The 113,053-nt window shown below is 40.7% G+C and carries 121 protein-coding genes and 4 pseudogenes; 79 read left to right on the top strand and 46 right to left on the bottom strand.

The window, feature by feature from the left end; all coding sequences use genetic code 11:
• The first annotated feature begins 374 nt into the window (after positions 1–374).
• The 3 genes from FZC78_RS07215 to FZC78_RS07205 are packed head-to-tail and all read left to right on the top strand — an operon-like array spanning position 375 to position 1,748.
• Entirely contained in the window at positions 375–497 is a 123-nt protein-coding gene (locus FZC78_RS07215) for an FbpB family small basic protein (RefSeq protein WP_148938977.1), read from the top strand.
• A gap of 18 nt (positions 498–515) precedes the next feature.
• Positions 516–923: a sporulation protein gene (locus FZC78_RS07210; RefSeq protein WP_252183210.1), complete on the top strand. Its 408-nt coding sequence runs from the start codon at positions 516–518 to the stop codon at positions 921–923.
• 27 nt (positions 924–950) lie between these two features.
• Complete coding sequence (locus FZC78_RS07205) at positions 951–1,748, top strand: TerC family protein (protein ID WP_148938975.1); 798 nt, start codon at positions 951–953, stop codon at positions 1,746–1,748.
• A 235-nt stretch (positions 1,749–1,983) separates the two neighbouring features.
• Here the strand turns inward: FZC78_RS07205 and FZC78_RS07200 are convergent, their stop codons facing one another.
• Complete coding sequence (locus FZC78_RS07200) at positions 1,984–3,000, bottom strand: NADP-dependent oxidoreductase (RefSeq protein ID WP_435874066.1); 1,017 nt, start codon at positions 2,998–3,000, stop codon at positions 1,984–1,986.
• 598 nt (positions 3,001–3,598) lie between these two features.
• Here FZC78_RS07200 and FZC78_RS07195 point away from each other — a divergent pair.
• The 3 genes from FZC78_RS07195 (at position 3,599) to FZC78_RS07185 (ending at position 4,593) form a co-directional block, all read left to right on the top strand.
• Positions 3,599–3,898 carry a GNAT family N-acetyltransferase gene (locus FZC78_RS07195; protein WP_252183537.1) on the top strand — a complete coding sequence of 100 codons (300 nt, stop codon included), beginning with the start codon at positions 3,599–3,601 and terminating at the stop codon, positions 3,896–3,898.
• An 18-nt stretch (positions 3,899–3,916) separates the two neighbouring features.
• Positions 3,917–4,333, top strand: a complete 417-nt coding sequence (locus tag FZC78_RS07190) for a GNAT family N-acetyltransferase (RefSeq protein WP_148938973.1) — start codon at positions 3,917–3,919, stop codon at positions 4,331–4,333.
• Between the two features lie 74 nt (positions 4,334–4,407).
• Complete coding sequence (locus FZC78_RS07185) at positions 4,408–4,593, top strand: hypothetical protein (RefSeq protein ID WP_148938972.1); 186 nt, start codon at positions 4,408–4,410, stop codon at positions 4,591–4,593.
• Positions 4,594–4,616: 23 nt separating this feature from the next.
• On the opposite strand, the gene FZC78_RS07180 is transcribed toward FZC78_RS07185, so the two are convergent.
• Both FZC78_RS07180 and FZC78_RS07175 read right to left on the bottom strand, forming a co-directional pair.
• Positions 4,617–5,081 carry a DinB family protein gene (locus FZC78_RS07180; RefSeq protein WP_148938971.1) on the bottom strand — a complete coding sequence of 155 codons (465 nt, stop codon included), beginning with the start codon at positions 5,079–5,081 and terminating at the stop codon, positions 4,617–4,619.
• Between the two features lie 126 nt (positions 5,082–5,207).
• Entirely contained in the window at positions 5,208–5,789 is a 582-nt protein-coding gene (locus FZC78_RS07175) for an HD domain-containing protein (protein ID WP_148938970.1), read from the bottom strand.
• A 128-nt stretch (positions 5,790–5,917) separates the two neighbouring features.
• Between FZC78_RS07175 and FZC78_RS07170 the strand changes: the two genes are divergently transcribed.
• From FZC78_RS07170 to FZC78_RS07145, 6 genes are all read left to right on the top strand, one after another.
• Positions 5,918–6,124: a YbxH family protein gene (locus tag FZC78_RS07170; RefSeq protein WP_148938969.1), complete on the top strand. Its 207-nt coding sequence runs from the start codon at positions 5,918–5,920 to the stop codon at positions 6,122–6,124.
• A 19-nt stretch (positions 6,125–6,143) separates the two neighbouring features.
• The gene (locus FZC78_RS07165) at positions 6,144–6,863 is read left to right on the top strand and encodes a hypothetical protein (RefSeq protein WP_148938968.1); all 720 of its coding nucleotides are present in this window, start codon (positions 6,144–6,146) and stop codon (positions 6,861–6,863) included.
• Between the two features lie 487 nt (positions 6,864–7,350).
• On the top strand, positions 7,351–8,685 hold the full coding sequence (locus FZC78_RS07160; protein ID WP_148938967.1) for a Na+/H+ antiporter NhaC family protein: 1,335 nt from the start codon (positions 7,351–7,353) through the stop codon (positions 8,683–8,685).
• Positions 8,686–8,806: 121 nt separating this feature from the next.
• Positions 8,807–9,658, top strand: coding sequence for an STAS domain-containing protein (locus FZC78_RS07155; RefSeq protein ID WP_148938966.1), 852 nt, complete (start codon positions 8,807–8,809; stop codon positions 9,656–9,658).
• A gap of 504 nt (positions 9,659–10,162) precedes the next feature.
• Positions 10,163–11,281: an NAD(P)/FAD-dependent oxidoreductase gene (locus FZC78_RS07150; RefSeq protein WP_148938965.1), complete on the top strand. Its 1,119-nt coding sequence runs from the start codon at positions 10,163–10,165 to the stop codon at positions 11,279–11,281.
• A gap of 308 nt (positions 11,282–11,589) precedes the next feature.
• Positions 11,590–12,117, top strand: a complete 528-nt coding sequence (locus FZC78_RS07145; RefSeq protein ID WP_148938964.1) for a hypothetical protein — start codon at positions 11,590–11,592, stop codon at positions 12,115–12,117.
• A 512-nt stretch (positions 12,118–12,629) separates the two neighbouring features.
• Here the strand turns inward: FZC78_RS07145 and FZC78_RS07140 are convergent.
• Positions 12,630–13,022: a hypothetical protein gene (locus FZC78_RS07140; RefSeq protein WP_148938963.1), complete on the bottom strand. Its 393-nt coding sequence runs from the start codon at positions 13,020–13,022 to the stop codon at positions 12,630–12,632.
• A gap of 137 nt (positions 13,023–13,159) precedes the next feature.
• Here FZC78_RS07140 and FZC78_RS07135 point away from each other — a divergent pair, with 137 nt between their 5' ends.
• The 3 genes from FZC78_RS07135 (at position 13,160) to FZC78_RS07125 (ending at position 15,559) form a co-directional block, all read left to right on the top strand.
• Entirely contained in the window at positions 13,160–14,035 is an 876-nt protein-coding gene (locus tag FZC78_RS07135; RefSeq protein ID WP_148938962.1) for an SDR family oxidoreductase, read from the top strand.
• Positions 14,036–14,160: 125 nt separating this feature from the next.
• A complete protein-coding gene (locus FZC78_RS07130) occupies positions 14,161–14,364 on the top strand; it encodes a hypothetical protein (protein WP_148938961.1) in 204 nt (67 codons plus the stop codon).
• 7 nt (positions 14,365–14,371) lie between these two features.
• On the top strand, positions 14,372–15,559 hold the full coding sequence (locus FZC78_RS07125) for an alanyl-tRNA editing protein (protein WP_148938960.1): 1,188 nt from the start codon (positions 14,372–14,374) through the stop codon (positions 15,557–15,559).
• Between the two features lie 259 nt (positions 15,560–15,818).
• Here FZC78_RS07125 and FZC78_RS07120 read toward each other — a convergent pair whose 3' ends face one another.
• The gene (locus tag FZC78_RS07120) at positions 15,819–16,688 is read right to left on the bottom strand and encodes a glycine betaine ABC transporter substrate-binding protein (RefSeq protein WP_148938959.1); all 870 of its coding nucleotides are present in this window, start codon (positions 16,686–16,688) and stop codon (positions 15,819–15,821) included.
• 556 nt (positions 16,689–17,244) lie between these two features.
• Between FZC78_RS07120 and FZC78_RS07115 the strand changes: the two genes are divergently transcribed.
• The 5 genes from FZC78_RS07115 (at position 17,245) to FZC78_RS07090 (ending at position 23,584) form a co-directional block, all read left to right on the top strand.
• Positions 17,245–17,643 (top strand): GntR family transcriptional regulator, encoded by a 399-nt coding sequence (locus FZC78_RS07115; RefSeq protein ID WP_148938958.1) that lies wholly within the window; start codon positions 17,245–17,247, stop codon positions 17,641–17,643.
• Positions 17,627–18,529: an ABC transporter ATP-binding protein gene (locus FZC78_RS07110; protein WP_148939501.1), complete on the top strand. Its 903-nt coding sequence runs from the start codon at positions 17,627–17,629 to the stop codon at positions 18,527–18,529. The genes FZC78_RS07115 and FZC78_RS07110 overlap by 17 nt, the downstream gene beginning before the upstream one ends.
• The gene (locus tag FZC78_RS07105) at positions 18,501–20,459 is read left to right on the top strand and encodes a DUF6449 domain-containing protein (RefSeq protein WP_148938957.1); all 1,959 of its coding nucleotides are present in this window, start codon (positions 18,501–18,503) and stop codon (positions 20,457–20,459) included. Before FZC78_RS07110 ends, FZC78_RS07105 begins: the two co-directional genes overlap by 29 nt.
• Before the next feature lie 26 nt (positions 20,460–20,485).
• Positions 20,486–21,004 (top strand): RNA polymerase sigma factor, encoded by a 519-nt coding sequence (locus tag FZC78_RS07100; protein ID WP_187444838.1) that lies wholly within the window; start codon positions 20,486–20,488, stop codon positions 21,002–21,004.
• A gap of 1,029 nt (positions 21,005–22,033) precedes the next feature.
• Positions 22,034–23,584, top strand: a complete 1,551-nt coding sequence (locus FZC78_RS07090; protein WP_148938955.1) for a hypothetical protein — start codon at positions 22,034–22,036, stop codon at positions 23,582–23,584.
• A gap of 202 nt (positions 23,585–23,786) precedes the next feature.
• On the opposite strand, the gene FZC78_RS07085 is transcribed toward FZC78_RS07090, so the two are convergent.
• Positions 23,787–24,716: a CorA family divalent cation transporter gene (locus FZC78_RS07085; RefSeq protein ID WP_148938954.1), complete on the bottom strand. Its 930-nt coding sequence runs from the start codon at positions 24,714–24,716 to the stop codon at positions 23,787–23,789.
• Positions 24,717–24,841: 125 nt separating this feature from the next.
• A complete protein-coding gene (locus FZC78_RS07080) occupies positions 24,842–25,693 on the bottom strand; it encodes a DegV family protein (RefSeq protein ID WP_148938953.1) in 852 nt (283 codons plus the stop codon).
• Positions 25,694–25,887: 194 nt separating this feature from the next.
• Between FZC78_RS07080 and FZC78_RS07075 the strand changes: the two genes are divergently transcribed.
• Positions 25,888–26,214 (top strand): four-helix bundle copper-binding protein, encoded by a 327-nt coding sequence (locus tag FZC78_RS07075; protein WP_148938952.1) that lies wholly within the window; start codon positions 25,888–25,890, stop codon positions 26,212–26,214.
• Positions 26,215–26,305: 91 nt separating this feature from the next.
• Here FZC78_RS07075 and FZC78_RS07070 read toward each other — a convergent pair whose 3' ends face one another.
• Positions 26,306–26,536: a hypothetical protein gene (locus FZC78_RS07070; RefSeq protein WP_148938951.1), complete on the bottom strand. Its 231-nt coding sequence runs from the start codon at positions 26,534–26,536 to the stop codon at positions 26,306–26,308.
• A 150-nt stretch (positions 26,537–26,686) separates the two neighbouring features.
• On the opposite strand from FZC78_RS07070, the gene FZC78_RS23550 reads away from it, so the two are divergent.
• Positions 26,687–26,836 carry a hypothetical protein gene (locus FZC78_RS23550; RefSeq protein WP_187444837.1) on the top strand — a complete coding sequence of 50 codons (150 nt, stop codon included), beginning with the start codon at positions 26,687–26,689 and terminating at the stop codon, positions 26,834–26,836.
• A 240-nt stretch (positions 26,837–27,076) separates the two neighbouring features.
• Here the strand turns inward: FZC78_RS23550 and FZC78_RS24195 are convergent, their stop codons facing one another.
• Genes FZC78_RS24195 through FZC78_RS23540 form a run of 3 tightly spaced genes read right to left on the bottom strand, consistent with a single transcriptional unit; the run spans position 27,077 to position 28,080 of the window.
• Positions 27,077–27,394 (bottom strand): hypothetical protein, encoded by a 318-nt coding sequence (locus FZC78_RS24195; protein WP_252183536.1) that lies wholly within the window; start codon positions 27,392–27,394, stop codon positions 27,077–27,079.
• Complete coding sequence (locus FZC78_RS23545) at positions 27,391–27,597, bottom strand: hypothetical protein (protein WP_187444836.1); 207 nt, start codon at positions 27,595–27,597, stop codon at positions 27,391–27,393. Before FZC78_RS23545 ends, FZC78_RS24195 begins: the two co-directional genes overlap by 4 nt.
• 60 nt (positions 27,598–27,657) lie before the next feature.
• Positions 27,658–28,080: a hypothetical protein gene (locus FZC78_RS23540; protein WP_187444876.1), complete on the bottom strand. Its 423-nt coding sequence runs from the start codon at positions 28,078–28,080 to the stop codon at positions 27,658–27,660.
• Positions 28,081–28,209: 129 nt separating this feature from the next.
• On the opposite strand from FZC78_RS23540, the gene FZC78_RS07045 reads away from it, so the two are divergent.
• The 3 genes from FZC78_RS07045 (at position 28,210) to FZC78_RS07035 (ending at position 30,334) form a co-directional block, all read left to right on the top strand.
• Positions 28,210–29,241, top strand: coding sequence for an STAS domain-containing protein (locus tag FZC78_RS07045; RefSeq protein ID WP_148938950.1), 1,032 nt, complete (start codon positions 28,210–28,212; stop codon positions 29,239–29,241).
• A gap of 402 nt (positions 29,242–29,643) precedes the next feature.
• Positions 29,644–29,997 (top strand): hypothetical protein, encoded by a 354-nt coding sequence (locus tag FZC78_RS07040; protein ID WP_148938949.1) that lies wholly within the window; start codon positions 29,644–29,646, stop codon positions 29,995–29,997.
• A 61-nt stretch (positions 29,998–30,058) separates the two neighbouring features.
• Positions 30,059–30,334, top strand: a complete 276-nt coding sequence (locus FZC78_RS07035) for an HU family DNA-binding protein (protein WP_148938948.1) — start codon at positions 30,059–30,061, stop codon at positions 30,332–30,334.
• A 300-nt stretch (positions 30,335–30,634) separates the two neighbouring features.
• Here FZC78_RS07035 and FZC78_RS07030 read toward each other — a convergent pair whose 3' ends face one another.
• The 5 genes from FZC78_RS07030 to FZC78_RS07010 form a co-directional block, all read right to left on the bottom strand.
• Positions 30,635–31,261, bottom strand: coding sequence for a LysE family transporter (locus FZC78_RS07030; RefSeq protein ID WP_148938947.1), 627 nt, complete (start codon positions 31,259–31,261; stop codon positions 30,635–30,637).
• 186 nt (positions 31,262–31,447) lie between these two features.
• Positions 31,448–31,693 (bottom strand): hypothetical protein, encoded by a 246-nt coding sequence (locus FZC78_RS07025; RefSeq protein ID WP_148938946.1) that lies wholly within the window; start codon positions 31,691–31,693, stop codon positions 31,448–31,450.
• A 250-nt stretch (positions 31,694–31,943) separates the two neighbouring features.
• Positions 31,944–32,456, bottom strand: coding sequence for a DUF3231 family protein (locus FZC78_RS07020; RefSeq protein ID WP_148938945.1), 513 nt, complete (start codon positions 32,454–32,456; stop codon positions 31,944–31,946).
• Between the two features lie 367 nt (positions 32,457–32,823).
• Complete coding sequence (locus FZC78_RS07015; RefSeq protein ID WP_148938944.1) at positions 32,824–33,138, bottom strand: DMT family transporter; 315 nt, start codon at positions 33,136–33,138, stop codon at positions 32,824–32,826.
• A gap of 2 nt (positions 33,139–33,140) precedes the next feature.
• Positions 33,141–33,494: a DMT family transporter gene (locus FZC78_RS07010; RefSeq protein WP_148938943.1), complete on the bottom strand. Its 354-nt coding sequence runs from the start codon at positions 33,492–33,494 to the stop codon at positions 33,141–33,143.
• Positions 33,495–33,662: 168 nt separating this feature from the next.
• Here FZC78_RS07010 and FZC78_RS07005 point away from each other — a divergent pair, with 168 nt between their 5' ends.
• Complete coding sequence (locus FZC78_RS07005; RefSeq protein ID WP_148938942.1) at positions 33,663–34,709, top strand: ATP synthase beta subunit C-terminal domain-containing protein; 1,047 nt, start codon at positions 33,663–33,665, stop codon at positions 34,707–34,709.
• 93 nt (positions 34,710–34,802) lie between these two features.
• Here the strand turns inward: FZC78_RS07005 and FZC78_RS07000 are convergent, their stop codons facing one another.
• Both FZC78_RS07000 and FZC78_RS06995 read right to left on the bottom strand, forming a co-directional pair.
• On the bottom strand, positions 34,803–35,315 hold the full coding sequence (locus FZC78_RS07000; RefSeq protein ID WP_148938941.1) for a DUF421 domain-containing protein: 513 nt from the start codon (positions 35,313–35,315) through the stop codon (positions 34,803–34,805).
• Between the two features lie 92 nt (positions 35,316–35,407).
• Entirely contained in the window at positions 35,408–35,974 is a 567-nt protein-coding gene (locus FZC78_RS06995; RefSeq protein WP_148938940.1) for a DUF2179 domain-containing protein, read from the bottom strand.
• 289 nt (positions 35,975–36,263) lie between these two features.
• Here FZC78_RS06995 and FZC78_RS23535 point away from each other — a divergent pair, with 289 nt between their 5' ends.
• A complete protein-coding gene (locus tag FZC78_RS23535) occupies positions 36,264–36,611 on the top strand; it encodes a hypothetical protein (protein WP_187444835.1) in 348 nt (115 codons plus the stop codon).
• Between the two features lie 79 nt (positions 36,612–36,690).
• On the opposite strand, the gene FZC78_RS06985 is transcribed toward FZC78_RS23535, so the two are convergent.
• From FZC78_RS06985 to FZC78_RS06970, 5 genes are all read right to left on the bottom strand, one after another.
• Positions 36,691–36,975 carry a hypothetical protein gene (locus FZC78_RS06985; protein WP_148938939.1) on the bottom strand — a complete coding sequence of 95 codons (285 nt, stop codon included), beginning with the start codon at positions 36,973–36,975 and terminating at the stop codon, positions 36,691–36,693.
• A gap of 229 nt (positions 36,976–37,204) precedes the next feature.
• Positions 37,205–37,369, bottom strand: coding sequence for a YfhE family protein (locus tag FZC78_RS06980; protein WP_148938938.1), 165 nt, complete (start codon positions 37,367–37,369; stop codon positions 37,205–37,207).
• Between the two features lie 142 nt (positions 37,370–37,511).
• A complete protein-coding gene (locus FZC78_RS23530) occupies positions 37,512–37,661 on the bottom strand; it encodes a hypothetical protein (RefSeq protein ID WP_187444834.1) in 150 nt (49 codons plus the stop codon).
• A 46-nt stretch (positions 37,662–37,707) separates the two neighbouring features.
• Entirely contained in the window at positions 37,708–37,902 is a 195-nt protein-coding gene (locus FZC78_RS06975; RefSeq protein WP_148938937.1) for a YozQ family protein, read from the bottom strand.
• A 14-nt stretch (positions 37,903–37,916) separates the two neighbouring features.
• Positions 37,917–38,669, bottom strand: coding sequence for a TraR/DksA C4-type zinc finger protein (locus FZC78_RS06970; protein ID WP_148938936.1), 753 nt, complete (start codon positions 38,667–38,669; stop codon positions 37,917–37,919).
• Positions 38,670–39,100: 431 nt separating this feature from the next.
• On the opposite strand from FZC78_RS06970, the gene FZC78_RS06960 reads away from it, so the two are divergent.
• Together FZC78_RS06960 and FZC78_RS06955 are read left to right on the top strand one after the other, a co-directional pair.
• On the top strand, positions 39,101–39,436 hold the full coding sequence (locus FZC78_RS06960; RefSeq protein ID WP_148938935.1) for a hypothetical protein: 336 nt from the start codon (positions 39,101–39,103) through the stop codon (positions 39,434–39,436).
• A gap of 12 nt (positions 39,437–39,448) precedes the next feature.
• Positions 39,449–40,006, top strand: coding sequence for a GNAT family N-acetyltransferase (locus tag FZC78_RS06955; RefSeq protein WP_148938934.1), 558 nt, complete (start codon positions 39,449–39,451; stop codon positions 40,004–40,006).
• A 53-nt stretch (positions 40,007–40,059) separates the two neighbouring features.
• Here the strand turns inward: FZC78_RS06955 and FZC78_RS06950 are convergent, their stop codons facing one another.
• Positions 40,060–40,731: a DUF421 domain-containing protein gene (locus FZC78_RS06950; protein ID WP_148938933.1), complete on the bottom strand. Its 672-nt coding sequence runs from the start codon at positions 40,729–40,731 to the stop codon at positions 40,060–40,062.
• A gap of 130 nt (positions 40,732–40,861) precedes the next feature.
• The gene (locus tag FZC78_RS06945; protein WP_435874035.1) at positions 40,862–41,260 is read right to left on the bottom strand and encodes a secondary thiamine-phosphate synthase enzyme YjbQ; all 399 of its coding nucleotides are present in this window, start codon (positions 41,258–41,260) and stop codon (positions 40,862–40,864) included.
• A gap of 322 nt (positions 41,261–41,582) precedes the next feature.
• Between FZC78_RS06945 and FZC78_RS06940 the strand changes: the two genes are divergently transcribed.
• The 3 genes and pseudogenes from FZC78_RS06940 (at position 41,583) to FZC78_RS06930 (ending at position 43,634) form a co-directional block, all read left to right on the top strand.
• Positions 41,583–42,206 (top strand): NUDIX hydrolase, encoded by a 624-nt coding sequence (locus tag FZC78_RS06940; protein ID WP_148939499.1) that lies wholly within the window; start codon positions 41,583–41,585, stop codon positions 42,204–42,206.
• Positions 42,207–42,494: 288 nt separating this feature from the next.
• Positions 42,495–42,797: a hypothetical protein gene (locus FZC78_RS06935; protein WP_148938932.1), complete on the top strand. Its 303-nt coding sequence runs from the start codon at positions 42,495–42,497 to the stop codon at positions 42,795–42,797.
• Between the two features lie 151 nt (positions 42,798–42,948).
• Positions 42,949–43,634 (top strand): annotated as a pseudogene (locus FZC78_RS06930) (Type 1 glutamine amidotransferase-like domain-containing protein).
• Between the two features lie 124 nt (positions 43,635–43,758).
• On the opposite strand, the gene FZC78_RS23525 reads toward FZC78_RS06930, so the two are convergent.
• The 3 genes from FZC78_RS23525 to FZC78_RS06925 all read right to left on the bottom strand — a co-directional run bounded on the left by FZC78_RS23525 (position 43,759) and on the right by FZC78_RS06925 (position 45,318).
• Positions 43,759–43,929 carry a hypothetical protein gene (locus FZC78_RS23525; protein WP_187444833.1) on the bottom strand — a complete coding sequence of 57 codons (171 nt, stop codon included), beginning with the start codon at positions 43,927–43,929 and terminating at the stop codon, positions 43,759–43,761.
• A complete protein-coding gene (locus FZC78_RS24525; protein ID WP_286365477.1) occupies positions 43,930–44,052 on the bottom strand; it encodes a hypothetical protein in 123 nt (40 codons plus the stop codon).
• Positions 44,053–44,118: 66 nt separating this feature from the next.
• Complete coding sequence (locus FZC78_RS06925; protein ID WP_148938931.1) at positions 44,119–45,318, bottom strand: NAD(P)/FAD-dependent oxidoreductase; 1,200 nt, start codon at positions 45,316–45,318, stop codon at positions 44,119–44,121.
• 88 nt (positions 45,319–45,406) lie between these two features.
• Here FZC78_RS06925 and FZC78_RS06920 point away from each other — a divergent pair, with 88 nt between their 5' ends.
• From FZC78_RS06920 to FZC78_RS06910, 3 genes are all read left to right on the top strand, one after another.
• A complete protein-coding gene (locus FZC78_RS06920; RefSeq protein ID WP_148938930.1) occupies positions 45,407–46,000 on the top strand; it encodes a DNA-3-methyladenine glycosylase in 594 nt (197 codons plus the stop codon).
• A 238-nt stretch (positions 46,001–46,238) separates the two neighbouring features.
• Positions 46,239–46,358 (top strand): 3-methyladenine DNA glycosylase, encoded by a 120-nt coding sequence (locus FZC78_RS06915; protein ID WP_113928572.1) that lies wholly within the window; start codon positions 46,239–46,241, stop codon positions 46,356–46,358.
• Between the two features lie 306 nt (positions 46,359–46,664).
• Positions 46,665–47,315, top strand: a complete 651-nt coding sequence (locus tag FZC78_RS06910) for a CPBP family intramembrane glutamic endopeptidase (RefSeq protein ID WP_148938929.1) — start codon at positions 46,665–46,667, stop codon at positions 47,313–47,315.
• Between the two features lie 309 nt (positions 47,316–47,624).
• Here the strand turns inward: FZC78_RS06910 and FZC78_RS06905 are convergent, their stop codons facing one another.
• Both FZC78_RS06905 and FZC78_RS06900 read right to left on the bottom strand, forming a co-directional pair.
• The gene (locus tag FZC78_RS06905) at positions 47,625–47,819 is read right to left on the bottom strand and encodes a spore germination protein (protein ID WP_148938928.1); all 195 of its coding nucleotides are present in this window, start codon (positions 47,817–47,819) and stop codon (positions 47,625–47,627) included.
• 25 nt (positions 47,820–47,844) lie between these two features.
• Complete coding sequence (locus FZC78_RS06900; protein WP_148938927.1) at positions 47,845–48,084, bottom strand: hypothetical protein; 240 nt, start codon at positions 48,082–48,084, stop codon at positions 47,845–47,847.
• A 190-nt stretch (positions 48,085–48,274) separates the two neighbouring features.
• Between FZC78_RS06900 and FZC78_RS06895 the strand changes: the two genes are divergently transcribed.
• On the top strand, positions 48,275–48,979 hold the full coding sequence (locus tag FZC78_RS06895; protein WP_148938926.1) for a class I SAM-dependent methyltransferase: 705 nt from the start codon (positions 48,275–48,277) through the stop codon (positions 48,977–48,979).
• 94 nt (positions 48,980–49,073) lie between these two features.
• Here FZC78_RS06895 and FZC78_RS06890 read toward each other — a convergent pair whose 3' ends face one another.
• Entirely contained in the window at positions 49,074–49,886 is an 813-nt protein-coding gene (locus FZC78_RS06890) for a DUF2935 domain-containing protein (RefSeq protein ID WP_148938925.1), read from the bottom strand.
• A gap of 255 nt (positions 49,887–50,141) precedes the next feature.
• On the opposite strand from FZC78_RS06890, the gene FZC78_RS06885 reads away from it, so the two are divergent.
• The 3 genes from FZC78_RS06885 (at position 50,142) to FZC78_RS06875 (ending at position 52,792) form a co-directional block, all read left to right on the top strand.
• A complete protein-coding gene (locus tag FZC78_RS06885) occupies positions 50,142–51,131 on the top strand; it encodes a Gfo/Idh/MocA family protein (RefSeq protein WP_148938924.1) in 990 nt (329 codons plus the stop codon).
• Positions 51,128–51,406: a hypothetical protein gene (locus FZC78_RS06880; protein WP_148938923.1), complete on the top strand. Its 279-nt coding sequence runs from the start codon at positions 51,128–51,130 to the stop codon at positions 51,404–51,406. The genes FZC78_RS06885 and FZC78_RS06880 overlap by 4 nt, the downstream gene beginning before the upstream one ends.
• A gap of 906 nt (positions 51,407–52,312) precedes the next feature.
• The gene (locus FZC78_RS06875) at positions 52,313–52,792 is read left to right on the top strand and encodes a site-2 protease family protein (protein ID WP_148938922.1); all 480 of its coding nucleotides are present in this window, start codon (positions 52,313–52,315) and stop codon (positions 52,790–52,792) included.
• A 509-nt stretch (positions 52,793–53,301) separates the two neighbouring features.
• Here FZC78_RS06875 and FZC78_RS06870 read toward each other — a convergent pair.
• Both FZC78_RS06870 and FZC78_RS06865 read right to left on the bottom strand, forming a co-directional pair.
• Positions 53,302–53,520, bottom strand: coding sequence for a hypothetical protein (locus tag FZC78_RS06870; protein ID WP_148938921.1), 219 nt, complete (start codon positions 53,518–53,520; stop codon positions 53,302–53,304).
• 517 nt (positions 53,521–54,037) lie between these two features.
• On the bottom strand, positions 54,038–54,337 hold the full coding sequence (locus FZC78_RS06865) for a DUF3817 domain-containing protein (RefSeq protein WP_148938920.1): 300 nt from the start codon (positions 54,335–54,337) through the stop codon (positions 54,038–54,040).
• Positions 54,338–55,235: 898 nt separating this feature from the next.
• Between FZC78_RS06865 and FZC78_RS23520 the strand changes: the two genes are divergently transcribed.
• Positions 55,236–55,592, top strand: coding sequence for an STAS domain-containing protein (locus FZC78_RS23520; RefSeq protein ID WP_187444832.1), 357 nt, complete (start codon positions 55,236–55,238; stop codon positions 55,590–55,592).
• Between the two features lie 229 nt (positions 55,593–55,821).
• On the opposite strand, the gene FZC78_RS06855 is transcribed toward FZC78_RS23520, so the two are convergent.
• The 3 genes from FZC78_RS06855 to FZC78_RS06845 form a co-directional block, all read right to left on the bottom strand.
• On the bottom strand, positions 55,822–56,481 hold the full coding sequence (locus tag FZC78_RS06855) for a DUF429 domain-containing protein (protein ID WP_148938918.1): 660 nt from the start codon (positions 56,479–56,481) through the stop codon (positions 55,822–55,824).
• Between the two features lie 264 nt (positions 56,482–56,745).
• Positions 56,746–57,558, bottom strand: coding sequence for an alpha/beta fold hydrolase (locus FZC78_RS06850; protein WP_148938917.1), 813 nt, complete (start codon positions 57,556–57,558; stop codon positions 56,746–56,748).
• A gap of 220 nt (positions 57,559–57,778) precedes the next feature.
• Positions 57,779–57,979 (bottom strand): hypothetical protein, encoded by a 201-nt coding sequence (locus tag FZC78_RS06845; RefSeq protein WP_148938916.1) that lies wholly within the window; start codon positions 57,977–57,979, stop codon positions 57,779–57,781.
• Positions 57,980–58,326: 347 nt separating this feature from the next.
• Between FZC78_RS06845 and FZC78_RS06840 the strand changes: the two genes are divergently transcribed.
• From FZC78_RS06840 to FZC78_RS06820, 4 genes are all read left to right on the top strand, one after another.
• Positions 58,327–58,719: a thiol-disulfide oxidoreductase DCC family protein gene (locus FZC78_RS06840; RefSeq protein ID WP_148938915.1), complete on the top strand. Its 393-nt coding sequence runs from the start codon at positions 58,327–58,329 to the stop codon at positions 58,717–58,719.
• Positions 58,720–58,794: 75 nt separating this feature from the next.
• On the top strand, positions 58,795–59,217 hold the full coding sequence (locus FZC78_RS06835) for a DUF4064 domain-containing protein (protein WP_252183535.1): 423 nt from the start codon (positions 58,795–58,797) through the stop codon (positions 59,215–59,217).
• A gap of 912 nt (positions 59,218–60,129) precedes the next feature.
• Positions 60,130–60,342 carry a hypothetical protein gene (locus tag FZC78_RS06825; protein ID WP_148938914.1) on the top strand — a complete coding sequence of 71 codons (213 nt, stop codon included), beginning with the start codon at positions 60,130–60,132 and terminating at the stop codon, positions 60,340–60,342.
• 192 nt (positions 60,343–60,534) lie between these two features.
• Positions 60,535–61,281: a UDP-galactose-lipid carrier transferase gene (locus FZC78_RS06820; RefSeq protein WP_148938913.1), complete on the top strand. Its 747-nt coding sequence runs from the start codon at positions 60,535–60,537 to the stop codon at positions 61,279–61,281.
• Positions 61,282–61,563: 282 nt separating this feature from the next.
• On the opposite strand, the gene FZC78_RS06815 is transcribed toward FZC78_RS06820, so the two are convergent.
• Positions 61,564–63,309 (bottom strand): ABC transporter ATP-binding protein, encoded by a 1,746-nt coding sequence (locus FZC78_RS06815; RefSeq protein ID WP_148938912.1) that lies wholly within the window; start codon positions 63,307–63,309, stop codon positions 61,564–61,566.
• Between the two features lie 455 nt (positions 63,310–63,764).
• Here FZC78_RS06815 and FZC78_RS06810 point away from each other — a divergent pair, with 455 nt between their 5' ends.
• From FZC78_RS06810 to FZC78_RS06800, 3 genes are all read left to right on the top strand, one after another.
• Positions 63,765–65,915: a DNA topoisomerase III gene (locus FZC78_RS06810; RefSeq protein ID WP_148938911.1), complete on the top strand. Its 2,151-nt coding sequence runs from the start codon at positions 63,765–63,767 to the stop codon at positions 65,913–65,915.
• A 180-nt stretch (positions 65,916–66,095) separates the two neighbouring features.
• Positions 66,096–66,365 (top strand): hypothetical protein, encoded by a 270-nt coding sequence (locus tag FZC78_RS06805; protein ID WP_148938910.1) that lies wholly within the window; start codon positions 66,096–66,098, stop codon positions 66,363–66,365.
• A 290-nt stretch (positions 66,366–66,655) separates the two neighbouring features.
• Positions 66,656–67,756: a M24 family metallopeptidase gene (locus tag FZC78_RS06800; RefSeq protein ID WP_148938909.1), complete on the top strand. Its 1,101-nt coding sequence runs from the start codon at positions 66,656–66,658 to the stop codon at positions 67,754–67,756.
• Positions 67,757–67,784: 28 nt separating this feature from the next.
• Here FZC78_RS06800 and FZC78_RS06795 read toward each other — a convergent pair whose 3' ends face one another.
• Positions 67,785–68,192, bottom strand: a complete 408-nt coding sequence (locus FZC78_RS06795; protein ID WP_286365486.1) for a rhodanese-like domain-containing protein — start codon at positions 68,190–68,192, stop codon at positions 67,785–67,787.
• 850 nt (positions 68,193–69,042) lie between these two features.
• On the opposite strand from FZC78_RS06795, the gene FZC78_RS06790 reads away from it, so the two are divergent.
• The 5 genes and pseudogenes from FZC78_RS06790 to FZC78_RS06770 form a co-directional block, all read left to right on the top strand.
• Complete coding sequence (locus FZC78_RS06790; protein ID WP_187444831.1) at positions 69,043–69,705, top strand: type 1 glutamine amidotransferase domain-containing protein; 663 nt, start codon at positions 69,043–69,045, stop codon at positions 69,703–69,705.
• Positions 69,706–70,123: 418 nt separating this feature from the next.
• Complete coding sequence (locus FZC78_RS06785) at positions 70,124–71,395, top strand: DUF2254 domain-containing protein (RefSeq protein ID WP_148938906.1); 1,272 nt, start codon at positions 70,124–70,126, stop codon at positions 71,393–71,395.
• Between the two features lie 86 nt (positions 71,396–71,481).
• Entirely contained in the window at positions 71,482–72,225 is a 744-nt protein-coding gene (map, locus tag FZC78_RS06780) for a type I methionyl aminopeptidase (RefSeq protein WP_148938905.1), read from the top strand.
• A 596-nt stretch (positions 72,226–72,821) separates the two neighbouring features.
• Complete coding sequence (locus tag FZC78_RS06775; protein WP_148938904.1) at positions 72,822–73,643, top strand: 3D domain-containing protein; 822 nt, start codon at positions 72,822–72,824, stop codon at positions 73,641–73,643.
• A 292-nt stretch (positions 73,644–73,935) separates the two neighbouring features.
• Positions 73,936–74,459 (top strand): annotated as a pseudogene (locus tag FZC78_RS06770) (RNA-guided endonuclease TnpB family protein); the annotation flags it as partial.
• A 211-nt stretch (positions 74,460–74,670) separates the two neighbouring features.
• Here the strand turns inward: FZC78_RS06770 and FZC78_RS06765 are convergent.
• The gene (locus tag FZC78_RS06765; protein WP_148938903.1) at positions 74,671–74,865 is read right to left on the bottom strand and encodes a VLRF1 family aeRF1-type release factor; all 195 of its coding nucleotides are present in this window, start codon (positions 74,863–74,865) and stop codon (positions 74,671–74,673) included.
• Positions 74,866–75,149: 284 nt separating this feature from the next.
• On the opposite strand from FZC78_RS06765, the gene FZC78_RS24855 reads away from it, so the two are divergent.
• The 4 genes from FZC78_RS24855 (at position 75,150) to FZC78_RS06745 (ending at position 79,314) form a co-directional block, all read left to right on the top strand.
• Positions 75,150–75,716 (top strand): 3D domain-containing protein, encoded by a 567-nt coding sequence (locus FZC78_RS24855; RefSeq protein ID WP_426900300.1) that lies wholly within the window; start codon positions 75,150–75,152, stop codon positions 75,714–75,716.
• 816 nt (positions 75,717–76,532) lie between these two features.
• Positions 76,533–78,050, top strand: a complete 1,518-nt coding sequence (locus FZC78_RS06755) for a glycine betaine uptake BCCT transporter (protein WP_148938902.1) — start codon at positions 76,533–76,535, stop codon at positions 78,048–78,050.
• A gap of 115 nt (positions 78,051–78,165) precedes the next feature.
• Entirely contained in the window at positions 78,166–78,285 is a 120-nt protein-coding gene (locus FZC78_RS06750) for a YjcZ family sporulation protein (protein WP_148938901.1), read from the top strand.
• A gap of 417 nt (positions 78,286–78,702) precedes the next feature.
• Positions 78,703–79,314, top strand: coding sequence for a lytic transglycosylase domain-containing protein (locus FZC78_RS06745; protein WP_148938900.1), 612 nt, complete (start codon positions 78,703–78,705; stop codon positions 79,312–79,314).
• 100 nt (positions 79,315–79,414) lie between these two features.
• Here the strand turns inward: FZC78_RS06745 and FZC78_RS06740 are convergent, their stop codons facing one another.
• Positions 79,415–79,669 (bottom strand): GlsB/YeaQ/YmgE family stress response membrane protein, encoded by a 255-nt coding sequence (locus FZC78_RS06740; RefSeq protein ID WP_148938899.1) that lies wholly within the window; start codon positions 79,667–79,669, stop codon positions 79,415–79,417.
• Positions 79,670–80,122: 453 nt separating this feature from the next.
• Here FZC78_RS06740 and FZC78_RS06735 point away from each other — a divergent pair, with 453 nt between their 5' ends.
• Positions 80,123–82,366, top strand: a complete 2,244-nt coding sequence (locus FZC78_RS06735) for a DEAD/DEAH box helicase (protein ID WP_148938898.1) — start codon at positions 80,123–80,125, stop codon at positions 82,364–82,366.
• A 211-nt stretch (positions 82,367–82,577) separates the two neighbouring features.
• Positions 82,578–82,763, top strand: a pseudogene (locus FZC78_RS24725) (Rdx family protein); the annotation flags it as partial.
• 145 nt (positions 82,764–82,908) lie between these two features.
• Here FZC78_RS24725 and FZC78_RS06725 read toward each other — a convergent pair.
• Positions 82,909–83,295 (bottom strand): hypothetical protein, encoded by a 387-nt coding sequence (locus FZC78_RS06725; protein ID WP_148938897.1) that lies wholly within the window; start codon positions 83,293–83,295, stop codon positions 82,909–82,911.
• 255 nt (positions 83,296–83,550) lie between these two features.
• On the opposite strand from FZC78_RS06725, the gene selA reads away from it, so the two are divergent.
• On the top strand, positions 83,551–84,978 hold the full coding sequence (selA, locus tag FZC78_RS06720; protein WP_148938896.1) for an L-seryl-tRNA(Sec) selenium transferase: 1,428 nt from the start codon (positions 83,551–83,553) through the stop codon (positions 84,976–84,978).
• Positions 84,979–85,324: 346 nt separating this feature from the next.
• Here selA and FZC78_RS06715 read toward each other — a convergent pair whose 3' ends face one another.
• Entirely contained in the window at positions 85,325–85,468 is a 144-nt protein-coding gene (locus tag FZC78_RS06715; protein ID WP_148938895.1) for a small acid-soluble spore protein P, read from the bottom strand.
• 263 nt (positions 85,469–85,731) lie between these two features.
• Here FZC78_RS06715 and FZC78_RS06710 point away from each other — a divergent pair, with 263 nt between their 5' ends.
• Positions 85,732–85,989, top strand: coding sequence for a hypothetical protein (locus FZC78_RS06710; RefSeq protein ID WP_148938894.1), 258 nt, complete (start codon positions 85,732–85,734; stop codon positions 85,987–85,989).
• A 196-nt stretch (positions 85,990–86,185) separates the two neighbouring features.
• Here FZC78_RS06710 and sspO read toward each other — a convergent pair whose 3' ends face one another.
• Positions 86,186–86,335: a small acid-soluble spore protein O gene (gene sspO / locus FZC78_RS06705; protein WP_113928536.1), complete on the bottom strand. Its 150-nt coding sequence runs from the start codon at positions 86,333–86,335 to the stop codon at positions 86,186–86,188.
• A 330-nt stretch (positions 86,336–86,665) separates the two neighbouring features.
• Here sspO and acnA point away from each other — a divergent pair, with 330 nt between their 5' ends.
• The 10 genes from acnA to FZC78_RS06655 all read left to right on the top strand — a co-directional run bounded on the left by acnA (position 86,666) and on the right by FZC78_RS06655 (position 97,767).
• Positions 86,666–89,374, top strand: coding sequence for an aconitate hydratase AcnA (acnA, locus tag FZC78_RS06700; protein ID WP_148938893.1), 2,709 nt, complete (start codon positions 86,666–86,668; stop codon positions 89,372–89,374).
• Between the two features lie 825 nt (positions 89,375–90,199).
• On the top strand, positions 90,200–90,766 hold the full coding sequence (locus FZC78_RS06695) for a peroxiredoxin family protein (protein ID WP_252183568.1): 567 nt from the start codon (positions 90,200–90,202) through the stop codon (positions 90,764–90,766).
• 288 nt (positions 90,767–91,054) lie between these two features.
• Positions 91,055–91,198 carry an FbpB family small basic protein gene (locus tag FZC78_RS06690; RefSeq protein ID WP_113928533.1) on the top strand — a complete coding sequence of 48 codons (144 nt, stop codon included), beginning with the start codon at positions 91,055–91,057 and terminating at the stop codon, positions 91,196–91,198.
• Positions 91,199–91,302: 104 nt separating this feature from the next.
• Positions 91,303–91,446: an acid-soluble spore protein N gene (locus FZC78_RS06685; RefSeq protein ID WP_148938891.1), complete on the top strand. Its 144-nt coding sequence runs from the start codon at positions 91,303–91,305 to the stop codon at positions 91,444–91,446.
• A gap of 37 nt (positions 91,447–91,483) precedes the next feature.
• Complete coding sequence (gene tlp, locus FZC78_RS06680) at positions 91,484–91,738, top strand: small acid-soluble spore protein Tlp (RefSeq protein ID WP_148938890.1); 255 nt, start codon at positions 91,484–91,486, stop codon at positions 91,736–91,738.
• A 101-nt stretch (positions 91,739–91,839) separates the two neighbouring features.
• Complete coding sequence (locus FZC78_RS06675; protein ID WP_148938889.1) at positions 91,840–92,256, top strand: acyl-CoA thioesterase; 417 nt, start codon at positions 91,840–91,842, stop codon at positions 92,254–92,256.
• A gap of 16 nt (positions 92,257–92,272) precedes the next feature.
• The gene (locus FZC78_RS06670) at positions 92,273–92,575 is read left to right on the top strand and encodes a hypothetical protein (RefSeq protein ID WP_148939495.1); all 303 of its coding nucleotides are present in this window, start codon (positions 92,273–92,275) and stop codon (positions 92,573–92,575) included.
• A 365-nt stretch (positions 92,576–92,940) separates the two neighbouring features.
• Positions 92,941–94,560, top strand: a complete 1,620-nt coding sequence (locus FZC78_RS06665) for a diguanylate cyclase (RefSeq protein WP_148938888.1) — start codon at positions 92,941–92,943, stop codon at positions 94,558–94,560.
• Between the two features lie 14 nt (positions 94,561–94,574).
• The gene (locus FZC78_RS06660; protein WP_148938887.1) at positions 94,575–94,946 is read left to right on the top strand and encodes a response regulator transcription factor; all 372 of its coding nucleotides are present in this window, start codon (positions 94,575–94,577) and stop codon (positions 94,944–94,946) included.
• Positions 94,939–97,767 carry an ATP-binding protein gene (locus FZC78_RS06655; RefSeq protein WP_148938886.1) on the top strand — a complete coding sequence of 943 codons (2,829 nt, stop codon included), beginning with the start codon at positions 94,939–94,941 and terminating at the stop codon, positions 97,765–97,767. Before FZC78_RS06660 ends, FZC78_RS06655 begins: the two co-directional genes overlap by 8 nt.
• A gap of 40 nt (positions 97,768–97,807) precedes the next feature.
• Here FZC78_RS06655 and FZC78_RS06650 read toward each other — a convergent pair whose 3' ends face one another.
• A complete protein-coding gene (locus FZC78_RS06650) occupies positions 97,808–98,098 on the bottom strand; it encodes a HesB/YadR/YfhF family protein (protein WP_148938885.1) in 291 nt (96 codons plus the stop codon).
• 156 nt (positions 98,099–98,254) lie between these two features.
• On the opposite strand from FZC78_RS06650, the gene FZC78_RS06645 reads away from it, so the two are divergent.
• Positions 98,255–98,515: a hypothetical protein gene (locus FZC78_RS06645; protein WP_148938884.1), complete on the top strand. Its 261-nt coding sequence runs from the start codon at positions 98,255–98,257 to the stop codon at positions 98,513–98,515.
• A gap of 43 nt (positions 98,516–98,558) precedes the next feature.
• On the opposite strand, the gene FZC78_RS06640 is transcribed toward FZC78_RS06645, so the two are convergent.
• Positions 98,559–99,704 carry a CapA family protein gene (locus FZC78_RS06640; RefSeq protein WP_148938883.1) on the bottom strand — a complete coding sequence of 382 codons (1,146 nt, stop codon included), beginning with the start codon at positions 99,702–99,704 and terminating at the stop codon, positions 98,559–98,561.
• A gap of 251 nt (positions 99,705–99,955) precedes the next feature.
• A complete protein-coding gene (plsY, locus tag FZC78_RS06635; RefSeq protein ID WP_148938882.1) occupies positions 99,956–100,549 on the bottom strand; it encodes a glycerol-3-phosphate 1-O-acyltransferase PlsY in 594 nt (197 codons plus the stop codon).
• A gap of 495 nt (positions 100,550–101,044) precedes the next feature.
• Here plsY and FZC78_RS06630 point away from each other — a divergent pair, with 495 nt between their 5' ends.
• The 8 genes and pseudogenes from FZC78_RS06630 (at position 101,045) to FZC78_RS06600 (ending at position 112,272) form a co-directional block, all read left to right on the top strand.
• Positions 101,045–102,331, top strand: coding sequence for a purine/pyrimidine permease (locus FZC78_RS06630; protein ID WP_148938881.1), 1,287 nt, complete (start codon positions 101,045–101,047; stop codon positions 102,329–102,331).
• A gap of 443 nt (positions 102,332–102,774) precedes the next feature.
• On the top strand, positions 102,775–103,743 hold the full coding sequence (locus FZC78_RS06625) for an ABC transporter ATP-binding protein (protein WP_148938880.1): 969 nt from the start codon (positions 102,775–102,777) through the stop codon (positions 103,741–103,743).
• Positions 103,733–104,392, top strand: coding sequence for an ABC transporter permease (locus FZC78_RS24190; protein WP_252183534.1), 660 nt, complete (start codon positions 103,733–103,735; stop codon positions 104,390–104,392). The genes FZC78_RS06625 and FZC78_RS24190 overlap by 11 nt, the downstream gene beginning before the upstream one ends.
• Positions 104,393–104,410: 18 nt before the next feature.
• On the top strand, positions 104,411–105,304 hold the full coding sequence (locus FZC78_RS24185) for a glycine betaine ABC transporter substrate-binding protein (RefSeq protein WP_187444830.1): 894 nt from the start codon (positions 104,411–104,413) through the stop codon (positions 105,302–105,304).
• A 110-nt stretch (positions 105,305–105,414) separates the two neighbouring features.
• Entirely contained in the window at positions 105,415–105,822 is a 408-nt protein-coding gene (locus tag FZC78_RS06615) for a CoA-binding protein (RefSeq protein ID WP_148938879.1), read from the top strand.
• A gap of 468 nt (positions 105,823–106,290) precedes the next feature.
• On the top strand, positions 106,291–108,270 hold the full coding sequence (gene parE / locus FZC78_RS06610) for a DNA topoisomerase IV subunit B (RefSeq protein WP_435874033.1): 1,980 nt from the start codon (positions 106,291–106,293) through the stop codon (positions 108,268–108,270).
• Entirely contained in the window at positions 108,267–110,696 is a 2,430-nt protein-coding gene (gene parC, locus FZC78_RS06605; RefSeq protein ID WP_148938877.1) for a DNA topoisomerase IV subunit A, read from the top strand. Before parE ends, parC begins: the two co-directional genes overlap by 4 nt.
• A gap of 144 nt (positions 110,697–110,840) precedes the next feature.
• Positions 110,841–112,272 (top strand): annotated as a pseudogene (locus FZC78_RS06600) (alanine/glycine:cation symporter family protein).
• Positions 112,273–113,053: the final 781 nt, after the last annotated feature.

Here is a 113,053-nt window from a genome sequence, read left to right as displayed (position 1 = left end):
CGTAAACAGCCTTAGTCAAAGAAGCCGGCGGCAGCTGACTCTACTCGCCGTGGAAATGAATAGTTTCTACCACTTATATAAAAAATGAGCGTATGACTAATTGACAGACTCTTGTGAATGTTATATAGTTAGATGACAAGTTGAATAGTTTCTCCTTAAAGGGGAGTAGCTTTTACAGCAAAGTCGTCATTTCAGAGTGAAAACTCTCGGCTTTGTTGGCAGCAGAAATGTTGTTAGCAAGACCTTTACCTCGTTGGTACAGGTCTTTATTTATGTTTATAAAGCCTTTACCACACTGTTGGTAAAGGCTTTTTTTGTTGAAAAAAAGTCTTAGGAGATACATTTGCGACTAAAGCAGGAAGGGAGGGAGCTTTATGAAAAAAGGTCAACTGACAATAGATGAACTTGTGAAAATAAATAAGGAAGAGCTTCTAAAAGATAAGGTGAAGATCGAAAAGATTGAATTGCGTTTGGAAGAAAAATATATGAAGAATTAGATTCAGAATTCTATGGAGGTGAAAGGATTGCTGTTAAGAAAATATATGTCTCTTATGGGTGTCGGTGCTGCAAAGATTGACCTGCAGCTGCCTAAAGAAAACTATTGTTCCGGGGAAACCGTTAAAGGAGTGTTCCAAATCGAAGGAGGTACGGTGGACCAGAGGATAAACAGAATAGATTGTGAATTGATCAGGATTGACAAGGTTGCCAAGACAGAAAGCCTGATCGATTCAACAACAATCTTAACTTCTACAGTCATCAATGCTGAAGAGGAATCTGAGAGGAATTTCACCTTCAAGATTCCGGAGAATCTCCCTCATTCAACAAACACAATCGTCTATCAGTTCAGAACAAGGCTTTCATTTAATAAAGGCATGGAAAGTAAAGATCAGGATATTATTACCGTCAGTCAAATGAGCGGCTGACTTGAAGAATAGAGGAGGAGATAGTAAATGGAATGGGCTTTATTAATGGAGTATTTATGGGTGCTGCTGCTGCTGATTGGAATTGAGGGTCTTCTTGCAGCAGACAATGCCTTAGTGTTGGCCATAATGGTCAAGCATCTGCCTGAGGAGCAAAGGAAAAAGGCATTATTTTATGGTCTGGCAGGTGCCTTTGTATTCAGGTTCGGATCCCTATTCGCCATCAGCTTTCTTGTGAATGTATGGCAGGTTCAGGCTATCGGGGCTCTTTATCTTCTATTTATTGCGGCTAATCATATTTTCAGGAAGCTCGTTGTAAAAAAGCAAAAAGGAACAGACCTCAAAAAAGAAAAAAAACCTTCAGGGTTCTGGTCGACTGTCTTTAAAGTGGAGCTTGCTGACATAGCCTTTGCTGTAGATTCGATATTGGCAGCTGTTGCCCTTGCTGTAGTACTTCCAGATACATCGCTGCCTCAGATAGGTGGTTTAGATGGAGGTAAATTTCTTGTCATCTTCGCAGGAGGATTAATCGGCTTGGTCATTATGAGATTCGCTGCTGGATTCTTCGTTAAATTGCTGCAAAGAAAACCTGGGCTGGAAATCGCTGCTTTCTTGATTGTTGGCTGGGTTGGGGTTAAGTTATCGGTATATACCCTATCACATCCAGCATTAGGAGTACTAAGCGAGAGTTTTGCTAAATCGCCAGAATGGAAAATAACCTTCTATGCAGTGCTGCTTCTTATCGCTGCAGGAGGATGGTTTCTATCTAAAGAAAAAGAGCCCGCAGAGAATACAAACTTGAAAAACAGCATAGATGTTGAAGGATAATTAGAGAAGACCGGCATAGTAATTATGCCGGTCTTTTAGCACCCTGGGGTTATGCAGGTTACAGGTGAGACGGTTTCTTGTTAAGGTCTGTTGTCAAAGCAGATTTGGCCGAGCGAACGCTGCTTTGCGGAGTATTGGCCCATTCTCTTTCTAAGTTCTGAGAGGGTGTATACCACCTCTCAACGAAAACCCAGTTTCAACTAAGCTTTGAAGACTGACTAAGAGGTCTTGTCTCTTACTCGGTATCACTGACTTTAACCAGCTGTTTACCCAGGTTATTCCCTTGGAACAAACCGAGAAAGGCTTCAGGTATATTGTCAAAGCCTTCTGTAATAGTCTCTTCATAAGAAAGTCTGCCTTCCGATAACCATTGGCCTAATTGAGATGCACCTTCCTTAAAACGATCTGCATAATCACTGACTACATATCCTTTCATTAAGGCACTCGACTTAATGAGGACTGTCTGGACACGATTTCCTATATCCCCTTCTGTGCTGTTATAAGCTGAAATAGCTCCGCAAACAGGGACACGGGCAAACTTATTGAGAAGGCTGAGTGCAGCATCGCCGATTTCTCCGCCGACATTCTCAAAATAAACATCAATTCCATCTGGACAGGTTTCCTTCAATGCATCTCTGATGTTTCCGCAAGTTCTATAGTTGATAGCTTTATCGAATCCAAGTTTTTCAGTTAAATACTCAACCTTTTCGTCAGATCCTGCAATCCCTACTACATAAGCGCCTTTTATCTTCGCGATTTGTCCTGCAGCAGAGCCGACTGCACCGGCGGCACCCGAAATGACTACAGTTTCCCCTTCTTTAGGCTGACCTATATCCATCAAGCCAAAATAAGCAGTCAAACCAGTCATCCCAAGGATTCCAAGGTAGGAAGATAAAGGGGCTAAAGAAGGATCCACTTTTCGTACTTCTTTTTCTGAAGCGATACAATATTCTTGCCAAGGAAGGATCCCGATTACGTAATCTCCTTCTGAAAAGCGGCTTGAATTGGTTTTAACAACCTGAGAGATGGCACCTCCCTCAATAGGTTCTCCCAATTTAAAGGGCTCAACGTACGATTTTGCATTCGACATCCTGCCTCTCATATATGGGTCTACTGAAAGATAGATCGTTTTCAAGAGTACTTGGTTATTTGCCGGTTCAGGAACAGGTACATCCTCATACTGAAAATCATTCCTTTCCGGTTTTCCATGCGGTCGTGAGGCTAAGCTGATACGTTTACTTTGTTTGGGGATCATAAAACTCCTCCTCATTTATATTAGTATCTTCTTAAATGGCTCTGTTCGTAAACTTTATTGCTATTGGATACTAATTCAGAAGAAAATAATAATAATTCACCGAAATAACCTGGTAAACACTAAAAGAAAAGAGCTGCTCTTCCAGATTAGAGAGAAAACCCTTAGTATCCGGGGAAAAATCCGGTTCTTGGGATTTTTCCGAAAGCAACAATGTATGCGAAAACAGCCTCTTAAATAAAGGTAGCATAAGAGACATTGCTTTTGAAAAGGTACTGCTCATTAGTTATTCAAAATGAACCCAAAGAAGGAATTTTCAAGATATTAGCGAATTGAAGACCTTCAAGATGCCTTTATTCACAATAAGACTTCAGGGATAATGGATATCAATCTATCCATTCAAGAAGAGGAGAGAATAAATGAGTTTCACTTTTTAAACAGCCGTAAGAAATGAGAGAGACATTATTTCAAATATGATGCAATATTACTTCTGTGACTTTTCAGAATTCAATGAGGAAGATATAATGGGCGATGGAAGGTTTGATGAATATCCTGCCAGGACTATTATTGGGAAGAAAAAGGCAGGCACCCTTTTATTATGAAGTATGAGGATAAGTATGCAGGATTCGCTTTTGTCAGGGAAATAGAGCAAGGAAATAAACAATATTACTCGATGGCGGAATTCTTTGTAATGAAGAAGTATAGGCGGTCGGGGCTGGGAAGGGTGGCCGCCGTTCAATTGTTCAATAGGTTTAGGGGAGAATGGGAGGTTTCTCAAATCAAGAGAAATCAGCCTGCCAAGAAATTCTGGAGATCGATGATAGAAGAATTTACAAATGGAAGCTGGACTGAGGTGGAAGTTGAAAGCAGGTCGATCCAGAGGTTCAGTTCTTACTAAAGGGAGAGGTTACTAACTGTGAAAATCAATCAGCAATGGGTCCAGGAAGATAGCGACTTCATCAGAAAAAAAGTGATAGAGCATAACATGAGCAGCATAAGTGATGAAGTCAAAACACCGCTTGAAAATGTCAGTTTCATTATCAGAAATGAGCAGGGGGAGATTGTCGGAGGAATAACTGGTACTTTGTTCTGGGGTCACTGTCATATCGATTTTTTATGGGTTGGTCAAAATTGCCGCGGGAAACGACTTGGAAAAGAACTTTTATTGAAAATGGAAAACCTGGCGAAGGAAAAAGGATGCTGCTTGGTGATCCTTGATACTTTCAGTTTTCAGGCTCCTGAATTTTACAAAAGTCAGGGATACAAGGTTTTTGGAACAGTCGATGATTTTCCTAAAGGTGAACGTCAATTTTATCTTGAGAAGCGCTTGTAAAATTGAATTTGCAATTTTTCTGAGTATAAGTTCCTGATTATAGCATAACCTAAGCTCGTTCAGGAGGTGATTTCATGTCTGATCAAAATAGACAAAACCAAAAAGATACAATTACGGACAATATCAAAGATGGAGCAGGTGCCGTATTCCATGCCACGCATAAAGCCCTGGAGGCTACTGAAAATGCAGCTATGGGCGCGGTGGATACTACTTCAAAAGCATTAAAAAATGTAACTGGTAACAATGATAGGAACGAATAAGAAACGCCGTGAACGGCGTTTCTTTACTTTGCCTGGATTTTTATGAAGTTGATGATTTGATTGGAGTGTTGATAGTCATGATCAGCAAATTCATGCATCAAATATGCGAGAGTGTATTGAGTTCCGTTTTTCGGGCAATGAGTTATACCATTAACTGTTAAGGGTTGTTCCAGTATTAGCAGGTATTTTTCCGTGTTAAGCTCACTGAGCAGTCTGTCCCTTAAATGAATAGACTGCTGAATGAGCTTTTCAAAGCGGAAGGTTTCTGTATTTTTAAGAGACCGGGCATTGCATTCATCATGAGAAGGAAAGGAAACCGCTTTTATTGACAATGCAGCAGGGAGCACTGTTTCTAAAAGATAAAGATCCCATCCATACATATGGCTGATGATTTGTTTGGTGGACCATTTTCCTTTTGCTAAAGGAAGATCAGATTGTTTTTCATCTAAAAAGACCAATTCTTCTAAGAAATCATTATACCTTTTCAATGCATCTGTTACAGTATTTGGTCCATCATTCTCGGCATCTCCCTTGTGTGATTTATTTTTTCTCTTTTATCAGAATAAAGAGGGACTATCTCTTTTTTGCTTTAAAGCGGGGAAATATACGCGTTTTTACGGTTTAAGCCAGCCGTTGTCTTTTCCTGTATCCACCCACGCCTGAATTTGGCGGTAGATTGAGGGGGAGAGCTCCTGTATCCATTCATTTCGCTTCAATACTTGTTGAGAGCGGATTCCGTGCTCTTTCCATGAAACACCGGACGTTGCGATATTGAGCATCAATGGCTGGATATGGTCAATGATGTGAGCAAAAGTTGCTTCAGGTGACTGTGCTTCTTCATATTCCTCCCACGTCTTTCTGTAATCGTCCTTTATTCCTTTGGGCAGCAAGCCATAAAGCCTGTCGGCAGCAAGCTTTTCACGCTGTATCTTATCCTTGTATCCTTCTTCGTCGAATGCATAGGTGTCTCCTGCATCGATTTCGACAATATCATGAAGCAGCAGCATTTTGATACTCTTGAATAAATCAACCTCTTCTTTATGTTCATACCCTTCCCAAAGGGTCATGGCCATCATCGCCACATGCCAGGAGTGTTCGGCCGTATTTTCATGTCTGCTTCCATCAGAAATATAAGTTCTTCTGATCACTTTTTTCAACTGGTCAATTTCTAATAAAAAATCAAAACATTCTTTCATTGAACCGTTCTCCTTAAAAAGGTTATTCATATGGAAATTTTACCATAAATAGTAATTCGGCGTAACGGGGATTATTCTTTTACATTTTTAATCATACTAACTTGAGAAAACATTTAAGGAGACAGGATATGGGCGCGATTGATGCAAATGGCTTTGTGTTTGAGACTGAATTCAGTGTGACTGCTCAAAAAGGAGCCATCCATGTGTATAAGGAAGGTACTTTTGTGGAAGAAATCCGGTTTGAGTTCAACGGGAAGTTTCCGCAACATGACCAAATTGAAGAGCTCGTCAACAATTATTGTTATACACATCAACGTAAAAACAATGATATTTAAAAAAAGGGGTGGATTTTCAGTGAATATAGAGTGGTTCGACAGAGTCAGTGGTGAGCTTCAGGATCATCTTCAATCAATTTGTGAGAAATATGATAAAGAAGGGCAAATGAAAATTGATCGCGGGTCAAAGCATCCGCGGATTGAATTCTATGTTGAGACAGAAGATGGTGAAAGAGACTACTTTTGCTCTCTTCTATTTGATCCATATAACGAAGAGTTTTATATGGAATCCTATGATATCGATTATGGACAAAGTCTTAAAATCATTCTTCCTGACATTGAGGACCTTATTGATGCCGTCCATGAAAGTCTTCACGATTATCTCAATATGGAAGAAGTTGATTTTTACGATGAAACAGATGAATACGATGATGATCATATTGATTATATAGTGGATGATGAAGATGAAGAAGGTCCAGTGCATTATGTCGTTGATGACCATGATGATGATTATGAAGAGCAGACAGAAGAAGATATTCTGGAAGAAGTCGATGTAGAATGGGAAACTCCAGAGGTCACTGCTTTCTTACACGGTGATGAAGTGGAGGTCACCTATCAGTTTGGTATTCTCACTGAAACAGGTGATGGTGTATTAAGAAGGCTGAATAGAATTGTAACAGCTGATGATCGGCTGATAAAGGATGAATCTCATTTCATTTTCAGTAAGGAAGAAGCCAATACCATCATTGCAATGATCGCCAGCCATAGTGATAAGCTGAAGGAATTCGACTTTGAATGATTGGGGGCAGGTCCATTATCTTTTCGCGCAGGTCCATCTCAGCAATAAGCACAAGTCTATCAACGTGAAAACAAGATATATGAGACATTGAAATACGACCAGAGGGAAATCCCTGGTCGTTTTCCTGTGTCCCCGGGTTTCTTTTTAAAAGCTCTGTTCGGAAATTTTGTGGCTGTTCAATGTTTCATAAGGCAGTGCCTTAATGTACCAGAAAAAAACTGTTAATCAAGAGAAAAATGAGCTGCTCTACCAATTAGAGAGGAAGACCCTTTGTATCTGGGGTATCGGACTCTTGGGATTACTCCGAAAGCAATAATATAGACCAAAACATTCTATTTATAAAAGTCCTTTTTCTAAACCTTTACAGCCATACAACTTTGGATTGAGTTGATTCTCCCTTAAAGGAAAAGGAAGCTCTATAAATAAATCCACCTAAGAAATCCGATTTATAGTAAACTTTTGCTTAGAAGGTTAGGAGTGGGTAATTATGAGATCTTGGAACTTTACTTTAAGGCAAGTGCTCGCTGTCATCGCAGTTACATTATCAGGGGTTCTGGTTACAGTCAGTTTGGAATTCCCTCTTTTCTTTGGTTTTTTGCCTGGTTATTCTGCTCTTACAATACTGGTTCTTTCAAAAGGGGCACGTTTAAAAGAAGTGCTTAGAATATCGTGGGCTGGAGTGAAGAAGACAAGAGGTGTCATATATATCCTGCTGCTGGTCAGCTTTCTCCTTCCATCCTGGTATATTTCCGGAGTAATTCAACAGCTTGTTTCCATGGCGTTGTATTTAGTCACTCCCAATCACTTTTATGTTCTTTCTTTTATAATTTGTCTGGTTTTTTCTATGATTCTGGGTACTTCAGTAGGAACGTTGAGTGCTGTCGGCATACCTTTAATGAGCAGTGCTCTTGCCCTTGACCTTTCATCTGCCATAACTGCAGGTGCCTTGGTTTCCGGAGCTTTTGTAGGKGACAGGACTTCTCCTTTTTCCAGTTCACACCAGCTTTTATCACACACAGTGGAGGTCAGGACAGGGAAGCAGTTTAAGAAGCTCCTTCCTACCACTATAACTGCCATATGTGTGTGCGTGATTTTTTATATGGTCATAGACTCTGGAAGGCACTACGGAACAACTGTTTTTTCGAATCAAACCTTCGAGTGGGGAAATCTTTCTATCATTAAATTTCTGCCTCCCTTTATATTGGTTGCTTTTGTTGTACTTCGCGTTCGTATTCTCTATGCATTCATCTGCAGTGTTTTGTCTGCCTGTCTGATAGGTGTGGCGGAAGGTGCGGGGATTTTCTTCATCCTTGAAGCCTTGTGGTATGGAGTGGAAGGGATCGGAGGCGGCCTTTCAAGTATGCTCTTCCTGCTTCTGTTTTTAGCGCTGGCGGGTGCCTATAATGGAATCATGGAAGGATACCGGATTATTCAGCCTCTGCTTGACCGCTGGCTGAGAAATTCCAAAGGACTTTTCAATGATTCGATCAAAACGATCATAGCGACATTCATTATTTCGATGATCTCTGCGAATCAGACACTGCCAATCATTTTAACAGGCCGCTCTTTTTTGCACCACTGGGACGTAAAGTATGATAAATCCGAATTAGCGAGAACCATGGGAGATTCGACCATGGTGTTTCCTGGCATGATTCCTTGGAGTGTGCTGGCCATCATGTGCAGTACGATTTTAGGAGTGCCGATTCTATCATATCTTCCATATGCTGTGTTTTTATGGATTCTGCCTATATTGACCTTGCTGCTATCCATGTATAAACAAAGCAGAACTGTACATCATTTAGAAGCGAAATCTACGAATTGATTGTTTTGCTTCCGTTTCTTAGAATCTCTATAAACGGTGGCACGAAAGCATTATTTGTATCTTTTTTAGGGGTCTTAGGTTAATATTAGAGGATAAACGCTTCAGAAGGGAGTAAGGGTGAATGCATCTGAATAAGGAATTACATGAGTATTTTCTGAACCATACAAAAGAAATGAGTGAGGAATGGTATCAAACCATTAACAAAAAAAATTCCTCCGGTATATATGTGACCACTGACCAGGACTCTATTAGAAAATTGAAGCAGCAAAACTATGAATTCTACTTACATATGGCAAACATCTTTTTGGAAGAAAGAGATGCGTTTTTCGATGCGTTTAATAAATGGATCCATAAAATAGCGAATGATAGCGGACACATAGAAACACCGATTCATTATGTAATCAGGGAATTCTTAAGAGTGAGAGATCAATACTTTTCTTATATCAATCGATTCGCAAAAGAAAATGATCAAAAAATTGAACAGCAAAGAATTGATAATTGGAAAGATTTGATTCAGGATGTTTTTGATTACGTTGTTCTTCAGTTTGTCGAAGGAACACACAATGCTTCCTTGAAACAATTAAGAGCACAGCAGGAAATGATTAACGAGCTGAGTTCACCTATCATTTCCATCAGTTCTGATACGGCTTTGCTTCCGCTTGTGGGAGATATTGATACAGCGAGGGCTAAAGTGATATTGGAAAATACCCTTGAACAATGTACCGCTAAAGAAGTCGATCAACTATTCATAGATCTATCAGGTGTTGTCATTATAGATACGATGGTTGCACATGAAATATTTCAGTTAATCGATGCTTTAAATTTGATTGGTGTCAAAACAACACTCTCTGGTATCCGCCCGGAAATTGCTGTGACAGCTGTTCAACTTGGGATTCCTTTGGACAGAATCTCAATCGAGTCCACCCTTTCTAACTCAATTGCCAAACATGTGGGTTCACTTTCCGCAAAATAAATATTAATGACAGCCCGGGACAGAGTTGAAAACTTGTTTCGGGCTTTTTCGTTGTTTAGGAAATTAAAGAAATTATAAAAGCTCTTTTCGTAAACTTTGTTGCTATTTCATACTAAATCCGAAGAAATAACCCTAATTCACGGGTATAACCTCGTAAATAGGAAAAGAAAAGGGCTGCTCTTCCCGATTAGAAAGTAATACCTCAGTATCCAGGGGAAAAATCCGGCTCTTGGGATTTTTCCGAATGTAACAGTTTATGCGAAAACCCCCTTATAAAAACACCCTCAGTGGATAACTTATAGCTATGTTCTGGGACTAAGTAAAGCTATTGAATGCCTCTTTTACGGCAAAGGACATTTTCATTTTGCAGCCTTTCTTGTCCTGAAACTTCAAGCACATGTTCAACTTCACCGATTCAACAAAACATGTGGTTTTATAAATGTTGAGAATCGGGGCTGCCTCTAGTACAATCGACGAATAGAGAATGTAAAGAGTGGTGTTTAAATGAAGATGGTCATTATCATTGGCGGAGGAGTACTTGGTGCTTCCACAGCCTATCATCTGGCTAAACAAGGAGCGGAGGTGCTCATTGTCGACAGGCCTCAGCCAGGACAGGCTACAGATGCTGCTGCAGGCATTGTTTGTCCATGGTTATCACAACGGAGAAATAAAGCATGGTACAGGCTTGTTAAAGGTGGAGCCCGCTATTACCCTTCGCTTATTCAACAGCTTAAAGAGGATGGCGAGACGGAGACCGGCTATAAGCAGGTCGGAGCTATCAGCCTGCATCCTGATAGGGAAAAATTAGAGATGATGGCTGAACGCGCAGAAAAAAGGCGGGAAAATGCACCTGAAATCGGGGAGATTCGTATCTTGTCCAAGGAGGATACTCAAAAGCTGCTGCCGCTCCTATCGGAAGAGTACGGTTCCGTCTACATAAGCGGCGGTGCGCGAGTCAATGGCAGGGCACTCAGAAATGCCTTGTTGAATGGGGCGAAAAAGCATGGTGCACGGTTCATACAAGGACATGCTTCGCTGCTCTTTGAAGGGGAAAGAGTTTATGGTGCTGCTGTGGAGGGAGAACGATACCTGGCAGATGAAGTAGTCCTGACTGGGGGAGCTTGGGGTTCCGATCTACTGAAACCTTTAGGGCTCACATTTAAAGTAACTTTTCAAAAAGCTCAGATACTGCATATGCACATGAAAGAATTTCAGACGGAAGATTGGCCTGTTGTCATACCGCCCAACAATCAATACCTGCTTGGTTTTGAGGATGGCAGAATCGTTGCGGGTGCCACACATGAGGATGATACTGGCTATGATGTTCGCCCAACTGCTGGCGGAATTTTTGAAATATTGGACAAGACAATGAAGTTTGCTCCAGGTATATCCAATGGGGAAATAATTGAAACAAGGGTTGGTTTCAGGCCGTATACACCAGGTTTCCTTCCTATTATAGGAAGAGTTCCTGGTGTTGATGGTGCCCTGATTGCCAATGGGCTCGGGGCTTCGGGGTTGACCAGCGGCCCCTACCTTGGGGCAGAACTGGCTAGGTTGGCATTGGGGATGGAGACGGAACTGGACTTGTGTGATTATCCTGTTCATGGAGCAATGGGTGATTAACAAAAATTCGATGGGGGACGAAACGCTTATAGTTTCGTTCTTTTTTTGCGTTAGAATTTCTTCAATCATCTTTTTGAATAATGTTTAACTATGTTATCCTCATCCAGCTTCAGCGCCTAGCCCCTCGGGGTCAAATAACCTCAAGAGAATAAAAGGAAAGACCGCCTTTTTTTCTCTTGAGAACATTTGCCTGTCGGGGCTGATTGAGGCGCTTCCGCTTTTGATCACGGATATGTAGGGAACTTGGGCACATAAAAAGAGTGGTATTGAATGAAACTAAGGGAAATATAAATTTGGCAGGTTTTGTAATGAGTATAGTTATTTTACTATTATACATTCTGGCAGGGATAAAATTCGGAGAATGGTCGGAGTTTGAGAAATATTACTCCACTTTACTTTATTTAATCATAGGTGACTTGCTGGCGCAGTTCCTCCTTTTCCAACATTCTCTGTGGATGTTTCATCCCATGGATGCTGTAGATCGTTTTTTTTATTTGAATCATACATATATTGCTTTATTGAAAATGGCCGTACAATACACAGTCACGATAGCCATTTTCATTGGCAGGCTGCCTGAAGGGCTGGGCAGTAAATTTCTTAGGGTACTGTTGTGGTCAGCGATTTATGGAGCCAATGAATTTGTCACTAACCATTTTGGCGGCTTAACTTATCACAGAGGCTGGAACTATGGCTGGGATATTGCTTTCAATTTAATGATGTTTATTATGCTGATCATCCACTATAAGAGACCCTTGACAGCCTGGGTTCTGACGGTACCGATTATCATCACTCTTTGGGTAATATTTGATATCCCTTTAAGAGTGCTGAAGGAATAAAACTAAAGTAACTTGTTTTAAAAGCTGCTTGAAGATGCGCTGGTATACCTTCCAAGCTCCCGAAGGATTAAGTGCCGGAACTAGATAATGAAAATGATTTGTGATAATAGGGAGGGAAAACACAACCTTTTTGAAGGATTATCCTGCTTGTGCTTTGAAATGAATATCCGAAATTCTGGCTTACCAAGACTGTACCGATAAAGGAGAAAGGAAAGCTGCACTTCCATTAAGAAAAGCAGAATGTACACCAGGAAGAGAAGAGGCAGAATGATTGTTTTGAAGCCATTCGTGAAAAATAGAAGAAGTAATGGTGCAGAGAAATGGGAAAATGAAGATAATTATATGCGAGGACCGAAAAAAACTGTAGTGAGTAGGAAAAAGTCCTAAGAAGGGATACATCAATTTGGTAACACTGGAAGTAAACGGTCTCATAAGAAAAACGCTTGGACAGCCAAGCGTTTTTTGGTTTGCATCCTCTTTTAATAGCCACTAATCCAAGAAGAAGCTGCTGCTTAATGAACTGCTCCCGAAGTGAAAGGGGCTTTTAACTTCTCCCATAAAGGTGCAGGAATAGAAACAGGCTTTTGTTTTGCCGCGGATTCTTCATAAGACCTATAAGAGTAAATCGTCTTTTCTTGTGAGGATATTGTCAGTTGCAAAATAAACTCATCTCTATCCCCTTTTGTTTCTAATTGAAGAAAGTAAGGAAATAAATCGAGTTCATATGTATGGAAGACATTCTCCAGGAGTTTATGGCTGGTATGCTTTGTTTTATCATGCCTTTTAATCAAGGCAGGCATATTAGTAAATGGGATTTTTTCACTTGAATGATCATGAATCATTTCTTCAAAATCATGAGTCAGGTGTTTAGAAAAGGTTTTAATTCTTTCTATAAATTCATTCATCAAACTCCTCCTTTTTAATAAAGTGCCCGCTGCAAGGAATTTCATTCCCGTCCAAAATATGGGTGGTGAAATGAGGTTTATCTTAAAAAACAAAGGGAAAGGTTAGCATATACAAAAAATTATGGAGGGATAACATTATGACAGACAAAAAAAGACCTGAATCAGTACCTGGACAAGAACAAAGCCATCAGCCTGGAATCGAATCTGAAATGGACCCAAGACCTGATTTTACAGGAAATCTTGCAGGTGTATCCAAAAGATTGAATGGAAAGACTGCATTGGTAACAGGTGGTGACAGCGGTATAGGCAGAGCTGTCGCTGTTGCCTATGCTAAAGAGGGTGCAGATGTAGCTATCGTTTATCTAGAAGAAGATAGTGATGCAAAAGAAACAAAAGAGTATGTTGAAAAAGAAGGCGGTAAGTGCCTGCTCATTCCTGGGGATGTGGGTGACGAAGAATTCTGCCAGCAAGCGGTGCAGAAGACCATTGATGAATTCGGCAAATTAGATATTTTGGTTAACAATGCAGGGGAGCAGCACCCGCAGGATTCAATAGAAGATATTACGAAAGACCAGCTGACAAAAACATTCAGCACCAATATCTTCTCTATGTTTTATCTGACGAAAGAAGCTCTAAAGCATATGAAAGAAGGAGCTTCAATTATTAATACATCATCCATCACAGCTTATCAGGGCATGCCGCAGCTGATAGATTATTCTGCGACTAAAGGTGCGATTACCACATTTACGAGATCGCTGTCTCAGTCATTGATTGACCGTAAAATCAGGGTAAATGCAGTCGCACCAGGACCAATATGGACTCCTCTCATCCCGTCAACATTTTCCAAAGAGACAGTTGATGGATTTGGCGGAGATGCCGTACCTGTTCCGATGAAGCGGCCTGGACAGCCGGCTGAACTTGCAGGCAGCTATGTCTTCCTTGCGAGTGAGGATGCATCCTATATTTCTGGACAGATGATTCATGTGAACGGCGGCACAATTGTCAATGGATAACAAATGGCACTCTCTTTTATGAAGAGGGTGCTTTTCTAGTTTAAATCATCACCTCATTGGAATGATAAAAACAAAGAAGTATTCAATCAACCCCATACTTCATAAGGAATAAAGGAGGAAAACTGATGTTTATAGTACCGCTGCTTGCAGGTCTGGCCCTTTTGATTTTTGCTTTTGCGGGGCTTAAAGGCAAAGATGCAGATAATGTGCAGAATAAGATTGTGAAAATCGGATTTATTCTACTTGGACTGTTCCTCATATATGTAGGTATAATGGATAGTATATCTCTGTTAACCGATCCCTCGGGCTATATTGAACAAAGAAGGTGACTAAAAAATGACACAAAAACTGTATTACCTCGATCAATATATACGCGATTTCAAGACAAAACTGATTTCACAGGAAAGAAGTGAGGATGGTAGGTGGTTCGCAATCCTGGAAGAGACTGCTTTTTATCCGGCAGGAGGAGGGCAGCCATCTGACACGGGCACGCTTAATGATAATGCTGTCGTGGAAGTTGAGGAAATAGCTGGTGTCATTCGGCACTACATGGACAGGCCGCTGGAGTCCTCTCATGAAGTAGAGGGGCGGATAGAGTGGGATAAGCGCCTTGACCATATGCAGCAGCACTCAGGTCAGCATATTTTGTCTGCTGCGTTCTCTGGAAGTTCAGGCTATGAAACAGTCAGCTTTCATCTAGGAAAGGAAACATGTTCAATCGACTTAAACATTGAGGAAATATCTGAAGAAGATTGCATGAAAGCCGAAGCCCTCGCGAACCAAAAAATTATGGAGAACATTCCAATACATACGAAATGGATATCGAAGAATGAACTCGCTCACTATCCCCTTCGGAAAACGCCGACTGTGGAGAAAGACATCAGACTGGTCATCATTCCGGGTTTTGATTACAATGGCTGCGGAGGTACACATCCAAAAAGTACTGGACAGGCAGGGATGATTAAAATCCTTGATTGGGAGAAACAAAGAAAAAATATAAGAGTGACGTTTGTTTGCGGAAAGCGTGTCACCTCCCAGTTACATCAGAAAAATGAAGTCTTAAAGGAACTGACAGGTGTATTGAATGCACCACCTCCCCAAATGTCCCAGGCAGTACGCACATTGATCGAAAATGCAAATAAAAATGAAAAACTGCTGGCTGAAGCAAGGGAGACCATCCTTGACTATGAAGCAGATATTCTCTCTCGATCCTTTGAGGATATAAAAGGGTTGAAAGTAGTGAAACAGATTTTCAGCCAAAGATCCATGGCAGATTTACAGCATTTAGCCAAAGGCGTTCTACAGGCAAATGAGGCTGTCGTTTTGCTAGTGAGTGAAAATGGAGATAAGCTGCAATTTGTATTTGGATCTGCAAAAGCTGATAAGAATATGAAAGAGCTGATGGCATATGCTGTCCAACTGACTGAAGGAAAAGGAGGAGGCAGACCATCTTTAGCTCAAGGAGGGGGAAATGCTGTATTAACTGGCGAGGAACTCATGGAGCGGTTACTAGATAAATTTTAAGTTCATCGAAATATCGGGGGATTTAGCAGGCAGTCGAGGCGAGAATACGGTTAAGAAAAAAGATCAAGATCCTCCATTGCCCCAATGATCATCTCTCTGTTCTGAAAATGAATAAAACTGAGATAAAATGATAGAAGGCAAAAAACTGTAAGTTTTCTGCCTGATTAGCATGTGTAATAGTAAGCTTAGGCTCTTCATGGAGACAGCCAAAAACAGGACCCTTTATTTCCGTAGTGCTAAAGGATATGATTTCTGTCTGTCACTTAAGCCATTGATCCACTAAATCACGATTTTCATCGATCCATGCCTTTGCACCTTCGGCGGGATCACCTGTTTCTTTAACTGTCGCCATGAGACTACCGAGTGTTTCATCATCCATCTGCCAGTTATTCATCCATTTAATTACTTCTGGGTGGTCTTCTTCAAAGCCTTTTCTTGTCATATAGTATATGTCATCCGGATCTCCATAAACTTTTTTAGGATCTTCCAGATATTTCAGGTCATATCCAGAAAAAGCCCAGTGCGGATTCCAAAGGGTTACCACGATAGGTTCTTTATCTTTGTATGCTTTTGATAATTCTGCCATCATGGCTGGTCCTGAGCTTGTTACCAGATCAAATTCAAGGCCATATTCTTCTATAGCATCCTGAGTCATGGATGTTAAGCTTGCTCCAGGATCGATACCGACGATTCTTCCGCCGAATTCTTCTTTTCTCTCATTAAGTTCTTCAATACTTGAAATATCCTCCATATAAGAAGGCACTACCAATCCAAGTCCGGTATTTTCATACCATATTTCATGCATATCAAGGTTTTCTTCGTACTTATCCATTAATGGTTTGTCTGTGTGCGGAAGCCATACTTCCGCTGCAATATCGAGCTCATCCCTGGTGATTCCAAGCCAAACAGGAGCTTTTTCCATGGATTTTAATTCTACTTCGTAATTCTTTTCTTCAAGAAGAACCTTCCACATATTCGAGACAGCAACATTCTCTGCCCAGTTATTTAAACCTATCACCACGGAATTATCCTGGGCTCCGCCATTCCCGTCATCCCCATTATTACAGCCGGTTAAAACTATTCCGGAAACCAATAAAGCTAAAAATAATAAATTCAACCATCTTTTCATATGACAACACCTCATATTTTATTTAGTCCTAAGAATATTCTTTCCTCGTTGTGATTGGATTATGTAGAAGGGATTCCTGATAAGTGAGCTTTTCTGCCTGCGCGTTTGAGAGACAAAATAAAGAGATTTTGAAAATAACAATAACAATTTTGTGAATTCTGGTGAATTGAAAAAAAACTTCGAGAGTTTGAAGAATTTACACGTAATTCGTAGATACCAATAGGCGTTTGTGAGGTAAGGGTTACGCGGATTAGTTTTAACAAGGCTGCTTTCACATAGATTGTTGCTTTCGGAAAAATTTCTTTTCCCAGGGTAATAAGGAATTTCTCTCTAATCAAGGAAAGCAGCTCTTTTCTTTTCATGATCACCAAGTTATTAAGATGAATTATGATTAGTTTTTTTGGAATTAGTATCCAAATAGCAACAAAGGTTACGAAAAGAGCCTTTAACAAAGATCTACAGATAATAAAAAATGTCCTTCTCTTTTTTAAAATTCTAGAGTATACTAAACTGTATTAACAATAGTAGTACACTTGATACAGCAGGGAGGGTATAAATGTTCGAACTCGATTTAAGAAGCCGTAAGCCTATTTATGAACAGCTTGTTGAAAAGTTTAAAGTGTTGATTATCAATGAAGTATTGAGTGTGAATGAACAGTTACCCTCTGTGAGAACCCTGGCTGGTGAGTTGACAATCAATCCCAATACTATTCAAAAAGCCTACAGAGAACTGGAAGTACAAGGATATATTTATTCCGTTAAAGGAAGAGGCAGCTTTGTGAATGAAGCTGCACAAATTGGAGATGCCGATAAACTAAATAAGGTCAGGGCTGATTTGCAGAAACTGATAGCTGAAGGAATCTATCTCGGAATTACGAGTGATGAATTGATCTCAATGATTAAGGAAATAGAGGGAAGTGCTGGAGGGGGGCTTAATGATGATACAACTTCATAAAATATCAAAGCAGTTTGAAGGCAAAGAGAGTGTTCATGATGTTTCCCTTTCAATCAAAAAAGGTTCTGTATACGGACTGCTGGGTTCCAATGGAGCAGGAAAAACAACGCTTCTAAAGATACTGGCAGGCATCTATAAACCGGAAAGTGGAGAGGTGAAAATATTTGGACAGCAGGTGTTTGAAAGTCCTGAAATAAAACAGAAGATTTTTTTTCTGGCCGACACACCAGGCTTCTTCCCGCAATATACTTTGAAGCAAATGGCTTCTTTTTACAGGGCCATTTATAAGAATTGGGATGAAGAGAGATTCCTGGAACTATGCATGGGTCTCGGTATCGACACAAGGATCAAATTACATAAATTTTCTAAGGGAGTTCAACGGCAAGCTGCCTTCTTAATTGCCTTATCATGCCGTCCGGATTTGTTAATCATGGACGAGCCTGTCGATGGATTGGATCCTGTAGTACGAAAGAAAATTAAATCCATCCTTATGGAAGAAGCAGCTTATAGGGAGATGACTATCCTGATTTCCTCCCATAATCTGGAGGAAATTGAAGATCTTTGTGATCATGTGGGGATTCTTCACCAAGGGAGGATGTTAATACAAAAAGAATTAGATGAATTAAAATCAGTGTTTCACAAAATCCAGGTTGCTTTTCGCGGAGACACGCCGCAAGAAATGGTTGATAAACTGCACGTTTTACAGAGAGAAAAAAGAGGAAGTGTTCTGTCTTTCATTGTCAAAGGTGCTGAGCAAGAAATAGAAGAGGTCGTAACCAGCTTCCAACCTGTTATTTTCGATATACTTCCATTAACTTTAGAGGAAATATTCATTCATGAAATGGGGGATGCCGGATATGCACTTAAGAACATCCTGGTTAAATAAAGAAATCCTATTTCTGATTGGCAGGAATACCGGCTGGATAGGAATCTTGTATTTCGCAGGCTTGGTCTTTGCGCTTCCGCTAAATGTTTGGATGGGGATCTCCAATGAAGAAAGTTATCAATACCTCTTAACTTACGGCAGAATGTTTCGTGTGAACTATGTTCTGCAATCAGGGATGATAATGGTGGTACCTGTTTTGCTGTCGGTCTTTTTATTCCGGTTTTTGCATGTAAAACAACAGGCTGACTTGATTCATAGTCTTCCTGTCAGAAGAGGAACTCTTTTTCTGCAATTTTCCGCAGCAGGCCTTTCTATGCTGGTTTTGCCTGTTATCTTGACTGGACTCATCATGAGTATCATGACAGGGGTAATCGACCTGGGACAGCATTTTCAGTATGAGGATATATGGAAATGGGCATTCACTACCATTTTGTTCATCAGTATATTTTATGTAAGCGGGATTGCTGCAGCCATGTTAACGGGCCTCTCAGTAATCCAGGCACTACTGACTTATATACTGCTTCTTTTTCCATCAGGAATATTTATATTAGTTGTTTTAAACCTAAAGAATTTCTTGTTCGGTTTTCCAGAGGAATACTATATGAACGTACAGTCTGAAAATTTCTCTCCGATTGTAAAAGCAGGAATGCTGGATGAAACCTTCTTAACCGTCAGCGAGGCGGCTATATACATAGTGGTCAGTGTCATTCTATTCATTTTGGCCTTTTTTCTATATAAGAAACGAAACATCGAATCTGCTTCACAAGCTTTAGTTTTTCCGGTTCTGACGCCAGTTTTTCAGTTTGGACTGATTTTCAGTTTTATGCTTCTTACCGGCGCTTACTTCACAGCGATGCAGCCAGATTCAAGATGGACGATTTTTGGTTATGCAGCCGGTTTTACGATAGGATTTTTAACTTCTGAAATGATTCTGCAGAAAACATGGAGAGTGTCATTCAAGATCAAACGGTTAATCATTTTCGCTGCTTTTATCACATTGGCAGCCTTGGTTTTTCAAATTAGCTCTGAGAACTACGAGACTTATATACCGCAAGAAAAAGAGATAGACAGAGTCTTCTTCAGCGGAAACATTTATTCTTATATGGAAGAATACGAAGAGCCGACTGTCCGGTACCTAACTGAGAAAGAGAATATTCACATCGTTTTGGGACTTCACCAGGCTATTCTTGAAAATCGGAATAGTCATGGATCAGAAAGGATTTATATTATATACGAATTAAAAACAGGAGAAAAGGTGGTCAGGGGATATCAGTTAAATCGAGATCACTTTGATGCGTATTTTGAATCTCTATATGAATCTCTTGAATACAAAAAGTCATATAATGAAATCCTCTCAATGGAAGAGGATAAAGCTGATAAATTAACCATTACAGCTAGAGGCCCGCATAACAGGCAAGTCACAATTACGGATGAGTTTCTTTTACAAGAGGCAGCTCAAATTCTAAAAAAAGAGGTAGAGGAAGAATCCTACCAAAGCATGGTCGATCGTACGGACTCTCTTTATGATATCGAATTCCTGCTGTCTGATGACAAAAGAGTATATGTACCTTGGAAGCCAACTTATACTAACTTCAGAAATTGGCTTATTGAGCAGGGTCTGTATGAGAAAGTCCAAGTCACAACGGATGACATTTCAAAAGTGCTTGTCGTCAAACGAGAAAGTCTCGATTCGGAAACAGGAATGGATTTGGATTTCAACCAGTCCCTTGAAATACTCGAGGAAGAAGGAAAAGCACTAAAAATAGATTCGGATTTAAAAGTTGAAGAATTATTGGAGGTAACTTCATGGACCTTGGAGGGTGATTACGTCGCTGCCTTCTACTTTAAAGGTAATGATTATCCTGACATTAAAGGGTTTACCTCCGCTAATGAAGTGCCGGAGTATGTTGAAAATCATTTTGGAAGATAGTGGATTAGTGGACAGGGGTGGGTTTCTTGAGAATTGACTTTAACCATTTATATGAAGATTATAATAAGCTGGTTTTCCAGATTGCTTTCCGGATCACCAAGAATAAAACCGTTTCAGAAGATATTGTGCAGGAAACCTTTCTAAAAGCCTATAAAAAACTCGATACCCTTTCAGAGCAGGAAAAAGCAGGGAGCTGGCTCTCAGCTATTGCTACCCGGACCAGCATTGACTTTCTCCGAAAAGAAATCAGGGCAAGGGAAGTATTACTTGATCCATTTACCATAGAGCTGAATGGTTCGATAGTGCCGGCAGGGGAGAGTGTGCAGGAGTCTGTCGATATAATGTTACTCAAACAGGACATTGAGACACACATAAAACAGCTGCCGGTGGCACAGCAGGAAGTTTTTATGCTCCGTATACAGTACGGGATGAATGAGGAAGAAATAGCTAAAAAACTTGATTTAAAGAAAAGCACCGTCAAGACCCGCTTCTTCAGGGCAAGGAAAAAATTAAAACATATGTACAAATTAAAATGCAGTGCCTGAATATTCTTAGAGACAATTACTGAAAGGTCTGTTTTTTAGTAACGGGTTCTGTTTTGAAGTACAAACTTTTAATTGGCCAAAGAAATGGTTGAGTGATTCACACCAAAAAAATGTATACTGATTTCCACTCCAGGTGCGTGACTCCGCGGGGCGTGCGGTGAAGTAAAAGCGGAAGCACCTTGATCAGCCCCGACAGGCAAATGTTCCAAAGAGAAAAAAAGGCGGCGGTCTTCCTTTTTATCTCTTGGGGTTATTTGACCCAAAGGGGCTAGGTGCTGGAACTAGACGGCACCAAAAGTGGAAGCACCTTGATCAGCCCCGACAGGCAAATGTTCCGAAGAGAAAAAAAGGCGGTCTTCCTTTTTATCTCTTGGGGTTATTTGACCCCGAGGGGCTAGGTGCTGGAACTAGACGCACGCTAGTCCCGCAGGAGGTCACGCACCTTCCGTTCCAATCAAATCATTGCTAGATTTTTTAGAATTAACACCTCCCCTTCATATTAATATGGGATTGAAAGTGTATAGTTGATTTCACCACTCTTTTTTTGGTGATTTAACGGTATTCTTGCTGGTAAATCTGTTCAATTAGTAATAGGGTTCTTTCAGGTGATTAGTATAAGATTGACCATCCAAAAAATATACGGTTAAAAGAAGCTTAGAGACTAGTTTCTCTAAGCTTTTTTAGTAAATAGAAATTCGCAGCTAATATAACTCAATCAAGAATCTGGGAAGAAAGTGGCTCAAGACAGATTTCCTTTCTTTCTTTAATGTGGCTGCCAATAAAGTATTGACTTTTCGGAAAATTCCACCTAGAATTTTACATGAGAATTTTGTTGTTACATTATTGTAATATAAAATTTTCAGGTCTGTAATTAGTCTTTGAAAAAGGCTCTTTTCGTAAATTTTGTTGCTATTTTGGTACTAGTTCCTGAAAAAATCAATCTCAGGAAGGAAATAGTATGGTGATATCGAAAAGCAGCAATATATGCGAAGACAGCCTTATAAATAAAACAATATAAAGGATGTTTAGATGAAGCAAAAATTAAAATCTTTTGGAATACCATTACTAGCAATCATTGCATTGATTGCAGCTTTATTTTTTCATCAGCTTTCGTCTATGACAAAGCTGCCGAATCAAGAATGGAGCCGTTCGATACCATTTAATTTTGAAGGTCAAGAAAGCCCTATTACCTTTCAAAGGCAGAATGAAGTGTACCTGACGAATGTAGACGAAGTCAGGAAGTTTACTATAGGGGAAGGACTCACTATTGAAAAGACTGAGACACTATCCATGGACATACCAAGGGGATATCCTTTTTGGACTGATGGAACTGAATTTATTACTCTTTCAGGTGGTCAGTTAACGCTGACAGCTGACGGTAAGACAGAGGTGATCGATGAAGAAGTAACCGGAATTGCTGCCAAAGAAGAACAAGTCCTCTACTGGAAACAGGGAGCAGTATATGAATATAAACCTGCAGATGGGGCGGCAAGTGAACTACATACTTTTACTAATGAAATTCTCGATGTTGTATTCGGAAATGACGGAAGTTACGCAGTGATCCATCAGAAAGATACAGTGAATGCGGAAGTGTTCTATGTGAGTTCAACCGGTGAAATGGCAAGCTCCCCGGTTTTAACCGTAAAAAATTCAACGTATGACCAGCTTGGCAGCTTGGTCCTTCATAGTGATGGTGATGAGGTCACGATTGTATTTGGCAGGAAAATGAGAACAGGGGGTTCGCTCTCTTTCAATATGTTTAAAGCAGCAGGCAAAGTAAGTTCATTGGAAGCCGCTCCGCTTTCTGCTCAAAAACTGACCTTTATTAATGAAGAAACAAATGCAAAACTTCAATCTCCCGATTATGCAAGAATAGTGAGCCTCAATGGAGAATTGAACCTTATATTTACAGCTGAGGGGCAGAGGGTCGGTGATAACCGGAGTATCAGGCTGTATGCAGGAGAGTTGGAGGACGGAACACAAATAGCTGCCAGACCTGTTAATACTAATCAAAATGTAGCTCAAAATCCTATGAAGATTAATGAAGAGTCACTATTATGGATTTCATTCAACGGGGACTATTATCAGCTCTATGGTGCTTCGCAAAACAGCAAGGTGAAGGAAGCAAGCATTGAGCTTGCTGCCGAGGATTGGAAGCTCAGTGCATATAATGCATTCTTGATGCTGTTCAGCAGCATGGTTACGGTGCTGACTGCTTCTTATTGGCTTTTTCCATCGTTGACCTTATTGCTGGTACTTTACATTTGGAGCCCTAATACCTTTGAGAAAGAAGAAATCAACTGGGTGGAGTATGCTTCCATTGCCTTATTCCTTGTTATGCCATTTACTTATATGAGCAGGGCTATGAACTCTTTCTTTTATGAGGTGGCACCATTCTACTACACCTTTCCTTACAGCGGAGCAATATTGCTGGTCGCCATCAGCTTAGTGACAGCCATCATTTGGAAGGTTGGCAGGGACCCTGAATGGGGAACATTTGCAGGTGTTTTCTATTATATGCTTGTTTACATGATGCTTTATATATTCTCCATAGGGCCTTATGTTTTTAATTTGTTTTAAGAGAAACTGGTGAAGTGTTCATTTTTTATCAGTAAAGGGCTGGTTAGAATGAATAGGCTTCTTCAAACTATCTGAAGAGCATTACAGTAAACAGCATTTTTCTACGGCGGTCGTTTTGTCAGCGGCTGCCTTTTTCCTTTTTTCATCACAGAAAGGTCCCTAACCTATGTATTACTTCCTAGCAGGGGTGCGTGCACATTGCTTAATTCTTTCTGTCTCTTCCTTTTTTTCCTTCAAGGATATTCTGTGTCCAGCCTTTCTTATGGAGCCAGATAAATATTACAATGGATGATAACAGAATGAAGGTCAGAGCAAGCGGGTATCCATACGGTTCATTCAGCTCTGGCATATTCTTGAAATTCATGCCCCATAATGCACCAAGTGCAGTCATCGGGGTTGTAATTACTGTAAAGACGGTTAAGGTTTTCATGATTTCATTTCCACGGTATTCTACCAGTGTATTATCCAGGTTCAATAATTTATTCAGTGTTCCATTGTAGTGCTGAATCAATTTGAAAATCTTTTGCACTCTGGCTTCTACTTTGATGTATTCTTTTGAATTTGAAAAAACATCACCATAAGCAGCTTTCAGAGTCAACAGGAACTCTTCATAAGGTAGTAACATATTCTCCCAGCGGATCAGCTTATGCCGATAATCAATCAGTTGTGAAAGGTGTTCAGAAGTTTTATTTCCCTCAATTCGGCTGTGAAGCATCTTAATGTGCTTAAAACTTGGGTACAAGTCCATCGTGTACCTGTCCAGTACCAGGTTAATTAAGAGTAAAAAAGACTCATGAGGTGAGGGACAGCTCTTCATAATCGTATGAAGTTCCTTAGGCTCCTTCCAATGGAACAATGTGGTGGAAAACCCGGCAGTAATCAGCCTATCCTTTGTTAAAATAAAGTGAATATCTTCTGTCTTTAGTTCCTTCGTAATAGTGATTGGCAAGGAACCGGCCATTGTTATCCGGCCATCAGACTCCTCGTCAGAGAGGGTAAAGTGATCGCTGTGTGCGCCGTGCTCCGCAAACCAGCTTTTATGGTTGAACTTGGGACCCAAACCGTATTGAAACCGATCATCACTAACCGAATCAAGCCTGATCCAGTCCCAACTTATTTGATTGTTTTGCATCCTCTTTCACGCCTTTCACTAAGTTTAAAGCAGCCGTATAAAAAAACATTCCCCTTCTTCTGCCCTGTAAAACACAGGAAGAAAAGGGGAATATTAATAGATATTGGGTTTTCCTTGCTTTTTTCCTATTTGGGATTGTTCTGCCACATGAGCCCGACGGTTCCTTCCCCGGCATGAACGGCAATTGTTGAGCTGATTTCACCAACAACAAATTGTAATGAGGGGTATTTCGAACTAAGCTCATTCTTGATCTCTAGGGCTTTTGCAGGAACATTTCCGTGCAAAATCTGAATCTCGTTTACTTTATATTTACTATAGGAATCATCGAATAGTTCAAGTATTCTTTTTGTTGCTTTTTTTTCAGACCGGACTTTTTCAGAGAGCATAAATTCTCCAGAAGGGGCGATTCGGATAATAGGTTTTATTTTAAGAAGGTTTCCCAGCAGGAATTGTGTTCCGGACATCCTGCCACCTTTGTAGAACTGCTCAAGACTGCCTAGAAGAATAAGATTCTCGTGCTTTTCTGCCTCGGCACGCAGGTTGTCTGCTATTTTGGTATGGTCTGATTCCGTTTCTGCCTGCCGGATACCCGAGAGGAGAAGGGAGGTTATCGCATAACTCATGGACTTGCTGTCAATGACTTCCACCGGGAAATCGGCAATTTCCGCGGCAGATCTTGTCGCCTCTAAGGTCCCGCTCAATTTGCCTGAAATGTGGATGGCAATGGCTGCATCATAGTCGTCTTTTAATGAACTAATGATTTCTGCAGTTCTGCCCACTGAAGGCTGTGAAGTTTTTGGGATTTCTTTCTCGTTATTGATTTTCTCATATAACTGCTCGGTAGTTAAGTCAACCCCATCTTCATAAGCCTCTGCACCAAAGATAATACTTAACGGCAGGACAAATACATCCTGATTGTTTTTAAGACTTTCTGTTATATAAGCCGTACTGTCTGTAATCCATGCAATCTTTTTCATACAATCTTCCTTTACTATTTCAAATTGTTTTATGTTTGAATATTCTTTTCAGGAATTATTATTAATTCATAGAGGTACATAAACATTCTATCAATAACCATTTCATTATACTATAGGAAACCAATCTGGTAATCCCGTTTTAAAATGATTTAATGGGGAAAAGTTGTGTAAATCATGTTAAAGGAGTGGTATCAATGAAGAAAACCTTTGAGGAATGCATCAAAGCATGTCAGGAATGTTTAGAGGCATGCAATGTCTGTTTTGACAGCTGTTTAAATGAAGAGAATGTCGGCATGATGGCAGGCTGCATCCGTTTGGATCGTGAATGTGCAGATGTTTGTTCTCTGGCTATCAATTCCCTGCAGTCTGACAGCCCAAACGTTAAGGAGATCCTGAAGCTTCTAGTCTCAGTATGTGAATCTTGCGGGACTGAATGCAAGAAGCATGAACATGCTCATTGTCAGAGATGCGCAGAGGCATGCTTTAATTGTGCAGAAAAATGCCAAAAACTGATTGCATAAAAAAACTGTGTTCATAATCAGAGCCGTCCTCTTTAATGAGAACGGCCCTGACTTTAACCCTTTTATATGCGGGGTTCATAGAGTATATACCTTAATTATAGTCCTGGTCATACTTTCGTTCACTTGAAGATTGATCTTTAGTGTTAGATTTTGCTCGTTCTTCTTGCTTTTCTTCTCGTATATCCTCCATAGGGAGTGGATCTACGGTTTGCTCGCTTTCAAACTTGTCCAGTATGCTTTCTTTATCACTGTCATATTGCTCGGGATTATCAAATCTATCAAAACCTTTACCCTTTTCAATATTATTGTTTTTGTCTTTCATGTGAAATGCCTCCTTAAAATAATATTTAGTTATTAAAAGTTCCCTAATATGGGATGAATCAAACAAAAATCTAAACCTTCCTAATATTCCCGTTTTTCAATCCAAGGATTTTGGGTAAATAGATTTTAAAATAGGAAGGAGTGATGAAGTATGAGCAACCAAGGCAGCTGGTATACTTCCAAAAACGATAAGTATGAAACCTGGAAGGGACGACAGGACCGGACGGTTATAAATAAAAGCTTGCTATACTATGGGGTGCCCTCTCTTCTTATGATAGGACTTCTGATATTGGGTGCCTAAAGCTCTGCAATTAATGCAGAGTTTTTTCTTTGCTTAAAATTAAAAAATCAATGTGTGTGGACAACTTTTATCTCGTCCAGCTTCAGCGCCTAGCCCCTCGGGGTCAAATAACCTCAAGAGAATAAAAGGAAAGAGCACCTTTTTTTCTCTTGAGAACATTTGCCTGTCGGGGCTGATCAAGGCGCTTCCGCTTTTGATACGTCCAGCTTCAGCGCCAAGCCCCTCGGGGTCAAATAACCCTCAGAGAATAAAAGGAAAGAGCACCTTTTTTTCTCTTGAGAACATTTGCCTGTCGGGGCTGATCAAGGCGCTTCCGCTTTTGATACGTCCAGCTTCAGCGCCAAGCCCCTCGGGGTCAAATAACCTCAAGAGAATAAAAGGAAAGAGCACCTTTTTTTCTCTTGAGAACATTTGCCTGTCGGGGCTGATCAAGGCGCTTCCGCTTTTGATACGTCCAGCTTCAGCGCCAAGCCCCTCGGGGTCAAATAACCTCAAGAGAATAAAAGGAAAGAGCACCTTTTTTTCTCTTGAGAACATTTGCCTGTCGGGGCTGATCAAGGCGCTTCCGCTTTTGATACGTCCAGCTTCAGCGCCAAGCCCCTCGGGGAGAACATTTGCCTGTCGGGGCTGATCAAGGCGCTTCCGCTTTTGATACGTCCAGCTTCAGCGCCAAGCCCCTCGGGGTCAAATAACCTCAAGAGAATAAAAGGAAAGAGCACCTTTTTTTCTCTTGAGAACATTTGCCTGTCGGGGCTGATCAAGGCGCTTCCGCTTTTGATACGTCCAGCTTCAGCGCCAAGCCCCTCGGGGTCAAATAACCCTCAGAGAATAAAAGGGAAGTACGCCTTTTTTTCTCTGAGGAACATTTGCCTGTCGGGTCTGATCAAGGCGCTTCCGCTTTTGATACGTCCAGCTTCAGCGCCAAGCCCCTCGGGGTCAAATAACCTCAAGAGAATAAAAGGAAAGAGCACCTTTTTTTCTCTTGAGAACATTTGCCTGTCGGGGCTGATCAAGGCGCTTCCGCTTTTGATACGTCCAGCTTCAGCGCCAAGCCCCTCGGGGTCAAATAACCTCAAGAGAATAAAAGGAAAGACCGCCTTTTTTTCTCTGAGGAACATTTGCCTGTCGGGGCTGATCAAGGCGCTTCCGCTTTTGATGCGTCCAGCTTCAGCGCCAAGCCCCTCGGGGTCAAATAACCTCAAGAGAATAAAAGGAAAGACCGCCTTTTTTTCTCTTGAGAACATTTGCTTGTCGGGGCTGAGCGAAGCGGTTTGAATTTTTGTTCTTTGTAAAGAGATAAGGCCTGCGGCTTTACGGATATACTAACTTAAGTTAAATTAATAATATAAAATTATACGGGGGTCCTTATATATATGAAAAAGAACGACAATCTACATAATGATCAAATAAATGTCGGGGGTCTGGATTTTGCCTGGCAGTTGGAACAGGGATTATTCCTATTTGAAGGGGAGGATGCCGTTTTATTTTGGATATCATCTGCAATGAAGTCTTTTTTTGACACAATTGAAGAGGTTTCAGGAAAAGAAGCAGCCAAAGTTGTGCTTGAAACTACAGGGTTCAGACAGGGACTTGTAGTAGGTCAATACTTTCAAAGACTGGATATGCCGCTGGAGCAAGTAGCAGCAGCGATTCCGGCTACATATGCCTCCGCGGGGTGGGGAAAGATTGAAATTCACAATTTAAATAAAGATGAACATACTGCGGCAGTAAGATTGAAAGACAGCTGGGAAACAAAGATTAATGTAGCACAAGGCAAGGAGCAATCGACAACATTCCTGGCAGGTCACTTTTCAGGAATATTTACTGGACTGTTTGGTGCTAATGTATGGTTCACCTTGTTAAAGGATCAAATACAAAATGAGGATTATAGTGAGTTTCAATTTGCTCCGTCAGATATCACTATAGAAGAGAATATTCATGATCTTGCCAGAAAGTCTGAATCGGATAGAATAGTGAAACTGGAGAGTATGGTGGAAGAACGAACCCAGGATCTCACTGACCTTGTAAAAGAAATTTCATCGCCTATCATTCCAGTGCTGGAGGGGATAGTTGTTGTCCCTTTACTCGGCAAATATGATGAGAATCGATCCGAAGACCTGATTACCAAGACACTTAATAATCTTCCTAAACATAAAGCAGATTATCTGGTGATCGACTTGACTGGCCTTCATCAGTATATCAGCCAATTCACTGTTGAATTTCTGAGCAAACTTGCATCGGCTGCTTCCTTGATAGGGACTGAAACGATTCTTGTAGGAATTTCACCGGAACTTGCACAGGAAATAACGGGTACCGATATGCAATTGTCCCGTTTCAGTTGTTTTTCCACTCTGAAGCATGGCATTTATTATGCAATTGGACAGCAAGGAAGACAATTATATTAAAAAGCGAGCGGATCCCGCTCGCTTTTTTAATTTATTGAAAATAGATTGAACGTATCTGGGAAAAAATGGGGCTGCCAGAGTATTGAAAACCTCCTTATGAATAGATTGGTTTCCAGACCTCTTCATTCCATCATAGTAGGAGGTATAATCTTTAAAGGATATGAACAAATCTTAATTGAGTTACCCGTCGAATATTTTTCACTTAAGTGCTGCAGCATTAATCATTATCTTATTGATTAAGAATGTAAGGGAAGTTCCTCAGCTGTTTTTAGTGCTATTTCTTAAATATGTTATCTTTCCTCTTATACATCAAGAAAACAGCTGTACAAAAATGTCAATTTAAATTCAAGCCGAGTTTATAAGATCAAAAGGGAGGGAAAAGATAAGAAGGAGGGGTGAACCATGCAAGCTAAAATTATTGGAGTATACAGTACAGGTAAACAGTTGATTTCTGATATAGAAACCAGACAAGTAAGAGATTCAGAGTCTGATATTCTGTTTTTTACTGCCGATCCTAAACAATATGAATTTGTTGATAATGAGACTTCCTTAAAGGGGAACCTATTGGAAACATCCTCCTCCAATAGTGACAGCGGCATTCACAGCTTAGCTACCGCTTTTGATGAAGATGATGGTTCTGTAGAATTGATGAGGTTAGAAAAAGTTCTTCGTGATAATGGCTTTTCAGAAGAAGATGCACAGGAATGTAAAACTTATCTGCATAAAGGGATGATTGTTGCGGCTGAAAAGGTTTAACTGATAGAAGGCAGTGGTAAGAATCAATTGTAGCAAGATAATTTCTTAGGAGGTTTTACATATGAATAAAACAGATTTAATTAATGCAGTTGCGGAATCAGCGGAATTAAGCAAGAAAGATGCGGAAAATGCGGTTAAGGCTGTCCTTGAGAATATTGAAGAGACTCTTGCAAAAGGTGATAAGGTACAATTAATCGGTTTCGGAAATTTTGAAGTGAGAGAACGTTCTGCAAGAAAAGGGAGAAATCCGCAAACAGGGGAAGAGATGGAAATTCCCGCCAGCAAACAACCTGCATTCAAACCAGGTAAAGCTCTAAAAGACAGTGTGAATAACTAATAGTCCTTCAAAGACCAGCCTTAGCAGCTGGTCTTTATTTATGCACATAGAAAATTCTTTACACTTAAAAATGGTTGCCCTATAAACCGTATAAAGGGTGATATATTTTTTACAGCGCATGGCTGCATAAGGTTTTCGGCAGGAAGGAATAGAACACTATTACTTTAAACAGCAATTATTATACGGTTAAGACCCTCTTGAAAAGGATTTCAAAAAGACTGTCCAAGTGGTGGACAGTCTGGTCTGAATTTAATTAATTTCAGCTATTTATCAGCTGCATTTTCATGCTGCTTTGAAAGATTAAAGGAAAATAATTTTAATCGCTTCCCAACCGAAATAAAAACCAAAGCCAATCAGAGAGAGACCCGATACACATGAGATGGCGACAAGTAATTTGTCAGTTAGGAATTTTCTAAAGGAACTTGACAATGCTGCCATACTGACATCCCATAGTGTGATTCCGATGAATATAGCACCGCTGTAGAGGACCAGATGGGCATGGTCATAAGTCTGGGCTGTTTTGGCAAGAACAGATCCATAAATCCCCAGCCAAAATAAGATGGTTAACGGATTGGATAGGGCCATCAAAAAACCGGTTAAGAAAGTTTTAAGATAAGAATCACTGTTCTCTCTGTTGGTGGAACTGATTTTTCCGGCTCCGAGGAGACTTTCAATTCCAGTATAGACGAGTACGAAAAATCCAAATGACCAAAGGAAAGTCTGGACTATAGGGGTATCAAGAAAGCTGACAACACCAAAATAAACAACAAGCATGTAAAGAAAGTCGGCTGCAACAGAGCCTATTCCAATGAGCCAGGCATGCCAGAACCCGCTTTTGATTCCTCGGTCAAGCTGTGCTGCATTGATAGGACCTATCGGTGCGGCGAGCGATAACCCGAGGAAGATATAGCTTATAAAGACAGCCATTTTTTCACCCCTAAATAAGATAACTTGTACATCTTATTCAGGAGTTGTCCTATTTATCACCTTTAACTAGTATTTACATTACAGCAGGGTCAACTGAATCTGAGAAGGCCTCCCTTGCCAGATAAGCTAATGGCAAAGCGGGCGATTATAGGCACTAAAATCAGATGAGTAGAGCTTAATTAAAAGTTATAGAGAGGCATGTGTTTCTTCCAAAATTCTCATCATTTCTTGTGCACGGTGATATTGTTGTTGTTCTTCCTGTGAGGCGTCCTGGATAATACCATGGACGCTATTCAGCAGTGATTGTGCGTAGTGGATATCAAGTGATGCTCGTTGATAGTGCTGGGGGTCATTGTTTCCTTGAGCATCCATTAAATTACGTTCAGCGATTTCTACTTGTATTAATGCTTCCTTTAATTTTTGATTTACCATATTCATTCCTCCTGATGGATATATTTTTGTGAAACTTTATTGGGGCTATCTCTTATATATTTTGAAAGCTCTTGTTATTATTTGGCGGAAATAACCTGGTAAGCAACAATGAAAAGAGCTTGTCTCCCTGTTTAGTAAAATTCCGTAAACAGGTGAAAAAACCGGCATAGGGATTTTTCTGATAGCAACAATGTATGCGGAAACAGTCTAATAAAAAGGGAATATTCCGTTTGGAATATTCCTGAGTGATTTAGCAGTCTTCTTTCTTATGCTGATGAAGTGGAGGGGGGATCAACCAGCCTTTTTCTTTATTAAGACGAAGAAGCTTGCCTCCCAATGTTGCTTTCTGCATATGGAATTGTCCAAACATCATTGCGATGTCTTCTCTAACCGATTGTCCTATAGCCTGGCTGCATGCGACCAATCCGCCAGCAATATCCCTTGATAGTGTTGCTGAAATCTCAGGGTCCTGGAATCTCGCTCCTACCGGGATATCTTCAAGGCAAGCGTTTGGGCGCTCTGGGGGAGAAGGAGGCAGGCCGACACCATTCTCTTTCAGCAGCTCTTCAATTTGCTTGATTTCCTGCTGTCCGTTTTGGATGAGCTCTTCAATAAACTTATTTAAATCTTTATCACCTGTATGATTCTTTAACGTTTGATAACCTGCCACCATTCCTTTAGCAGCCAGTAAAAAAGACCAGGTTCCAAAAACCTCACCATAATGCATTGGTTCTTCTTTAGGATTTCCGCTTAGAATACCCATTGTAATCCTCCTGAAAACATTCATTTTTTGTGCCACCTCTTTCAATATGCACAACATTATTGTTTTCCATAGAGAGGATGGATATTCAGTTATCATATAAAAAAGGATTTTTTGGGCAGGACTCATTGGGGTGCCAAAGGTGAGGGGAAACAGTTTGATAGGTATCTGCTAGCAGACTGAAAGCAGATGCTATAAAGAATAAAGCCTTGAAGCAAAGGCCTCTTAGACAAAGGATGCGGGGATATCAATACCAGGAAGGGGAAAAATACGGTAACATCGAAAAGAAAAGAGCTGCTCTTCCCCGTTTAGAGTTGAAATTCTTAGTAACCGGGGGTAACAGAAAGCAACTATGTATACGAAAACAGCCTTATGAAAAAGCCTTAAGACCTATAACACTTATAACAATACAACTGATGAATAATATTTTTTTGATGTCCCTGCTTTCATTGAAAAATACCATACCTGCAATGACAGCACCTGCTGATCCTATACCAGTCCATACCGAATACCCGGTACTTATAGGAATGGATAACAGGGCAAGTGAGAGGAGGTAGAAACTTGCGCCGCCTGAAAGAAAGGCAAGGATCGTCGGCAGTACTTTTTTATAGCCTTCTGAAAGCTTCATGAATGTCACGAGAAGAACCTCGAATATTCCCGCTGTAATTAAATATATCCAAGCCATTATTATACCTCCGGATTGTTTTCATCTTTTTTCATTCCATCTTTTGAACTGAACTTCAGACCGAGCACGCTGAAGATAAGAAGGCTGATGAAAAATATTTTGGCGGTACTCACTTTATCTCCTAAAAAGATCATCCCGATGATGGAAGTTCCACCAGCACCTATACCTGTAAATGCTGCATAGGCAGTACCGATTGGTATCATTTTCATTGACTTTGCAAAAAAATAAAAACTGATCAGCAGAAGGATCACAGTCATGACACTGGGTAAAGGTTCGGTAAAGCCCTTTGAAAAAGATAACCCGATGGCCCAGCCGACTTCCAATAATCCGCCAATTACAAGGTAAATCCAAGCCATATTGTTCTTCCTTTCTTATTAAGAAACTTTTCAATACCATTACAATTATCCATATTAAAGGATAAATCGCAAATAGAAAGTATCTACCAAGAGTGATTAATGCTAACTGTTGCATTCTTGTTTTACTGAGTAAAATGGTTTACTATTTATAGTAAAGGAGTGATTGCGGTGACTACGAATATTAAGTTGAATACAGCCCTTTTACGGAGACGGGTTCCTAATCTAACTTCAGCAGCTAAGGCTGTTGGTTTAAGGCCTGCTACAGTATCCAACCTCTGTACAGGAAAAATCCCGGTTGGCAGAGCGGAGGTAAAGACGATAGTCGCACTTGCTTCTTTAGCCAACTGCACGATTGATGAACTGCTGATTCGAGACAGCGGCTTGGAAATGATTGAAAGCGGGATTAAAGTGGTGGATATCTTTTGTCCGATTGTAAAAGGGGGGAAGATTGGATTTATAGCAAGGGCTCAGATGGGACAGCTTGTTCTGTTGAATGAGCTGATTATCAGGCTGAAAGACAAAGGCTTCCAGATGATTTTCGTTGATGAAAATTCCACTGTCCCTGATGTCGCTGAGGCCAGAGCAGCCTGTGACCATGTGTGCCAGAGCACAGAAGAAGTGTTCAGCCTTCTAAAAAAAATGGAAAATAAGGAAGACATAATCCTAATAGCAGATCGGGCAATGGTGAAGTCAGGCGAATTGTTTGCTATGAATGAAGAGTTTGAACGAGCTGGTTTTCCTAACATAACGACCTTCTTATATGATCCAAGCGGGGAAGCTGTCGATGCTGAAGATCCATATGGACCACTCGATTCCCTTATTCCTTTTGATTTGGACTTGGCTACCAGACATATGTATCCAGCAGTGCAGCCAGTTCAAGCAACTTCCACCTTATTAGAAGACGCCCTCTTGGGTACTAACCATTTATCAATCCAGCGAAGAGCAAGAAAGCTTTTAAGAAGATACAGGGAAATTCGGGTACTTGTCAATAATATTGGTGAAGAGAGAATCCCTGAATCGGAAATGGATCTTTATCATAGGGGGCAGCGATTGGAATCTTTTCTAACTCAGCCTTTTTATGCTGCCGAAGCTTTTACTAATCTAAAAGGAGAATACGTTCCCTTGGAGGTCTCGCTGGCAGGAGTACAGAAAATAATTGATGGAGGAGCCGACAGCATTTCAGCAGAACAGCTTAAATATATCGGCAAGCTATAGCTTCTATAAGGACAAGGGTGCCAGTCTCTATTGAAAGCTGCTATAAACCCGGCAAACAGGCTGACCCGCCAAGTGAATGTGTCAGCCTGTTTGTTATTTATATCCCTTTACCTCATCCAGTGTATCTTTATCTTCTTTATCTGATTTTTTAATGATGGAAATCGATCCGTCAGACTCCAATACGACAGTGTCTATTTTCTTCATTGAACCAATTCCTTGGGAACGGGCCGCTTGGAATATAGCTTTTTTCGGTACCCGTTCCTTCTTCATGGCGCCCTCCCTGAAACCCCCATCCTGATATAGGACTTGAGGGTGCGATTTGATGATTTTGTTGAACCAGTCAATATGTACAGCGAGCTTGGCAATGACATATTGGAGAGCAATCAACATAAAGAATGCCGTCGTTCCTTGTGCCCAGGTAATATTCTTATCAAGAAGAATGGAAGAGAGAGTGGACCCCATCGCAACAGTTATTACTAAGTCAAAGGCATTTAACTTAGAAAGGGTCCGTTTTCCAGAAATTCTAAGAAGAATAACAAGCGAGATATAAGAGAAAATTGCAATGATGATGGTTCTCTCGATGATATCGAAACCGGAAAAAAACATGGAAATCCTCCTTTCTTTGTCTCTGTTGTTATTTTTCCTTATATAGGTGTGCTTAAACAAAAAACCCCTTCAAATGAAGAGGCCAGGATAGTTTAACTATTCGGTTCTGCAGCAGCTGAGGACGCCTCACGCTGGTTCTTTTTCATTCTTTTTTTCATTGCCTTCACGAGGAAGCCGCCTTTGAATCGGCGGGGTTCATATGAAATGACAAAGGCTCGCGGCTCGTGGACTTCAACAATTTCAAGAAGTTCTTCCTCACGATTCCGTTTTGTCAGTATTTCAAGCTGGTACCGTTTGCTGTCACGTCCCATGCCTTCAAATACAGTGACCCCAAACCCTTCATTTCTAAGGATTTCAATTAATGTTTCATTAATATCCATCAGGTTTACCACGATGCTTGTATATCCTATTGCAAGTTTATTTTCAACTTTGCTTCCGATAAACAATCCGACACCAAATCCTAAAGCGTATACCAGCATGCTGGCGATACTCTGATCACCCGAGAAAACCAAGGCCAAACCAAATACGTAAATCAAGGCTTCCATGAATCCAAAGGCAGAGGCTGCAACACTCATGTTCTTTACAAGGAAGATGGTCCTTAAAGTCAATATAGGGACATAAACCAACTGCAGAGCAAAAATCAACAAAATATCTATCATCAAAAGTACTCCTTTATTTAAAAAGTTAAGTTCAAAAAATACTTTCCAAATATAACACTGATAGCGGTCTAAAAGGAAGGGTTATTTGTGATTTTTTTTTTGGATTTCCTTGAGTCGAATGAATTTCTACTCTCCCTGGATTAGAGAGTAAACTCTTAGTATCCGGGGATACCCGAAAGCAACAATATATGTGAAAACAGCCTTCTTCAAAGAGTGTCGATATCAAAATGGATCGGCTTTGCATATATATAAATGTAGCGTATCAAAATAAAAACAAGGAGTGTATACTTTGCTGCCTTATGATGCATATAATCAAAGACAAAACTTCATGTATGGCTATCAACCTGGAGGATACGGGCAAGGACCTTATGGGAACACAGGATTTCAAGGAGGCTACGGACCTGGATTTGGAGGATACCAAGGCTATACCGGTGGATATGGGCCATTTCAAAGTCCGGGCTATGGAGGGTATGGTTCTCCAGGATATGGGGGTTATCCAGGGTTTGGGGGTCCATATGGCGGGCCTGGATATGGACCCGGAGGAGGACTATCTCCTTTAGGTGCCGGATTATTGGGACTCGGAGCAGGCTATTTGGGAGCTGAATTGCTCGATAATAAACGCGGATATTATTACTAAGTATAAATAAATATCTTGTTTTAACGGATAATAACAAAACAGGTGCATTTCCTCATTAAATAGGAGATGCACCTGTTTTTTAAGCTGTTACGTTACTATATTTTTCAGCCATCCTTTTGACAAACTGCCCGTAATTTACAAGCCACGAAGCAGTCAGGGCGAGCAATGAATTCAGGATAGAGGCGGTAATGATAAAGCCATGCAATTGGTTGTAAGCAGTAAAAATGTACCCTGCCATAGAGCTCAGGAGAATTAAAACAGATAGTGGGATATTGGGAAAAAGAAATGTAATAAGGCCGCTTACTAAAAGGGTAACAGCACCAAGCATAAAAAATTGCAGGATCAGTGATAAGGTGAATTCCATGATATTCCTCCTTAAGGTATTTCCCACTACCATACCCCATTTGTACAAAGGGTAATCTAATATATGCAAAAACAGCTCTTCTAGAAGATCTTGGTTTTAGTCCTTATAACATCTATTGGAGTTGCAAGCCCGGAGTGGAAATCATGTTTATGAACGGATTCAATAACCACAATATTTACGAATACAGACATTTCAAAACAAAAAAACGGAGGGGCTGCCCTCCGCTTCTTTACTTATTCTCTTGGTTAGACGACTTAACTTCATCTGGGTACCCTGCTTTAGTTGCTGCTTTAAAATCTTTCGCGTATTGCACCTCTTGGGAACTGGATAGTCCGTTATTTCTTTCAGTATTAATCCCTTTGTATGGAAGTCTTTTCTCGTTTCTCCCTGCCATGATGATTCTCCTTTCAAAGTAATTAATATCTTGCTTATAATTTAATTACCCTGAAGGAAACAGACTAAACACCTTGTGCTTTAGTGTCTTACAGGGTTGGAAGGGGCTGTCCCTTTCAACCCTTTAAGAGTGGTGATATTTGTTATTCTTCCCGTAAAAGAGGAGGGAGGTTTTCCGTCCGCTGAGGTCCATATTTACTTCCGTCATTTTGCTTGATATGTTTATTTCCAGGGTATATGGACTTATGCTCATGAGACAATTTTGCCACTTTTCCCGCATCTGTATTAACCATTCGAATTCCTCCTTAAAAAAACAATGCAGTGAGAACTATGCTGTATTTATCTGGGCAGGTCGATATCCTTGCCTTCCAGATTCTCAATTTTCCCATCAATAGTGCCTTCAGTCAGGCTGTCGCTTGCCTGTTCGTGTGTCATTGCAAGTCCTTGTGAAAGCTCATCACTCTTCTTATAGTCAGAAACATCGTACGTTCTTCCCGCAAGATCAGTAGAGGGGCTCTTATGTTTTTTATCCATTTTTTTCACCTCTTTTATTCTTCAATGTAAGGATCATGTTCGTAGGCAGGCAGATCACCAAAGGTTGTCATGGTCCCTTCTTCATCTAGAGCTTGTTCATACAGTTCATGCTGTTTGTTAGGATACACTGTGACATTCCTGCCTTCGATATCATTACCGGTAAAATTCTCGAAATCCTCTGTATACCCAACATTCTCCTCATAATCGATGTACACGTCATTATAATCATCTGGAGGATTCATCAAGGCAGAAGGGGACTCAGAAGTACCCCATTCTGCAACCGCTTGCCATGAGTCTTCTGCATCAAAAGCCGTATTCTCATCCTTTTCGTCCAAAAAAAACTTACCGAATGGCGGCATAAGGACTCCTTCTTCTATAGGACGGTTATGAGAAACGGTCTGGTCAGGGCTGTGTTCCTTGCAATATAAGGCAGTAGGAATTGCCTCAAGCCTTTCGACCGGGATATCCTTCCCGCATTCATGGCATTTTCCATAACTGCCTTCTTCCATTGCTGCCATGGCCTTTTGTATACTTTCAAGCTCATAATCAAGATGCTGATGTAGTGCTATATCCTTTTCTCTCTCATAAAGTTCGGTGCCCTCGTCTCCGGGATGATTATCATAACTGGATAATTCGCCAACTGTTTCATGAGGATGTCCATGATTAAGGTCAAAATTGTCGTTATCTTCCTGTCTTTTAATAATGGTCTTTTCCAGTTCTCCTAAAGTTGAGCGGAAGGCAGACAGTTGTTGTGCAGTCAGTGTCATTTCATCATTCCTTCCAAGAAATTTTCTTTTTTAGTATGGAACAGATTCAGAAAATCATGATTGTTAAATGATACCGGATTCATTATTGGTTTATTTGGTCGGTGAATGGAGAACTTCGGTAAGGAAATAAAAAATCAACTGCCTGCCAGGGCGGAAGATTTATTTAGGTTTAGGAAATTATAAAATCACCCTCTGTTGATAATTTGCAGCTAAATTATCCACGTCCAGAGCTACAGCGCCTAGCCCCTCGGGGTCAAATAACCCTCAGAGAACAAAAGGAAAGAGCGCCTTTTTTTCTCTGAGGAACATTTGCCTGTCGGGGCTGATCAAGGCGCTTTCGCTTTTGTTCTTCTGCTATATCTTTCTGTCATAAATCCTCTGCAGGTGAATATTTTTAAGTTGCTGAATCTTTAAGCGGGGGAGAGTTACAAATGAACAAAGTTATCGTGAAAGGCTGTGTCTTTATCGCTTTGGCAGTGATACTGGGCATGATGTTGATGTATGAAAGTAAAGAAGGTGAAGAATTAAAAGACAAGGTGACCCTTACCGAAAAATATTTTGCACCTGGTCAATCGGATGTGGCTGTTGGAATAAAAACAAATAAATCCATCGAGATAAGGGATAGCGAAGAGAAGTATTGCGCAATGGAATTCAGCAACAAAAAAATATTTGAAGTTGATTGTGACAAATATCTTGATTTTACTATAGGAGATAAAGTTATTATTATTTATAAAGACAACCGCCTTATAAAACTCGGCAAAAAGTAGGGAGAGAAAAAAATGCATTTGGAAAGTATACCTGTTATCGAAACAGAGAACTATTTATTGACTGAAATGAAAGAGATCTATGCTCCAGAGATGTTTGACTTTCTGGGAGACAGAGTAACCATGAAGTTTTTGACACCCCACCCTGATAAAACGGTACAAGAGGTGGCTGAAGGTATAAAACGTTCACTGAAGCAGTTCAGCATGCAAAGTGAAATACCCTGGGTGATCAAAGAGAAACATAGCAGGAAAATCATTGGTATATTTCGGCTGCACAAGCTTAGCTTCTGGCACAGTAAAACGGAGATGGGAGTAGTAATCTCCAGGGAATATCAAAAAAAGGGAGTCATGACCGAACTATTACCTGTGATTTTATCCTATTGCTTCAATGATCTGAGATTGAACAGGGTGGTGGGGGATATCTTTGCTGAGAATGAAGGATCTCGTAAATTGCTGCTTGCTCATGGTTTTCGTGAAGAAGGGGTGCTGAGACAGACAGACTTCGATGGAGAGCAGTATCATGACACCGTCGTATTTTCTATACTGAGGAATGAATATGTAAATTTATCATAATTGTATCAATCAGCCAAACAACCCGTTCCAATTTGTGTGAACGGGTTGTTTAATCATTGTAAGTCTTTCGGAGGTTCATTAATATGTCCCTTATTACTTACTTCATCAAAAATGTTATCCTGTACAGAAGCAGTGGAGGCGGTATAACTTGTTGGCTGTTGGACAGGAAGGGCTTTATAGCCGGTATTTCCGGAAAAAACAGTCAGCTTATTATTGATCATTTGAGTAAGCAACTCCAATTCCTGCCTTAGCTGAATGATATCTTCTTTGGTTGCAGGCTGTTTTGGCTGCTTCAAAATGAATCCCAGCTGTCCATTCGGTTCCAATGTCGCAAACTGAACATCTGAAATGCCGCTGACTTGGGACTGCCGCAGTTTCATTTCCAGCTGATCCACGGTAAGGCGCATTTTTTTCAATGCTTTTTTTTGCAAAGTGCCATTTTGTATGACCACTTTTGATTGTCCGGTGATAAATTTCTCCAGTGGGTCGTTTTTAATCTGGAGAAACTCCATAAAAACCAATGTTAGTACCAAGGTAAGCCCAACCAGCAGTGTAGCCCAAACTCCTTTGCCGACAATTGGCTGTACAAGAAGTGAACCGAGGCCTATCATGATGACAACTTGAGCTAATGTCATCTGTGAGATCGATTTTCTTCCTGCTACACGTAAAAGTAATGTGCCTCCAATAACGATCAGAACTGCTTTCCAAAGTAAGTCAAAATCCATTCCCTTTTCACTTCCTTCTAAGTACGTTCTTGTTAAATAAGTGCTTTGCTGTGTCAATCAGCTTCTGCAAACCAGCTTATTGATGATTAGGTTGTGAAAAAGGGGAGGAGATTATACTTTTTCCGCTCGCCTATTCAGTCAGCTTGCAAACACACCTTCTTGTTCTCGGTCCGTCGAATTCGCAAAAGTAGATTCCCTGCCATGTACCCAAAAGGATTTTGCCTTTTGAAATGATGAATGTCTGTGAATGGCCGACCGTGCTGGTTTTTAAGTGAGCTGCAGTGTTTCCTTCCCTATGAAGATCTTTAATATGATTCCATGGATAGGTTTCATCCAGTCTCATTAAAAAGTCTGTTTTAACATCAGGGTCGGCATTTTCATTTACGGTTATTCCGGCTGTTGTGTGCATGGACTGAACGATCAATGATCCTTCTTTTACCCCTGTTTCAGATATCCACGTTTGTATCCTTGCGGTAATATCCACTATTTCATCTCTGCTTGTCGTCGTGATTTCAAATTCCATTATCAAATTTATCAGCCCTTTCCTTTTCTTCTTTCCTTCCTTTTACTATAGCTGATTTTTAATGAGGTTAAACCTTGTTGATATGTCCAGGGCGATTTGCAGGAAAAAGGAGGATATACAAGTGTTAACAAGAATTACTTAGAGTGGGAGAGCTTGATTATTGTGCTTGATAGGCATTCACTACATAGGGTTTAGGCAATAGTCTTGGTGCTATCAGAAGAAAAATGAGTTCCCTTCACGATCAAGAAGCAATGCCACAAAGGGAATTAGCAATAACCAGTTGCTACAACGGAAAAAAAGGGTAAGGTAAAGGATAGGGGGGGAAATGATGAACATAGAAGATATTCAACTAAGATTTAATAATCGGACACCAACCATTTTGGGCAGCGGACAGTATTACCGATTTTCTGTGCTTCTGCCTTTAATAGAAATCAATGATGAAATTCATATCTTGTTTGAAGTGAGGTCTGAGCAGTTGAGGCGTCAGCCTGGCGATATATGTTTTCCAGGAGGAAAAGTCGATGAGAGTGATGACACAGAAAAGCAAACAGCCATCAGGGAAACTTGTGAAGAACTAGGGATCGAGGAAGGAAACTTATCTGGCATCTACCCGATGGATTACATTGTATCCTCGTTTGGCACTTTCATCTTTCCTTATGTTGGAATACTGGACGAGAAGGCCATAATCAAACCGAATGCAGATGAGGTAGCTGAAACTTTTACAGTTCCCTTGTCATTTTTCATCGATACAGACCCTAAAGTATATAAAGTAGGCTTCACAATTGAACCAGAAGAGGATTTCCCACTTGATTTAATCGCCGGAGGGGAGAATTATAACTGGCAGACAAGAAAGATCGACGAGTATTTCTATTTCTATGAGGATAAGGTTATATGGGGATTGACAGCTAAAATATTGAAGCATTTTATTGATGAATTGACGAATATGGAGTAAGCAGCTTATAGTCCAACTCGATTCTGTGTATAAGTCTCTATTTAGAATCGAGAACGTTTAACAAGGCTCTGGATATACCTGAGCCTGGAGGATATAATTAGTTACGTTATGCCGCTATGTAATCATATAACGAATGAAATGAATGGGTGTTTTCTGCCACACAATAAGAAAAGGGAAGCTCTCTCTCTGTTCAAGGAGAAAACCTTAGTAACAAGAATTATCAGAAAGCAGCAAATACAGCCTGAAATTTATTAAAGCACCGGAGTCTATTATATTGGAGGGAGAAGAATGTTTAATGAACAGGTAAGGAGTGTTCTGGGAAAGCTTGCCTTAATGGACGATGAAGATCCTCGTATGGAAGAATATCTGCAAAGACTGCTGGATTTGCTTCTTCAAGATGAGGAAAAGACGATTCAGTTTTTGGAACAAGGAAGCCGCAAAGAACTGCTTCTCATCAGTGAACTATTTCCTGAGGTAGCTTACACTCTTGGCAGTGAAGACTTTCTGAAATATATCTATCAATTGGATAAGAAACACCCAGAACTTGATCTGTTAAGGCATATTGAAACAGATCCCAAGTATTTGAATTAGGTTCTTTTCGTAAACTTTGTTGCTATTCGACACTAATCCCGAAAAAGTAATCATATTAAGAGGGGTGAAAAGTGGTAACACCGAAAAGTCCGAAACCAACTATATATGCGATAACAGCTTCTTTAATTGATCAGTGGAAGGCAGGTTTAGCATGCAGCAAATTATTGCGCTTGGGGGCGGTGGGTTTTCGATGGAACCAGAAAACAGCCTCCTTGATACATACATTTTGGAACAAGCATCGGTGAAGATACCTAACATTTGCTTTCTTGCAACAGCTAGCGGTGATGCTGAAGGATACATAGATAGATTTTATCAATTTTTTCAAAAACTCGATTGTACACCATCACACTTATCGCTTTTTAAGCCTCACACCCGAGATATCAAAAGTTTCCTCTTAAGTCAGGATATCATTTACGTTGGAGGAGGAAATACCAAAAATTTATTGGCACTCTGGCGGGAATGGGGATTAGACACTATTCTGAAAGAGGCTTTGTCTTCCGGAATTATACTTACGGGGCTGAGTGCGGGTTCCATATGCTGGTTTGAAGAAGGAGTCACAGATTCCTTTGGAGAAGGGTTGGAACCAATTAATGGTCTGGCTTTTTTAAAAGGAAGTCACTGCCCCCATTATGATGGGGAATTGGAAAGGCGTCCAGCATGATAGAACGTTCGAAATTGAAAGCAGGATACGCAGCGGATGATGGTGCAGCCCTGCACTTTATCGATGGCAATCTTGCAAAGGCAGTTTCTTCACGCCGGCATGCTTTTGCTTATTTAGTAGAAGAATGCGGGGAAAAGGCAGCACAGCAAAAACTTACTACGATCTATTTGGGATAAAATAGGAACTGGTTGAAAACAGTCCCCAAAAAATTAAGGGAATGACTTGAGTCTGTTTGATTCATTGGAGTTTTCATTTTACCTCCAATACTTGAAGGAAGCTGGTTCTTAACTTAAAACGATGTTATAAAGATATCTCCACATCAGCTTCATCGGTTATTAAAACAGTCGTATAGCTGTAGAAGGACTGGGCTGCTTCTATTTCACTTTCATCTTGCGAGAGAGCATTCATGTAATGGTTATAACTATTAACATCTTTAATTATATGGTAAAAGTAAGTAGGGATCCCATACATTCAACGTATCCTTTTCTTTAAAGATAAACTGGCCTTGAAACCGATTTCTGAACCATTCACTTGCTTCTTGGTGATTTTCGAATCAGGCTTCTCTTCAACAAGTTGTTCAATGTTGATGTCCATCCTGCTATATTTTGCAACTTAAGTTTTCTTCATGTAAGTAAAAGCTTGGTGCCTAGAAATGCGGACTTATGTCTTAAGATAGATTTTATGATCTTCTGAACTGCCCTTTACGATCAAATCCCTGATGATTTTAGCCAGGACCATATTATATACAGTCCCGTTATCTCCGTATCCCATTAAGTAAAAGTGGTTTGGTTTGCTCTCATATATACCCAGCATGGGAAGGCCATCGTGAGTTCCTCCATAAAATGCACCCAGGTAAAATTCAGGAGTGATCTTAATATGAGGAAAAAGCTTATTGAACTCTTGGATAAGTCTATCCCTCTTGTTGAGAATTTTCCCGTCTCTTTCGGCAGCTATATCGGTATTCTCATCCAATCCTCCAATGATTATTCGATTGTCAGCTGTGGTACGCATATAGATATAAGGCCTGGCTGTTTCCCATATGAGGGAGCGTTTGTGCCATCCGCTGAAATCCTCTACAGCATTTGTGACAATGCTATAGGAAGAGTTCAACACCGCGTTTTTTTCCTTTTTAAATTCCAGGGATTCATAGCCACCTGCAACAATTACATATTGAGCTGTGATGGAAGAGGAGTTGTCAGTATAGTAAACACTTTCCTTCTCTGTCACTTTTTGCCCGGTAATATGGGTTTCTTCAAATATTCTTGTTCCGTTTTTCTTCCCTTTTTTCAGTAATCCATGAGTGAATTTAAAAGGATTCAACTCAGCATCCTTTTCTCCATAGATTGCTGCCAATTTGGAAAAGGAATAGCTGCGTGCTATCTCTTCTTCTTCAAGATACTCCACAGGGAAACCATGTTTTTTTAGAAGTTGAAAGTCTTTTTTGAGTTTGGGGAGATCTTCTTTTGTACTTGCGTAGTAAAGAGTGTCTCTCTCGTGAAATTCGACATCTATATCGAGTGATTCAGCCGCTTTTTTAATTTCACTCATCCCTTGCCTGCATAAAATTAAATGCTGCATGGCTTTTGTTTCCCCAAAAGAATTGACTAGTTCGTGGACCATTTTATCGCCCATGTACTGGATGAGGGCAGTGTTAGCTGCTGTACTGCCATAGCCTATTTTCCGTTTATCGACTACTGTAACATCAAGCCCCGATTCGGAAAGGAAGTAGGCACATTGAGCACCGGAACTGCCTCCGCCAATAATCAATACATCACATTTTATATTTTCTTGAAGTACCGGGTACGAAGGGGCATTCAAGAAGGTAGAGGGCCAATATAGCTTTCCCGACTGCAGATTCATGTTAAGCACATCCTAATGAAGAACTTTGGTAAATACTATTTTCTTCAAAATATTAGTATTCATTCACGCATAGAAAGGAGAGGCTGAAATGTTTGACTCAACATCCTATACAATCCTCCCCCAAAGCTTTTATGAGGCACCCACACTTCAATTAGCTGAAAACTTGCTCGGCTGTCTGCTTATCAAAGAGACAGAAGAAGGAATAACTTCTGGATATATAGTGGAAACAGAGGCCTATATGGGACCGGAGGACAGAGCGGCTCATAGCTTTAATAATCGACGGACCAAAAGAACGGAAATTATGTATGCTGAGGCGGGAAGGGTGTATACCTATGTGATGCACACTCATTGTCTGGTAAATGTGGTGAGCGGGCCGGTGGGAAAACCGGAGGCAATTCTGATCAGGGCGGTTGAGCCGAAGGATGGCATCGATTATATGATGGAAAGAAGACCAAAGAAGGGAAAAGAGCTGACAAATGGACCGGGAAAATTGACAAAAGCCATGGGAATCACCATGGCAGACTATGGCGGATTCTTTCATCAAGGTCCTTTATATATTGCAGAAGGGTATAAGCCGGTTAGTATAGAAACAGGTACAAGAATCGGAATTGGCAATTCCGGGGAAGCACGTGATTATCCTTATCGCTATTGGATCACAGGGAATACATACATTTCTAAATAGCTGCAAAAGGAATGGGAAGTTTTCCTTTAGAGTTAAAATACATTTATTCTTTTCAGGGTTTGTATCATGATGAACCTAAAAGGGGAAAATTATGCCGAATTTTTCTTCAATTTCAGAAAAATCTTTTTGGATCACTCATTCTGATCAGAGAAAGTGAAAAAACCTGAAGAAATCCTGTTTGATTAAAATTCGGAACGGGAAAAGATTTATTGAACGTAACTTAAAGGAGGAATTCATAATGAGCAAAGAACAAGAAGAAAAAGATAACCTCTCTTTAGAACAGGAAGAAAAAAAGGAAAGCAATCAGGAAATCGATCCGCAAAAGGATCCGGATAAGCCGAAGCATCCGGAAGATTGATACTGGATTAATACGGAAAGCCAAGGATAGAATCCATAGGATTCTATCCTTTTTGCAGCTATTACCAAGAATGTTGCTTTCGGGAACTCCCCCAATGAGGTGCTTGATGGCTTTGAAAAAGGAGAGCAGCTCATGAAAGCTATTAAATCACAGCCAACATAAAGAAAAGATCCTTTTTAGATCGCGCAAATCTTCAAGGGATGATTGATCTAATTAAAAACTAATGGTGTGTGCATGGTCCCCAGTGGTCAATGCCTATATTACCATGATAAGAATAGTACATATTAACTGTTTTTGAGGTGTAAAATGAGTAAAACTCTATTGCTGATGGGTCCAACCATCATGATTTTCATTGGGCTGACCCTTATTGGGAATGTACCTTTAACTTTTGCGTTATTCTACGGATGGCTTCTTCTAATCCCAGTCTATTCCAGCTGGAAGAAGCAAAACCATTCTCAATGGAAATTTAGTATAACCTCCCGCTCACTAATGCTGGGAATGGGTAGTGGAACCCTTGTACTGGTGATTATCTTTGCCGCTGTTTCCTATTTTTTCTCATTCCTGATTGATCTGGAACTTATTCGTTTACTATTGAAGAAATGGAATTTTGATGGAAAGATGATATGGGTTTTAATTGCTGTTCTATTAGTATTAAACCCTTATCTGGAAGAAAATTATTGGCGGAATTTTATTTTTGAAGAGTTGAAAATGTCGACATCAGCTGGAAATGCCATTATCATTTCTTCTTTTTTTTACAGCTTGTATCATTTGCTTTCACTTATAGAGCTGTTTCATTGGCCATTCAATGTACTTGCTGTCATCCCGATTTTTCTGGCAGGGATCATCTGGGGGATCTTTAGATATAAATCTGGTTCGCTTGCTGCACCTATCCTCAGTCATGTTCTGGCAGATACCGGTATCATATTAATCTATTTGGTTTATATCCATACTTGGTAATGATTTGTCTTTTCCTTTGGTATCACTATAAGCGTCAAATATGTAAAAAAACAAGGTGTTAAATACCAAACACCTTGCTTTTTGTGTAGTCTCAATATTCTCGTTAATTTATTCTGAAACCCTCTTTTCTAGGATTTTTGCATAAATTGCTGCTTTCATAAACATCGCAAGAGCTGGAAATTCTTCGGGTACTAAGTTTTTCCTCTTTAATACAAGGGAGCAGCCCTTTTCTTTCTTGCTTATCAGGATCTTTAGGGTGGTTTATGGTGTTATCTTACGAAATTAATATTAAATAGCTGCAAAGTTCATTCAGGGTATTTCAAGTGGAATTGCAGAGGTGACAGAAAATCCTGTGTTTGTTATTTGAAATGGTCCTGTATTTCCTGAACCGGATCCTGTTATACTTTTAGTACTTGAGATGGGTGACTGATAGAGTGGAGCACCGAAGGTTACTTCTCCGCCGCTTACTTCTTTAATATATACGTTTTTAATAAAACATGGCATGATGCTCCGGCTCCTTTATACCGTTTTACCAAAAGAATGCAGCAAGTGCTAACCCTGTAATCGCTCCTAAAGCGATTCCGTATCCGTACCCACCATAGCCATAACCCCACCCTAGGTAGCCATATCCTTGATTCGCCCTGACAGGACGGATATAAACTTTACTGTCGGTAACCCGCGTGATTTCCCCAATATGATTTCTCCCAAAACGATCATTGATTCTGACGACCTTCCCATGGTAACGGCAGCATAGATTGTAATAATTCATAATTCTCTTCTCCTCTCAAATTCAGTTAGTATAGTATCAACTTATTCCACGATAGAAAGGTTGCTTGTACATTCACCTATTTTCTCTTCTTTTCATTAGATAATTAGAGAAAGGGAAAGTGACGGATGCTTTAACTCATACAGAAGGTTAAGTGTTGATAAGACATTATCGGGGAAAAGGGGTTTGAGAAATGGGCAGTTATCTTGATTTCTTGGCGTTGTATGGAATTGGAGGAGCACATCCAGGAGGAATTTTATTAACCAAAGAGTTGATGTACCGCGAAACTATTTCAGAAGATATGTCAGTGCTGGATATCGGTTGTGGTACCGGGCAGACTGCAGCGTTTTTGAAAGAAATGTTTGGCAGCAGAGTGGTGGGATTGGAGAATCATCCAGTTATGCTGGAAAAAGCACAAAAGAGAATGAGGACTGAAGATGCTGAGGTAGAACTTATCTCAGGATCTGCAGAGAATATGCCATTAAAGGATCAAGAGTTTGATTTCGTTATTTGTGAATCTGTTTTGTCCTTTGTTGATAAGGAAGCGGTTCTATTGGAAGCGAATAGGGTCATGAAGGCAGGGGGTGTCTTCATCGCTGTCGAAATGACGGTTGAGCGGGAAATTTCTAGTGAAGATATGGAAATCCTGACAGGATTTTACGGGGTGAAGCAGCTGCTTAAAGAAGAGGCATGGAGGAAGTGTGCGGAAGAGGCAGGATTCAAGAAAGTGGAAATAGAAAGACCGGATTTTCCACTGTTGTCTCCAGAACCTGTTATAGAATTTAATTTATCAGAAGAGATTCCCGAAGAGATTCATGAAATGCTTGATAGACACGAAGGATATTTAGCGGAATACAAAGACCTGCTGGGAGTAAGAATCATCCGTTGTACAAAGTAAGGGAAGCCCAAGTCACCGAGTAGAGACTTGTTATTTTATCACTTTAAAGCACGAAAAAGAACTGCCCTTTTCGTGCTTAAAAGTGGTGAAGTACTTAAGCTTTTACACGGGGAGCTGTTGGGTCGCACTCCGGCAGCTGTGTGCCTGCGGATTCATATAGTTTGATAAGATAGTAGCATTCTTCCCTTCCCATATGATCAGCCATTAATGCTGAAAAGGACCCAAGAAGCTTATTGTTCATTTCCCATTCTTCCAACTCATCGAGGAAGCTTTTGAAAATCTTCATTTCCAATTCTACATCTTCATTGAACTTCGTTAAGGCAGGGAATTCGAGTAAACCAGTTCTCATATAGCCTGCTAGTTCAATGGCCTTTAAGTAAAAAGCTTCAAAGTCTTTTTTAAATTCCGTCCCTTGTTCTTTCAGTTTTTTCTCACTAAGGTCAAGACTGTCATTAATTGCGCCCGCATGTCCCGCTGCATCAGCCAGCCAGAGGAGGTGGTGATGAACGGGATGAAAGTCAGGCACTTCTTCGTTTTTCAACAGGTGATCAAGAATTTTAATATATTCTTCTAATTCATTGACCATATGATTAATGAATGTTTCACCAAGACCGAGGACGACTTTTCCAGTTAATTTTTTTCTTACAAGCGAAAGTTTAAAGGTTCTCAATTTTTCCGTTTGCTTTGCAGCCATTGAAGTCAAATCCTCCAGTTTTTGTCCTGAGAGAGGCTGCCTTGACATTTCAAGGAGCTGATCCATGTTAACGATGAATTGTTCTGCCCTGTTTATCTCCTCTTTCTCAAGGGGGGATAAGGTATCACGAATAAACCGGGCATGGTCTCCAAGTATTTGAAGCCAGAAACGGTGCTCATAAAGAGCCTTTTCCTCAAAACCTTCTCTATTCATCTAATATGACACTCCTTTAGATTTTTTCGAAATCGCTATCCTAATGACTAAAAATTCCCATTTTCAAAATGACCCTGGAAGAAGTAAAGGAAGGAATCAGACCTGTCTAAATGATATCGATTTAATATATGAGAGGATGTCAGTAAAAATTAGTAAAAGTTATTTCCCTGTCAACCTGAATAATTTCACCCTGCTCGTAAAAAGTGATAAAGTATGAGTATTAATCACTAATAAGAGAATAGAGAGGGTTTTACTATGATTCGTTTTGGAGTTATTGGTACCAACTGGATTACTGATCGGTTTCTGGATGCTGCAGGAGGAGTAGATGGATTTGAACTCAAAGCGGTATATTCCAGGACGGAGGAACGCGCCAAAGAATTTGCAGGTAAGCATGGAGTGAAGCAGACATTTACTGATTTAGAGGAAATGGCCAAGAGCAGCAGTATCGATGCGGTTTACATAGCAAGTCCCAATATTCTGCACGCTGAGCAATCCATCCTCTTTATGAATGGTGGAAAACATGTTCTGTGCGAAAAGCCTGCTGCCAGCAATACTAAAGAACTTCAAAAAATGATCGAGGCGGCAAAGGAAAATGATGTATTGTTAATGGAAGCTCTGAAAACTACCTTTATTCCAGGGTTTCAGGCAATCAGAGATAACCTGCCCAAAATCGGCAAGGTAAGAAGATTTGTGTCTGTTAAAAATCAATATTCCTCCCGATATGATGCCTATCGGAATGGAACCGTCCTCAATGCCTTTAAACCGCAACTGGCAAATGGGTCATTGATGGATATAGGTATATACTGTGTTGTGCCAATCATCACCTTATTCGGACTTCCTGAAAGCATCTTTGCACAGGGTATGTTATTAGAAACGGGTGCTGATGGCGAAGGGACCATCCTCTTTAAGTATGAAGAAATGGAAGCAGTGGCGATGTATTCCAAGATTACTAATTCTGCCATCCCTTCAGAAATACAGGGAGAGGATGGGAGTATCGTGATAGACAGTATTTCTGATCCTCAAAAGGTAGAAATACATTATAGAGATGGTTCCATTGAAGATATAAGTGCTGCTCAAAAAGGAAATACTATGTTTTATGAAATCAGTGAGTTTGTCGATTCCATAGTGAAAGGTGAAAGAGAATCCGCAAAACAATCCTTCCAGCAGTCTTTAAATACAATGGAAATTCTGGAAGAGGCGAGAAGGCAGATTGGTATCAAGTTTCCCAGTGATGACTCACAATGAACGTAATTGCTAGTCATCCATATTATGTCGTCACCAGGAAAATTGAAAGTAACGTCCAGGCATCACATGAATCAGAACATGAGCTATTACTTTATGGCGAATGCATAGCATGCTCGCTGAAATCTTTTTGGCTGAAAGATGTCTATGATATCTCTTATAAGTCATTAAATGAAGGAAATGGTTTTCTTTATTTACATACTCATCAGGGGGTACACACATTTTATGTGAAACAAAATCCAGCTTTATTCATCAAGGAATACAAGAAACTTCAGTAGCGGAACCAAGAATAAATACTTTTGCGATTAACCGGAAGATCCCCTCTAATAGAGGCCACTGAAAAAGTCCAACAATTAGTTTAAAGGCAGAATCGCTCACTTCCAAGAGCGATTCTGCCTTTTTCATAAAAGCTTTATGAAAGAGTGCTGGTTTTTTGTTGAGGAGGCCCGATCCGCTTGGTTGGATGATTAATGTAATGGGCTTTAGAGAGAAATTGTCCAGTCATTTCCTTAATTGGGTACACAGCCGTAAATAAGGGAACTTTTTTCCCTTATATGATAAAAGCACAATTTTTCTAGCGTATTAAGATAATTAAGGGAAATTTATTCCCCTATTTTAGCTTTTCTTAGAGTTCTGTAAGAAATAAGGGAATCTCTTTCCTCTATTTACTATCCAAAACACTGAACTACATACTTAAGCACCACCGGTCACTGCCTTTAATTAGCACCCTTCTATCCTTCCAGCGGTGGCTGACAAATAAAAAATACCAAAGGATTCTAACGCTGATGCAGGATAGAGAACAAGAAAAAAGTCAACCTTTCTTCCTCTTTAAGGAAGGATAGTTGACTTTATCTGAGGTTAAAGCAAGTAGACTATAAAATTCGGTAGATTTTCAGTGCTCTCCTCTAATAGGGCTCTTTCTTTGTTATTGTGGAATTGATTTATGCAAGGATGCATGGTACGCTGCATCAATAGTTAAGAAGGTGGTTCGGACAGGATTTTCATAAGGAGACTTTTGTTTTCTGAGGCTGTTAAACTGGATAGCTTTACTGCACCAAAATCTCCATCCTTTAATACATCCATGTACTCTGTGTTACGAGTCTATTAAATACAACGAGAATACGGTTAAAGCGTAAGAGTTCCGGCAATAGACAGAGGAAATATTAAAAACGGGGGTTTCATGAATGTTTACATTGAGTGATATGTGGACCTTCTTTCTTGCGTTCTTTTTGACATTGCCTTTGGTGACTTTGGTCCATGAGGCGGGACACGTACTGGCCGCAAGAGCATTTGGTGCCAAAATTAATTTTACGTTGGGTGCAGGGAAAACTTTGTTCAAGATAGGCCCGCTGGAGGTAAAGAGATTATATTTCATGGATGGCTGGTGCCAATATGAAAGGCTTAAATACGATAAAGTATGGGTTCATATATTTATCTATATATCCGGCAGTTTATCTAACCTTGCAGTCATCCTGCTAATCAACTTTTTGATTTATCAAGGTACGCTGCCTGTCCATATTTTCTTTTACCAGTTCGTTTATTTCTCTGTCTATTTCATCTTTTTCTCTCTGTTTCCATTCAAGACAGGTGAAGGGCAGCCAAGTGACGGACTTGCCATTTACGAGGTAATTAAATATGGGAAGAAGGCAGATCCTATAGACTGATTTATCATTATGGCTCTTTTCGTGAACTTTGTTGCTATTTCAAACTAATTCCGAAATAAATAACCATAATTCACCGAAATATCCTCGTAACCAGGAAAAGAAAAGAGCTGCTCTTTCAGATTTGAGAGAAAACCCTTGGTATACGGGGATATCCGAAAGCAACAATGTATGCGAATACAGCCATCATCTTTAAGTTACCTGTTTTCAGGTTAAGAACAAAATTAGTAAAAGAACTGAATACCCACAAGTGTAGTTTCTTCTTGACTAGGTATTGGTCAGGAGAAGGGGCTGAGTCTAATAGTTTACAAATTTGTATTTCAGGGAAAAACACTACTAGTAGATTTCATAGGGAGGTATTGGCATGAAGCGAATTATTAAATCCCTTGTCAAATGGGGGCCAATAGTATATCCACTTTATAAAAAGTATAGAAATAAAAGAAAAAGTTCAAAATCATATTAAAAGAAAGCCCTTCTCGAAAAATTTAAGAGAAGGGTTTTTTTTTAAGAGATTACTTCTCTGAAGATAACACTTCAGCGGAGCCTCCGAATAATTGTCCTAACAATTCAGAAATTCCTCCAAGGTCGGCATCTGGTTCCAATTCAAGCAGCAAGTTATTTGCGGTCAATTGAAGTCCCAGAATTTGCAGACATAGCGAGCCGGGAACAGACAAGCACAGCAAACTGTCTTCACTACATCTCTCACATGGATCTGTCAGGTTTGCAGCCATTTCTATCACTCCTTTCTTAAACCTACTGATAATATATGCAGTATGAAAGAGATAGGAATAGACTCATATAGTAAGGATAGAAAAAATAGAAGAAGAATTTCCTTTAAGAACAAGAGCAGAAGCACTCTGTTCGGCTCGTAAAGGCAAAAGGTCCTTAGAGGAGGCAGTTTCCGCATAAATTGTTGCTTTCAGATTTCTCCGAATACTAAGGTTTTCCTCTCTTAACCCGGGGAGCAGCTCTTTTCTTTCTTGCTTACCAGGGGTAATATTGGTTAATTATAGTGTTATATAATGAAATTCATATTAAATAGCAACAAAGTTTACGAAAAGAGCCTTATAGAAAAAGCCGGCCTTTCTTTTGAATCACTTGAGGTTATTTTTCAACGAGACGCTGGGCTATGAAGCTGACGCAGGGAACACAGTTGAAAGTTTAGAGGTAAAACCTATAACTTCCAGTACAATAAAAAAGCAGCAAAAGAATTGCTGCTTTAAATTTTCATGTATGAATGTGCCCTGCCTATACCGTAAAATTTGTCTTTTTCAACCTGCTGTCAAGCATCAGGTTACCGAACGGAACAAAGGCGACTAGAATAGAGCCGAAGATCCATTTAAATGCCCAGCGTACCTTGATTGTCGTATATCCGATGACCAGCAAATATAGAATGAAGAAGAAACCATGCAGTGCCCCGACAACCGACACAGCTTCAGGGATGTCTGCTATGTACTTAAGCGGCATTGCAATGAATAATAAAACCAACAGGGATGCTCCTTCTATAAATCCCATTAACCTAAATCGACCAATATCTGTTTTTAACATAGTAGTTCCTCCAATATAGATACTTGTTTTTTATTATAGTATATTGTGATGGGATAAATCCCTTCTTTCTAAAGATTTCATTAAATCTTCACTTTATAACAGTCAATGTCTTATTAGTACTCATTAGAGGACGTGAAGTAGATGAAGGAATTAGTATAAATTTAAGAAGAGAGGCAGGGCTTCCTGGTGTATTTAAAGCCATTTAGAAGGTGAAAAGAACCAGAAATGTAATGTGGAAGGCAGGTTTAGAACCCTTTTAGAAGGAATATACAATCCTTCCGCTAAAGAGCTCTGTAGTATTTACTGTAAATGGCTTCATCTAAAACAGTTTAAATATTGCTAAAAATATTAGAGCTTTATAAAATAAAAGTATATTTATGATGAGGTGAACCCCTTGATGCAGGAAAAAAATAATAGGTTGCTTTTTCAATATATTATCGATAATGACCATAAAATGACGGATGCCTGGCTCGATTGCCGTAAACACTGTGCTGGTTTTTCAGTTTACGCTAAAAATACCTCCTCAGAAATAGAAAGCAAGCTTAGAAGCCAGAATTCAGAATTCATTGAGAGCCTTGCGTATGTATAAATATGTAAAGATAACTTTAGCGAAAGAGTAGACAGATGGGCAGAAAAAATAGCTCATGAGCGAGTTGAGCTGGGGACATCGATTAATGAAATTGTTCAGCAGTTCGGTATATTTCGGAAAATCTTTTGGAGTTTTATTGAAAAGTTCATTCATGAAAACCATACAGAAGTACCTCAGATCTTAGAATGGAGCAGAGAATTAAATTCAGGGTTTGATACAGTCATTGAGAAATTTACCGAGCTTTACCATGCGAAAACAAAGGACTCTTTATCAAAGCAGGAAAATCTGATTAAAGCAATCATTTCCCCTGTGATTCCCGTCACTGAATCAGCTGCCATCTTTCCTCTTTTAGGAAATTTAAATATAACGATTGGAGAAGGCCTTGCAGATTCAGTTTTGGAGCAATGCACGAAATATAATATCACCAAGTTGTTTATCGACATATCCGGAGTGGGAATAATAGACACGATGATTGCCAACCAAATCTTTCAAATGATCTCCAGTCTGAAATTGATAGGCGTCGAGGCCTTTCTTTCGGGCATTCGTCCTGAATTGGCGATGACCGCGGTCCACCTAGGTATTGATTTTAAAGAATATCCATCATACAGCAGCTTGAAACAGGCTTTAAAGGAAAATGGTCTGCATGTCGAGAGCTTTTTTCATTAGGCTGTTTTCGCATCGATGGTTGCTTTCGGATATCCCCGGATACTAAGAGATTTCTCTCTAATCGGGGAAAGTAGCTCTTTTCTTCGTGATCACCAAGTTAGTTAGATGAATAATGATTAGTTTTTTTGAATTAGTATCCAAATATCAATGAAGTTTACAAAAAGAGCCTTACATTAATAATCAAAACCCAGGCTGAAAGGTTTCAGCCTGGGTTTTTGGCTGTCGATCATTAACAGCAGAAGTCAAAGGGGTGGTGAGGAGGCACTGCTTTTTCGCACCAGTTCGGTTCAAGGTAAGGATCTCCCCAATGCCACGCTCCTAAAGCAGCGGCACAAGCATCTATTGCATGTGTAGAGGATCCTGCCTCATTAGGCAGTTCATTCAAATCTGTGGACTGAAGAAAATGAAAGATCTGATTTTGAGAGTCTTCGCTTCTTTTGTAGTTGAGCAGGTGAGGAAGCAGTTCCTTGGGGATTCTCGAACCCATTACTGCACCTGGATGAACTTCCACAACCTTTATTGGTCTGTCTGTATTAAGAGAGTCAATCGAACGTGTCAGGGCAATTCCCCTCAGCGTGAGATAAGCCATTCGGTTCATGGTGGGTGACATGACAGAAGAAGTATTCATGCCAAGACTTTTTATATAGGCGCGAAGGCTTTTGTCTGCTTTTCGGTCGCCGCCGCCGTCCTGGTAAGATAGAGGGGAATCTATGCCTACAAACACAGAATCATTTTCAATTTCTCTTTTAATTTGGGAGATGATGACTTCATCAGTAGCTCCTGAAATCAACTGCCGAAATCTTAAAGAGCCATTGACTTTTTCGAATATTGAAATTACCGTATCTTTTGGATTAGAGGGGCCTGACAAATCGATTCCCATAACAATCATGATCTCACCTGCTTTCTATGTTATCGAATGCTAATTCCAGCGCTTGGCAAGCGAATCGTTATCCTATTTAACATGCTTAAGCGTTTTAAGTGGTTCATAACACTCTACCCATATTACTAAGGTTATAAATCGGATCTTTTGGGGTAGTGGGTGCTGAAAGTTTTTATTATATCCGCTGTATTGTTTAAATAGGACAGCTTCTATCAGGGAACTCCTCTGTATGCAGGTCTTCTTTCGAGAGTTATCGGCATAAAAAAATCCGTCTTATAGAAAGACGGATAATGGTAAGAACATGGAAACAGGTACTGGGTTCAATTTCCTTAAATATTTCAGTGTGATCGAGTTGAACTTATCCGGCTGATCGATATTGCATACATGCCCGGAATCCTCTATTAGGTGTAAATCAAGCTCTTTTTGCTTTTCCACCAGCTGTTTCACTGGGGCCAGGAACAAGTGGTCTTCCTCACCCATCACAAAGAGAGTAGGAATACCCTGGGAATCAATTTGCAGATTTTTCAGGTATGGATTGATGGATTTTGTCAACCCTAACCAGCGTATGAATTCTTTTTGGCACATTTTTCTAGCCTGCTTTACGAAGGTGTATCTGGATTCTACATGCCTTGGCTGAGGCATGATAATCCAGGCAAATAATTTGTAGAGCCACATATAGGGAATAAGAAACTTAAATGCATTCCCGACGGCCAGCAAAAATTTTGTCCTAAGGTTCAACTTTATGATGGCTCCTGCTAGTATCATGGAAGAAAGCCGTTCAGGATGTTTTCCTGCAAGAGTCTGTACTACAATCGTACCGAGTGATATTCCTATAAAGTGGGATGACTTTATCTTTAGATAGTCGAGAACATCGATGACTTCCTCAGCCACATTGACAAAGGAGTCACCTTTTTTCCAAGAAGCCTGGGAACTTCCATGGCCTCTTAGATCAATTAATAATACATTAAATTCTTTTTTGAAATCTTTAATTTGTTTAAACCAGATACTGGAACTCCCCCCGGCACCATGGATAAAGGTGACCCAAGGCCAAGAAGTATCTTTAACATATGTTCGATAATGTAACATTTTAATGCAACCTCACAATCGATGATGAAAACATGGACTATATATTTTCATAGATTACAATAGTTGATCTATATCTGTTCTGAGAAGATTACTAAAGCGATTCTATTATAACCTATTACCCGAAATATATCATCTCACACTATAAAATGAAATATAAAAGACCGGCCATTTCTTCTGTGAAATGACCGGTCTTAAATTACGAGTTACAAAGCGCAGGGTATCATTCTTTAAAGAAGTTTTGGAATTTCTCTGGATCTTTCTGGTTTTCTTTTTGATAATACGGATTTAACTCTTCTGTGTTTTGCTGATCGAGATTGGTTTTGATAACAAGAGAAGGGCTTGATGGTCTTGAAGCAATCAGCCTGTCATCCAGGCTGTCAAAGTTCGGGTCTCGCTGTTTTTTATCTGTATCTTTTTCCATATAAATTCACCTCCATTTTCTAGGATGGAGAGGAAACCTCAAATTATGTATCAAGTTACTGCACAGTCAAAAAAAGCTGACCTGGATGAACCAGGTCAGAAAAAAACGAGGGGGCCAAATAGTCTTTCAAATCTTCTTTTATAATGTACCTCTAATTTAATGGAAAGCCAATATTGATATAAGTCCATAGCAGTCCATAAACTCCTTTGAATAGGAGGAAATCTTCTGATACGCAGCGAAATCATAAAAAACTATAACTCTAAGCATATTGAAAGGTAATATGAAAACATTACCATAACTTTCATGGAAAATGATATTATAGAGTTGCAGGAAAGGAAAGTGATATTATGGGAGCTATCATTCTATTTGATGGTGTTTGCAATCTCTGCAATCATATCGTTCAATTCGTGATAAAAAGGGATAAACATGCTTATTTTAAATTTGCTTCCTTACAAAGCGAAGCCGGACAAACGTTACTGGAGAAATATAAGGTTGATCCTAAAACAGATAGCATCGTCTTGATAGAACAAGACGAATGTTATATGAAATCTTCTGCAGCTCTGAGGGTGGGCAAGAAACTCACGGGTGTTTGGAAGGCCTTCTTTATCTTTATTATTATTCCTCCTGTCATAAGAGATAAAGTATATGACCTTATTGCCCGAAATCGATATAACTGGTTCGGAAAGAGAGATAGTTGTATGCTTCCATCCCCTGAAATGAAAAAAAGATTCATTCAATAAGAAAAGATGAATCTTTTATTGAGTTTGTTCGTAAATACTTGTAGTGCATAATTAAATGTTCAGGAGGAGATTAAATTGGTAAAACGTACAGGCGAAATAGTTATGGGAGTTATTGGGATTATACTGAGTGCATTGTTTGCCGTAATGGGCTTTGTTTTAAATGCAAACAGCGGAGCCATGCAGGAGATGGTGGAGGAGGAGTTCAGCCAGGATCCAACTTTTACCGCTGAAGAAACAAATGTTATCCTTCAGTCAATGGAATCGATTGGTCCGTTCTTGATAGGTCTGGGCTTGATCAGCTCGATACTTGGCTTGGTTGCTGTTCTTCTTATTAAAGGGAACAAGAAACCTGTTATAGCAGGAATTCTGTTTATCCTGGGTGCTTTAGTAGTCGGGCTTGGTACGGTAGGTGCTGGTTTCCTCCCAGGAATCCTTTTCCTGATTGCAGGTATTATGGCCTTAGTGAGAAAACCTAAGGACCCAGTTTCTGTCATGTAAAAACGAAGTAGGGAAAGCTGTTAGCCTTATAGGGTCAACAGCTTTTTTTAAACCTTCTTTTTCAACCTTGCAGGATGTAGTTAAGGTGACATCGAGGAGGGAGGTTCAACTTTAACACGACAAAAGCATAAGGCTGTTTTCACATACATTGCAGTTGCAGGATATCCCGGATACTAAGGGTTCTCTCTAATAGGGGAGAGCTCTTTTCTTTTAGCTCTTTTCGTAAACTTTGTTGCTATTTGATACTAATTCCGAAAATTAACTATACTAAGAGGGTGAGATCTAGTAACACCGAAAAGAGTTAAAACTCTTAGTATCCGAGATTATTTGAAAGCAACAATATATGATAATAATGCCTTTCTAAAATATTGTTGCTTTTAAATGCTATTTTATCTCCTCCTCCTTTTTACGTGGAAGGATTGGAGCGTAAGGCGTGCGACCTCCTGCGGGACTAGCGGTCGTCTAGTTCCAGCGCCTAGCCCCTCGGGGTCAAATAACCCGGAGAGAATAAAAGGAAAAACCGCCTTTTTTTCTCTCCGGAACATTTGCCTGTCGGGACTGATCAGGGCGCTTCCACTTTTATACAGGCGAAGCCGAGGAGGCTCAACGCCCGCCCCGCGGAGTCGCGCGCCTGGAGTGGAAATCCGTTACTTTTTAAATAGCCACAATCTTTGCAAAAACAGCCTTTCTTTTTAAGCTAACCAGGTTATTCCATTGAAGTAAGGTTGTTCTTTGGATTTAGTAACAAACAGATACAAAGTTTACGAAAAATGCAATGCACAAAGAGAATTCGCCTATTTATCAATTGTTGAGATAGATGTCCATTCCTTTGAAACTTTATTTCATACCCTATAGTAAACCAACCCTTTTGCAAGAAAAGGATTCAAGGGTTGTGAAAAGGAGGGTAAAGGGATGTCTGAAGAAAAAAGACGTGTAATAAATGCTGACAAAGTCCTTATTCGTGCTAACGAGGTTATCATTTTGGATGAAAACGACAAAAGAAAACGCCATTATGATGATGTTGCAGGTGCTGATGAAGGAAGAAGACACAAACGAGACAGAGATGATGTCGGCGGCCAGGATGACAGAAGAGACGATAAACGACGCGGTTGGTCATGGATTTAATGATCTGAAAAAACAGTCCTCCTGCAGGACTGTTTTTTTATGAAGGGGCAGGATTATGGCGTTTTCCTAATTCACTAAAAAGCTTATCGCCTGCAGGGTCTAGATTAGTATATAAGTTTAAAACTCTTTGCAAAGGATAAATGGATATAAGATTGGTTTCAATACATACAATATTTCAAGGAGGGTAAGTGTATGTTGGATTCAGTAGACTTGACAAAAAAAATAGATGATAAAAAAGAATATGAAAAGAGATTAAAGAAGCAGCAATTAATTTTGCTGGGGTTACAAAGAGCTCTCATGGATGAAAAAATTGGCTGTATCCTTGTGTTTGAAGGATGGGATGCTGCAGGAAAAGGGGGAGCGATCAAAAGAACGACCCAGAATATTGATCCTCGTGGCTTTGAAGTGCACTCTACCGCAGCACCCACGCTTGAACAAAAGCAATATCACTATCTCCAAAGATTTTGGAATAGGATGCCAAAATACGGGAAGCTGGGGATCTTTGACCGCTCCTGGTACGGAAGGGTGCTTGTTGAAAGAGTGGAAGGGTTTGCCGACGAATCAGAGTGGAGAAGGGCTTATGGAGAAATAAATGACTTTGAAAGAATCCTGACTGGTGAAAATTTCATCGTGCTTAAATTTTGGTTTCATATTTCTAAAGAAGAACAGCTGAACAGATTCAATGACCGCCAAAATGATCCTATGAAATCCTGGAAACTGACAGAGGAAGACTGGCGGAATAGAGAAAAATGGGATCTCTATAAAGAAGCGGTAGACGAGATGATTCAGGAAACAGACAAGGAAAACGCCCCGTGGCATATTATTGAAGGGGAAGATAAAAGGCATGCAAGAGTCAAAACCCTTGAAATCATAAACAGAACCATTCTGACGGAAATGGAAAAACGTAATATTGATGTCAAGCATTACTTTAAAAAATAAAGAATAGGTTATCTTTTGCAGTGACTTTCTGGTGAAGGTTATCCTAATTTGGCTGGGTCGAGCAGAGTGTTAAATAGGGATTCTCTGCGTCGGAGATAAAGACCATGAAGATATACAAAATCCTTTCCCTGAATTAATGGACGATGTCTGAAACATAGGATGCTTTGTATATATTGTTGCTTTTGGATGTCCCTGGTGAAAAGAGCCAGCACTAAAGAAAATCGGTAGAGCCGCCCATTCTGTATGACGACTATACAGAATGGGCGGCTCTACTGTTCTATTTTACTTTTCAGCGGTAAGCTGCTGCTGGACAAGCTTTTTATACAATTGATTTGATAGCAGAAGTTCCTGATGCGTTCCGCTTCCGGAAATAGATCCATTTTCAATGACAAAAATAGTATCTGCTTCTACCACTGTAGATAAGCGATGCGCTATAATGAGGGTAGTCCTTCCCTTCATCAGATTCTTTAAAGCGTTTTGTACAAGCAGTTCTGATTCGCTGTCAAGGTTGGATGTTGCTTCATCGAGAAGCAGTATCTTCGGATTCCTCAGCAATGCCCTTGCAATAGCAATTCTTTGTCTTTGTCCGCCAGAGAGCTTTACACCTCGTTCACCTACCTGAGTTTGAAAACCTTCTGAAAGGCTGACAATGAAGTCATAAGCATTTGCCTGCCTCGCCGCTTCAATCACTTCTTCCTCTTTGACTACCCTTTGTAATCCATAGCATATGTTATCGTGAATCGTACCGGACATGATGGGGCTTTCTTGGGAAACATAACCAATTGATTTTCGCCATTCTTGTAAAGGTATGTTCCCAATGGAGGTATTCCCCAACCTTATATCTCCGCTGTCCAGGGGATAGAATCGTTCAATTAAAGAAAAAATGGTCGTTTTTCCTCCGCCGCTGGGACCGACAAACGCAGCTGTTTTTCCTCTGGTTATTTCAAAGGACAAGAAGTCTATGATTCTTTTCTTATTATTGTAACCGAAGGAGACATCTTGAAAGATGAGGCTCTCATCTGAAAAGTTCCTTTGGGCCGTCTCTTTTTTTCCCTCAGTTTTAACATCCAGGAGGTCCTGGATACGATCAGTAGCTCCTGCCGCTTTTTGAAAAGCAGTAAAAAAGGTGGCAAGCTGGGTGAAGGGGACGATGATTTGGAACATGTAGATGATGATAGCTACCAGGGATCCAGCTGACAGCGCTCCTGCAGAAACTCTTGCTCCTCCATACCCGATGATGACGACAAGTACCACCATCATAATCGTCGTCATAAAAGGAGAGACCACAGCCTGGATCTTCGCTTCCTTTAACCCAAACTTAAACAAATTTTGTATTCCCTTTTGGCCATTTTGCCTTTCAGCAGGCTGTCCATTATAAGATTTAACGAGTCTGATCTCGGACAGCACCCTGCCCAGATTTCCACTGAAATCCGCCATTTCATCTTGTGTCTGGCGTGAAATGGTATGCATTTTCTTCCCTAAAGGCATCATGATCAACAATGAGACCGGCACTGCAACAAACATAATGACAGTCATGCTCCAATCGATCGTCAGAAGGATGATAATAGAGCCAATAATGGTAATGACACCTGATACAAGTGTCACCAAGTGGTTGGTGATAAGCGTCTTTACCGTATTAGTATCCTGGGTGATTCTGCTCATGGTCTCTCCTGATTGGTGTGAATCAAAGAAAGAGATGGGAAGTTCCAGGACATGATTCCATAAGGTTTCCCGTATTTTTGCCACAAAGGTCTCCCCAATATATGTCATAAGATAATGGGAGAATCCACCGGTGACTGCCTGTACTATGAATGCTGCCAGAAGTAGAAAAATGAGACTCATTTCAATTCCGGCTCCTGATATTTGGTCTACCAATGACTTGGTAAAAAGAGGGACTACCAGGGAGGCTGCAGTTTCAAATAAACTTAGTACTAGTGCTCCCGTGAAAATCCACTTTGAAGGCTTACCGATTTTTAGTAAACGCATGAAACGATTCCAATTAGAAGGATTGTTTTTCTTTAGCGGCATCTTTATTCCTCTTTTCTTAAGGTTCTTTTCGTAAACTTTGTTGCTATTTGATACTAATTTCAAAAAAAACGAATCATAATTTACCTTAATAACCTGGTAATCATGAAAAGAAAAGAGCTGCTTCCCCCGCTTAGAGAGAAATCCTTTACTATCCGGGGATATCCGAAAGCAACAATCTATGGGAAAAATCCTTTCTTAAACTGTTCCTATTTCACTATCTAGGTATACTTTATCAGATAATACGCCAGTTTTCCTCTTACACATTTGAAATAGCTCTTCGATATAGGAGAGAACTTATCTGCTGTGCTACAATGGAAAATATTTATGATGAGTAAATTCCGTAAGCCAGTCTCTTAGCACTTTCTTGATCCTCTAGATGGGAGAAGCTAAGAACTAGAGAATGAGCCTTTATACATGAAAACAAATTAAATCTGTTAAGTTCAAAGGAGTTCACAATGAAGGTAATTATTGCTGAAAAGCCTGATCAGGGTGCTGCGCTAGCCAAACCTTTTCCTCATAAAAAGGGGCAGGGATTCATCGAAATCCTGCCAAATCAGCTGTTTCCGGAAGGTGCTTATATCACCTGGGCAATCGGACATCTCTTGCAGCTTCAATCTCCTGAAAAGTATGATGCTCAGTGGAAAAAGTGGAATGTCGAAACGCTGCCCATGATTCCAGAAAAATTCAAATATGAAGTGAACCGTTCAAAATACAAACAGTACAATGCAGTGAAATCGCTATTGCAGAAACCCTCGGTGAATGAAATCATTCATGCAGGTGATGCGGGACGCGAAGGGGAGTTGATTGTCCGGAATATTATCAATATGTCCGGTATCAAAAAACCAATGAAACGACTATGGATTTCTTCTCTTACACCTAAAGCGGTTACAGAAGGTTTTACAAAACTTCTGGATGAAAGTGAAACAAGAAGCGTATTTTTTGAAGCTTATTCCAGGGCTTGTGCCGACTGGATCATCGGCATGAATGCATCCCGGATTTATAGTATCCTCTTGAAGCAAAAGGGGATGTCCGATGTTTTTTCAGCGGGCCGTGTGCAGACACCGACGCTGGCTCTGATTGTTAAAAGAGAAAAGGAGATTGAAAGTTTTGTCAGTGAGCCATTTTGGGAAGTAACTGCTGATTTCGATGTGGACGGAAAAGTGTATCAGGGTAAGTGGGAGAAAGATAAGCAGCCGAGATTGAAAGATAAAGAGACTGCTGTGAAAATCGCTGACTTCTGTAAAGGAAAACCTGCAGTAATCAAAGATCTTTCCACTGAAAGAAAAGAGTATCAGCCTCCATTACTGTTCAATCTTTCTTCTCTACAGGCAACAGCCAATAAAATATTTAAATTTTCTCCACAAAAAACGCTGGATACGCTTCAAAAGCTCTATCAAAAAGGGATCGTTTCGTATCCTCGTTCGGACTCAAATTATGTCACAAAAGGTGAAGCTGAAACTTTTCCAGAAATCTTGGAGAAATTAGGCAGGCTGCCGGCCTATCAAGAGCTGTTTCCCCTGCCGGTAAAATCATTGTTGAACAACAAAAGGTATGTCAATGAGCAGAAAGTGACCGACCACTATGCCATCATTCCTACAGAACAGGTGAAAAATCCTGAGAAACTGCCTGCTGATGAGCAAAAGATTTATGACCTTGTTGTCCGAAGGCTGATTGCTGCTCATTTTGAAAAGTCGATATTTGACTACTCTACTTTAATAACGCTTGTAGATGGAAGAGCTGAATTCGTTTCCAAAGGAAAGATCCAGATTCAAGAAGGCTGGAGGAAAGTCATTTTCCAGCAAGAGAAGGACGATGAACAATTGCTTCCCAATGTGAATAAGGGCGATAATGGCCTTGTGAAAAACGTAAAAGTAAAAGAAGGAAAAACGCAGCCTCCTAAACGTTACACAGAAGGGCAATTGATCACTTTAATGAAAACGGCAGGAAGACATCTTGAAGATGAAGAGCTCGAAAAAGTTCTTTCCAGTACTGAGGGCCTCGGGACTGAGGCAACAAGAGCAAACATTATTGCAGGCTTGAAAGACAGGAAGTATATTGATGTGAAGCGAAATGCCGTCTATGCAACCGATAAAGGCAAAGTACTAATTGAAGCGATTGGGGAAAAAATACTTGCATCCCCTGAAATGACGGCAAAATGGGAACAGAGGCTGGGGGAGATCGGCCAGGGCCGGGCGTCTGCACCTCAATTCATGGAACAAGTCAAGAAACTCAGCGGAAAGATCATTTCTGATGCGATTGAAGCCTCCAAGGACTGGTCATTTGATGGAATAGATACGGACGCGATTCAAAGGACAAGCTCCCGGGCTTCACTTGGAAAGTCCATCGGATCATGCCCATATTGCAAGGCTAATGTTCTTGATAAAGGGGAATTCTATGGATGCAGTGCTTATAAAAAGACAAAATGCAGTTTCACTCTTTCAAAGATGATCATGAAAAAGAAAATTTCTCCAGCCAATGCCAAAAAACTGATCGAAGAAGGAAAAACTGGAATCATTAAGGGGTTTAAAAAAGGTGAGAAATCCTTTGATGCAGTCTTAAAGTGGGATAATGAGGAAAGAAAGCTCCAATTTGAATTTAAAAATTAATACTATATCGGCATAGTTTTTACCAGCCTGTCTTCAATAAATTGTGATAATGTTAATCTACTGACCGATCTTACCAGACTAATAAAATATTTTTCGCTAAAACAGTTTCAAACTTCTGCTGAGCGGGTAACTTTAGAATAACTACTTATTCATAAATATGCATAGAGGAGTGAACTGAAAGTGGATATTGGTCTATATAAAATTGAAAATATGTCAGATGAAATCATTACATTAACATTATTCGAAAATGAAGAAACAGAGCAGTTAGAGAGTGCAATGCAGCACCTGCCAAGAAGCTTATTTCCATTTCATGTAACAAATGAAATCATGATAGAAGTTTCCGAACGTGCAGGTCAGCTTGAATTCACACCAATCAGTACTGATAACGTGGAAGCCCGCTTACAGGCTGAGGAGCTATTAAAAGACTTTATTGGAACGGCTGAGGTATAGAGCCGTTTAAAAAAACATCTTCTTTCTATATAGAAAGAAGGTGTTTTTTAGTGGACAAAATATTTATTCAGGTACCTTGTACAAAAGCATTCCTGTAGTTCACTGCGCTATCGCAGTAAAGGTGCATGTCGAGGAAACCAACTATTTAATAACCAGCAAGCAATAGGTAAACAGCCTGGAAGTGGTTAAGTGTCATCCTGGACTGTCCTTCTCATGATTTTCAGTTGACATTGGGGCGTTTCTGATAAATCATTAGAGTTATACATAAGTAATGAATGGAGTGTCGTTTAATGAGCAAGCGTATAGAAAAGATTCAAACATGGCTTAAAGAACAAAATATCGAAGCGGTTTTTATCAACTCGAAAGAAAACGTTTTCTACTTATCGAATTTCCTTACAGATCCTCATGAGCGTCTTATGGGCCTGTTTTTATTCAAAGAGGCGGAACCTTTATTTGTCCTTCCGGCAATGGAAGAAGGACAATTGAGGAGTGCAGGGTGGCAGCATGAAATCCTTGGGTATAAAGATCATGAAAATCCATGGGACCTCATTAAGGCTTCTATCGGGAGGAGGAAGACCGGTAACCCTGAAAAGCTCGCAATTGAGAAAGAAGTCCTTTCATACTCGAGAAGTAAAGCATTTTTGTCACTTTTTCCAAAGGTGGAGGTCATAAATGCGGAGGATAAATTGAACGAGCTGCGTGTGGTTAAGGATGAAAGAGAGATCGAGATCATACGCCGTGCTGCTGAAATGGCAGATTTCGGAGTGCAGACAGGAGTCAACGCTCTTCAAGAAGGTATAACAGAGATGGAAGTCCTCGCCAAAATCGAATTTGAATTGAAGAAAAAAGGGATACGGCAGATGTCATTCTCTACAATGGTCCTATTTGGTGAGAAATCAGGTGAGCCTCATGGGAACCCGGGCAGCCGCCAGTTAAAAGCTGGGGATTTCGTCCTGTTTGATTTAGGTGTTGTACTGGAAGGCTACTGCTCCGATATTACACGTACGGTTGCCTTTAAAACAGTTTCAGATAAGCAAAGAGAGATTTATGATACAGTATTAAAAGCTGAACTGGCTTCTCTTGAGGTGAGTAAACCTGGAAACAGGATCGGGGATCTGGACAGCACTGCCCGTAAAATCATTTCAGATGCGGGGTATGGAGAATACTTCCCTCACCGTATCGGTCATGGAATGGGTATCAATGTTCATGAATTTCCATCCATGAGTCATATGAATGACGGCGTGCTCAAAGAAGGAATGGTTTATACTATTGAGCCTGGCATTTATTTACCGGAAGTTGGCGGGGTTCGAATTGAGGATGATGTGCTAGTGACAGAAAATGGATATGAAACGCTGACTAAATTCCCAAAAGACCTCCAAATCATTGAATGAATTTGAAAACGTAAGCGGCCAGGTCAGCTCAGGGAGAGAAAAAGGCAGTCTTTCCTTTTATTCTTTTAGGGTTATTTGACCCTGATGGGACGCTGCTTAAAATAATGGCAAAAGCCGGATGAAGATTGTTCAGCATCCGGCTTATTTTAATTCTCCAGAGAATAGCTCCAAGCACTAAGGCCGACTGCAGATTATAAACAGAAGTAAATCCATTGCTCTTCAACACTTCCGCTGCTTGAGAGGATCTGCTGCCGGTTCTGCATACCACCAGAAAGGACTGGTTTTTATCCAGCTCATCCAATCGGCTTTCCAGGTCATCCAGAGGAATGAACAAGCAGCCTTTAATATGCCCCTGTAAATACTCCTCTTCACTCCTAACATCAAAAACCTTTACATCTCCGTTATCAATCATGGGTTTCGCTTTTTCATTCGTCAGCTCATTTTGGCTGCCTGAACTGCATGCTATTAACCCAATAGTTAAGAGTGTTAAAAAAATTCATTTTTTTCATAAGAAGTACCTTAACTCCATCCCAAATCTATTTTTCTCTGCAGCGTTTTCCAGATAGTTTGTTAAGGTTGATTATATAATTTTTTCAGTTATCTGTCGTTCAAGAGAGGCCGACTTATGATTCTGTACGCAGTTAGTCCAAATGGATAGTTGCCTAAACGGCAGCATCATCTTCTTATACAATAAATATCTATCTCTCCACAGGAAAAGGGATTTGTTTAGTACTATTAGAGCCTTTAGAAAACAATAATCGCTTCCGTGTATCCCCTGGATAACAGGTTCTTCTATTTAGAAGGGTACTGAAAAAGAGTTTTGATTTCAGTAGGTGTGCGATTTCGCTGGGATGGCCCCCGACGGAATAGTCTTTATAAGGAAAAGAGTATGCTCCTTAATTAAGTATCCAGCGTAAAAATAAGGGGAGATTTTCCCGCTAATTGCAAATTTCAGCTCATAATGGAGTAAATAGAGGGAGTTTTTCCTCTTATATGAAAAAAAGCACCCGTTTACTAGTGTTTTAATTCAAATAAGATGAATTTTTCCCTCTAATATATTTGAACGTATTGAACCTTGCTGATAAGTGCCTCTAATCACTGTTCCTTTATAGCATTCAGTAGATTTTCAGTGCCTTCTAATTTAGGACGGTATATTTTCAGAGTCCATATTGTACAATTTTTTGAAGGGAGAAACAAAATCCAAAACAACAGCCAAACGATAATAGTTTAATCCTCTTTCCCTAAGGATAAATACAAGTTAACCAGATTAAAGGAGGAGTATTTCTATGAAAAAGATATTAATGGTTCTTACAAATACTGAACAAATTGATAAAGATCACCAAACAGGATTATGGTTGTCCGAATTTGCGGAGCCTTATGTTGAATTTACTGACAGAGGATACAGTGTGAGCGCTGCCAGCATTAAAGGTGGAAGAGTACCAGTGGACCCTAATAGTGTAACCGATGGAGAGATGCCGCCCGATGAATGGGAAGGAGCCATTCATGAACTGGAAAGCACATTGGTTCTATCGCAAGTGAATGTAAATGATTATAATGCTATTTTTCTTCCTGGAGGGCATGGAACAATGTTTGACTTGCCCGGAAATGCAGCACTTCAGCAAGCATTGGCTCACTTCGCAGAGAACAACAAACTGATCGGTTCTGTCTGCCATGGACCAGCAGGGTTTGTGGATGTGAAGCTGTCTTCAGGCAAGTACCTTGTGGAAGGGAAACGTATTACTGGCTTTACCAATGAAGAAGAGCAGCAGTCGAATATGGATTCTCTGGTTCCTTTCTTAATGGAATCCCGGCTACGGGAAAATGGGGCAGATTTTCAAAAAGGCAGCGCATTTTCAGACTTTGTCGTGTCGGATACAGGTTTTGTCACTGGACAAAACCCTCAATCCGGGTTAAGTACTGCAAAAGCTTTTGTTGAACAGCTTCAATAGAATTAAAAAAGGATCAGCCGGCTATTGTGGCCGGTTTTTCTTATTGAATTAAGAAAATGCTAAGAAATGATCTACTAGTCCTCGGAGAATAAAAGAAAATACCAGCTTGCACTTTTGTTCCGTCCAGTTTCAGTCCCTCGGGGTCAAATAACCCTCAGAGAATAAAAGGAAAGCCCGCCTTTTTTTCTCTGAGGAACATTTGCCTGTCGGGGCTGAACAGGGCGCTTGCACTTTTGTTCCGTCCAGTTTCAGCGCCCAGCCCCTCGGGGTCAAATAACCCTCAGAGAATAAAAGGAAAGCCCGCCTTTTTTCTCTGAGGAACATTTGCCTGTCGGGGCTGAACAGGGCGCTTACACTTTTGTTTTTTAGATATATTGTGACATAATTGAACTCTTAAATTGTGACAGGGAGTGATTAGTTGAAAAGTTTTTTGATTAACTTGAAAGGCCGCATCTGGTTTGTTCCCTCTGTTTATAGTCTGCTTTCATTGATAATGGCCTTCGTCACTATAATGATTGATTATTACTGGGCAGCTTCCATGAAAGAATATCTGCCGTCCTTCATGATGACTAAAATAGATTTGGCTCAAACTGTTTTGGGCACCATTGCCGGTTCGCTTTTGACAATGACCACCTTTACTTTTTCGACAGTGATGGTTGTTTTGACTACATATTCTTCTCAATTTTCCCCAAGGGCCCTCAAACACTTTGTGAATGACAAGAAGACGGTTCGGGGGCTGGGTGTCTTTATGGGTGGATTTATTTATTCCATCACTACTTTACTGTTCATGAGAGACACGCCAAATGAGGAATACGTGATAGCTGCGTTTTTTGGGGTGGTTTATGCTGTCGTCTGTCTGGCTTACTTCGCTTATTTCATTCATCATGTTGCTACTTCCATTCAAATCAGCAGCTTAATTGGAAGGCTGGAAAAAGATGCGATGAAAATAGTAAAGTTTTATAAAGAGCTGCAAAAGAACAATGTCGTTCAAGAACAAAAGAAGGACCCAGGCCGGTTTTTAAACAAAAAAGAAGTATGCAGTAAGAAAAGCGGTTTTCTTCAATTTGTTGATTTCAAAGGTTTATTGGAATTCACAGAGAAAAATGGTCTCTTTATAGACTTTGAGATCAAAGTAGGGAATTTTATCAGAAAGGGTCAGCCTCTTTACACGATTTACAGCCAAAAAGAAAGTATAGAAGATCTATCAGAATATCTTTCCTTTGGCAGTGAAAGAATGGGGAAGTATGACTTGGAGTTCTCACTGCAGAGGATCTCCGAAATAGCGGTACGGGCTGTGTCCCCATCTATAAATGATCCAAATACAGCGAGAGACTGTATTCGGTATTTGGGGGTTCTGCTTGGTGAAACCGCTGAATTAAATGATGGGCATTTGACAATGATGGATAAAGATACCGAGCCCCGGGTAAGGATACCGTTCTTCGAGTTTGATAGAATGCTGTATAAATCTTATTATCAGATTGTCCATTATGCCAAGCAGGATATATCAGTTATTCTGGCTCTCTTGGAAGCAATGGTCATCATTCAAAAGGAGATGCCGGAAGGGAGGCAGGAAGCTGTATACAGTTTTCATGAATACATTCTCCAGAACATTAATAAGGAAGAAATGCATAAATGGGATCTGCAAATCCTGAACGAGAAAATAAGTGAACTCGAAGGGGAAATGATATGATTCGTGTTGAAAGGGGAATATCCTTCTCATTCTGGCTTAAATCTGTATAATATAAAAAGACAACTATTTAAAAAAAGGAAGATTTTATGATTATTACAAACGATCAAGAACTACAAGCAATGAAAGAGATTGGCAAGATTGTCGCAGCCATTAGAGATGAAATGAAAAATGCCGTTAAAACCGGTATGACGACAAAAGAACTCGATCAGCTGGGAGCAGAGCTTTTTAAAAAGCATGGTGCTATTTCTGCCCCTAAACAAGAGTATGATTTCCCAGGCTTTACTTGTATCAGTATCAACGAGGAAGTGGCTCATGGAATTCCTGGTGAAAGGGTCATTCAAGAAGGCGATCTGGTGAATATAGATGTTTCAGGTTCGAAGGACGGCTTTTATGCAGATACAGGGATTTCCTTCGTAGTGGGAGAGGGGAACGAAAAGCTGCACGACTTGTGTGAAGCAGTCAAGAAGTCCTTTGATGCTGGTCTTAAAAAAATCAAAGCAGGGTCTAAGTTGAATGGGATTGGCAAAGCGGTCCATAACGAAGCGAGGAGAAACGGATATACGGTCATTAAGAATCTCACTGGACATGGAGTGGGGAAATCTCTTCATGAAGAACCTTCCCATATCATGAATTATTTTGATCCATGGGATAACGGCCTTCTCGCAGATGGAATGGTCATTGCCTTTGAACCTTTCGTTTCTACAAAAGCGGAAGAAATCGTTCAGGAGGATGATGGCTGGACCTTCGTAACAGAGGATAAAAGCTTTGTAGCTCAAATTGAACATACGATTGTAGTAACAAAAGGAGAACCTATCATTTTGACTTTATGAGGCTTGAAGGACCAGATCTCTAATGAAACAGCCAGTGAGGAGTCACTGGCTGTTTTTTCGTTACTATAGGTGTTTTCACTTCGATGGGGAACCCACTAGGCTGATTCGAAACTAAACGGTTAAGGTTATTAAATACAACTTTATTAGGAGAGATTGTTGTGCTTAACTAGCTATGTATACTAGTTGTTTTCTCTCTGCCCATAGAGAAAGCTCTTTCCTATCCTTGCCAGAGTCTCTACAGTTCTTTTTAGCAATATTTTAGAAATTAAAATAAATACCGCAGCTTGAAAAAAACCTTAACAAATTTCTTTAATTCTATTGAATAAGGAATCAAAACGAAGTAATATAGTAAATAACAACGTACATATATACCATTTTGATTAGCCTCCTAAACCTCCTTTTCTTAAATTCTTTTATCCCAATTCTTTCACTCCCACATGTTTCTTCTCTAGTAATAAATTCCCATTACAGCATTGAAATACAAATGTATTGACTCTATTATACTCTCGTAATTGTTTTGTAGTACTCCTATGTTAGCATGAAGAATGTGAGTAAAGATATCGTACCACTTACTAACAAAGGAGAGGGTTACTACAATGAAGAAAACAGTTATCACTCTTGCGACGGCAGCAAGTTTAACTCTAACAATGGGCGCAGGTGCCTCTGCGGAAAATGTAGAAGTTAAGAAGGGCGATACTCTTTGGGGATTATCAAAAGAATATGGTACATCTGTTGAGGATCTTTTAAGATGGAATAACTTAAACTCCGATTTAATCTTCCCTAATCAACAATTAAGAGTATCATCTACTGAAAATTATACAGTAGAATCCGGAGATACCTTATGGGGAATTGCAAAATATTACGGCGTATCAGTGAATGAACTCATGAATACGAATTCACTGACTTCAGATATAATTCACCCTGGACAAAATCTTGTCATTGATTTGGACAACCGTGGAGTAGCTACTCTTGTGAATCAACAGGAACAAGCTACTGAAACGCAGCAAACTACAGAGGAACCTGCGGCTGAGCCAGCAGCTGAAGAAACAGCTTCTGCTGCAGTCGAGGAGACTATTCCTGCACAACCAACTGAAACACCTGTAAATACTCAGCCGACTCAAGAGGCAGCAAATGCAATTACAGTATCAGCAACTGCATACACAGCCTCTTGTGAAGGGTGCTCTGGAACTACCAGAACGGGCGTAGACTTGATCGCTAATCCAGATGCCAAAGTCATTGCGGTAGACCCTAATGTCATTCCATTAGGTACAGAAGTTTATGTTGAGGGATACGGATATGCAACTGCTCAGGATACCGGCGGTGCAATCAAAGGAAACAAAATCGATGTATTTATCCCTGAAAGACAAGATGCACTTAATTGGGGAGTACGTTCTGTAAAAGTTACTATTCTTGATTAATATAGTGTAAAGTAAAAAAAGCAAAGGCGGCAGCCTTTGCTTTTTTTATGGTCCTATATTCCGCCGGCTATTCTGGGAATTCCAGAGAGCTAATAGCGAGGTATGAACATCTCCCTTCATGACAGGAAAACAGGCTGATTACCACTTCCTTCTATTCCAGCAGGAAGTATACTCCAGAAAGATTGTACTTTAGGAACGTATGTTTCTTTCAAAGCTTTTTTAGTAGAGACCAAAGGCAGGTGATTCATCTCCCCTCTTACTTGAAGAGGGAGTTTTCTCGCCATATTTAGATAAAAACCCCCGCTTATTCCGTACACAGAAAAGAAAATAATCAATGCCCAACGCATTCTTTCAAGGAGGCAATTGGATTCTTCGAATTGGAATAAACAAAAAAAGAAAGTGGCCCGGCCGCACGAAAAAATCGCTAATGCAAGAAAAGATATGCTGGACAAAATCTCTACCGAAATAGTCAAAAACCACGACATTATCGGCATTGAAGATTTGTCCGTCGAGAAAATGTTAAAAAACAAAGACCTTTCAAAAGGAATCAGCGAAGTAAGCTGGGCCCGATTCAGGTCTATGTTGGAATACAAATCCTTATGGTACGGCAAACAGGTGATAGCCGCAGCGAAAAATTCCCCTTCCAGCCAGCTATGTTCTGTATGTAATTATAAGTATAAAGCCGTTAAAGATCTTGCGTTGCGCGAATGGACGTGTCCAACTTGTAAAAGCAATCATCAAAGGGATCTTAACGCAAGTTTAAATCTTCGCAACGAAGCATTGCGATTAACCGCGGGGACTGCGGAGATAGCCTAATCAAAAACGAACCAAAAAGGTTTGTGTTCTTAGGAATCCACCGCTTCAAGCGACCTGTAAGGGCGGTAAGTCGTGGGTAGTTCAAAGATAGGCCCTGCATTTATAATAATAGTAAAGAATCTGTTAATGCTGATGTATGAATCAAAAAAGGAATACTCATTTCCATTAAAAAAAGGAAAAGGTATAATGCACCTTTCCCTTATGCAAACACTTATGCATTTATTTCTTCCACTACTTTTTCTTCTTGTTCATTGAGAAGATTTTTCTGGATCACTTCGTCAATTTGCTTATTCATATTTTCACTCAGCATGTGCCCTGTCCCTTTGTCGCCAAGAACAATGATTTTTTCCCACTTACGATCTGCAGCTACTTTGTCGAGCTTGCCGGATTTTCTCTTGACGTTCAACCAGGTCCCCCGGAAAGTGCTCGATTATAATACGCCATTTGAGGTATTCATGAATTTCTTGCCGTGTTCGACTTGAGTTGACAATTTACATTAGATTAAATATATTGAGAGATTGGAAAAAAGTGAGCTAGTTCTGCAATTTGGACTACGAGTGAATATCTTCCTGAATTTTGACAGGTTGTAATGAAATGTAATGGTTTCATCATTCTTTTGTCATTGGCATGATATAAGCCTGTGTTACTATTTCTTTTGTTGGTCTTAACGGACTAAAAGGAGGAATTAACTTGAAGAAGCACGTTTTTATTTCACTACTCATTTTATTTATAATCGGATTTCATACATTATCGCTTCAAGCAAAAGAAAATAGTAAACCTGCATTAGACGGCCCAGTTAAAGGCTACCATAATATTTCAGAAGGAGATATGCTGTGGAATTTAGCCTTTATACAGGAGGAAGCAGATCTAACGGTAGAAACCAGGAAGCGGCTGATTCACGAAGGAAAAGAAGCTCAGGCACCAGCCCAGTCTGAAAAAGCACAAGAAAAAAATGAAGATACTGTTATTAAAGAAGTCGAAGTTAAAGCTACTGCTTATACTGCTTATTGCGATGGGTGCATAGGAATTACAAAGACAGGAGTGGATTTGCGGGCAAATCCAGATGAAAAAGTTATTGCTGTTGATCCTGCAGTCATTCCGCTCGGGTCAAAAGTGTATGTAGAAGGATTGGGGTATGCGACTGCGGAAGATACAGGCAGTGCAATCAAAGGTAACAGGATTGATATTTTTATACCCTCACGTGAAGAAGCTCTGGAGTATGGGGTAAAAAGTATAACCGTACAAGTCATCGAATAAGATAAGAGAAATAGAAAACCACTCATCTAAAAAAGGTGAGTGGTTTTATTATGATTTGCACTAATGTCAACCGCTTACCAAATCAACTACTAATTACATAGATGATTTCGCAGGCTTCTCGGATAGAGTCATTTCAAAAGATAATTTTGTGATGGGCCGTGTTCCTAAGTCCAGCTCCAAGCTCTCAGCGGAGAGCATATGGTCGCCCCCTTGCTGGCTGGACCGGTTAGGGGGCCTCAACTGGCAGCAGATCTCGTTCTTTCTCCTTGCGTTCTGAGACTCTGTTAAATAAGGGAAGAATTCTCCATATTTAAAACTTAGCACCAAAAAGGTATTAATATTAGAGCATTGAATGAGGTCTGACTTTTAATACTTTAGTGTCTAACGTCCTGGTTTTGTATTCGGGTTTTTAATGGATTGGATTTCTTTTCTGTCACTCATTTGTCTTTCTGCCAATTCTTTCGCGGCTTCATGCTGTGAGTTTTGGTTTTGTTTGCGCATGTTTTTCCTCCTTTTATCCTTTTTCAATCATTCATAGCTTTTGTAGGGCAACAGTGATTCATGCATACTTTACGGATTAGAGATGAGCCTATCCATTGAAGAGTATTATTTTAAACTTTCAGGGGGAAAATAAACCAAGAATTCATAATGATCAAGTCGCAGCTTTTTACCAGATATGTCTAAAAAATGCATATTGGTTGAATAGGGAGTATCAATCTGTTAACGTTTAGAATGTTGTTTAAAGGGCGGAAACGTGGATATTACAAGTAAAGAGAAACAACTGAAATTGAAACTACATATGAAAGGGGAATGATGATGAAAAAAATATCAAGTGTATTTTGGATCACTGTAGCCATAGTTCTGGCTGCACTGGTATTCGGGGCTTTTTTACCAGAAGACTTTGAAAGTTTCACTGGGCAGGTTCAATCGTTCATCAGCACGAATTTTGGCTGGTATTATCTGATACTCGTCACAACGATAGTGATTTTTTGTATCTTCCTAATTATCAGCCCCATTGGTACCATTCGTCTTGGAAAGCCTGATGAGAAACCGGAATATAGCACTTCTACTTGGTTTGCCATGCTATTTAGTGCCGGGATGGGAATCGGACTAGTATTCTGGGGAGCAGCTGAACCGCTCTCTCATTTTATTTCGCCTCCGATGGCTGAAGGCGGATCAAATGAAGCGATCAAAGAGGGAATGCGTTATACCTTCTTCCATTGGGGAATCCACGCATGGGCAATTTATGCTCTAGTTGCTCTTTCCTTAGCTTACTTTCAATTCAGAAAAGGAGAGCCTGGATTGGTTTCAGCAACCTTGAAACCATTGTTCGGTGATCTTATGAAGGGCCCTCTTGGAGTCGTAGTTGATGTCCTTGCTGTATTTGCTACTGTGGTCGGTGTAGCGACGACATTAGGTTTCGGTGCTGCACAGATTAATGGAGGACTGTCCTACCTGCTAGGCATTCCTAATAACTTTTTTGTGCAATTTATCATTATTGCCATTGTGACCGTCCTTTTCATGATTTCTGCTTGGTCTGGATTGAGTAAAGGAATTAAATATTTGAGTAACACCAATATGATTCTTGCTTTGGCCTTATTAGTTATCATGTTCATTGTTGGTCCGACTCTGCTTATTTTGAACTTATTCACTGACACACTAGGTGCTTATGTTCAGAACTTAGTCAGGATGTCCTTCCGTATTGCTCCGTTGAATGCGGATCACCAGACTTGGATAAACGGCTGGACGATATTCTACTGGGCATGGTGGATATCCTGGTCGCCATTTGTGGGAATCTTCATCGCGAGAGTTTCTCGTGGAAGGACTATTCGTGAGTTCCTCTTTGGAGTCTTGATGCTGCCTTCGCTGGTCAGCTTAATCTGGTTCTCAGTTTTCGGAACCTCTGCCATTGATATACAGCAATCAGGTGCTGTGGATCTCGCTACTTATGCTACAGAAGAAGTCCTGTTTGCCGTGTTTAATCAGGTTCCATTATCTGCTGTTCTCTCGATTATTGCTGTTATCCTTGTCAGTACATTCTTTATTACATCTGCTGATTCGGCGACTTTTGTGCTTGGAATGCAGACAACCTACGGGTCGTTGACGCCGCCTAATACAGTGAAACTGACTTGGGGAATCGCCCAATCGACGGTCGCTTTGATTTTAATGTACAGCGGAGGGCTGCAAGCACTGCAGAATGCATTGATTATAGCAGCGTTTCCGTTCTCGATGATTATGATTCTGATGATGGTTTCCCTATACAGGGCACTTTCCAAAGAAAAGAAAGAATTGGGATTATATCTTAAACCTAAACCGCGCAATAAAGTACGGTAAGTAAAAAACAGGTCTTCCTAGAAGGCCTGTTTTTCTGTTTCAGGGCGTTTTTTACAGTCAAGAATCGGGAGATGGCATACAGTATAGTAACCTTTGTACAAGGAGGTGTTATTGTATGTACGGTTATGGAGGAGGATACGGCTATGGCGGCGGCAACAGTTACGGTGGAAGCTTTGTGCTGATTGTAGTCCTGTTCATTCTTTTGATTATTGTTGGTGCAGCTTATGTAAGCTAATCGGATTTTTAGGATTCTGTAAAGCATCACTGCTGCGGGCGGCCTAGTTTGGTGCAGCCGGCAGCGTGTGTTCAAGAGTATTTCTAAAAAGCAATAAGAAGACAGCTTCAGGAGACAAATTCTTCTGGGGCTTTTTGAATGAAGTTTAGGGTTTACAGAACTTTTAAGTCTTTGTATAGGAGGATTTGTTTTCCCTTGACTGAGAAAGTCCTTGGACGCTTTTTAAAGGAAGTAAATACAAAATCACCTCACTGCACAATTCGTCATAACGGGGGGATAATGACCGAAGATGATCCTCCTGTTATGAAGTCAGACTTAAGAGAGAGGGAAGTATATTATATTGAGGTTAAAAGTTGCTAATCTAAATAAGTTTTTTTAAAATAGAGGATACACTTATAAAAAGGATGATGCATCCTGATGGCTAAAAAGAGACCAAAACGAATATCTAAAAAGAATTCACCCATAAAGATTTTACTGATTCCAGTTGCGGTTTTACTTCTATATTTTATCGTTTATGGCGGTTTCTTGACCTACCAGGAGTTATCGGATGAAGCAAAGGAAGAAATTCCTTCAGAATATATACCTATTTATAAAGATGCTTCAGAAAAATATGGAGTGCCTTGGAACCTCCTTGCAGCCCACCACAGAGTCGAAACTAAATTCTCACAAATGGAAACAATGGTTTCCCCAGTAGGTGCGGAAGGGCATATGCAGTTTATGCCCTGCACGTTTATCGGCTGGTCCCATCCTACCTGCGGAGGGCTGGGAGAAGGGGATATACCGGATGATGAACTGACTGACCCGGGGATGATAGCTAAGTATGGTGGATACGGTGTAGATGCAAATGGCGATGGCAGAGCCGATCCATGGGACATAGAAGATGCTGTTTATAGTGCTGCGAATTATCTGGCGAGTAACGGGGCAGCGGATGGTGAAATAGAAAGAGCTGTTTTTGCCTACAACCACAGTGAAGAGTATGTAGAGGATGTTTTATACTATGCGGAGAGATATCAAAAAGAAGAAATGTAACGTCGACGATGAAATAAACAAAACAGGCTGCCAAGTGTTAAAGCTGCAGCCTGTTTTTCTTTACTTATCTTTGGAAACCATGGTAATTGCAAATAGATAGTTAACTTTTTTTCCTCATGCTTTTCATAATCAAGCTGAGAAGGAAAACCAATATAATGGCACCTATCAGTGCAGGAATAATGGCGATACCAGCAAGGTCAGGCCCCCAGTCTCCTAGGAGCAATCCTCCAAGCCATGCACCAATTATACCAGCGATGATATTTCCGATAATGCCTCCTGGTACATCTCTTCCAAGAATCAATCCTGCAAGCCATCCAATTATACCGCCGACGATTAAATACATTATAAATCCCATTTTAAATTCCTCCTTTGATATAATTTTTATATTTCTTAGATAAAATATACACAGAACATCTAATGGTTAAACCTGGTGAGGTTTTGGGTAAAGCAATTAGTTGGTCTATGCAAAATACTTGAGGGCAGTTGACATGGCTCTATTTCTGGAACCTCGGTGTTATACAATAGAGTCGTTATCTCTTTTCAGAAAGAAAATCTCCTTCAGCAAGGGATGAGATGAAACATCAATCTATGAGAAAAGTACGATTTAAAACTCAATGAAAAGGCTGTTTTCGGATATCACGGGATACTAAGAGTTTTAACTCTAAACGGGGAAAAGCAGCTCTTTTCTTTTCGGTCTTACCAGGTTTCATCTCCGTAATAGGGTTATTTTTTCGAAGTCAGTATCAAATAGCAACAAAGTTTACGAAAAGAGCCATGAAAAAAGAGACAATGAGCTAGGAGCGAACATATGAAGTCAACCGCATTAATGATTCAGCAATGGAAAAATGCCCTGATTGCTGAAATCCAGACATTGAAAGAATACGAAGGCAGAGGAATTCTTGTTCTTAAGGGCCAGCATTTAGCGACAAGTGAAGGAGGGGCTGTTTACTGGCTTGTCATGGCTTATCCGGTTAGCTTGTTTCCCGGAGGTTCCATTGTTTTCGAATATAACGGTAAAAAAGCAGAAGGGAACATCCTTTCCTCTGAAGGAAAGGATGTCATTGCGGAATTGGACTTAGATTTAGGAGTTGAAATTGGTAAAGGGATTCTGCGTAATGAACCTTGGGATCTTCTTAATAAATTAATTGAGAGGTTGGAAGAGATTGAAGAAGACCCAGCAAAAATGAAGACAGTTGAAAACGTAATGAATCCTCCTCAGCAAACCTTTCATCCAAGAGAAAAAGTGCAAAATACTGTACACGAAGCTGTATTGAGGTCCAAGTATAATCCTGTGACCTATATTTGGGGGCCGCCGGGAACAGGGAAGACCTACAATCTTGCCCGTGCTGCTGCCTATCAATATGTAAATGACCGCAAAATACTTCTGCTTTCTCACAGTAATGCTGCTATTGATGTAATAACTTTGGAAATGTGCCGCTTCTTACAGGAAAACCACAAATGGACAGGTGGAGAAGTGATCCGTTATGGTCATCCTGAAAAAGAAGAACTTTACTCTCATCCTGAGTTGAATGTAGCAAAGCTTGCAGAATTGGAAGATAGCATTACCGGGGAAAGAAAACGGAAATTTGAAAAAAAAAGGTCCATATTGAAAAAGAAGCTCTCAAACGGTTTTAATATAACAGACTCGGCTAAACTGACGAAAATAGAAGTTGGGCTGGCAAAAGTGAGGGAGAAGCTTAGAAAAAAGGAAGGTGCTTTTTTAGAGGAGGCAAAGGTTGTTGCAACCACTCTATCTAAAGCTGCCACTGATCCCCTGATATACAACAGCCAGTTTGATTTGATCATCGTTGATGAAGCCAGCATGGCTTACGCTCCCCAAATTGCTTTTGCAGCCACGCTTGGCACAAGGGTCATCATTTGCGGAGATTTCAAGCAGCTGCCTCCAATAGCTGTTTCCCGGCATGGGTTGGTGGGAAAATGGCTGAAGCAGGATATCTTTCATCTTTCAGGGATAACCGATTGGGTGGAAAGAAGGCAAAATCACCCTCAATTGATGCTCCTGCCTGTTCAAAGAAGAATGCATCCTGATATTTCTGCGTTTACAAATGAACTTTTTTATCACTCACTAGTCAGTGATCATCCTGATACACTTCATCAACGGGCCAGTATCTCAAATCAATCCCCTTTTGAGAAACAGGCAGCAGTATTGATGCCCGTCATTAATCATCTGCCTTGGTGCATAACGGATAGTGGTTCACGCTGGAATCTATTGAACAGTCTGGCAGCTATACAATTGATGCTGGCAGCCAATGCTTCTGGAATCTCTTCAATCGGGTATGCAACCCCGTACCGTGCCCAGGCAAGGTGGATGAACACCATTATCTCAATCTTTTTTAACAAGAGAGATGTATCCATCAATGCAGATATATTTGCATCTACCGTTCATAAATTTCAAGGTTCTGAAAAGGACATGATTCTTTTTGATATCACGGACAGCTTTCCTCAAGAAAAAGCGGGTGCGCTTCTCACCAAGAAGGAAAGCGGAAGGCTCATCAATGTCTCTGTAACCAGAGCTAAGGGGAAATTTATTTTGCTCGGAGATGACGAATTCATTAAAAAACATGTTAGCGGGGAAAAGCCTGTTCGCAAACTGATTCATTATTTAGAGAAGACAGGCAAAACATATAACAGGGAATATGCCTCTGTTTTCTCCCCTGTACATACCAAAAGGCTGCGGTGGTATGAGAAAAATAAAACTGAAAAACTCCTAAAAGATATTGACAATTCTAAATTCGAAATGATCTTGTCCTTTGAGAAGGTGGAAGATGTCCCGTGTGAAATATGGGAAGCTGTAAAAAGGGTAAGCAGGTACAAGACTATAAAAATATTATGTAAACAAAAGGACGGAATTCCTCTTGCCAGCTTCCAACTAGATCCAAGAGAGTATAGACACCCTTTTATCGGGTTAGACCAAAAAGTGTTATGGTTTGGAAGTCTTCATCCAGGAAATGCAAGTAACAAGGGGTTATCTTATATTCCACGAGTGTTCTCCAGTAGATTCTTTTCATCTTATATGGAGGGTTTGTATTAAGGGGTTCATACATAATGTTCATAAACTCGTTAGAGAGAGTGCCTGCGCAAAAAGAGGAAATGTCACCAGTATTCTAACTGGACAGATTGGTTTGCACTATGAATATTCGTGTAATACAATAAATAAAAGACGTATAATAAAAGGAGGATAATGCCATATGAACAAAATTGCAGTATCCATCGAATTTTGCATGCAATGAAACTATGCTCCAAAAGCCGCGAGGTTCGCGGAAGAACTGTTTAACCATTTTCGGTCAAGTTTGGGAGAGATGAAATTGATTCCTTCCTCAGGCGGAGCTTTTGAGGTGACTGTGAATGGCGAGAAAATTTACTCAAAATTGGAAACAGGAATTTTTCCTGACATAGATGACACGATAAGAGAAATGGAGAGTAAATAATGCAAAAAGGATTGGCCTGTTTACTAGCCAATCCTTTTTTAATTTTTATTTTGAATGCTTTAAAAATTGTATCTGCATACCAGAGCCCTTCTCAAAAGAGTTAGATCAGCCCACTCTTCGTTTGTGAAAAGTTTAGGTCTATTTCTCAAAATTGTCCCTGACATCGTATAACTGAAGGTCCTGGGTTTGGATCAAGCGTTTTCAAAATGTGGATTTCTATATATCCTTTTCGAGGATACAAATGAATGGGATTATATTTTAAAGAAAAGGGAAATTGAAGAGATCTTTCTCTCTTAGAGGTTCCCTCTGCCGGCATAATCTGTATTGAAAGTGTTTGGTCTTTTTTTTCGAGGGTTATTTCCTGCATAGTGAAATGGGATGGTGTCGCTTCCACTATATAAGCATCTGTGGTATCAAACAAGTCCACTCGAAAGTGGGTTTCATCCAGCTTTGTTGTATAAGGATCGAGAAGCCAGTCTTTCATCCAGCTCTCCCATTCTTCTAATGTAAAATCATCTCCCGCATTCGACATGATTTCCTCCATCTTTCCTCAAGCGTAATTCATAAACAGTCTGCTGCTTGCTCATCAATATAATCCTGTAAGTCTCTCCCGCTCGTTAAGCCCCTGTTAAAAGAGACAGTTTTGAGCACCGGATCTTAGTATAAATGAAGCGTAACAAGTTATGAATTTACCGCTATCCTTTTAAACAGTCTATTCTCTTTGGGAGAGAATGTGTGGGTGGTATAATGGGAATTATTCAGTGTTTTCACTCAGGAGGAAAGTATTATGAAGGAATTGCTCAGGAAGATCCCTTCTATCCATGAAATCCAGCAAGATGCGGTTTTTGAAGGAATGATAAGGGAATCAAATATCTCAATAGAACAAGGTACAGAGCTTATAAAAGAGGAAGTTGCAAGGATAAGGGGAAATATCCTGAATGGCTCTTGGGACGGACCTGTCCCTGGAAGTACAGAACTGAACGCCTATATAATTAAACAAGCTGGAAAAGCAGCCTCTAAAAAATTCACTTACACTTTAACGAAGGTGATCAATGCCAGCGGAACGATCCTGCATACGAACCTTGGAAGGGCAAGGCTGAGTGAGACAGCTGTTCATCATGTAATGGAAATAGCAAGGAACTACAGCAACTTGGAGTACGATATAGAGAAGGGATCTAGAGGGTCCCGCCACAAGCATGCTGAAATCCTTATTAAGGAAGCCACCGGGGCAGAGGCAGCGATGGTTGTTAATAATAATGCAGCAGCGGTATTCTTGATTCTGTCTGCTTTGGCCAAGAATAAAGAAGTAATTGTTTCAAGAGGAGAACTGGTTGAAATCGGGGGCTCCTTCCGTGTTTCGTCAATCATGGAGGAAAGCGGAGCTGCATTGGTGGAAGTAGGCACCACGAACAAGACGAGACAGTCTGATTACGAGGAAAAAATAAACGAAAATACAGCCATGGTGATGAAGGTGCATAGAAGCAACTTTGTTATTAAAGGTTTTACTGAAGAAGCAGTGACAGAGGATTTGGTTCAGCTGGCCTCCAACCATGAACAGGTAATCTTTTATGAAGATCTTGGCAGCGGCATGCTCTATGATTTAAAGAAGCATAATATTGGATCAGAACCCTTGGTCAAGGATATCATATCCAAAGGAGCTGACATCGTTTCCTTCAGCGGCGATAAACTTCTTGGAGGACCGCAGGCAGGGATTATTGCTGGGAAAAAAGAAATTATAGATATCTTGAAAAAGCATCAGCTTGCACGTGTCCTGCGTGTCGATAAAATGACGCTGGCGGCTCTGGAAGGCACATTGATTGACTACCTGAAAGGAAAAGAAAGCAATATCCCTGCTTATCGGTCACTTTTACTGCATGCAGAAGACGTTAAAAGGACAGCAGAAACGGTAATCTCATACCTAAAAGACAGGTCGGATCATTTTTCTGCTGAAGTCAAACCAGCAAAGAGCCAGGTAGGAGGAGGGACAATGCCGGATGTAGAACTGGATACATACGTGCTTTCCTTAAAGCATGCAACCCTGGATGCATCGCAACTGGAAAAAGCTTTGCGAGTAGCAGAAACGCCGATAATCGGACGAATACAGCGGGACGAATTCCTGCTGGACTTTAGAACTGCTGACCAGACTGAAATCCCAGTTATCTGCCAATCCCTGGTGGAGCTGGACAGGCAGTTAGAAAATCCACCGAAAGTTTAAAGTCCCCTGGTGAAGGGGACTTTTTTTATAGCTTTTTCATATGTATTTCTGCTTTTGACTGCTTTCGGATATCCCTGAATACAAATGTTTTTGCTCTAAAAGGAGAGAGTGGTTCTTTTCTTTCTCGCTATCCATGAGGTTTCCAGGAGTTATGGTGTAGGCTTTCAAGATTCATGATAAATAGCCGCTAAGTATTCAGAAAGCTCCTTTTAATAGGGAAAATCGTACCGCGGATATAAAAATGGGGAAGGGTTTCGTCCCATTACCCAGGAGAATAAAAGAAAGACTTCTTTTTCCTCCTGGGATCATTTTCCTCCCGGGATGAGAGGGGAACTTGCGTTTTTAGTTACATATCATGATGCTGATTATGTTTTTGCCTTGTATGATTATGGTTTTTAACTTTTTTAGATCCACTTAAAGGTTCTGGCTGTCCTGTTGGCTGTCCTTTCGTTGTGTTACGGCGCATATCTTTTCCATCATTTTTGTTCATATTGCATCCCTCCTAAAGATAGAATACGGATTTTTTGTTTCGCGTATACATCCATCAATTTCTAGTTGCACTGCTGTAATAGCAGTGAATTAAATTTAAGGTGCCAAGCAGTGATTTCACGTTTGCTGATAATCTTCAAGAGAGAGGAGTTTGCTGACTATCTTAAAGGTGCAGGATGATACTTAAGTTCAGCTCAATGTATAGCTTCTAATAAGCAGGGGAAACATAACATAGGATTATTTATCTTAAGGAGATGACACAATATGCCGTATCATAAAGATAAGCAGCAAGCATTTCAAGCTGCACAGCAGGGGCATGAACAAGTACAAGATGTTGTAAATGAGCTTGTACTGGATGGTGCTGATTACGGTCACCAGCTGGCACACTTGAAAAATGAAGTGAACGAGGCGTATCAGCAGATTGAAAACGCCTTAGAAACAGCCTCTGAACATCAGCGCGAACAGCTTGAAAAAATGAGGACTGATCTATCTTCTGTTATGCAGAAGGTTAACCAAAACTAAGCTCAAATAAAAAAGGAGTGTCCATGAACATCATGGATACTCCTTTTTTGTCTTAGAACATAATTCACAAAATAGTTAGACTGAAATATAACATAAAGACCCATCCAGGCACTACAGCATTTTAATTCGCGATTGCAAGGCCTTTCAATTGAGTAACAGCGGCTTAATTTGTTACTATATAGTTGAAATTGTTTGATTATTGGTTTTTCTTGCGCTTTTTGTTGTTTTGTTTTTGTGCGGCAGTCAAAGGTTCATTTGAAAACTCTTCATTATATCCGGCTCCAGTTCCTTGAGCTTTGGCGGCATTCATGCCTTCACGGATATGATTTGCTTTTCTTTTAGCCATTGAAGTCACCTCCCCTACACTTTATCGTTTCCAGGGGAAGGCAATCCTATTAGCAATGAGTCCTTCATTTTTACTTTCTCAGCATAATAAGTGAGCTGCATAGAAATCTGATTATTTTCACAAGAACCATGGTTTATCAGCATTTACAAAGACAATAATGTGCTAAGATGATTAATTCATAAGAAAAACTTATCAAACACAATAACTTTCTTGATATTTACTTATGTAATCGCTTGTATTAAGATGTTAATGTGAACAAAGTTGAAAGATTAGAATCAAACTTTTCAGCGCACGTAAAAATCGTAACAATCTCTAAGAGGGGGAATTGAGATGGCGAAAGACGTATTTAACTCCCGTTCTTCATTTGAAGCAGCAGGGAAACGCTATCATTATTATCGTTTAAAAGCATTAGAAGAGGCAGGCGTAGCCAAAGTTTCACGTTTACCTTACTCTGTTAAGGTACTGCTTGAATCTGTACTGCGTCAATTTGACGGCCGTGTAATCAACAAAGAACATGTAGAAAACCTTGCAAACTGGGGTTCTGCAGATGTGCAGGAGGCGGAAGTTCCATTCAAGCCTTCACGTGTAATCCTTCAAGACTTCACAGGTGTTCCTGCCGTAGTAGATTTGGCTTCATTGCGTAAAGCGATGGCTGATATCGGTGGAGACCCTGATAAAATCAACCCGGAAATTCCAGTTGACCTGGTAATTGACCACTCTGTGCAGGTGGATAAATACGGCACTGCCGATTCTCTGGCAGTAAATATGGATCTTGAATTTGAACGCAATGCAGAGCGTTATCAATTCTTAAGCTGGGCTCAAAAAGCATTCAAAAACTATCGTGCAGTTCCACCTGCAACCGGTATCGTCCATCAGGTTAACCTTGAGTACCTCGCAAATGTAGTTCACGCAGTCGAAAATGAAGACGGTGAATTTGAGACATACCCTGATACACTTGTAGGAACAGATTCCCATACAACGATGATCAATGGAATCGGTGTACTTGGATGGGGCGTAGGCGGTATCGAGGCAGAAGCAGGAATGCTTGGCCAGCCTTCATACTTCCCGATTCCTGAAGTAATTGGTGTAAAAATGACAGGCGCTCTTCCAAACGGTGCTACTGCAACAGATTTGGCTCTTAAAGTAACCCAAGTTCTTCGCCAAAAAGGTGTTGTTGGCAAATTTGTCGAGTATTTCGGTGAAGGGGTGGCGACACTTCCTCTTGCTGACCGTGCGACAATTGCCAATATGGCGCCTGAGTATGGCGCAACTTGCGGATTCTTCCCGGTTGACTCAGAGTCTCTTGACTATATGCGATTAACGGGCCGTTCAGAAGAACACATCAACGTTGTGGAACAGTATCTGAAAGAAAACGATATGTTCTTCACTCCTGATAAAGAAGAGCCTTTCTATACGGATGTTGTAGAGATCAACTTGTCTGAAATTGAGCCAAACCTTTCAGGTCCAAAGCGTCCTCAGGATTTGATCCCGCTTTCTGAAATGAAGCCTTCATTCCATGAAGCAATCACTAATCCAGAAGGAAACCAAGGTTTCGGCCTTGCTGCTGAAGAAATCGAAAAGACAGCCAACTATACAAACCAGAATGGCGAAGAAGTGAAAATCCCTACAGGCGGTATCGGAATCGCGGCGATTACTTCTTGTACGAACACTTCCAATCCTTACGTTATGCTTGGTGCAGGTCTTGTAGCTCAAAAAGCAGCAGAGAAAGGCATGATTGTACCTGATTATGTTAAGACCTCATTAGCTCCTGGTTCAAAAGTAGTTACAGGCTATCTTGAAGATTCCGGGCTGCTTGAACCGCTTGAAAAGCTAGGTTTCAACCTTGTAGGGTACGGCTGTACGACATGTATCGGTAACTCAGGACCGTTACGCCCTGAAATCGAGAAAGCTGTTGCGGAGGCTGATCTGCTTCTTACTTCAGTTCTTTCCGGTAACCGTAACTTTGAAGGACGTATCCACCCGCTGGTAAAAGCAAACTACCTTGCTTCACCTCCATTGGTGGTAGCCTATGCTCTTGCAGGTACAGTGAATATTGACCTTCAAAAAGATTCACTTGGAAAAGATAAAGATGGCAATGATGTATTCTTTGCAGATATCTGGCCTACACAGGATGAAGTAAAGGAAGTTGTGAAACGCACTGTAACGCCTGAATTGTTCCGCAGAGAGTATGAAAATGTTTTCAATGATAACAAGCGCTGGAATGAAATCCAGACGAGCAACGAACCTTTATACAGCTTCGATGATGAATCAACTTATATCCAAAATCCTCCGTTCTTTGAAGGATTGGCTGAGACTCCTGAGGATATCCAAGCCTTGGATGGTTTAAAGATTGTTGGTAAGTTTGGTGACTCTGTAACAACAGATCACATTTCGCCTGCCGGTGCAATCGGTAAAGATACACCTGCTGGTAAACACTTGCGCAGCAAAGGCGTAGAGCCTCGCGATTTCAACTCGTATGGTTCACGCCGAGGCAATCACGAGGTGATGATGCGCGGAACGTTCGCCAACATTCGTATCCGAAACCGTATCGCTCCTGGAACCGAAGGCGGATATACAACATACTGGCCTGAAGATGAAGTCATGGCAATGTACGATGCTTGCATGAAGTACAAAGAGCAAGGAATCGGCCTGGCAGTACTTGCAGGTAAAGACTACGGTATGGGCTCTTCTCGTGACTGGGCAGCCAAAGGTACAAACCTGCTTGGCATCAAGACAGTCATTGCAGAAAGCTATGAGCGTATCCACCGTTCCAATCTTGTAATGATGGGCGTTCTTCCGCTTCAATTCAAGAGGGACGAAAATGCAGATACACTTGGCTTAAAAGGTACAGAGTCAATCTCTGTAGATCTGACTAATAATGTTAAACCTCGCGATGTTGTGAAAGTTACTGCAATTGACGAAGATGGCAACAAAACTCAATTCGACGCACTCGTTCGTTTCGATTCTGAAGTTGAAGTTGATTACTATCGTCACGGCGGTATCCTGCAAATGGTATTGCGTGATAAACTTAAAGCATAACATGACCAAACTGCACCCGTACTCCACATGGAGACGGGTGTTTTTTTATGGTTCTGCCCCCCCTGGCTAAGACGTGGGTTCAAGAGAGCCTTTAGCGTGGTTTGAAAAATTCTCCCTTCATAAAGTGATAAGCAGATTTTCTCATCACTCATATATTGCAGCAGAATGTACGCCCTGTGAAGGACATGAATAATTCTATGTAAAATAAGCGGAAAATTTTAACTTAAGCTGTTAAATGAAATTCAATTTGGGTTAAATATGCGGGACTTTTACGCTTAAGCACAACAAAATGAACAATTTTCGCATCTTTCTAAGAGAATAAGGGGAATGTCTCTGCTTAAATTAGGTGTTTTTCGTACTTTTTTTAAATAAGCAGAATTTCTCCCCTTATTAATTGCTAAAGGATATCATTCAGTGGACCATTAGGCCTAGCCTGCTAAGAAAGCCGCAGAACAGCCACTTCAACTGGTGGTCTTGATTATAGTAGGCTGTTTTTGCATAGATTGTTCTTTCGGAAAATCCTTGGAGCCGAATTTTTCCCCGGATACAAAGGAATTTCTCTAAGGAAAGCAGCTCTTTTTTCATGATTACCAGGTTGTTAAGGTTTTTTTGAACTTTGTATCAAATAGCAACAAAGTTTACGAAAAGAACATTAAAATAACAAGTTTTTTTGCATGATTCAGTTCGTCTTGTGCGTGAATAAATTATTTTATTTCAAGGACTAATAGGTTGGGCTGCCCCAGAAGTAATCCCCAATCTCACTAATAAAAACAGCCAAGCCTTCATAAAATGAAGTTATAACTTTATGGAGGGCGTGGCTTGTCAGTGAAAAAGTTGATTGGATTCATGTTGATGATTTCATTTGTAATCGTCATTTACTTGGAAAATACTTCACTTTTTTCTATGGAAGAATGGAGCGGCAGTGAAGGAAAAATAGCGGAAGAAATAGCTGTGAACAGTGTTCCGGTGACACAAACGAGGAGGCTTAATGGCTCAGAAATAGGAACACTTGCACCTGAATTTTCTTTGAAAACTTTATCAGGAAAATCAATATATTTATCTGATTATAAAGGCAAAAAAGTTTTAATAAACTTTTGGGCGGCATGGTGTGCTCCGTGCACTAAGGAGCTCCCTGCTCTTGAAGCGTTTAACAAAGCAAGCTCAGGGGTAGAGGTGATATCAATCAACATTGACCCTGAAGATCGTGCAAAGGAATTTACAGAAAGAGCTGGAATATCTTTTCCGGTTCTTTTAGATGTAGACGATAAGGTGAACACTGAATATGGAATAGTCTCCATACCGACCACTGTGCTGGTAGATGAAGAAGGAGTTATAATTAACAAGCATATTGGTGCTCTGGACGAAGAAGGTTTTCATGTGTTTGTTCAGTGATAGGACATGGTGGCAGCCCATTACGGTTTCATCGCCCAACTGCAGCCAAGACCGTGAGAATGAGCGGAAGACCATTACTTTAACGGCTGCAATCAATCGAGCAAATCTGTCCCCAGCCAGTTCCGTTATCCAGCTCGGACTTTGAAGAGTTTTACACGAAGAATATAATCGAAACAATTATATTATCCGAAAACCCCTGCTTTTTAAAAATTTTAGAAAATTTAATTATAATTGCGGCAGTGTTTGACCATAATAGGAATAAACTATGACAGAAGAGAGGGTATTATCATGCGTAAACCTAGAAAAAAGTCATTTGCCGACTTAGTAAACGAAAATAAGCAAGCCTTAATGATGGATGCAGAAGCCATTAATGCTATTGAAGAAAGAATTGAATCAAGATTGGAAATCAAGCGAATGGATAAAGCTGAATAAACCAATAGCATTCTTTTGCCATTGCAGGCAGGAATAACTAATGAAAGTACACTCATATCTTCCCTCCCTTTGGAAATTCTATTAACTAAGGGAGGGATTTTTTTATGAGCAACCCAAAACGAAACAGTGAACATTTTGTACCGAACCATCTTGGAACCCAGCCTCGTGAAGCTGGTGGAAATAAGGGAAAACAAATGCAGGACAAGTCAGGGAAGCACGCACAGGTAATTCAGACAAAAGGTGAATGACTTCAAAAGAAAACCCTTATTAAAAGGAGGAACCAACATGGCTGAACAACAGAACCGTCCAAACCCGGATGACCGCAGTGATAATGTTGAAAAACTTCAAAGCAAGGTGTTCCATACGATTCAAAATATGGAAAGAGCTGAAGAATCGCTGGCCTATACTGACAGTGAGGAACAAATTCAATCGATTCAAGCTAAAAATGATCGCAGACGTGAAAGCATTGATGCATTTAGAAGTGAAATCAAGGAAGAAGCCGCTTTTCAAAAAAACGGCCAAAATAATCAGTACCAATAAACTCAAGCTGTCGGAAAAGTTCCGGCAGCTTCTTCTATGGGCAGAGCAGCAAATATGATAAACTTAGTAATAATAATCAATAAGGATAAGGTGATTTTTAAATGTACATATCTGAGAAAAAAATAGAAGTGCGTTATGCAGAGACAGACCAAATGGGAGTTGTTTACCATGCGAATTATCTAGTTTGGATGGAATTGGGGAGAACCAAGCTTATAGAAGAACTGGGGTTTAAATATGCCGATATGGAAAAGGACGGAATTATTTCCCCTGTCATTGATATAGAAATCAGTTATAAAAGCCCAGTAAGGTACGGTGAAGAAGCCATCGTTAAGACATGGATAGAGTCTTACGATGGATTAAGGGTTACATACGGGTATGAAATTTTGAATGAACAAGGAGCACTCTCTGTTACGGCTAATTCTAAGCATGTTTGTGTTAGAAAAGATTCGTTCCGGCCGATATCAGTAAAGAGACAATTTCCTGACTGGCATGAAGCATACGAGAAGGCAAAAAAGTAAAAGAGGTTAGATGGACATGGCATTTGGGATTAACAGAGAAGATTTAAAAAAATGGAAAAAAGAAATCGACAATGGAGAAATAGCCTTTCTTACCCATTTTTGGCTGGATGAACGGTTTCCGGGATGCAAAACTGTTACAAAGGCAGGAGCAAAGGATATAGAGGCACTTGCAGAGTGGGGAAAACAATATGGATTAAAGAGGGAATGGATTGATGATCGCAAAAAGGACTATCCTCACTTTGATCTCTTGGGAGAAAAGCAAAAAATGATCCTTGAGAGAGAAAAGCTTCATACTCATTTGAACCGATTTATCCGTTAAAAATTTCCTCGTCTATATTTATGCAATAAATCTTTTAAGGATGTCTTTGAAGCTCTGTTTTCTATATTTAATTGAAATCATAGCTCTTGGTCTCCTTCCGAGTAAGTCATTATGGAGGGTTCTTCTCTTTCTCGTTCGTTCAATTATAATCTTAATCTTCGAATACAGAGCCATTATTTTCCTAATCTAAGCCGGCAGGCAAAAAAGAACCTCTCTCCCTATTCAAACAAAAAGCTCATAGAGATTGTACACACAAAGAACCAGGGATGCTTACTCAACAAAATTTGTCGAAAAATGACATATTGACTTACGACCATAATAATAGTACGTTCTACTTATCTATTAATTTTTTACTGGAGTAGTATATGACCAAAATGAAAGTTTATCAGCACAAACTTATTAATAATATCAGGAAGAAGTTATCAGAATGGCTTAGTTCCAACAAAGAAATCGATTCATCCGAAGTGAGGAGGTTTTTTCATTCCATCAGCGGAACTGCCCCTACAATTGAACTTGAGAAAATTGGCAGACTCGCATCGGAATCGATGACAATAGTTGACAGGAGAGGGGAGGCCGGCTGGAACAGAAAGAGTATCCAGGATATTATCTCACCTCTTTTGAAAGAGTGCTATCAGTTTGAGTATGAAAATGAAATTGATTTCCCCATGATGGCAGATATAAATGAAAAAAGAAAAATTGTATTTCTGGTGGAAAATAATACAAGCTTTCTCATTCGTGTTAAGGATTATCTTGAAAAGAGAGGATTTCATGTTTTTGGGTTTACTGATGCTGATAAAGCCATATCAGCGTTATATGATGTGAAACCTGACTGTATTCTTCTGGATATATTCCTCAGTGACCAAAAGGGGCTGGACACCTTATCGCATATTTCCAAAACTGTACAAAAACAGTATGTACCTGTAGTAATGATGTCTGAAAACAATTCAGACAGTCTGCGCATGGAAAGTTATCAAAAAGGCGCGGATGATTTTATACAAAAACCCTTCTTGCTGGAAGAGCTTTTCATAAGGGTGAATAGGCAAGTCGAAAGAAAAGGATTTGTTGATCATTTAATTCTTGTGGATGAATTGACAAGATTATATAACCGCAAGTACCTGCGTAACTCTTTTACACAGTTATGTGCCAAGCAGTTGGAAGAAGAACTGGCCCTTTCCATAGCGTTCCTGGATCTTGATTACTTCAAAAATGTGAACGATCAATACGGCCACCTGACTGGAGATACCGTTTTGAAAGAGTTCTCACGCTTTGTCCAAAAGCGAATAAAACCCGAAGAAGTTCTCGTCAGATATGGAGGGGAGGAATTTGTCCTGCTTTCTCCTGGGATTTCTGCTCAAAAAGGAAAAGACCGCCTGGAGAAAATACTAAATGAGTTCTCTGCCTTTGCGTTCGAGGCAGAAGGAGGCCATGAGTTTACTTGTACTTTCTCCTCCGGCATAGTTGAGGTGGATGCCTACGTATCGACTTCCCTTTCCTATTGGCTGGATATGTCAGACCTTGCTCTTTATCGATCGAAAGAAAACGGAAGAAGCCAAGTGACAATTTTCGACCGGAGTATGTCCTCTTCTCATAAAGCTGTTTCACTGGCTCTTCTGGAGGATGATCCCATCATGCAGGTACTGCTTGCCAATACAATCAAGCAGAAAGCCTTTGATCAGAATATACCCATTGAAATTTCCAAGTTTGAAAGCGGAGAGCAGTTTTTAGAGAGCGGCTGGATAAATCAAAACCAGAAAGGGATGGTCCTGCTTAACATCTTCATGGACGGAATGAGCGGGATAGAAACATTGAAACAAGCAGATTTCGATCCCTTTACGGTTCTGATGCTTTCAGCAGAAACCAAAAAGACAGAGATGATACAAGCCATCGAATTAGGTGTGGCTGATTATGTCTTAAAGCCTTTTTCGATTCAATCGCTCGAAAATAAGATCCTTTTTTATCTAAAGAAATTGACGGACCATTCATAGGGAGATGTGCAGCAATGAAACAATTACTTTTAGCCGAAGATGAAGATGTCCTTCGTTCCCTTATCCTCGACACTCTGGAAGACGAAGGCTACGAAATCCACGAAGCTTGCGATGGAGAGGAAGCAGAGGCTCTGGCTGCCTCAAAGAAATTTGACCTCATATTACTCGATTATATGATGCCTGCCAAAACGGGATTAGAGGTTATCAGCACCATTAGGACCGGTGGTATTAATAAAAATACAAAAATTATGATGCTGACAGCCAAGAGCCAGAAGTCTGATGAAAAGATGATAATGGAAGCGGGCGCAGACTATTTCCTTTCTAAGCCTTTCAGCCCAATGCTGCTTGTGGATAAAGTGGAGGAAATTTTAAAAGAAGATGAATAACTACTTTCAAACAAGTTTATCGAGGCGGTTTGCCTACCTGATGTTTTTATTCATCATCTTGTTCCTTATAGGGACAAGCATCATACTCTATATACAATTTCATATTCAGAGGGATTTTGAACACCAAAATAACCTATCTGAAGAAAAAGAAGAGATTATCATTGAAATCGACCAAGGTTTCAACAAGGCTTTCATGGATGTTAGGGGTTATGTGGCATTTGGTAATGAGCGGCTGAAAGAAAGAGCCTTAGGCCAGCAGGAAGAGATACAGCAAAGTATTGATATGTTCAGTAATTTGCCGCTTACCAGCAGGGAACAATCCATCCTGCAGGAAATGAATTCTTTCTATATCACTTATTTCAATGATTTGCTGCCGCCTACTTTTGAAGATTATGAACAAGGGAATATCGACGCCATTGCCAACCGGGCCAATAGTTTTGCCACTTCTCAGTTAGAGACCTTTCAGAACAATTTGAACAAGTATCGTTTAAGTTTGGATGAACAAGTAGAAGCAAATGGCGATAAGCTTGCTTCTCTTCACCAACAACTGCAATGGATCATGTTCGCGTTTGTATTATTCATGCTTATAGTCTTGTTATCCATTACCCGTATAAGCTTGAACCGGATTGGAAAGCCGTTGAGAGAGCTGGCGATAGCAGCAGACGCAGTCAGCAAGGGACAGGAAACAGAAATTGATTTAACGCCGGATAAGCGAGATGACGAAATAGCTGTCCTTAGAGCCAGTTTTATCAAAATGCTCTCGTCCATTAAGGAAAATGAGCAGCGTTTGATAGACAATAATGATGAGCTTTCTGAACAGCAGGAAGAACTGCATGCACAGCAGTTCGAACTGGAAAACCTTCTCGGACAAATGGAGATTCGCGAAAATCAGCTTCGCCACCGCAATGAACTCATCAACAGCCTTTCGAATTCCTTGGACAAACAAAAAGTACTTAACTCTATCGTTAGAGGGTTTTCAGGAGTTCTTCATGCAGACCGGGGGATGATCGTTGTTCTTGATGCAGAGAAGACATTCGCGAAATGGGGAGTGTCGGATGAAGGGGCGGGACAATTCATCCGCTCCCTGAGTTATGGGATTGTCGACAGGTTACAAGAGGAAGAAGAAGGTTTTGTAATCAAGAGAAAAATCCCGAGGGAAGAAAAAGGCATTCATTCTGAAGAACAACCTTGCTGGGATTTGTATCTGCCCGTTTTATCTCACGAAGGAAATATTGAAGCGGTGATGGTTTATACACGCTTTTCTGAAGGATATTCTGCCGAAGAGATACAAGAGTATTTTTCTTTGTCCAAACAGGTCTCCATCTCATTGGAGAAGATCAAAGTTTTTGAAACCTCAGAAGCAGACCGGATCATGAATAACGATATATTGAATACTATTCATGAAGGGATCCAGCTTCTCGACGCAAAAGGAAGAATCCTCCATATCAATGATACTTTTTGTTCTATTTATGGGTGCAGCAACCCGAAACAAGAAACAGAAAAAATGTTCTCTCAATGGTTTGAGGGAATAAGAGATATGGTGGAAAGACCCGAGGAGCTTTTAAGCTTTGTTAATAACTTGTTCACCAGTGAGGCTGGTGTTTCCAAGCAGACTCAATACAAGCTTATTAACGGCCAATCGAAGATGATACAGGTATACGCTGAACCATTATATAGAAATGAAATCCTTTCCGGCTGGGTCCTGGTTCATAGAGACTTTACGAAAGAATATGAGGCGGACCAGATGAAAAATGAACTGGTGAGTACCGTTTCACATGAATTGCGAACTCCGCTTGCAAGTGTCCTTGGTTATACTGAACTGTTGATTAACCGGGAGCTGAAACCTGAAAGACAAAAAAAATACTTGAATACTATATACCAGGAAGCAAACCGGCTGACTGCGCTTATCAATGACTTTCTGGATGTGCAAAGGATGGAATCAGGGAAGCAGACTTACGATAAAAAGTACGAGCAGCTTACTCCTATCTTGAAAAAAGTGATAGAAGGTATAAAAATCAATACAGATATCCATGATATCCAATTTGTCAGCAATTCAGGAGAAGACACTGTCCTGGGAGACAGGGATAAACTTGTTCAAGTATTTCAAAATTTAATACAAAATGCAGTTAAATATTCGCCTGAAGGCGGGAATATAACAGTTCAATTGAAAACAGTCTCAGATGATCTGCATATTTCAATTGCTGATGAAGGACTTGGCGTACCGGAAGATGCCGTGCCAAACCTTTTCACGAAATTTTTCCGTGTTGATAATTCAGACAGAAGAAAAATCGGTGGAACGGGTCTGGGTCTCGCTATTGCCAAAGAGATTATAAAAGCTCATGATGGAGATATTTCTTTGAAAACAGAGCTTGGCAAAGGAAGTACATTTACCGTTATTCTTCCTAAGGTTTCAGGCATTGCTGAAACAGACTCAGAGTCTTACTTTTCTGATACAGAAGGAAGGCGGATCGTAGTTGTGGAAGACGATCAGCAGCTGGCTTCCCTGCTGTCTAACGAACTGGCGGAGAGCGGTTTTATCATCAAGACTTTTTCGAATGGTGAAGAAGCATTGAAGTTTATAAAAATAAATTCGCCGGATGCCATCATTCTGGATATTATGTTAAGCATGTCCCAGATGGATGGTCTTGATATTCTCCAGGCAGTTAAGGCAGACGCCGGGCTCAGGGACATACCGGTGTTCGTCTCGACTGCCCTCGACGAAAGGGAAAAGGTAATGTCACTCGGAGCTGACGGGTTCCTTGTAAAACCATACTCACCAAGCAAGTTGACAAATATGGTCTTGAAAAATCTTAAGAAGTAAAGAAAGAAGTGAAGGCGGTGTAATCCGGCCTTCACTTCTTTTATTTTTTGTATTCATAAGAGGGTTCATGCAGTTTTTCATTAAAATTAACGTAGAGATCATGCTCCATAAAGAACCATAGGTCATTTTCTTCCACAAAGAAGGTCGTTCCGTCCACTTCTTTTTTAGAACCTATATCAATGGGTTCTTCTTTATTAACCCCTAAAGAGAACGATTCGTGAAGGGGGCTTGAACCGCCATACCGTACATAGAAACGGACAAAATCCCCATCTTCAATATTCATCTCTTCCTTAAACCATTTCAACGCCTCATCGGAAAAAGAAATATTCATCGTTGTACTCCTTTCTTGTCGCTGTCTTCGTCTATTATATGATGTTTTCCTTTTCTTCAGCCAATCATCGGCTCACAAAAGTGAATGATTGGAAGAGGGCATACTCTCCGTGTTATCTTTAATACTAATACATAAAGGTAAAAGGAGTTGAAAAGATTGAGCAACCTGAAACTTCTTATCATTATAGGAGCAGGTATATTCGGCGGCTTGACCATTATGACGTTCCTGCAGCTGAAGCCTGATTATAGAATGGAAGCACTTGGGTTCATTGCTGCAACTGCCGGTTTATATGCTGTATTGCTCTGGCTTTTCCAAAAAGGCTTGAAAAAAGCCTTTACCTCAGCAGTTTTTATACTAGCGCTACTGGCTATTACAGCTGTGATGTTCCACCATGTTCTGTTTCCTGCCCCTCATTAAGACAAAAATCCTGCCTTTATACTGGCAGGATTTTTGTCTGTTACTACTCTATACTCATCACATGAGAGACCATTTCCTCTTCGGGAAAAGAAACCAATCCGCTCTGATGTGCTGCATCAAGAGGAAGGATACGATAATTTTTATACTGAGACTGAGTGACAAATGTAGGTTGAAAGCTGATTTCCGGAAACGTGATTCGTTTTCCGTTTTCATCGATCACTTTCTGCACCGTAACATTGGCAATGCCGCCTATGTTCTTCAGCTCACCGTCCTGGCCGGACAGGAAATTCCCCAATGAATATATAACGACAGCTTCACGTCCGTCTTTGGTGATCATCTTTTCGATGGGCTGAAGTACATGCGGGTGATGGCCGATAATCAAATCCACCCCTGCATCAGTCAGTTCACGGGCAAGCATTTTCTGGTTGTCACTAGGATATCTCTCGTATTCATTACCCCAATGGGCAGCCAGTACTACCATATCCACCCCTAGTTCCTTTGCTTTGTATATATCATTCTTCATCAGATCCAAATCTATAAGGTTTACAAGGTAATCCTGTCCTTGAGGAACAGGGATCCCATTCGTCCCGTATGTATAAGCCAGCAAAGCAAAAGAAATTCCATTCACATTGAAGGTTCTGATATTCTGCCGGTCTTCCTGACTCTTGAAAGACCCGGTATAGGGCATACCTATTTCTTCATAATGAGATATGGCACTCAATGCACCTTTCTCACCTTGATCCAATGTATGGTTGTTTGCAGTAGTCACAGCATCTACTCCCAGTTTTTGCAGAGTATCTACAATTTCGTAGGGACTGTTGAAAGCAGGGTAACTTGAGACGCCCAAGTGTGCACCTCCAGGAAGGGATTCCTGGTTGGCAATCATAAAGTCAGGACTTTGCAAGAAGGTTTCAACATCTTGAAACATTGGCATAAAATCGTAAGCGCCTCCATCTTGCGCATCCTGATAGACAGTATTATGAAGGAGAACATCACCAATAGCGCCGATAACAGCCTGACTTGTATACGATTTCTCCTTAAGTGTACTTTGATTGGAGGAGTGCGGGGAGGATGTCCGGGCAGCATCTGAAGTATCCTCTGCCAGCCTAAACTGGCTCAGCACCAAAGCTGAAGCAGTAATAATTAAAACTAATGCTAAAGCTGAACCCCATAAAACCTTCTTGTTCATTATTCAACCAACTTCTCTCTACTTAATTTAAACGGTAAAATAGTCCTTCTTATCCATTATAGTGCTGAAGAGTCCATTTATAAACAGATAATTGAAAAAAATACTGTCGAATTTCCTGGTAATTAAACACGTTCTATTAATCAGGCTCTTTTTAGTTGATTAATAAAAATTTTGACTTTTTCCTCTGCCATCAAAACCACAGAATATAAAAGAGCCATAAACCAAATGGAGATTGGCTTACGGCATTCAGGCTATCTTTTAAAGGAAAGCCAGGTGATTTTCGGCTCTGTTTTGTTCATGATACGGCTGATGTTGGCTCTATGTCTGAAGACAACGAAGAAGGAGAGAGCTCCAATCACAATGATGAGCGGTATATCTCCTGTAAATAACGAATAGACGAACGCAAAAACAGCGACTAGAATAGATGAAAGAGATACATATTTCGTTAAAAATAAACATAGGAAGAAAAACAATAGCAGCAATACGAATAATATCGGAACATATCCGAGAAGGACTCCGCCGGAGGTCGCTACTGCTTTTCCGCCGCGGAAGTTGGCGAAAACAGGGTACATATGACCGATGACTGCTGCCACACCCGCAATCAGCATGTGCAGTTCTGAATCGAATAGAAGCGGAAGCAGAACGGCTGCTGTTCCTTTCAGGATATCCATGATCGTTACGACCATCCCGGCCTTTATCCCGAGGGTCCTGAAGCTGTTGGTGCCTCCTAGATTGCCGCTTCCATGTTCCCTTATATCCTTTCCGAAAAATGCCTTTCCAATAATGAGTCCCGATGGAATAGAACCTAATAAATAGGCCAGTACAATAATAAGTGCAATGATCACTTTTACAACCCCTTTAACCTGAATTCCGTTAATGTTGTAAGGTTAACGGCTTTTTTATATGAGTAAAGATTATTTTACCATGAAAAGAGGCACTTTGGGAGTAACGACAGTAAAAATTATGACCAGCTATAACTAGTTACTTATATAAATTTATTCATACATGGCTTATTTATGCGTGTGGAGGTTCTAGTACGCGAATAGATGGCTGTTTTACACGAGTGTTTTTCTCTCTAACTGGATACATTTTCTGGTGAATGATCGCGGGATTTCTCAGAATTAACATGCTAATTCGAGATTTTAACCCCTTTTTAAACAAGCTATAAAGAGCAGCGCATCGAACGCCTGTACAGAAATCAGCAGCCTTCTAAAAGCAGCAATTCTCACGAGAACAGCGCTTTGAAAAATTCTATTAATAACAGAGTGAATGTTCCATCACCTTCCAATCCGAATATGCTAGAATGGAGGGTAGATTGTCCAGAATGAGGTGTAACAGCAATGAAAATATTTCTTACAGGCCTGCAATGGATGGCCTTTATGGTTGCCGGTTCAATTGCGGCTCCCATTGCGATAGCAGATCTATTTAATCTGCCGGCTTCTGAAACGGCAGGATTCATCCAAAGAACGATGTTTGTTTTAGGTGCAGCAGGAGTGCTGCAGGCGTTGATCGGCCACAGGATGCCGATAAACGAAGGACCCGCCGGTTTATGGTGGGGGGTGTTTGCCATTTACGCAGGCTTTGTTGGTACCATTTATGGAACCGGCGGAGAAGTCCTGCAGCTGCTTCAGGGCGGCATGCTTGTCAGCGGTTTGTTTTTCTTTATCTTTATCTTCGCAGTTACAGGAGGGCTCTCTAAGCTCACAAAATTGTTCACGCCGACGATAACTTTTATCTATCTGCTTCTGCTGATCTTTCAGTTGAGTGGTTCGTTCATAAAGGGAATGTTCGGGTTGTCGGGGGAACAGACAGCGATTGATCTAACCATTCTAGCAGGGAGTTTATTTACGTTTTTCCTTACTCTTTATTTATCAAATCATAAAGTATCATGGATCAAGCGGTACTCCATCATTTTTTCGTTGATTATTGGATGGCTTGTCTTTATCTTGATAGGAAAAACAGGAAGAGTTCCAGAAACAACTGGAGAGGTAGTATCACTGCCAGGAATTTTTGTTTTTGGTCTGCCGGAATTCGATTTAGGAATTATCATTACTTCATTTTTCATTACATTATTGCTGATCACAAATATGATTGCTTCTATTCGTGTAATGGAAGAGGTCATGACGAGGAACAATATGAAGCTTCACAGAAGATACAACAGTGCAGGAACAGTATCAGGGATCAACCAAGTATTGGGCGGCCTTTTCTCTGCAGTGGGTTCTGTACCGATATCCGGTGCAGCCGGTTTTGTTTCCGCCACAGGGATTCTATCTATCATCCCTTTTGTTCTAGGCGCATCTCTTGTAGTGGTGATAAGTCTTTTTCCAGATATTATGAACATCTTAGCCACACTGCCAGCTCCGGTTGGATATGCGGTTACATATGTGATTTTCATCAACATGGTAGGCTTAGCCCTTGGAGAGTACAAAAAAGAAGAAAACTCGGAGCGGTCCAATTTTGCTGCGGGAGTCGCCCTGATTGCCGGAGTGGGGTTGATGTTCGTCCCGCCTTCTGCTTTTGAGGGAGTGCCGGCAGTAGCCGCTTCAATTTTAAACAACGGGTTGATCATCGGGACCATTGCAGCCATCGCGGTGGAGCAGGTTCTGATCAGGAAGGAAAAAAAGTAAAAGTTCTAAAATGCATAATGAGCACCTGCCGGTTTTTAAACAGGCTGGTACTTTTTTATGTGCAGGCTGCATTAGTAGATAGGCTTTTATTAAATCGTGAAGTTAGAAAGAGCTGTATGCAGCATCGATCAGGAAAAAGCAGAATCGGTTTAGTCAGAGAGAGTCACAGACAGCATTGAATCTGAGAAAAAGGAGAATCCATGCAGTCAGAGTGCCCGCAGACAGCATTGAATTCAAAAATGCAGAATCGGTGCAGTCAAAGAGGCACGTAAACAGTTTAGAATCCGCTTATTTTGAAAAGTTTTCCACGTGAGAGCTGCAGCAAGGTCCAGGCAAAAGCGTATTCAACAAGCAATATCTTTTTAAAATTAGATTAATATATGTTTAACTTGTGATGGGCAGGGAAATATGAATATGATTTTATAATTTAAGCAGGTGTTGTGATGATTGAATTCAAAAATGTCAGGAAGAAATTCGAAGATGGAACAGAGGCAATAAAGGGGATTGACCTGGTCATCCCAGAAGGCGAATTGACTGCTTTGATCGGTCCGAGTGGATGCGGCAAAACGACCACAATGAAGATGATCAATAAGCTGATTGTGCCGACTGGTGGAAAGATATACATAGACGGTGAAGAAATTGCTTCGAAAAACGAAGTGGAATTACGCAGGAATATTGGATATGTCATACAGAGGATCGGTCTGCTGCCGCATATGACTATTGAAGAAAACATAGCACTCATCCCTAAATTAAAAGGATGGAAGAAAGAGCAGTATGCACCGCGGGTGGATGAACTGATGGAGCTTGTCGGCCTGGAACCAGATGTGTACAAAAAGAGATATCCGCTGGAGCTCAGCGGCGGCCAGCAGCAGCGTGTAGGCGTTATCAGGGCACTGGCAGCAGAACCTCCGATTATCTTGATGGACGAGCCCTTCAGTGCATTGGATCCAATCAGCCGCGAACAGCTGCAGGATGAATTAAAAAGCCTTCAGCAGAAAATACATAAAACGATTGTCTTTGTCACGCACGATATGGATGAAGCATTAAAGATTGCTGATAACATTGCCGTCATGAGGGAAGGTGTCATAGAACAATACGGCTCCCCTGATGAATTGCTGACCAGCCCTGCAAATGAATTTGTTAAGGCGTTTATAGGAGAACACCGCATGAACCAAGGACAGTCTGTCCTATCTGTCAGGGATATCATGTCAAAGGACGTCAAACGCATTCCGGGTCATGCTGTCGAATCCATCTCTGCCGGCTCATCCATCTCCAAGGCTGCCGGGAAGCTGCTTCAATTACAGTTGGATATTCTAATAGTAGAGGAAAATGGAGAAGCCGTCGGTTTTGTAACAAAAGAGGATATCCTCCTGACAGTAGCCGAAAAGGAGGGGTCAACTTATGCTGGGTAACGTCTTTTCCACCTTCTGGACAACAATTAGCAGCAGGTCAGATGTTATCATGGAAGGCTTGATTGAACACCTCATCCTTTCATTTGTTTCGATTTTCATTGCTATATTAATTTCCCTGCCGCTGGGCATCTACATATCCCGGAAAAGGGGCTCAGCAGAGTTCTTTATCGGCATTACCGCAATCTTTCAAACCATCCCAAGCCTTGCCCTGTTTGGGTTCCTTGTTCCGCTTCTTGGGACCGGAAGCACTACTGCTATCATTGCATTAACTGTTTATGCGCTTCTACCGATTTTAAGGAATACCTATACAGGGATTACAGGGGTGGACCAAGCCATAATAGAGGCAGGAAGAGGAATGGGTATGACCAAACGGCAGCTGCTCTATAAAGTCGAGCTGCCGCTGTCTCTGCCTATCATAATGGCCGGTATCCGTACGGCTACTGTCCTGACGGTCGGTGTGGCCACTTTGGCAACTTTCGTTGGTGCAGGAGGACTGGGAGATATCATTTACAGGGGGCTCTCGTCTTGGAATAACAGTCTGGTTCTGGCCGGGGCCCTTCCAGCAGCATTGCTTGCCTTGTTTTTCGATTACTTGCTTAAACTTTTGGAAAAGGCTGCAACCCCTAAAGGGTTAAAGGCCAGAAAATAATAAAGGGGTTAATTGGCTATGAAAAAAAGCTTGATTCTAGCGGCACTTTCGCTGATGCTCGTGCTTTCAGCATGCGGAAACGGTGATGGAAATGATACTGTAGTAGTTTCCGGGAAGATGTGGACTGAACAATACATTTTAACAGAAATGCTGGCACAGGTCATTGAAGAAAAAACAGATTTGAATGTAGAACGTGAGGAGGCGCTTGGGGAAGTGTCTATCTTGACTCCGGCTATCGAAAAAGGAGACATCGATATGTATGTCGAGTACACCGGAACAGGATTGAAAGCAGTCTTGAAAGAGGAAGCTGAAGAAGGTGCAGATGCTGATGCCATCTTTGAACAAGTGAAATCAGGCTACGAAGAAGAGTTTGGTGTTACTTGGCTGGAACCTCTTGGGTTTGAAAATACCTATACACTAGCTTACCGCAAGGATGAAGGTGTAGACGCTGAGACTTACTCAGATTTGGAAGCCTATTCCGAAGAAATGGTTTTTGGTGCACCCCATCAGTTCTATGAACGTTCCGGCGATGGTTATGATGATTTAGTCAAAGCTTATGATTTTAACTTTGAAAGTACAGAGAGCTATGATCCTAACATCATGTACGAAGCAGTTAAAAATGGGGATGTTGACTTGATTCCTGCCTTTACAACAGATGGGCGAATCCAGCGTTATGACTTGGAAACCACTAAAGATGATAAAGGCTTTTTCCCGCCTTTCTATGCAGCTCCTATTGTAAGACAGGAAGTACTGGATGAACACCCGGAACTTGAAGATGCAATCAATGAGCTTGCCGGCAAAATTACAGAAGAAGAGATGAGCGAATTGAATGCCAGAGTGGATATTGATAAAGAAGAACCTGCGGATGTTGCAAGGGACTTCCTCATATCTAAAGGCATCATTGAAGAATAAGAATTAAGGGATTTAAGCTGGCCAAAACGGGTAAAAAACCTGCAGGCCAGCTTTTTTAGCAGGACTTTTCCCAGTTTTATAGAAATAATGTTAATAAGGAGTTGAAGACAATGGAACATCTAACAAGAAATGAAATGAAACCGCTGCTCGATAAGTCAAAAGTAATAGCGGTCGTGGGATTAAGCGATAATCCTGACAGGACGTCTTATATGGTGTCGAAGGCTATGCAGGACAGCGGCTATGAAATCATACCTGTCAATCCGGTGATCGACGAGGCTCTGGGAGTGAAAGCAGTGTCCTCTCTGAAGGAGATCGGAAAGCATGTAGATATCGTGAATGTTTTCCGGAGGTCGGAATTTCTTCCTGAGATTGCAAGGGAATTCAATGAGATTGATGCAGACATTTTTTGGGCACAGCTTGGTGTATATAATGAAGAAGCCTATGATTTTTTAAAAAGCAAAGGTTATACCGTAATTATGGACCGCTGTATCAAAGTAGAACATGCTTTAACTCGGTAAGGATTCAAACAAGCGACGGGAAGGTGCCCCCGCTTGTTTTTTTATGGAGAGACATTCCAAATGTGTTTTCTTAAGGCTCTTTTCGTAAAGTTTGTTGCTTAGATACTAATTTCGAAAAAATAACCCTATTACCAAGATGAATTTGGTACACGGAAAAGAAAAGAGCTGCTCTTCCTCGTTTAGAGTAAAAATTCTGAGTAACCGGGGATATCCGAAAGCAACAATATATACGAAAACAGCCTTTCTTAAAGGCGAGTGAATTTCAAAAAAACCGCCGGTAATACTGAAAAAACTGGCTTGCTTTTAAGCTGGATTTTAAAAATAAATTTGCGAATTTGAAATAAAACGATACAATAAAGCATAGATGTGCGTGGTTACTGTGGTAGAATGAGGAGAGCGAACAAACGTTCTTTTGTGTAAAATATTCACCACTACTAGACAGAGATAAGTTTTGAAAGGGGAATGTTCGTGGCCAAAAGAAATAACCAGTCCATGGATTATAATGATGATGCGATACAGGTACTGGAAGGTCTTGAAGCAGTCAGAAAAAGACCAGGTATGTATATCGGATCTACTGATACCAGAGGTTTACACCATTTAGTTTATGAAATTGTTGATAACTCTGTAGATGAAGCTTTGGCTGGCTATGGAGATGAAATCACTGTTACGATACATAAAGATAACAGCTTGAGTGTGGAAGACAGCGGCCGGGGAATGCCAACGGGTATGCATAAAATGGGCAAGCCGACGCCTGAAATCATTTTGACTGTACTTCATGCCGGAGGTAAATTCGGGCAGGGCGGCTATAAAACGAGCGGCGGGCTGCATGGTGTCGGCGCGTCTGTTGTTAATGCGCTTTCAGAGAGGCTGAAAGTGACCATCATGCGAGATGGATTTATTTACGAACAAACGTTCGTTAATGGTGGGAAGCCGCAGACTACCTTAGAGAAAATTGGAAAAACCAAAAAGACAGGAACGCGGATCAGTTTTAAACCCGATCCTTCCATTTTCAGTGTGACCTCTTATAATTATGACACGTTATGTGAGCGTCTCCGTGAATCAGCCTTCCTTCTAAAAGGACTGAAGATTACTATCACAGATGAAAGGCATGACCAGCAGGACGTTTTTCACTTTGAAAGCGGCATACAGGCCTTTGTACAGTACTTGAATGAAGAAAAGGATAGTATCCATCCGGTGGTCTTCTTTGAAGGGGAACATAACAGCATTGAAGTGGAGTTTGCTTTTCAATTCAATGATGGCTTTTCGGAAAACATCCTTTCCTTCGTGAATAATGTCAGGACGAAAGATGGGGGTACGCATGAAGCCGGAGCCAAGACCGCGATGACGCGTGTATTCAATGAATATGCCCGTAAAGCTGGGATTTTGCGCGATAAAGATAAGAACCTTGAAGGAACGGATATAAGGGAAGGATTGTCCGGAATTGTATCGGTCCGCATTCCTGAGGAACTCCTTCAATTTGAAGGGCAGACGAAAGGGAAACTGGGAACAAGTGAAGCCAGGTCTGCTGTTGATGCAGTCGTTTCGGAACATCTCCTCTATTTCCTGGAAGAAAACCCGGACACCAGTTCACTTTTAATCAAGAAGTCAATCAAAGCGGCTCAGGCAAGGGAAGCTGCAAGAAGAGCCCGTGAAGATGCCAGAAATGGGAAAAAGAGAAAGCGGTCTGAAACCATCCTCTCCGGAAAGCTGACCCCTGCTCAGTCAAGAAACCCTCAGAAGAATGAACTATATTTGGTCGAGGGTGATTCTGCCGGCGGTTCTGCTAAGCAAGGAAGAGACCGGAAATTTCAGGCGATACTTCCTCTTAGGGGAAAAGTCATCAATACAGAAAAAGCTAAATTGCAGGATATCTTTAAAAATGAAGAGATCAACACCATCATCCATGCTATCGGAGCAGGAGTGGGCCCGGAATTTAATTTAGGCGACATCAACTACGATAAAATTGTGATCATGACGGATGCCGATACGGATGGAGCTCATATTCAGGTCCTTCTTTTAACATTCTTCTACCGTTACATGAAGCCGTTATTGGATGCAGGGAGAGTCTACATTGCCCTTCCGCCGCTTTTCAAAGTCAGCAAAGGCTCTGGAAAGAAAGAAGTGATTGAATATGCGTGGACCGAGGATGAACTGGACGGGGCTATCAAAAAGATCGGCAAAGGCTATATGATTCAGCGCTATAAGGGTCTCGGGGAAATGAACGCTGACCAGCTTTGGGAGACTACGATGGATCCCGAAACACGGACCTTGATCCGGGTCAAGATCGATGATGCCGCACGGGCTGAGCGCCGTGTGACAACCCTGATGGGAGATAAAGTAGAACCACGCAGGAAATGGATTGAAAGTAATGTTGCCTTTGGCCTCGAGGAAGATGGCAGCATATTGGAAAATGAAAATGTATCTGTCGCTGAGGAGGGTGATGTATGACAACTCAAGAACGATACCAGGACCTGCCCCTTGAAGATGTGATAGGTGACCGGTTTGGCCGATACAGCAAATATATCATTCAAGAACGCGCATTACCGGATGCCCGTGATGGCTTGAAGCCTGTACAGCGCCGGATTCTCTACGCTATGCATTTTGAAGGGAATACACATGAAAAAGGCTTCAGGAAATCAGCCAAGACCGTCGGAAACGTAATCGGTAATTATCATCCCCATGGTGATACATCCGTTTACGATGCTATGGTCCGCATGAGCCAGGAATGGAAGCTCAGAAAATTGCTCGTTGAAATGCATGGAAACAACGGAAGTGTCGATGGCGACCCTCCTGCTGCTATGCGTTATACAGAAGCACGATTATCAGCTATCTCTACAGAGCTTCTGCGCGATATAGAAAAGAATACGGTGGATTTTGTACCGAATTTTGATGATACTTCAAAAGAACCGACCGTCTTGCCTGCGCGTTTCCCAAGTTTGCTGGTAAATGGGTCGACCGGAATTTCCGCCGGATATGCAACAGACATTCCACCTCATCACTTGTCAGAAGTCATTGATGCGGTCATTATGCGCATGGACAAGCCGGAATCATCCGTTGATGATTTGATGACCGTCATTAAAGGGCCTGACTTCCCAACTGGTGGTACTATACAAGGTGTTGAAGGAATTAAGAAGGCATATGAAACAGGAAAAGGGAAGATTGTTGTTCGAGGAAAGACGGAAGTGGAAGCGGTCCGCGGAGGAAAGCAGCAGATTGTCATTACTGAAATTCCATATGAAGTCAATAAAGCCAACCTGGTCAAGAAAATGGATGAGTATCGTCTTGACAGAAAAGTCGAGGGTATTGCCGAAGTAAGGGATGAAACGGACCGCACCGGCCTGCGCATCGTCATCGAGCTGAAGAAAGAGGCCGATGCAGACGGTGTCCTGATGTTCCTTTATAAAAATACTGACCTGCAGGTCGCCTACAATTTCAATATGGTTGCCATCCACAACCGCCGTCCTCAACTTATGGGACTGCGCCAGCTGCTGGACGCATATATCGAACATCAAAAAGAAGTCGTCACGAACAGATCTAAATATGACTTAAAAAAAGCACAGGAAAGACAGCATATTGTAGAAGGCTTGATGAAAGCCTTATCGATACTTGATGAAGTGATCGCTGCCATCCGTGCCTCTAAAGATAAACGTGATGCCAAAAACAATTTGATTGCCAAGTTCGATTTTTCAGAAGCACAAGCTGAAGCCATTGTATCCTTGCAGTTATATCGACTGACAAACACGGATATTACGGCTCTTAAAAAGGAAGCGGAAGAGCTGGCGAACCTTATTAGTGAGCTTACAGCGATTCTGGAAAGTGAAAGCAAGTTGTTAAGTGTCATCAAAAAAGAGATGAGAGCAATCAAGAAGCAGTTTGCCGACGAAAGACGCTCTGTCATAGAAGCGGAAATCGAAGAAATCAAGGTGAACCTCGAAGTCATGATTGCCAATGAAGATGTAATGGTGACTGTAACGAAAGATGGTTATATCAAGAGGACGAGCCTCCGGTCATTCGCAGCGTCCAACGGGCAGGACCTCGCTATGAAAGAAACGGACAGGGTCCTTATACAACAGGAGATGAATACAACCGATGTCCTGTTACTATTCACGGACAAAGGCAGTTATCTGTATTGCCCGGTTCATGAACTGCCGGATATCCGCTGGAAGGATCTCGGCCAGCATGTGGCAAACGTTATTTCAATTGATAAGGATGAAAATCTCATCAGTGCCATGCCGATTAAAGAATTCGATGAGAATCGATATCTCTTGTTCATTACAAAGAATGGCATGGCCAAGAAATCGCTGTTAAGCCAGTATAAAGCTCAGCGGTATTCCAGGGCACTGGTAGCTCTCAATCTGAAAAAGGATGACGAATTGATTGATGTTCATTTGACGGATGGAAGCCAGGACTTATTCCTTGCCACTCACTTTGGGTTAGGCCTATGGTTCAGCGAGGAAGAAGTCAGTGTTGTGGGACCGAGAGCAGCGGGAGTCAAAGGAGTTAATCTAAAAGACGGAGACTTCGTGGTTGGTGGAAAGACCATCACAACGCCTGCTTCCCAATCGATTTTGATAGCCACGCAGCGAGGTGCTGTGAAAAAGATGAAGCTTGCAGAGTTTGAAAAAACTTCTAGAGCGAAACGCGGTCTCGTTATGCTGCGCGAATTGAAAGCCAATCCGCATCGTTTGGCTGGAATGGAAGTTGTGGAAGAAATAGATGCAGTTTCTCTTGAAACGAGCAAAGGACATGTGGAAACAATCCAAGCTGCCACTTTCAGAAACAATGACCGTTATTCTAACGGCTCATTTGTATTAGATCAGGGAGAAAGCGGGTCTGTAGTCAAAATATGGCGTGAACCGCGGCCAACTTTATAAATGAATAATGGAAGCAGACACAGATAGAGTGTCTGCTTCTTATTTTTTCGGTTTTGCAATCAAGATACTAGGGTAATACCAAGGTATGTTTTTGCTTCAAAGTAACTCGCAGGAGGAATTTCGATGGAGACAGATAAAAATTTTATGGACTACTTTACTGCTATAACAGGCTCACTGAATACGTTTATTTGGACGTATATACTCATTGCGGCACTGATAGCACTTGGCATTTACTTTTCAATCAGGTTAAAGTGGGTTCAATTCCGCTATATCGGTGAAATGTTCAAGCTTCTTACTGATAAAGCGATGATTTCAGCAGACGGAAAAAGAGGAATCTCCTCCTTCCAGGCCTTTACCGTGTCAACTGCTTCCCGTGTAGGGACCGGGAATCTTGCGGGAGTGGCTACTGCCATAGCCGGTGGAGGACCTGGAGCCGTATTTTGGATGTGGCTCATTGCTTTATTAGGCGGTGCAACATCATTTGTGGAAAGTACACTTGCGCAGATTTATAAGGTTAAGGATAAAGATGAATTCCGCGGCGGTCCGGCTTACTATATGGAGAAAGGCCTGAATGCCAGATGGATGGGCATTATCTTTGCCATAGTCATCACTTTCAGTTTCGGACTGGTGTTCAATTCTGTGCAATCGAATACGATTTCAATAGCGGTAAATGAGTCCTATGGGCTGAACCGGCTGACAATCGGATTGATTCTGGCAGGTTTAACAGCAGTTGTTATTTTTGGTGGAATTAAGCGTATCGCCCATGTAACTCAGATACTAGTCCCCGTATTGGCGATATTGTATATACTCCTGGCTTTATATATTTTAGTCCGGAACATAACTGTCCTCCCGGATATGTTTATTCTTATCTTTGAAAGTGCATTCGGCTTGAGAGAAGTCGTCAGCGGAGGTGTAGGGGCTGCCGCTGATGATGGGAATCAAGAGGGGCTTGTTCTCCAATGAAGCGGGTATGGGTAGTGCACCGAATGCTGCTGCAACTGCTGCAGTCACCCATCCGGCAAAGCAGGGGTTGATTCAGACACTAGGCGTGTTTACAGATACATTGATCATTTGTACTTCTACAGCTTTTATCATAATTTTATCCAACGAGTACACAGGCGGACTTGACGGGATCAGTTTGACACAGGCAGCGTTGACTTATCACGTGGGAGACTGGGCAGGAGCTTTTGTTGCCACGGCGATTTTCTTGTTTGCCTTCAGTTCCATAATCGGAAACTATTATTACGGGGAAACCAATATTGACTTTATTAAATACAGCCCTGTCTCTCTATTTCTCTATCGTCTTGCTGTACTTGGTATGGTTGTATTTGGTGCGACGGTGGAACTTGAGGTCGTATGGGGGCTGGCGGATCTATCCATGGGGCTCATGGCCATCATTAACTTGGTAGCCATCACACTGCTGGCGAAAATAGCAGCAGCAGCCTTGAAGGATTATCGCCTTCAAAAGAAAGAAGGAAAAGATCCCGTATTTTATTCTGACTCGATTCCAGGCCTTGAAAATATCGAATGCTGGGATACAATGCCAGAAGAAGAAATGAAAAAAAGACAAGGATAATATCAACGGATGACCAGCAGGTGGTCATCCGTTTTTTCTATAGTATTGAAAAACCTTAGGCATTCGGAGGGCACTGAAAATCTACCGAATTTTATAGTCTACTTGCTTTAACCTCAGATAAAGTCAACTATCCTTCCTTAAAGAGGAAGAAAGGTTGACTTTTTTCTTGCTCTCTATCCTGCATCAGCGTTAGAAACCTTTGGTGTTTTTTTAGTTGCCTGCCACCGCTGGAAGGATAGAAGGGTGCTAATTAAAGCTAGTGACCGGTGTTGCTTAACTATGTAGTTCAGTGTTTTGGATAGTAAATAGAGGAAAGAGATTCCCTTATTTCTTACAAAACTCTAAGAAAAGCTAAAATAGGGGAATAAATTTCCCTTAATTAGCTTAATACGCTAGAAAAATTGTGCTTTTTATCATATAAGGGAAAAAAGTTCCTCTATTTTCACCTTAATAAGCTTGAAATTGCAGATAAGGGAAAAAAGTTCTCTTATTTCCGGCTGAGTACCCAATTAAGGGAATGACTGGACGATCTCTCTCTAAAGCCCATTACATTATTCACCCAACCAAGCAGAGTAGGCCTCCTCAACAAAAAACCAGCACTCTTTCATAAAGCTTTTATGAAAAAGGCAGAATCGCTCTTGGAAGTGAGCGATTCTGCCTTTAAACTAATTGTTGGACTTTTTCAGTGCCCTCGGCATGCGGGTGGTCTTTTTTTCTCTAGAGAACATTTGCCTGTCGGGGCTGACCAAGGCGCTTACGCTTTTGTTCCGTCCAGCTTCAG

This window comes from Rossellomorea vietnamensis (assembly GCF_008180415.1).
In the GTDB taxonomy this organism is placed as follows: domain Bacteria; phylum Bacillota; class Bacilli; order Bacillales; family Bacillaceae_B; genus Rossellomorea; species Rossellomorea vietnamensis_C.
This window is presented reverse-complemented; position numbering and strand designations above follow the sequence as displayed.

What these genes read in the sequence shown, in the direction of transcription:
- FZC78_RS06690 (WP_113928533.1), top strand. Translation starts at nt 91,055, where the DNA reads ATGCGTAAACCTAGAAAAAAGTCATTTGCCGACTTAGTAAACGAAAAT.
- FZC78_RS06790 (WP_187444831.1), top strand. Translation starts at nt 69,043, where the DNA reads ATGAAAAAGATATTAATGGTTCTTACAAATACTGAACAAATTGATAAA.
- FZC78_RS06810 (WP_148938911.1), top strand. Translation starts at nt 63,765, where the DNA reads ATGAAGGTAATTATTGCTGAAAAGCCTGATCAGGGTGCTGCGCTAGCC.
- FZC78_RS07195 (WP_252183537.1), top strand. Translation starts at nt 3,599, where the DNA reads ATGAAGTATGAGGATAAGTATGCAGGATTCGCTTTTGTCAGGGAAATA.
- parC (WP_148938877.1), top strand. Translation starts at nt 108,267, where the DNA reads ATGACAACTCAAGAACGATACCAGGACCTGCCCCTTGAAGATGTGATA.
- FZC78_RS06650 (WP_148938885.1), bottom strand. Translation starts at nt 98,098, where the DNA reads ATGAATATTTCTTTTTCCGATGAGGCGTTGAAATGGTTTAAGGAAGAG.
- FZC78_RS06750 (WP_148938901.1), top strand. Translation starts at nt 78,166, where the DNA reads ATGTACGGTTATGGAGGAGGATACGGCTATGGCGGCGGCAACAGTTAC.
- FZC78_RS06880 (WP_148938923.1), top strand. Translation starts at nt 51,128, where the DNA reads ATGAACGTAATTGCTAGTCATCCATATTATGTCGTCACCAGGAAAATT.
- FZC78_RS06615 (WP_148938879.1), top strand. Translation starts at nt 105,415, where the DNA reads ATGGAACATCTAACAAGAAATGAAATGAAACCGCTGCTCGATAAGTCA.
- FZC78_RS07010 (WP_148938943.1), bottom strand. Translation starts at nt 33,494, where the DNA reads ATGGCTTGGATTTACCTTGTAATTGGCGGATTATTGGAAGTCGGCTGG.
- FZC78_RS06745 (WP_148938900.1), top strand. Translation starts at nt 78,703, where the DNA reads ATGGCTAAAAAGAGACCAAAACGAATATCTAAAAAGAATTCACCCATA.
- FZC78_RS06710 (WP_148938894.1), top strand. Translation starts at nt 85,732, where the DNA reads ATGCCGTATCATAAAGATAAGCAGCAAGCATTTCAAGCTGCACAGCAG.
- FZC78_RS06660 (WP_148938887.1), top strand. Translation starts at nt 94,575, where the DNA reads ATGAAACAATTACTTTTAGCCGAAGATGAAGATGTCCTTCGTTCCCTT.
- FZC78_RS06655 (WP_148938886.1), top strand. Translation starts at nt 94,939, where the DNA reads ATGAATAACTACTTTCAAACAAGTTTATCGAGGCGGTTTGCCTACCTG.
- FZC78_RS07030 (WP_148938947.1), bottom strand. Translation starts at nt 31,261, where the DNA reads ATGGCTGTCTTTATAAGCTATATCTTCCTCGGGTTATCGCTCGCCGCA.
- FZC78_RS06740 (WP_148938899.1), bottom strand. Translation starts at nt 79,669, where the DNA reads ATGGGATTTATAATGTATTTAATCGTCGGCGGTATAATTGGATGGCTT.
- FZC78_RS07145 (WP_148938964.1), top strand. Translation starts at nt 11,590, where the DNA reads ATGAGTATAGTTATTTTACTATTATACATTCTGGCAGGGATAAAATTC.
- FZC78_RS07150 (WP_148938965.1), top strand. Translation starts at nt 10,163, where the DNA reads ATGAAGATGGTCATTATCATTGGCGGAGGAGTACTTGGTGCTTCCACA.
- FZC78_RS06885 (WP_148938924.1), top strand. Translation starts at nt 50,142, where the DNA reads ATGATTCGTTTTGGAGTTATTGGTACCAACTGGATTACTGATCGGTTT.
- FZC78_RS06935 (WP_148938932.1), top strand. Translation starts at nt 42,495, where the DNA reads ATGTTTAATGAACAGGTAAGGAGTGTTCTGGGAAAGCTTGCCTTAATG.
- FZC78_RS07045 (WP_148938950.1), top strand. Translation starts at nt 28,210, where the DNA reads ATGAAAAAGAACGACAATCTACATAATGATCAAATAAATGTCGGGGGT.
- FZC78_RS06865 (WP_148938920.1), bottom strand. Translation starts at nt 54,337, where the DNA reads ATGTTAAAAACAGATATTGGTCGATTTAGGTTAATGGGATTTATAGAA.
- FZC78_RS07080 (WP_148938953.1), bottom strand. Translation starts at nt 25,693, where the DNA reads ATGAAAAAGATTGCATGGATTACAGACAGTACGGCTTATATAACAGAA.
- FZC78_RS06855 (WP_148938918.1), bottom strand. Translation starts at nt 56,481, where the DNA reads ATGATTGTTATGGGAATCGATTTGTCAGGCCCCTCTAATCCAAAAGAT.
- FZC78_RS06715 (WP_148938895.1), bottom strand. Translation starts at nt 85,468, where the DNA reads ATGAACAAAAATGATGGAAAAGATATGCGCCGTAACACAACGAAAGGA.
- FZC78_RS06815 (WP_148938912.1), bottom strand. Translation starts at nt 63,309, where the DNA reads ATGCCGCTAAAGAAAAACAATCCTTCTAATTGGAATCGTTTCATGCGT.
- FZC78_RS06755 (WP_148938902.1), top strand. Translation starts at nt 76,533, where the DNA reads ATGAAAAAAATATCAAGTGTATTTTGGATCACTGTAGCCATAGTTCTG.
- FZC78_RS07075 (WP_148938952.1), top strand. Translation starts at nt 25,888, where the DNA reads ATGAAGAAAACCTTTGAGGAATGCATCAAAGCATGTCAGGAATGTTTA.
- FZC78_RS07140 (WP_148938963.1), bottom strand. Translation starts at nt 13,022, where the DNA reads ATGAATGAATTTATAGAAAGAATTAAAACCTTTTCTAAACACCTGACT.
- FZC78_RS06665 (WP_148938888.1), top strand. Translation starts at nt 92,941, where the DNA reads ATGACCAAAATGAAAGTTTATCAGCACAAACTTATTAATAATATCAGG.
- FZC78_RS07090 (WP_148938955.1), top strand. Translation starts at nt 22,034, where the DNA reads ATGAAGCAAAAATTAAAATCTTTTGGAATACCATTACTAGCAATCATT.
- FZC78_RS07070 (WP_148938951.1), bottom strand. Translation starts at nt 26,536, where the DNA reads ATGAAAGACAAAAACAATAATATTGAAAAGGGTAAAGGTTTTGATAGA.
- FZC78_RS06850 (WP_148938917.1), bottom strand. Translation starts at nt 57,558, where the DNA reads ATGTTACATTATCGAACATATGTTAAAGATACTTCTTGGCCTTGGGTC.
- FZC78_RS07110 (WP_148939501.1), top strand. Translation starts at nt 17,627, where the DNA reads ATGATACAACTTCATAAAATATCAAAGCAGTTTGAAGGCAAAGAGAGT.
- FZC78_RS06980 (WP_148938938.1), bottom strand. Translation starts at nt 37,369, where the DNA reads ATGGCAGGGAGAAACGAGAAAAGACTTCCATACAAAGGGATTAATACT.
- FZC78_RS23525 (WP_187444833.1), bottom strand. Translation starts at nt 43,929, where the DNA reads ATGTATGGGATCCCTACTTACTTTTACCATATAATTAAAGATGTTAAT.
- FZC78_RS06800 (WP_148938909.1), top strand. Translation starts at nt 66,656, where the DNA reads ATGAGCAAGCGTATAGAAAAGATTCAAACATGGCTTAAAGAACAAAAT.
- FZC78_RS06775 (WP_148938904.1), top strand. Translation starts at nt 72,822, where the DNA reads ATGAAGAAAACAGTTATCACTCTTGCGACGGCAGCAAGTTTAACTCTA.
- FZC78_RS06950 (WP_148938933.1), bottom strand. Translation starts at nt 40,731, where the DNA reads ATGGATTTTGACTTACTTTGGAAAGCAGTTCTGATCGTTATTGGAGGC.
- map (WP_148938905.1), top strand. Translation starts at nt 71,482, where the DNA reads ATGATTATTACAAACGATCAAGAACTACAAGCAATGAAAGAGATTGGC.
- FZC78_RS07135 (WP_148938962.1), top strand. Translation starts at nt 13,160, where the DNA reads ATGACAGACAAAAAAAGACCTGAATCAGTACCTGGACAAGAACAAAGC.
- FZC78_RS06890 (WP_148938925.1), bottom strand. Translation starts at nt 49,886, where the DNA reads ATGAATAGAGAAGGTTTTGAGGAAAAGGCTCTTTATGAGCACCGTTTC.
- FZC78_RS06675 (WP_148938889.1), top strand. Translation starts at nt 91,840, where the DNA reads ATGTACATATCTGAGAAAAAAATAGAAGTGCGTTATGCAGAGACAGAC.
- FZC78_RS07120 (WP_148938959.1), bottom strand. Translation starts at nt 16,688, where the DNA reads ATGAAAAGATGGTTGAATTTATTATTTTTAGCTTTATTGGTTTCCGGA.
- FZC78_RS07040 (WP_148938949.1), top strand. Translation starts at nt 29,644, where the DNA reads ATGCAAGCTAAAATTATTGGAGTATACAGTACAGGTAAACAGTTGATT.
- FZC78_RS06840 (WP_148938915.1), top strand. Translation starts at nt 58,327, where the DNA reads ATGGGAGCTATCATTCTATTTGATGGTGTTTGCAATCTCTGCAATCAT.
- FZC78_RS06960 (WP_148938935.1), top strand. Translation starts at nt 39,101, where the DNA reads ATGAACAAAGTTATCGTGAAAGGCTGTGTCTTTATCGCTTTGGCAGTG.
- FZC78_RS06900 (WP_148938927.1), bottom strand. Translation starts at nt 48,084, where the DNA reads ATGAATTATTACAATCTATGCTGCCGTTACCATGGGAAGGTCGTCAGA.
- FZC78_RS06970 (WP_148938936.1), bottom strand. Translation starts at nt 38,669, where the DNA reads ATGACACTGACTGCACAACAACTGTCTGCCTTCCGCTCAACTTTAGGA.
- FZC78_RS23530 (WP_187444834.1), bottom strand. Translation starts at nt 37,661, where the DNA reads ATGGTTAATACAGATGCGGGAAAAGTGGCAAAATTGTCTCATGAGCAT.
- FZC78_RS06905 (WP_148938928.1), bottom strand. Translation starts at nt 47,819, where the DNA reads ATGCCATGTTTTATTAAAAACGTATATATTAAAGAAGTAAGCGGCGGA.
- FZC78_RS24190 (WP_252183534.1), top strand. Translation starts at nt 103,733, where the DNA reads ATGCTGGGTAACGTCTTTTCCACCTTCTGGACAACAATTAGCAGCAGG.
- FZC78_RS06870 (WP_148938921.1), bottom strand. Translation starts at nt 53,520, where the DNA reads ATGGCTGCAAACCTGACAGATCCATGTGAGAGATGTAGTGAAGACAGT.
- FZC78_RS07020 (WP_148938945.1), bottom strand. Translation starts at nt 32,456, where the DNA reads ATGGGTATTCTAAGCGGAAATCCTAAAGAAGAACCAATGCATTATGGT.
- FZC78_RS06685 (WP_148938891.1), top strand. Translation starts at nt 91,303, where the DNA reads ATGAGCAACCCAAAACGAAACAGTGAACATTTTGTACCGAACCATCTT.
- FZC78_RS07015 (WP_148938944.1), bottom strand. Translation starts at nt 33,138, where the DNA reads ATGGCTTGGATATATTTAATTACAGCGGGAATATTCGAGGTTCTTCTC.
- FZC78_RS06975 (WP_148938937.1), bottom strand. Translation starts at nt 37,902, where the DNA reads ATGGATAAAAAACATAAGAGCCCCTCTACTGATCTTGCGGGAAGAACG.
- FZC78_RS06875 (WP_148938922.1), top strand. Translation starts at nt 52,313, where the DNA reads ATGTTTACATTGAGTGATATGTGGACCTTCTTTCTTGCGTTCTTTTTG.
- FZC78_RS07085 (WP_148938954.1), bottom strand. Translation starts at nt 24,716, where the DNA reads ATGCAAAACAATCAAATAAGTTGGGACTGGATCAGGCTTGATTCGGTT.
- sspO (WP_113928536.1), bottom strand. Translation starts at nt 86,335, where the DNA reads ATGGCTAAAAGAAAAGCAAATCATATCCGTGAAGGCATGAATGCCGCC.
- FZC78_RS07205 (WP_148938975.1), top strand. Translation starts at nt 951, where the DNA reads ATGGAATGGGCTTTATTAATGGAGTATTTATGGGTGCTGCTGCTGCTG.
- FZC78_RS07105 (WP_148938957.1), top strand. Translation starts at nt 18,501, where the DNA reads ATGCACTTAAGAACATCCTGGTTAAATAAAGAAATCCTATTTCTGATT.
- FZC78_RS07035 (WP_148938948.1), top strand. Translation starts at nt 30,059, where the DNA reads ATGAATAAAACAGATTTAATTAATGCAGTTGCGGAATCAGCGGAATTA.
- FZC78_RS06670 (WP_148939495.1), top strand. Translation starts at nt 92,273, where the DNA reads ATGGCATTTGGGATTAACAGAGAAGATTTAAAAAAATGGAAAAAAGAA.
- FZC78_RS06735 (WP_148938898.1), top strand. Translation starts at nt 80,123, where the DNA reads ATGAAGTCAACCGCATTAATGATTCAGCAATGGAAAAATGCCCTGATT.
- FZC78_RS07185 (WP_148938972.1), top strand. Translation starts at nt 4,408, where the DNA reads ATGTCTGATCAAAATAGACAAAACCAAAAAGATACAATTACGGACAAT.
- FZC78_RS07170 (WP_148938969.1), top strand. Translation starts at nt 5,918, where the DNA reads ATGGGCGCGATTGATGCAAATGGCTTTGTGTTTGAGACTGAATTCAGT.
- FZC78_RS06820 (WP_148938913.1), top strand. Translation starts at nt 60,535, where the DNA reads ATGTTGGATTCAGTAGACTTGACAAAAAAAATAGATGATAAAAAAGAA.
- FZC78_RS06940 (WP_148939499.1), top strand. Translation starts at nt 41,583, where the DNA reads ATGAACATAGAAGATATTCAACTAAGATTTAATAATCGGACACCAACC.
- FZC78_RS07155 (WP_148938966.1), top strand. Translation starts at nt 8,807, where the DNA reads ATGCATCTGAATAAGGAATTACATGAGTATTTTCTGAACCATACAAAA.
- FZC78_RS07175 (WP_148938970.1), bottom strand. Translation starts at nt 5,789, where the DNA reads ATGAAAGAATGTTTTGATTTTTTATTAGAAATTGACCAGTTGAAAAAA.
- FZC78_RS07115 (WP_148938958.1), top strand. Translation starts at nt 17,245, where the DNA reads ATGTTCGAACTCGATTTAAGAAGCCGTAAGCCTATTTATGAACAGCTT.
- tlp (WP_148938890.1), top strand. Translation starts at nt 91,484, where the DNA reads ATGGCTGAACAACAGAACCGTCCAAACCCGGATGACCGCAGTGATAAT.
- FZC78_RS07000 (WP_148938941.1), bottom strand. Translation starts at nt 35,315, where the DNA reads ATGTTTTTTTCCGGTTTCGATATCATCGAGAGAACCATCATCATTGCA.
- FZC78_RS06920 (WP_148938930.1), top strand. Translation starts at nt 45,407, where the DNA reads ATGTTTGACTCAACATCCTATACAATCCTCCCCCAAAGCTTTTATGAG.
- FZC78_RS23550 (WP_187444837.1), top strand. Translation starts at nt 26,687, where the DNA reads ATGAGCAACCAAGGCAGCTGGTATACTTCCAAAAACGATAAGTATGAA.
- FZC78_RS07130 (WP_148938961.1), top strand. Translation starts at nt 14,161, where the DNA reads ATGTTTATAGTACCGCTGCTTGCAGGTCTGGCCCTTTTGATTTTTGCT.
- selA (WP_148938896.1), top strand. Translation starts at nt 83,551, where the DNA reads ATGAAGGAATTGCTCAGGAAGATCCCTTCTATCCATGAAATCCAGCAA.
- FZC78_RS06725 (WP_148938897.1), bottom strand. Translation starts at nt 83,295, where the DNA reads ATGTCGAATGCGGGAGATGATTTTACATTAGAAGAATGGGAGAGCTGG.
- FZC78_RS06845 (WP_148938916.1), bottom strand. Translation starts at nt 57,979, where the DNA reads ATGGAAAAAGATACAGATAAAAAACAGCGAGACCCGAACTTTGACAGC.
- FZC78_RS07125 (WP_148938960.1), top strand. Translation starts at nt 14,372, where the DNA reads ATGACACAAAAACTGTATTACCTCGATCAATATATACGCGATTTCAAG.
- FZC78_RS06825 (WP_148938914.1), top strand. Translation starts at nt 60,130, where the DNA reads ATGTCTGAAGAAAAAAGACGTGTAATAAATGCTGACAAAGTCCTTATT.
- FZC78_RS06985 (WP_148938939.1), bottom strand. Translation starts at nt 36,975, where the DNA reads ATGGAATTCACCTTATCACTGATCCTGCAATTTTTTATGCTTGGTGCT.
- FZC78_RS06925 (WP_148938931.1), bottom strand. Translation starts at nt 45,318, where the DNA reads ATGAATCTGCAGTCGGGAAAGCTATATTGGCCCTCTACCTTCTTGAAT.
- FZC78_RS06895 (WP_148938926.1), top strand. Translation starts at nt 48,275, where the DNA reads ATGGGCAGTTATCTTGATTTCTTGGCGTTGTATGGAATTGGAGGAGCA.
- FZC78_RS07025 (WP_148938946.1), bottom strand. Translation starts at nt 31,693, where the DNA reads ATGGTAAATCAAAAATTAAAGGAAGCATTAATACAAGTAGAAATCGCT.
- FZC78_RS06640 (WP_148938883.1), bottom strand. Translation starts at nt 99,704, where the DNA reads ATGAACAAGAAGGTTTTATGGGGTTCAGCTTTAGCATTAGTTTTAATT.
- FZC78_RS06995 (WP_148938940.1), bottom strand. Translation starts at nt 35,974, where the DNA reads ATGATAGATATTTTGTTGATTTTTGCTCTGCAGTTGGTTTATGTCCCT.
- FZC78_RS23540 (WP_187444876.1), bottom strand. Translation starts at nt 28,080, where the DNA reads ATGTTCTCAAGAGAAAAAAAGGCGGTCTTTCCTTTTATTCTCTTGAGG.
- FZC78_RS06915 (WP_113928572.1), top strand. Translation starts at nt 46,239, where the DNA reads ATGAGCAAAGAACAAGAAGAAAAAGATAACCTCTCTTTAGAACAGGAA.
- FZC78_RS06910 (WP_148938929.1), top strand. Translation starts at nt 46,665, where the DNA reads ATGAGTAAAACTCTATTGCTGATGGGTCCAACCATCATGATTTTCATT.
- FZC78_RS24185 (WP_187444830.1), top strand. Translation starts at nt 104,411, where the DNA reads ATGAAAAAAAGCTTGATTCTAGCGGCACTTTCGCTGATGCTCGTGCTT.
- FZC78_RS06630 (WP_148938881.1), top strand. Translation starts at nt 101,045, where the DNA reads ATGAAAATATTTCTTACAGGCCTGCAATGGATGGCCTTTATGGTTGCC.
- FZC78_RS06625 (WP_148938880.1), top strand. Translation starts at nt 102,775, where the DNA reads ATGATTGAATTCAAAAATGTCAGGAAGAAATTCGAAGATGGAACAGAG.
- FZC78_RS07215 (WP_148938977.1), top strand. Translation starts at nt 375, where the DNA reads ATGAAAAAAGGTCAACTGACAATAGATGAACTTGTGAAAATAAATAAG.
- FZC78_RS24525 (WP_286365477.1), bottom strand. Translation starts at nt 44,052, where the DNA reads ATGGACATCAACATTGAACAACTTGTTGAAGAGAAGCCTGATTCGAAA.
- acnA (WP_148938893.1), top strand. Translation starts at nt 86,666, where the DNA reads ATGGCGAAAGACGTATTTAACTCCCGTTCTTCATTTGAAGCAGCAGGG.
- FZC78_RS06955 (WP_148938934.1), top strand. Translation starts at nt 39,449, where the DNA reads ATGCATTTGGAAAGTATACCTGTTATCGAAACAGAGAACTATTTATTG.